Annotated in this window: 91 protein-coding genes, 1 tRNA gene and 1 riboswitch (1 of these 93 running past the window's edge); of the genes, 28 read left to right on the top strand and 64 right to left on the bottom strand. The window is 55.0% G+C overall.

The annotated features are described in order from the left end of the window. Positions 1-223 (top strand): hypothetical protein (locus tag C8R31_RS16325; protein ID WP_219907521.1); only part of this gene is annotated, 223 nt, incomplete at its 5' end. 104 nt (positions 224-327) lie between these two features. On the opposite strand, the gene C8R31_RS12305 is transcribed toward C8R31_RS16325, so the two are convergent. Beyond that, positions 328-1,077, bottom strand: coding sequence for a Nif3-like dinuclear metal center hexameric protein (locus tag C8R31_RS12305; RefSeq protein ID WP_107694355.1), 750 nt, complete (start codon positions 1,075-1,077; stop codon positions 328-330). 56 nt (positions 1,078-1,133) lie between these two features. On the opposite strand from C8R31_RS12305, the gene C8R31_RS12300 reads away from it, so the two are divergent. Then, positions 1,134-2,327, top strand: a complete 1,194-nt coding sequence (locus C8R31_RS12300) for a Do family serine endopeptidase (protein WP_107694354.1) — start codon at positions 1,134-1,136, stop codon at positions 2,325-2,327. Between the two features lie 97 nt (positions 2,328-2,424). Here C8R31_RS12300 and tatC read toward each other — a convergent pair whose 3' ends face one another. The 22 genes from tatC to sdhC form a co-directional block, all read right to left on the bottom strand. Further along, positions 2,425-3,207 carry a twin-arginine translocase subunit TatC gene (gene tatC / locus C8R31_RS12295; RefSeq protein WP_107694353.1) on the bottom strand — a complete coding sequence of 261 codons (783 nt, stop codon included), beginning with the start codon at positions 3,205-3,207 and terminating at the stop codon, positions 2,425-2,427. Positions 3,208-3,535: 328 nt separating this feature from the next. Continuing rightward, positions 3,536-3,949, bottom strand: coding sequence for a Sec-independent protein translocase protein TatB (gene tatB, locus C8R31_RS12290; protein WP_107694352.1), 414 nt, complete (start codon positions 3,947-3,949; stop codon positions 3,536-3,538). A gap of 103 nt (positions 3,950-4,052) precedes the next feature. Continuing rightward, positions 4,053-4,280, bottom strand: a complete 228-nt coding sequence (gene tatA, locus C8R31_RS12285) for a Sec-independent protein translocase subunit TatA (RefSeq protein ID WP_107694351.1) — start codon at positions 4,278-4,280, stop codon at positions 4,053-4,055. 11 nt (positions 4,281-4,291) lie between these two features. Next, positions 4,292-4,645, bottom strand: a complete 354-nt coding sequence (locus C8R31_RS12280; RefSeq protein ID WP_107694350.1) for a histidine triad nucleotide-binding protein — start codon at positions 4,643-4,645, stop codon at positions 4,292-4,294. After that, positions 4,646-4,972, bottom strand: coding sequence for a phosphoribosyl-ATP diphosphatase (locus C8R31_RS12275; RefSeq protein WP_107694349.1), 327 nt, complete (start codon positions 4,970-4,972; stop codon positions 4,646-4,648). Continuing rightward, positions 4,969-5,358, bottom strand: a complete 390-nt coding sequence (gene hisI / locus C8R31_RS12270; RefSeq protein ID WP_107694348.1) for a phosphoribosyl-AMP cyclohydrolase — start codon at positions 5,356-5,358, stop codon at positions 4,969-4,971. The genes C8R31_RS12275 and hisI overlap by 4 nt, the downstream gene beginning before the upstream one ends. Positions 5,359-5,382: 24 nt before the next feature. Beyond that, on the bottom strand, positions 5,383-6,141 hold the full coding sequence (hisF, locus tag C8R31_RS12265) for an imidazole glycerol phosphate synthase subunit HisF (protein ID WP_107694347.1): 759 nt from the start codon (positions 6,139-6,141) through the stop codon (positions 5,383-5,385). Between the two features lie 107 nt (positions 6,142-6,248). Then, positions 6,249-7,022 (bottom strand): 1-(5-phosphoribosyl)-5-[(5-phosphoribosylamino)methylideneamino]imidazole-4-carboxamide isomerase, encoded by a 774-nt coding sequence (gene hisA, locus C8R31_RS12260; RefSeq protein WP_107694346.1) that lies wholly within the window; start codon positions 7,020-7,022, stop codon positions 6,249-6,251. A gap of 50 nt (positions 7,023-7,072) precedes the next feature. Next, positions 7,073-7,738 carry an imidazole glycerol phosphate synthase subunit HisH gene (gene hisH, locus C8R31_RS12255; protein ID WP_107694345.1) on the bottom strand — a complete coding sequence of 222 codons (666 nt, stop codon included), beginning with the start codon at positions 7,736-7,738 and terminating at the stop codon, positions 7,073-7,075. 26 nt (positions 7,739-7,764) lie between these two features. Beyond that, a complete protein-coding gene (gene hisB / locus C8R31_RS12250) occupies positions 7,765-8,352 on the bottom strand; it encodes an imidazoleglycerol-phosphate dehydratase HisB (RefSeq protein WP_107694344.1) in 588 nt (195 codons plus the stop codon). Between the two features lie 71 nt (positions 8,353-8,423). After that, positions 8,424-9,494 (bottom strand): histidinol-phosphate transaminase, encoded by a 1,071-nt coding sequence (hisC, locus tag C8R31_RS12245; RefSeq protein ID WP_107694343.1) that lies wholly within the window; start codon positions 9,492-9,494, stop codon positions 8,424-8,426. A gap of 55 nt (positions 9,495-9,549) precedes the next feature. Beyond that, a complete protein-coding gene (gene hisD, locus C8R31_RS12240; protein ID WP_107694381.1) occupies positions 9,550-10,890 on the bottom strand; it encodes a histidinol dehydrogenase in 1,341 nt (446 codons plus the stop codon). A gap of 34 nt (positions 10,891-10,924) precedes the next feature. Then, on the bottom strand, positions 10,925-11,581 hold the full coding sequence (hisG, locus tag C8R31_RS12235) for an ATP phosphoribosyltransferase (RefSeq protein WP_107694342.1): 657 nt from the start codon (positions 11,579-11,581) through the stop codon (positions 10,925-10,927). Between the two features lie 196 nt (positions 11,582-11,777). Beyond that, the gene (gene lpdA, locus C8R31_RS12230; protein WP_107694341.1) at positions 11,778-13,226 is read right to left on the bottom strand and encodes a dihydrolipoyl dehydrogenase; all 1,449 of its coding nucleotides are present in this window, start codon (positions 13,224-13,226) and stop codon (positions 11,778-11,780) included. 77 nt (positions 13,227-13,303) lie between these two features. Further along, positions 13,304-14,596 carry a 2-oxoglutarate dehydrogenase complex dihydrolipoyllysine-residue succinyltransferase gene (gene odhB, locus C8R31_RS12225; protein WP_107694340.1) on the bottom strand — a complete coding sequence of 431 codons (1,293 nt, stop codon included), beginning with the start codon at positions 14,594-14,596 and terminating at the stop codon, positions 13,304-13,306. Positions 14,597-14,611: 15 nt separating this feature from the next. Further along, positions 14,612-17,455: a 2-oxoglutarate dehydrogenase E1 component gene (locus tag C8R31_RS12220; protein ID WP_107694339.1), complete on the bottom strand. Its 2,844-nt coding sequence runs from the start codon at positions 17,453-17,455 to the stop codon at positions 14,612-14,614. Between the two features lie 30 nt (positions 17,456-17,485). Next, positions 17,486-18,787, bottom strand: a complete 1,302-nt coding sequence (gltA, locus tag C8R31_RS12215; protein ID WP_107694338.1) for a citrate synthase — start codon at positions 18,785-18,787, stop codon at positions 17,486-17,488. Between the two features lie 37 nt (positions 18,788-18,824). Continuing rightward, positions 18,825-19,058 (bottom strand): succinate dehydrogenase assembly factor 2, encoded by a 234-nt coding sequence (locus C8R31_RS12210; RefSeq protein ID WP_107694337.1) that lies wholly within the window; start codon positions 19,056-19,058, stop codon positions 18,825-18,827. Beyond that, entirely contained in the window at positions 19,055-19,750 is a 696-nt protein-coding gene (locus C8R31_RS12205) for a succinate dehydrogenase iron-sulfur subunit (RefSeq protein ID WP_107694380.1), read from the bottom strand. Before C8R31_RS12205 ends, C8R31_RS12210 begins: the two co-directional genes overlap by 4 nt. Before the next feature lie 40 nt (positions 19,751-19,790). Further along, positions 19,791-21,554 (bottom strand): succinate dehydrogenase flavoprotein subunit, encoded by a 1,764-nt coding sequence (sdhA, locus tag C8R31_RS12200; RefSeq protein WP_107694336.1) that lies wholly within the window; start codon positions 21,552-21,554, stop codon positions 19,791-19,793. Positions 21,555-21,560: 6 nt separating this feature from the next. After that, entirely contained in the window at positions 21,561-21,917 is a 357-nt protein-coding gene (gene sdhD, locus C8R31_RS12195) for a succinate dehydrogenase, hydrophobic membrane anchor protein (protein ID WP_107694335.1), read from the bottom strand. Continuing rightward, positions 21,911-22,288, bottom strand: coding sequence for a succinate dehydrogenase, cytochrome b556 subunit (sdhC, locus tag C8R31_RS12190; RefSeq protein ID WP_107694334.1), 378 nt, complete (start codon positions 22,286-22,288; stop codon positions 21,911-21,913). Before sdhC ends, sdhD begins: the two co-directional genes overlap by 7 nt. Positions 22,289-22,619: 331 nt before the next feature. Here sdhC and C8R31_RS12185 point away from each other — a divergent pair, with 331 nt between their 5' ends. The 3 genes from C8R31_RS12185 to prpC are packed head-to-tail and all read left to right on the top strand — an operon-like array spanning position 22,620 to position 25,707. Further along, on the top strand, positions 22,620-23,600 hold the full coding sequence (locus C8R31_RS12185; protein ID WP_107694333.1) for a malate dehydrogenase: 981 nt from the start codon (positions 22,620-22,622) through the stop codon (positions 23,598-23,600). A 36-nt stretch (positions 23,601-23,636) separates the two neighbouring features. Continuing rightward, positions 23,637-24,545: a methylisocitrate lyase gene (gene prpB / locus C8R31_RS12180; RefSeq protein WP_107694332.1), complete on the top strand. Its 909-nt coding sequence runs from the start codon at positions 23,637-23,639 to the stop codon at positions 24,543-24,545. Next, positions 24,538-25,707, top strand: a complete 1,170-nt coding sequence (gene prpC / locus C8R31_RS12175; protein ID WP_107694331.1) for a 2-methylcitrate synthase — start codon at positions 24,538-24,540, stop codon at positions 25,705-25,707. The genes prpB and prpC overlap by 8 nt, the downstream gene beginning before the upstream one ends. Positions 25,708-25,973: 266 nt before the next feature. Here prpC and C8R31_RS12170 read toward each other — a convergent pair whose 3' ends face one another. Further along, positions 25,974-26,396 carry a hypothetical protein gene (locus C8R31_RS12170; RefSeq protein ID WP_107694330.1) on the bottom strand — a complete coding sequence of 141 codons (423 nt, stop codon included), beginning with the start codon at positions 26,394-26,396 and terminating at the stop codon, positions 25,974-25,976. Positions 26,397-26,616: 220 nt separating this feature from the next. Between C8R31_RS12170 and C8R31_RS12165 the strand changes: the two genes are divergently transcribed. Further along, entirely contained in the window at positions 26,617-28,068 is a 1,452-nt protein-coding gene (locus C8R31_RS12165; protein WP_107694329.1) for a bifunctional 2-methylcitrate dehydratase/aconitate hydratase, read from the top strand. Here C8R31_RS12165 and C8R31_RS12160 read toward each other — a convergent pair. Together C8R31_RS12160 and C8R31_RS12155 are read right to left on the bottom strand one after the other, a co-directional pair. Continuing rightward, positions 28,065-29,528 carry a hypothetical protein gene (locus C8R31_RS12160; RefSeq protein WP_181320576.1) on the bottom strand — a complete coding sequence of 488 codons (1,464 nt, stop codon included), beginning with the start codon at positions 29,526-29,528 and terminating at the stop codon, positions 28,065-28,067. The genes C8R31_RS12165 and C8R31_RS12160 overlap by 4 nt on opposite strands. A 10-nt stretch (positions 29,529-29,538) precedes the next feature. Beyond that, positions 29,539-30,267 (bottom strand): triacylglycerol lipase, encoded by a 729-nt coding sequence (locus tag C8R31_RS12155; RefSeq protein WP_107694328.1) that lies wholly within the window; start codon positions 30,265-30,267, stop codon positions 29,539-29,541. Positions 30,268-30,561: 294 nt separating this feature from the next. Between C8R31_RS12155 and C8R31_RS12150 the strand changes: the two genes are divergently transcribed. Next, positions 30,562-31,323, top strand: coding sequence for an SDR family oxidoreductase (locus C8R31_RS12150; RefSeq protein ID WP_219907520.1), 762 nt, complete (start codon positions 30,562-30,564; stop codon positions 31,321-31,323). Between the two features lie 115 nt (positions 31,324-31,438). Next, positions 31,439-34,285, top strand: a complete 2,847-nt coding sequence (locus C8R31_RS12145) for an aconitate hydratase (RefSeq protein WP_107694327.1) — start codon at positions 31,439-31,441, stop codon at positions 34,283-34,285. A gap of 88 nt (positions 34,286-34,373) precedes the next feature. On the opposite strand, the gene C8R31_RS12140 is transcribed toward C8R31_RS12145, so the two are convergent. The 9 genes from C8R31_RS12140 to C8R31_RS12100 all read right to left on the bottom strand — a co-directional run bounded on the left by C8R31_RS12140 (position 34,374) and on the right by C8R31_RS12100 (position 43,700). Next, positions 34,374-35,147, bottom strand: a complete 774-nt coding sequence (locus tag C8R31_RS12140; protein WP_107694326.1) for a Crp/Fnr family transcriptional regulator — start codon at positions 35,145-35,147, stop codon at positions 34,374-34,376. A gap of 766 nt (positions 35,148-35,913) precedes the next feature. Beyond that, the gene (panC, locus tag C8R31_RS12135; RefSeq protein ID WP_107694378.1) at positions 35,914-36,750 is read right to left on the bottom strand and encodes a pantoate--beta-alanine ligase; all 837 of its coding nucleotides are present in this window, start codon (positions 36,748-36,750) and stop codon (positions 35,914-35,916) included. A gap of 13 nt (positions 36,751-36,763) precedes the next feature. Further along, entirely contained in the window at positions 36,764-37,555 is a 792-nt protein-coding gene (panB, locus tag C8R31_RS12130) for a 3-methyl-2-oxobutanoate hydroxymethyltransferase (RefSeq protein ID WP_107694325.1), read from the bottom strand. Positions 37,556-37,690: 135 nt separating this feature from the next. Next, positions 37,691-38,332: a deoxynucleoside kinase gene (locus C8R31_RS12125; RefSeq protein ID WP_107694324.1), complete on the bottom strand. Its 642-nt coding sequence runs from the start codon at positions 38,330-38,332 to the stop codon at positions 37,691-37,693. Then, a complete protein-coding gene (folK, locus tag C8R31_RS12120) occupies positions 38,333-38,839 on the bottom strand; it encodes a 2-amino-4-hydroxy-6-hydroxymethyldihydropteridine diphosphokinase (protein ID WP_107694323.1) in 507 nt (168 codons plus the stop codon). Between the two features lie 5 nt (positions 38,840-38,844). Further along, the gene (pcnB, locus tag C8R31_RS12115; protein ID WP_107694322.1) at positions 38,845-40,302 is read right to left on the bottom strand and encodes a polynucleotide adenylyltransferase PcnB; all 1,458 of its coding nucleotides are present in this window, start codon (positions 40,300-40,302) and stop codon (positions 38,845-38,847) included. A 30-nt stretch (positions 40,303-40,332) separates the two neighbouring features. Next, entirely contained in the window at positions 40,333-41,118 is a 786-nt protein-coding gene (locus tag C8R31_RS12110; RefSeq protein WP_107694321.1) for an ABC transporter ATP-binding protein, read from the bottom strand. 84 nt (positions 41,119-41,202) lie between these two features. Further along, positions 41,203-43,314 carry an ATP-dependent DNA helicase RecG gene (recG, locus tag C8R31_RS12105; protein WP_258192693.1) on the bottom strand — a complete coding sequence of 704 codons (2,112 nt, stop codon included), beginning with the start codon at positions 43,312-43,314 and terminating at the stop codon, positions 41,203-41,205. Then, the gene (locus C8R31_RS12100; RefSeq protein WP_107694320.1) at positions 43,311-43,700 is read right to left on the bottom strand and encodes a Rid family detoxifying hydrolase; all 390 of its coding nucleotides are present in this window, start codon (positions 43,698-43,700) and stop codon (positions 43,311-43,313) included. Before C8R31_RS12100 ends, recG begins: the two co-directional genes overlap by 4 nt. Before the next feature lie 100 nt (positions 43,701-43,800). On the opposite strand from C8R31_RS12100, the gene murA reads away from it, so the two are divergent. Beyond that, positions 43,801-45,075, top strand: a complete 1,275-nt coding sequence (murA, locus tag C8R31_RS12095) for a UDP-N-acetylglucosamine 1-carboxyvinyltransferase (RefSeq protein WP_107694319.1) — start codon at positions 43,801-43,803, stop codon at positions 45,073-45,075. A 55-nt stretch (positions 45,076-45,130) separates the two neighbouring features. Here murA and C8R31_RS12090 read toward each other — a convergent pair whose 3' ends face one another. From C8R31_RS12090 to C8R31_RS12080, 3 genes are read right to left on the bottom strand one after another with little or no spacing between them, the layout of a single operon-like run. Further along, on the bottom strand, positions 45,131-46,468 hold the full coding sequence (locus C8R31_RS12090) for a TolC family outer membrane protein (protein WP_107694318.1): 1,338 nt from the start codon (positions 46,466-46,468) through the stop codon (positions 45,131-45,133). 1 nt (position 46,469) lies between these two features. After that, positions 46,470-47,834: an HlyD family type I secretion periplasmic adaptor subunit gene (locus C8R31_RS12085; RefSeq protein WP_107694317.1), complete on the bottom strand. Its 1,365-nt coding sequence runs from the start codon at positions 47,832-47,834 to the stop codon at positions 46,470-46,472. Further along, positions 47,812-49,545, bottom strand: a complete 1,734-nt coding sequence (locus C8R31_RS12080) for a type I secretion system permease/ATPase (RefSeq protein ID WP_107694316.1) — start codon at positions 49,543-49,545, stop codon at positions 47,812-47,814. The genes C8R31_RS12085 and C8R31_RS12080 overlap by 23 nt, the downstream gene beginning before the upstream one ends. 937 nt (positions 49,546-50,482) lie before the next feature. Here C8R31_RS12080 and C8R31_RS16660 point away from each other — a divergent pair. Further along, positions 50,483-52,021, top strand: a complete 1,539-nt coding sequence (locus tag C8R31_RS16660; RefSeq protein WP_107694315.1) for a calcium-binding protein — start codon at positions 50,483-50,485, stop codon at positions 52,019-52,021. Between the two features lie 406 nt (positions 52,022-52,427). On the opposite strand, the gene C8R31_RS12070 is transcribed toward C8R31_RS16660, so the two are convergent. The 3 genes from C8R31_RS12070 to ettA form a co-directional block, all read right to left on the bottom strand. Continuing rightward, a complete protein-coding gene (locus C8R31_RS12070; protein WP_219907519.1) occupies positions 52,428-53,372 on the bottom strand; it encodes a formylglycine-generating enzyme family protein in 945 nt (314 codons plus the stop codon). Between the two features lie 225 nt (positions 53,373-53,597). Further along, entirely contained in the window at positions 53,598-54,080 is a 483-nt protein-coding gene (locus C8R31_RS12065; RefSeq protein ID WP_107694314.1) for a TIGR02281 family clan AA aspartic protease, read from the bottom strand. A gap of 88 nt (positions 54,081-54,168) precedes the next feature. Then, a complete protein-coding gene (ettA, locus tag C8R31_RS12060; protein WP_107694313.1) occupies positions 54,169-55,833 on the bottom strand; it encodes an energy-dependent translational throttle protein EttA in 1,665 nt (554 codons plus the stop codon). 482 nt (positions 55,834-56,315) lie between these two features. Between ettA and C8R31_RS12055 the strand changes: the two genes are divergently transcribed. Then, positions 56,316-56,648: a hypothetical protein gene (locus C8R31_RS12055; RefSeq protein ID WP_107694312.1), complete on the top strand. Its 333-nt coding sequence runs from the start codon at positions 56,316-56,318 to the stop codon at positions 56,646-56,648. Between the two features lie 645 nt (positions 56,649-57,293). Here C8R31_RS12055 and C8R31_RS12050 read toward each other — a convergent pair. Both C8R31_RS12050 and C8R31_RS12045 read right to left on the bottom strand, forming a co-directional pair. After that, positions 57,294-63,863: a peroxidase family protein gene (locus C8R31_RS12050; RefSeq protein ID WP_107694311.1), complete on the bottom strand. Its 6,570-nt coding sequence runs from the start codon at positions 63,861-63,863 to the stop codon at positions 57,294-57,296. Positions 63,864-64,431: 568 nt separating this feature from the next. Continuing rightward, the gene (locus C8R31_RS12045; RefSeq protein WP_107694310.1) at positions 64,432-65,151 is read right to left on the bottom strand and encodes a glutathione binding-like protein; all 720 of its coding nucleotides are present in this window, start codon (positions 65,149-65,151) and stop codon (positions 64,432-64,434) included. 185 nt (positions 65,152-65,336) lie between these two features. Between C8R31_RS12045 and djlA the strand changes: the two genes are divergently transcribed. Continuing rightward, entirely contained in the window at positions 65,337-66,113 is a 777-nt protein-coding gene (djlA, locus tag C8R31_RS12040) for a co-chaperone DjlA (protein ID WP_107694309.1), read from the top strand. A gap of 5 nt (positions 66,114-66,118) precedes the next feature. Here djlA and C8R31_RS12035 read toward each other — a convergent pair whose 3' ends face one another. From C8R31_RS12035 to C8R31_RS12025, 3 genes are read right to left on the bottom strand one after another with little or no spacing between them, the layout of a single operon-like run. Beyond that, positions 66,119-67,285: a lipocalin-like domain-containing protein gene (locus C8R31_RS12035; RefSeq protein ID WP_107694308.1), complete on the bottom strand. Its 1,167-nt coding sequence runs from the start codon at positions 67,283-67,285 to the stop codon at positions 66,119-66,121. Beyond that, positions 67,285-69,843, bottom strand: coding sequence for an FtsX-like permease family protein (locus tag C8R31_RS12030; RefSeq protein WP_258192692.1), 2,559 nt, complete (start codon positions 69,841-69,843; stop codon positions 67,285-67,287). The genes C8R31_RS12035 and C8R31_RS12030 overlap by 1 nt, the downstream gene beginning before the upstream one ends. Continuing rightward, positions 69,833-70,540 carry an ABC transporter ATP-binding protein gene (locus C8R31_RS12025; RefSeq protein ID WP_107694307.1) on the bottom strand — a complete coding sequence of 236 codons (708 nt, stop codon included), beginning with the start codon at positions 70,538-70,540 and terminating at the stop codon, positions 69,833-69,835. The genes C8R31_RS12030 and C8R31_RS12025 overlap by 11 nt, the downstream gene beginning before the upstream one ends. A 304-nt stretch (positions 70,541-70,844) precedes the next feature. Between C8R31_RS12025 and nrtS the strand changes: the two genes are divergently transcribed. Next, complete coding sequence (gene nrtS, locus C8R31_RS12020) at positions 70,845-71,072, top strand: nitrate/nitrite transporter NrtS (protein WP_091137992.1); 228 nt, start codon at positions 70,845-70,847, stop codon at positions 71,070-71,072. A gap of 54 nt (positions 71,073-71,126) precedes the next feature. Here nrtS and C8R31_RS12015 read toward each other — a convergent pair whose 3' ends face one another. Next, complete coding sequence (locus tag C8R31_RS12015; RefSeq protein WP_107694306.1) at positions 71,127-71,627, bottom strand: hypothetical protein; 501 nt, start codon at positions 71,625-71,627, stop codon at positions 71,127-71,129. Here C8R31_RS12015 and C8R31_RS12010 point away from each other — a divergent pair. Continuing rightward, positions 71,626-71,835, top strand: a complete 210-nt coding sequence (locus C8R31_RS12010; RefSeq protein ID WP_107694305.1) for a hypothetical protein — start codon at positions 71,626-71,628, stop codon at positions 71,833-71,835. The two genes, C8R31_RS12015 and C8R31_RS12010, sit on opposite strands and share 2 nt — an antisense overlap. 19 nt (positions 71,836-71,854) lie before the next feature. Here C8R31_RS12010 and C8R31_RS12005 read toward each other — a convergent pair whose 3' ends face one another. Together C8R31_RS12005 and polX are read right to left on the bottom strand one after the other, a co-directional pair. Next, positions 71,855-72,493, bottom strand: a complete 639-nt coding sequence (locus C8R31_RS12005) for a phosphoribosyltransferase (RefSeq protein WP_107694304.1) — start codon at positions 72,491-72,493, stop codon at positions 71,855-71,857. A 188-nt stretch (positions 72,494-72,681) separates the two neighbouring features. Continuing rightward, the gene (gene polX, locus C8R31_RS12000; protein WP_107694303.1) at positions 72,682-74,406 is read right to left on the bottom strand and encodes a DNA polymerase/3'-5' exonuclease PolX; all 1,725 of its coding nucleotides are present in this window, start codon (positions 74,404-74,406) and stop codon (positions 72,682-72,684) included. Positions 74,407-74,618: 212 nt separating this feature from the next. On the opposite strand from polX, the gene C8R31_RS11995 reads away from it, so the two are divergent. The 6 genes from C8R31_RS11995 to C8R31_RS11970 all read left to right on the top strand — a co-directional run bounded on the left by C8R31_RS11995 (position 74,619) and on the right by C8R31_RS11970 (position 79,871). Next, positions 74,619-75,068, top strand: a complete 450-nt coding sequence (locus C8R31_RS11995; RefSeq protein ID WP_107694302.1) for an archease — start codon at positions 74,619-74,621, stop codon at positions 75,066-75,068. A 64-nt stretch (positions 75,069-75,132) separates the two neighbouring features. After that, a complete protein-coding gene (locus C8R31_RS11990; RefSeq protein WP_107694301.1) occupies positions 75,133-76,560 on the top strand; it encodes an RtcB family protein in 1,428 nt (475 codons plus the stop codon). Between the two features lie 7 nt (positions 76,561-76,567). Beyond that, complete coding sequence (locus tag C8R31_RS11985) at positions 76,568-77,020, top strand: universal stress protein (protein WP_308811276.1); 453 nt, start codon at positions 76,568-76,570, stop codon at positions 77,018-77,020. 94 nt (positions 77,021-77,114) lie between these two features. Beyond that, positions 77,115-77,678, top strand: a complete 564-nt coding sequence (gene hpf, locus C8R31_RS11980) for a ribosome hibernation-promoting factor, HPF/YfiA family (protein ID WP_107694300.1) — start codon at positions 77,115-77,117, stop codon at positions 77,676-77,678. Between the two features lie 220 nt (positions 77,679-77,898). Next, a complete protein-coding gene (locus C8R31_RS11975) occupies positions 77,899-78,498 on the top strand; it encodes an isochorismatase family protein (RefSeq protein ID WP_107694299.1) in 600 nt (199 codons plus the stop codon). Continuing rightward, entirely contained in the window at positions 78,495-79,871 is a 1,377-nt protein-coding gene (locus tag C8R31_RS11970; protein ID WP_107694298.1) for a nicotinate phosphoribosyltransferase, read from the top strand. The genes C8R31_RS11975 and C8R31_RS11970 overlap by 4 nt, the downstream gene beginning before the upstream one ends. A 367-nt stretch (positions 79,872-80,238) precedes the next feature. Here the strand turns inward: C8R31_RS11970 and C8R31_RS11960 are convergent, their stop codons facing one another. The 13 genes from C8R31_RS11960 to C8R31_RS11900 all read right to left on the bottom strand — a co-directional run bounded on the left by C8R31_RS11960 (position 80,239) and on the right by C8R31_RS11900 (position 98,107). After that, on the bottom strand, positions 80,239-80,943 hold the full coding sequence (locus C8R31_RS11960; RefSeq protein ID WP_258192691.1) for a C39 family peptidase: 705 nt from the start codon (positions 80,941-80,943) through the stop codon (positions 80,239-80,241). Between the two features lie 218 nt (positions 80,944-81,161). Then, positions 81,162-82,829: a bifunctional aminoglycoside phosphotransferase/ATP-binding protein gene (locus C8R31_RS11955; RefSeq protein WP_107694295.1), complete on the bottom strand. Its 1,668-nt coding sequence runs from the start codon at positions 82,827-82,829 to the stop codon at positions 81,162-81,164. Positions 82,830-82,867: 38 nt separating this feature from the next. After that, a complete protein-coding gene (locus C8R31_RS11950) occupies positions 82,868-83,821 on the bottom strand; it encodes an acetyltransferase (protein ID WP_107694294.1) in 954 nt (317 codons plus the stop codon). Between the two features lie 313 nt (positions 83,822-84,134). Then, positions 84,135-87,125, bottom strand: a complete 2,991-nt coding sequence (locus C8R31_RS11945) for an EAL domain-containing protein (RefSeq protein ID WP_258192690.1) — start codon at positions 87,123-87,125, stop codon at positions 84,135-84,137. Beyond that, on the bottom strand, positions 87,103-88,182 hold the full coding sequence (cheB, locus tag C8R31_RS11940) for a chemotaxis-specific protein-glutamate methyltransferase CheB (RefSeq protein WP_107694293.1): 1,080 nt from the start codon (positions 88,180-88,182) through the stop codon (positions 87,103-87,105). The genes C8R31_RS11945 and cheB overlap by 23 nt, the downstream gene beginning before the upstream one ends. After that, positions 88,179-90,506 (bottom strand): hybrid sensor histidine kinase/response regulator, encoded by a 2,328-nt coding sequence (locus tag C8R31_RS11935; protein ID WP_107694292.1) that lies wholly within the window; start codon positions 90,504-90,506, stop codon positions 88,179-88,181. Before C8R31_RS11935 ends, cheB begins: the two co-directional genes overlap by 4 nt. Beyond that, complete coding sequence (locus C8R31_RS11930; protein WP_107694291.1) at positions 90,503-91,978, bottom strand: methyl-accepting chemotaxis protein; 1,476 nt, start codon at positions 91,976-91,978, stop codon at positions 90,503-90,505. Before C8R31_RS11930 ends, C8R31_RS11935 begins: the two co-directional genes overlap by 4 nt. A gap of 85 nt (positions 91,979-92,063) precedes the next feature. Then, a complete protein-coding gene (locus tag C8R31_RS11925) occupies positions 92,064-92,708 on the bottom strand; it encodes a chemotaxis protein CheW (RefSeq protein ID WP_258192689.1) in 645 nt (214 codons plus the stop codon). Then, positions 92,705-94,204, bottom strand: a complete 1,500-nt coding sequence (locus C8R31_RS11920) for a CheR family methyltransferase (RefSeq protein ID WP_107694290.1) — start codon at positions 94,202-94,204, stop codon at positions 92,705-92,707. The genes C8R31_RS11925 and C8R31_RS11920 overlap by 4 nt, the downstream gene beginning before the upstream one ends. Before the next feature lie 7 nt (positions 94,205-94,211). Next, on the bottom strand, positions 94,212-94,664 hold the full coding sequence (locus C8R31_RS11915) for a chemotaxis protein CheW (protein WP_107694289.1): 453 nt from the start codon (positions 94,662-94,664) through the stop codon (positions 94,212-94,214). A gap of 641 nt (positions 94,665-95,305) precedes the next feature. Beyond that, complete coding sequence (locus tag C8R31_RS11910; protein WP_107694288.1) at positions 95,306-97,105, bottom strand: bifunctional diguanylate cyclase/phosphodiesterase; 1,800 nt, start codon at positions 97,103-97,105, stop codon at positions 95,306-95,308. 141 nt (positions 97,106-97,246) lie between these two features. Next, on the bottom strand, positions 97,247-97,666 hold the full coding sequence (locus C8R31_RS11905) for a response regulator (RefSeq protein ID WP_219907518.1): 420 nt from the start codon (positions 97,664-97,666) through the stop codon (positions 97,247-97,249). A 349-nt stretch (positions 97,667-98,015) separates the two neighbouring features. After that, positions 98,016-98,107 (bottom strand) — tRNA-Ser (locus tag C8R31_RS11900). A 172-nt stretch (positions 98,108-98,279) separates the two neighbouring features. Between C8R31_RS11900 and C8R31_RS11895 the strand changes: the two genes are divergently transcribed. After that, positions 98,280-98,807 carry an adenine phosphoribosyltransferase gene (locus C8R31_RS11895; RefSeq protein WP_107694287.1) on the top strand — a complete coding sequence of 176 codons (528 nt, stop codon included), beginning with the start codon at positions 98,280-98,282 and terminating at the stop codon, positions 98,805-98,807. Here C8R31_RS11895 and C8R31_RS11890 read toward each other — a convergent pair. Together C8R31_RS11890 and rnk are read right to left on the bottom strand one after the other, a co-directional pair. Further along, on the bottom strand, positions 98,804-100,411 hold the full coding sequence (locus tag C8R31_RS11890; protein ID WP_308811275.1) for an alginate export family protein: 1,608 nt from the start codon (positions 100,409-100,411) through the stop codon (positions 98,804-98,806). The genes C8R31_RS11895 and C8R31_RS11890 overlap by 4 nt on opposite strands. Positions 100,412-100,703: 292 nt before the next feature. Beyond that, a complete protein-coding gene (gene rnk, locus C8R31_RS11885) occupies positions 100,704-101,117 on the bottom strand; it encodes a nucleoside diphosphate kinase regulator (RefSeq protein WP_107694285.1) in 414 nt (137 codons plus the stop codon). A 477-nt stretch (positions 101,118-101,594) separates the two neighbouring features. On the opposite strand from rnk, the gene C8R31_RS11880 reads away from it, so the two are divergent. The 7 genes from C8R31_RS11880 to C8R31_RS11845 form a co-directional block, all read left to right on the top strand. Continuing rightward, positions 101,595-102,290 (top strand): O-methyltransferase, encoded by a 696-nt coding sequence (locus C8R31_RS11880; RefSeq protein ID WP_107694284.1) that lies wholly within the window; start codon positions 101,595-101,597, stop codon positions 102,288-102,290. Between the two features lie 109 nt (positions 102,291-102,399). Continuing rightward, a riboswitch (guanidine-I (ykkC/yxkD leader) is annotated at positions 102,400-102,515 on the top strand. 216 nt (positions 102,516-102,731) lie between these two features. After that, positions 102,732-104,204 (top strand): APC family permease, encoded by a 1,473-nt coding sequence (locus tag C8R31_RS11870; RefSeq protein WP_107694282.1) that lies wholly within the window; start codon positions 102,732-102,734, stop codon positions 104,202-104,204. Between the two features lie 122 nt (positions 104,205-104,326). Then, complete coding sequence (locus C8R31_RS11865) at positions 104,327-105,058, top strand: urea amidolyase associated protein UAAP1 (RefSeq protein WP_107694281.1); 732 nt, start codon at positions 104,327-104,329, stop codon at positions 105,056-105,058. Continuing rightward, complete coding sequence (locus C8R31_RS11860; protein WP_107694280.1) at positions 105,055-105,726, top strand: urea amidolyase associated protein UAAP2; 672 nt, start codon at positions 105,055-105,057, stop codon at positions 105,724-105,726. The genes C8R31_RS11865 and C8R31_RS11860 overlap by 4 nt, the downstream gene beginning before the upstream one ends. A gap of 48 nt (positions 105,727-105,774) precedes the next feature. Next, on the top strand, positions 105,775-109,413 hold the full coding sequence (gene uca / locus C8R31_RS11855; RefSeq protein ID WP_107694279.1) for an urea carboxylase: 3,639 nt from the start codon (positions 105,775-105,777) through the stop codon (positions 109,411-109,413). Positions 109,414-109,415: 2 nt separating this feature from the next. Next, a complete protein-coding gene (gene atzF / locus C8R31_RS11850; protein ID WP_107694371.1) occupies positions 109,416-111,323 on the top strand; it encodes an allophanate hydrolase in 1,908 nt (635 codons plus the stop codon). Between the two features lie 666 nt (positions 111,324-111,989). Further along, positions 111,990-112,056, top strand: the start of a protein-coding gene (locus C8R31_RS11845) for a calcium-binding protein (RefSeq protein ID WP_107694278.1). It continues 1,202 nt past the right edge of the window; only the first 67 of its 1,269 coding nucleotides appear in the window; it begins with the start codon at positions 111,990-111,992; the stop codon falls past the right edge of the window.

The raw sequence follows: 112,056 nt of genomic DNA, 5'->3' as shown, positions 1-112,056 counted from the left end.
AGTCGCGCTCAACAGCGCTCCACATGCCAGCGTAACCACCCTCAGCCAAGGCTTCGATGCCATCTCTTCTCTCCTATCTTCCGTAGTAATTTTTTGTCAGATATTAAAACTAACTCGCGGGTCAGAAAACCCGGCCACTTACAACAACACGACAAAGCAACACGACCTCGAACATCCCTGGCCGCTCTGCTTCTCGTTTCCTGACCAACATACTCTTTTATAATTTTTATATAACCACACTGTATCGCTGGTTTATGTAAACCGGTAGCACCAGTATCAAGACTCTTGCTGGTACCACCCGCGGGCTTCAGCCGTTCCTTGAATATCTTATACCGGACTATCGATATCGATAAACTGGTGAGTAATTCCAAATTTTTGCGATATATGCTCGCCTAACGCCTGAACCCCGTACCGCTCGGTAGCGTGATGACCGGCCGAGATAAATGCCACACCCGACTCACGGGCTGTATGGACGGTCCTCTCGGAAATTTCCCCGGTGACAAACGCGTCCACACCCAGTTGGATCGCCTCTTCAAAATAACTTTGGGCGGCGCCGGTGCACCAGGCCATCCGCTGTACTAGCTTCGCTTCATTCCCGATTACCAGAGGCTTCCTGCCCAGCGTGCGTTCAATGGTTACTTGCAGAGCTTTCAAATTCAACGCTCCTGACTGGAGGGTTCCAAGCATTGCAATATTTTGCTCGCCAAAACGGCCTGTTTCAACGAAGCCCAGCCGATGGGCCAGTTGAATGTTATTGCCGAAGTCGGGATGGGCATCAAGCGGCAAGTGATAGGAAAGCAGGCCCATGTTGTGCTTCATCAGAAAAGCGATACGGCGGTGCTTCATTCCAATCAGGCACGGGTCTTCGCCACGCCAAAAATAACCATGGTGGACAAGAATGACGTCGGCATTAACGGCCACTGCGGCTTCCAATAGCTCAAGCGAGGCTGTAACACCGCTTACAAGACAGCGCACCTCATTTCTTCCTTCCACTTGCAACCCATTTGGGCAATAATCATGAAAGCGGGTGGTATTCAGCAGTTGATTCAAATAGATTTCGAGTTCGTTCAATCGCATCAGAATTCACCGGTCATTACTGAAACCATTTTAGAATCGAAATCAATAACCATTAAATGCGCAAACTCTGGCTGATTTTCGCACAAACGACGACAGTAGTCCTGGCAGCGCTGTTCGTTGTCTCGACGCTGCGACCCGAACTGCTCCCATGGAAGTCGCCTACCGGTGCAACCATGGTCACCATAAAAGAAGCGGTCACTCCCGCGCCGATATCGGATGCGACCCCCAAATCCGGCAGTTTTAGCGCCGCCGCGCAAAAAGCCATGCCATCGGTCGTAAACGTTTTTACCAGCAAGGAAATCAAAGTATCTTCCCATCCGTTGATGGAAGATCCGGTGTTCCGGCGCTTCTTCGGTGACCGCTTCGAATCGCAGAGCCGGCGAGCATCGAGCCTTGGCTCGGGCGTGATTGTGAGTCCAGAAGGTTACATTCTTACCAACCACCATGTTATAGAAGCCGCGGATGAAATCAAGATTGCGCTTTCTGATGGAAGGGAGGCTAAAGCACGGGTTATCGGATCCGATCCCGAGACCGATCTGGCAGTGGTAAAGGTCGATATGCAATCCCTGCCAGCGATGACCTTCGGCCAGTCCGATAATGCCCAGGTAGGCGATATCGTGCTCGCCATAGGCAATCCCTTCGGCGTGGGGCAGACGGTAACCATGGGCATTATCAGTGCGCTAGGGAGGACTCATCTGGGCATCAATACGTTTGAAAATTTCATTCAGACTGATGCTGCCATCAACCCTGGCAATTCCGGCGGTGCGCTGGTTGATGTCTCGGGCAATCTGATTGGCATAAATACCGCGATTGTATCCCGCACCGGCGGATCGCTCGGTATCGGGTTTGCGATCACCACCAGTGTTGCCAAGCAGATCATGGAGCAAATTATTCAAACAGGCGGCGTTGTCCGCGGATGGATTGGAGTAGAAGTTCAAGACCTGACGCCAGAACTGGCGGAATCTTTCAAACGTCCCAGCACGAACGGTGCCCTGATCGCAGGGGTACTTAAGGGCGGGCCTGCCGATCAAGCCGGCGTGAAGCCGGGGGATATCATCGTGGCGGTAGACGGCAAGCCCGTCATAGACTCGTCCGGCATGCTTAATTTGATTGCCGCATTGGAGCCGGGAAAAGCGGCGACCATTACAGTTGTTCGCAACCAGGCGGAGAAACCAATCAAAATCAACGTTGGCAAGCGTCCCAAGCCGGCACCTCAAGACCAGTATATGGACCCGGATGCCATGGAATGATTCTCTGAGCGCATGGCTAAATTCATCCTTAAAAAACCGGGCAGACCTGTGTAGTCGCCGGTCTGAGGGAACTCAGCTTTCGCTCCTCCCTCCAGCTTCATTTCTCCAGTTCGTGTTCCGCATCCTTCTCATTGGCCGGCGGAGAAACCGGCGATCTTTCCCGATTGTCGGATTTCTGCAGAACATTGGCAACCAGTATTCCAGCTTCATAAAGCAGATAAAGCGGAACCGCCAGCATGAATTGTGAAACCACATCCGGGGGGGTGAATATCGCGCCAATTACGAATGCGCCAACCAGAACATAGGAACGGACCTCCTTCAGTTTTTCAATCGATACAATATCCACTCGCACCAGTATTACAACCAATATCGGTACCTCGAAGGTGATGCCGAAGGCGATGAACATCGTTAGCACGAAGTCGAGATATCTGCCGATATCGGTCATGACTGCAACACCCTGGGGGGCAAAATGGGTGATAAACTCAAATACTAGGGGCAGGGCGGCAAAGTATGCGAACGACATGCCACAAAAAAACAGTACACTGCTGGCGAGCACCAGCGGCAGTACAAGACGTTTTTCATGCGAATACAATCCCGGAGCGACAAAAGCCCAGATTTGATAGAGGGTGTGCGGCAGAGTAATGACGAAAGCGACCATCATCGCGACTTTCATGGGCACGAAAAATGGAGTGACCACTTCGGTTGCGATCATCTGTCCCCCTTCCGGAAGTTTTTCCAGTAGAGGCTGCGCCAATAAAGAATAGAGTTCCCGTGCATAATAGGCACAGGGAAGAAATCCCAGCAGGATTCCAGCGGACACGCGAATCAATCTGGCGCGGAGTTCGACCAGATGCGAAATGAAGGTCTCGTCGGTACTCATGTTGTCAACGGCAGCCGGGAAGTGGAGCGGCTGTTATACCGGGTTAGGTTATCGAAGTATAGGTTATGGCTGGGCAAACGGTATCCGAATAGCTCGCCTCGGGCGTAGCGGTGCTGGAACGGGGGCGGGGACGGCAAGACATAACAGCCATTTTAGTGAACGCAGCCGTTCGTAAGGACGGTGCGTATTCCCTGGCAGTTTCCAGGCTTGTATATTCAGCTAATATGCAGCGCTATGATTTTTTGTGTGTGCCTTGGTTTCCCGGAGCGGGGAGCAATCCACTGAGCGCTTACTGAGAGTTTTCCGGATCAAGCGCCGCTCATGCGCATTATGGTTGTGTCGAGTCTGGCTTAGACTGAATCGATTCGGTAATCGGCTGAACCGGTGCGGCGGGAGAATCTGGTTCGGGGGCCGGCTCCACTATGGCTCCATGCGGCGGTTCAAAAGCGGCATTCACGGACCGTTGCGGCGTCACCTGGATTGCTTCCTGAAACTGACCGATTTCTGATCGTACGGTACTTTCCACTGTGTGCGCCGCGCCTTCCACCGAATTTTGCCACTTTTTGAGTTCCTCCAGTTCCATCTCGCGCTGGATATCGTGTTTGACATCATTAGCATACCGTTGCGCTCGCCCCAATAGATGGCCTAGCGTACGGGCCACTTTAGGAAGCCGTTCCGGACCCAGCACAATCAGCGCCACTACCGCTATAACGAGAATTTCAGAGAAACTGATGTCGAACATTTCGTGTAGAGGGTCACGATAGGGAATGCATAGAAATGGGCCGGAAATCGGCGTGCATAAGCGCTTTGACGCCGGTGCGGACATTCTGCCTAGCCAAGGAAGTTCAGGGTCTGATCTGGGTCGTGTCCTTGGCATCTACATCGGTAATTCGAGACTCGGTTGGCTTGTTTGCAGACGTTATCTCTTCTTCGTCCGCGCTCTTGATTCCCTCCTTGAAACCTTTGACCGCGCCGCCCAGATCGCTCCCGAGGTTCCGAAGTTTCTTAGTCCCAAATACCAGCACAACGATCAGCAGAACCACAAGCCAATGCCAGATACTGAATGATCCCATCATTTACTCCTTTATCGGGGGTGAGGGAGCATGCCGGGCAGGCGGTCCGTGCCGCCTATGACATGAATGTGGAAATGATAAACTTCCTGCCCTCCAACGCGTCCAGTATTGATGATTGTGCGAAAACCATCCGTACAGCCTTGCTGTCGCGCCAAGCGCGGTACCAGCACCATCATGCCCCCGAGCAAACCGCGGTGCTCGTCTTCGGCTTCTGCAAGCGAACTGAGATGCAACTTGGGTATCAGCATGAAATGTACGGGCGCCGCCGGATGAATATCGTGAAATGCAAAAACGTCCTCGTCTTCGTATATTTTCTCACTAGGGATTTCACCCCGCACAATCTTGCAGAAGATGCAGTTGTCCATTTATCCCGGTTTCCGCGATGCTTTTTCGTCAATTCCTGAAATTCCTTCCCGCCGCTGCAATTCATCCAGCACCGCTTCGGGCCTCATACCATGGTGCGCCAATAGCACCAGACAGTGAAACCAGAGGTCAGCCACTTCGCGGACCACATGCGGTTTATCGCCATCTTTCGAGGCCATCAACACCTCCGCCGACTCTTCCGCGATTTTTTTCAATATCTTGTCCTCACCTTCATGCAGCAGGTTGGCTACATAAGATGCCGAGCGGTTGGCGTCCTTGCGTGCGTCAATAACATCAGCCAGATGGCAAAGAATAGACGAGTCGCTCATTTCCTGTAGATTTCATCCGGACTTTTGAGGATGGGGGCAGTCACTTCCCACAGCCCGTTCTCCAGTTTGTTGAAAAAACAACTGTGTCTTCCGGTATGACAGGCAATCTCGCCTACTTGTTCCACCCTGAGCAGCAGAACGTCATTATCACAATCAAGGCGGATTTCCTTCACTTTCTGGACATGGCCGGATTCTTCGCCTTTATGCCAGAGCTTTTTGCGGGAGCGCGACCAGTAGTGCGCCTCATTAGTATGTACCGTGAGCTTCAGCGCCTCGCGATTCATCCATGCGACCATCAACACGTCGTTGCTGGCTGCTTCCTGCGTCACCACCTGTACCAGCCCATCGTCGGACCAGTTTATCTTGTTGAGCCAAATATCGGACATAGATGTGCTTGAAGATGAATGTTACTACAACCGTACTTCGATGCCATGTTGGGCCATATACTCTTTAGCCTGGCGGACCGTGTATTCGCCGTAGTGGAAAATACTCGCTGCCAGCACTGCGTCCGCATGGCCTTCTATAACTCCGTCTACCAAGTGTTGCAAATTACCTACGCCGCCACTCGCGACCACCGGCACATCCACTGTGTCAGATACCGTACGGATCAGAGTCAGGTCAAAACCGTTGCGGGTCCCGTCTCGATCCATGCTCGTGAGTAGTATTTCGCCCGCGCCCAGTGCCTGCATCTTCTTTGCCCATTCGATCGCATCGAGGCCGGTAGCGTTACGGCCGCCATGCGTGAAGACTTCCCATCGATTCTCGACCCGCTTGACATCAATGGCCACCACGATACATTGCGAGCCGTAGCGGTCCGCGGCATCCCGCACCAACTCAGGATTAAGGACTGCCGACGTGTTGATGCTTACTTTGTCCGCCCCGGCGTTCAGCAGCCTGCGCACATCTTCTACCTTGCGAACCCCGCCGCCGACGGTCAGGGGGATGAAGACCTGGGCTGCTACTTCTTCAATAATATGCAATATCAGGTCGCGATTATCCGAACTGGCCGTAATATCGAGAAAGGTCAGTTCATCCGCTCCCTGGTCATCGTAGCGGCGCGATATTTCGATCGGATTCCCCGCGTCCCTAAGCCCGATAAAATTGACGCCCTTGACAACCCGTCCATTGGTCACGTCCAGGCAGGGGATGATTCGCTTTGCAAGACCCATACATTAAAGACCTTTACAATAAAGGTAAACAGAAATCAGAAGAAGACAATTGGCGGGGGAACGGCATTGACGATGGTTTTGTTGTTCGCCGGGCCCGGATTGGCATTTCAGGAGGGGAGTGTCACGTCGCTGGTTGCCGCTTTTGGGGTAAGTTCATCAGCCAGCGCCTGCGCCAATTTGAAATCCAAGGCGCCTTCATAGATGGCGCGTCCAGTAATCGCGCCGGCAATACCTTCCGATGCAATGTTACACAGGGCGCGGACGTCGTCGAGGTTGCCGATACCGCCGCTGGCAATGACAGGGATAGTCAGTGCGCGCGCGAGTTCCATGGTCGCCTGAACATTAACGCCGCTCAACATCCCATCGCGTCCAATATCGGTGTAGATGATCGCTTCAACGCCGTAGTCCTCGAATTTCTTTGCCAGATCCACGACATCATGACCCGTGACCTTGGACCAGCCATTGACCGCTACTTTTCCGCCCTTCGCATCCAGTCCTACCATGATATGACCCGGGAAGGCATTACAAGCATCGTGAAGGAATCCTGGCGTCTTCACCGCCGCGGTACCGATGATGACGTAGGTAATACCATCGTCGAGATAGCGTTCAATAGTTTCGAGATCACGTATGCCACCGCCAAGTTGAGTCGGAATTTTATCGCCAATCGCTTCAATAATTTCACGAATGGCTGGCTCATTCTTCGGTTTTCCTGCAAACGCGCCATTAAGGTCCACCAGGTGCAGTCGGCGCGCACCCTGATTCAGCCAGTGTCTGGCCATGGCACCGGGGTCTTCGGAAAACACCGTGGCGTTTTCCATCACGCCTTGTTTAAGACGCACGCAGTGGCCGTCCTTCAGGTCTATAGCAGGAATGATCAGCATTTTGAGTCGGGATCGGAATTATGATTGAGTATCGGTATATAGATACAAGGTTAAACCCGGCTGGGGGTGTCAATGGATACCGCGGGCTGCCAGCGCGCGAAATTGCTTAGGAGTGCCAGGCCCGCCTCTTGACTTTTTTCAGGGTGAAACTGGACGGCGAAAATATTATCTTTTGCTACCGCGCAAGTAAATGGAAACGGATAACGCGTATATGCCGCCAGGGGCTCAGGGTGGGTGGTTTCCACATAATAGCTGTGGACGAAGTAGAAGCGCGCATCCTGGGGTATGTCTTTCCACATGGGGTGCTCGACTGCCTGATGCACCTGGTTCCAGCCCATGTGGGGTACTTTAAATCTTTGCTCAGCATCCGCTGCCGCCGTGGCGGCGAAACGCCGCACCTTTCCAGTTACGATGCCAAGGCCCTTGACGTTGCCTTCCTCGCTGCTGTCAAACAGCATCTGCAGGCCGAGGCAAATACCGAGAAACGGCTTACGCATCGCGGCGTCGACCACTGCATCCGTCAATCCCAGCCTATCCAATTCGCGCATGCAGTCGGGCATTGCCCCTTGACCCGGGACGACGACGCGAGAAGCTCTGCGCACCACGTCCGGATCGCTGGTTACGCTTATGGAAGCGCCTTGAGCGACATGTTCGAGCGCTTTGGAGACGGAGCGCAGATTGCCCATGCCATAGTCAACGATTGCGATATCAGCCATACCATGCAAATGAGAAGTGAAGGAGCTTACAAAGAGCCTTTGGTGGACGGGACGGTGCCCGCCGCGCGGGGATCGATTTCCATTGCCATGCGCAAAGCACGACCAAACGCCTTGAATACTGTTTCTGCCTGGTGATGGGCATTCGTACCCGAGAGATTCTCGATGTGCAACGTAATCAAGGCATGATTGACAAAGCCCTGGAAAAATTCATTAATCAGGTCAACATCGAAATCGCCTATCCTTGCCCGTACGAAATCGACTTTGAATTTCATCCCCGGCCTGCCGGAGAGATCGACTACAACGCGGGATAATGCTTCGTCCAAAGGCACATAGGCATGACCGTAACGGCGCAAACCCTTCTTATCGCCGACTGCCCGCGCGAATGCCTGGCCCAGCGAAATACCGATATCCTCTACGGTATGGTGTGCGTCGATGTGCAGGTCACCTTTAGCCGCAATTTCCAGATCGATCATTCCATGACGCGCTATCTGGTCCAGCATATGATCGAGAAAAGGTACACCTGTATCCAGTACTGCGTTTCCCGTTCCATCCAGATTGACATTCAGATCGATCTGGGTTTCGAGCGTGTTGCGGTTGACCTGAGCCTGGCGCATGAGATTAGTGAGATGGAGCAGGGATAGGAAGATTATTCATTTTGTCGTTCATTCTTGTCACGCTGCGCAGGTTATGCAAGTGAAGCCTCCAATGCGGCCATAAAAGATGCGTTTTCATCAGGCTTGCCTACGGTCACACGCAAGCAATTTTTCAGCAGAGGATGTGTTCCGTTGAGATTCTTGATCAATACACCGCGTTTTTTGAGTTTCTGAAACACGTCACTGGCTTCACTTACGCGGAATAGTATAAAGTTTGCGTCTGTCGGAAAGGATTCGATGCCGTTCATCGCCGACAATTGTTCGCACAATACTGCCCGGTCTTTCTTGATCGCAGCAGCCTGTTGCAACAGGACATCGCGATGCTGTAACACTTTCTCCGCGATCAGTTGGGTGACGATCCCCACATTATACGGCAACCGCAGTTTTTCCAGCTGGATCAGCCACTCCGGCCTTCCTGCCAAAAGACCCAGCCTCAAACCAGCCAACCCGAGCTTTGAAAGCGTGCGCATCAACAAAAGGTTAGGATACTGCGACAGTTTATCCATGAAGCTTGCGTTGGCAAAGGCCTGATAGGCCTCATCCACCACCACCAGCCCAGGTGCAGCTTCAATGATACGTGAGATTGCACTGGCGTCAAACAGGTTACCGGTAGGGTTATTGGGATAGGCGATGAAAATCAGTGCTGGCTGGCACCGGGCGATCGCGTCAAGTACCGCATCCATATCGAGAGAAAAATCGGCCCTTAGGGGCACGCCTGCATACGTCATGCCGGCGAAGGCCGCGATCATGCGAAACATTACGAACGTGGGTTCCACGCTCAGCACCGTGGCGCCGGGTCTGGCGCAGGCGAAAGCAATAATCTGGATAATCTCGTCCGAACCGTTGCCCAGCATGATCTCCATTCCGGCAGGTATCGCCAGTGCTTCGCGCAACGCAGCTTTGAGGGTAACTGCGCTGGCATCCGGATAACGATTGATGGGTGCGTTCGCGGCCAGGTGCGCGATCTCAGCACGCAGCTCCTCTGGTAGCAGGTACGGATTTTCCATCGCATCCAGCTTTACCATCCCGTATGCCGGGGGTACATGGTAAGCCGAGAGCGAGAGAACTTCCGGGCGTATGATCTGATCGGGCGATCCGGGCATTGTCTAAGGTGGAATATATGTCGCGCTCGCAGGTGCGAGCGGCAAAAACGATGCGTTAACCTATGGAAGAGTCCGATGCATCTGGTACCGCAACTGTACGATCCTGGAATCGATATTCCGCCGACCTTGCGTGTGCCTGCAAGCCTTCGCCATGCGCCAGAATCGAAGCGATTCTGCCAAGTCTTGCCGAAGCATCTGCCGACACTTGAATAATGCTGCTGCGTTTCTGAAAATCGTAAACACCCAATGGCGACGAAAAGCGCGCAGTGCGGGAAGTGGGCAATACGTGATTGGGGCCCGCGCAATAGTCGCCGAGCGCCTCGGAAGTATGTCTGCCAAGAAAGATGGCGCCCGCGTGCCTGATTTTATTCATCCAGTTCTCCGGCTGTTCGACCGATAATTCAAGATGTTCCGGCGCGATGCGGTTCGCGATGGCGCACGCCTCATCCAGATCGCGTACCCGAATCAGCGCGCCGCGGCCTTCGAGGGAGGCGCGAATCACCTCTTTACGCGGCATTGCCTCCAGTTGGCGCGAAATACTTGCCGCTACCGCGTCAATGAAATCCGGATCGGGCGAAAGCAGAATTGCTTGTGCCAGTTCATCATGCTCGGCTTGGGAAAACAAATCCATGGCGATCCAGTCGGGGTCGGTCTTGCCATCGCAAATCACGAGTATCTCTGATGGCCCTGCCAGCATATCGATACCTACAACGCCGAATACGCGTCGCTTTGCCGCGGCGACGTACGCATTGCCGGGCCCGACGATTTTGTCCACTTGTGGTACAGTATGAGTCCCATAGGCAAGCGCACCGACCGCCTGCGCGCCGCCAATGGTGAAAACACGGTCCACGTTGCAAATCGCCGCAGCAGCCAGCACCAAGTTGCTCGTTTCGCCGCGCGGAGTCGGCGTTACCATAATAAGCTCGCTCACGCCTGCCACCTTGGCAGGAATCGCATTCATCAGCACCGAGGACGGGTAAGATGCTTTGCCGCCGGGCACGTATAACCCGACCCTGTCCAGCGGGGTTATTTTCTGGCCAAGCAGGGTGCCGTCTGGTTCGACATAGCTCCAGGATTGCGTCAACTGTTTTTCGTGGTAGGCCTGAACCCGTGCTGCGGCCTCCATCAGCGCGCTGCGCTGATCAGCGGGGAGACTGTCGAGCGCCTTTTGCAACCGGTCATGCGGTAGTTCGAGCTCTGCCGCGAAGGCCGCATTTAGATGATCAAAACGGCGAGTATATTCGAGCAACGCTTCATCCCCGCGTTTTTTCATGTCCGCCAGAATATCCGCCGCTGCCGCATCCACGGTTGCATCCTGGGCGTCTTCGAAAGCGAGCAGACGCCCTAACGCTTCATCGAAGCCAGTATCGGTGGAAGACAGGCGCCTTATCTGCATCATGGGAGGCTGTTGTTCTGGTTCATACAACCGGTTAAGCAATAGCTTGTCTTGGAATTGCTGCCGAGAACGCGTCAAGCACCGGCTGTATTGTTTTGCACTTCAATTTCAGCGCAGCCTGGTTGAGGACCAATCGGGCCGAAATGGGCATAATCTCTTCTACCGCCTTGAGGTGATTGGCCTTTAATGTATTTCCGCTTGAAACCAGATCCACGATTGCATCCGCCAATCCCACCAACGGCGCAAGTTCCATTGAGCCGTACAGCTTGATCAGATCCACATGCATTCCTTTTTCGGCAAAATGTTCGCGCGCCGTTTGCAGATACTTGGTTGCAACCCGCACTCTCGCCCCCCGGCGGACGGCTGATTCGTAATCAAAATCGTCTCGCACTGCCACCATCATGCGACAGCACGCGATATTCAAATCCAGCGGTTGGTAGAGCCCGGCGCCACCATGTTCCAGCAGTACGTCCTTCCCTGCGATGCCCATGTCCGCAGCTCCATACTGCACGTAAGTTGGCACGTCCGAGGCGCGTACGATGATGAGTCGTACATTTTCGCGGTTCGTGGCCAGAATCAGTTTGCGCGATGCATCGGGATCATCAAGCGCGACAATGCCCGCGGCTTTTAATAGCGGCGCGGTATCGTCAAAAATGCGGCCTTTGGAAAGGGCAATCGTGATGCTCGTCATGGCGGATTCTTGAAAACCAGTATTTTACTCCAAAAGCGGCTGAGCCGGACTCGCCGCCAGTATTAAGAGACGCGCCAGGAGGCTCAGGCTTTAAAATAAACTGGCTTGTGACGAGGGTTTGGTGAGTGGAACCCTATATAGACGAACGAGAGGCGCGAGTTTTCTATTGATTCTCGGCCTTCAGGCCCAGCCGATGTTATATATGAATCGCGCGTTTATCCACGCCCAGCGCCGCTTCATGCAGTACTTCAGATAACGACGGGTGCGCGTGCACAATTCGCGCGATATCTTCGCTGCTGGCAGCGAATTCCATCGCCGTCACAGCCTCGGCAATCAATTCGGAAACGTAGGGACCGATCATATGGATTCCTAGTATGCGGTCGGTGTTGGCATCCGCGAGCACTTTGATGAAACCGCCGGTTTCCCCAAGCGCGCGGGCACGTCCATTGGCCATGAAGGGGAATTGTCCTGCTTTGTATTGCACCCCGGCCAATTTTAAATCCTGCTCCGTTTTGCCAACCCACGCGATTTCCGGCGAGGTATAGATCACCCAGGGAATGCTGCCGAGATTCACGTGCCCCGGTTGTCCAGCGATGAGTTCCGCTACCGCCACGCCTTCCTCGGAGGCTTTATGCGCCAGCATCGGCCCGCGTACCACGTCGCCGACGGCATATATATTTGGGAGGTTGGTACGGCAAGTTGCGTCCACCTCGATGTATCCACGATCATCCAGTTTCAGCCCGGCATTTTCCGCCCCAAGGCCGGCCGTGTTAGGGACGCGACCGACTGCAACCACCAGTTTATCCACTTCCAGTTTTTGCGCATTGTTATCCGCGTCCGCATACTCCACGGTAATGTCTTGTTCGCCAGTGGTGATGCTGCTTATTTTGACGCCGGTATGGATTACCAAACCTGTTTCCCGGGTGAAAATTTTCCTCGCCTCTTTTGCTACTTGCTCGTCGGCAGCCGTGAGAAACCCGGGCAGGGCTTCAAGAACAGTTACCTCGGAACCGAGCCTTCGCCAAAGACTGCCCATTTCCAGGCCGATCACGCCACCACCGATCACACCCAACCTTCCAGGCACGTCTGCCAATGCCAGTGCGCCGGTATTGTCCAGTATCCGTTCATTGTCCACCGGTGCGAACGGTAGCTTCCGCGGCGTGGAACCGGTGGCGATAATCACATGCCTGGCCTCGACGGTTTGCGCGGTATCCCCATTCTTCACTTCGATTTGCCAGGGCTGGTCGGTACCATTTTCCTCGCCACGCTTGAGCAGCGTCCCCTGCCCGTGCATTGAGGTGACTTTGTTTTTTTTGAGGAGCATCGCCACGCCGCCGGTGAAGTTTGCAACGATTTTCTCTTTGCGAGACATCATCACCGGGATATCAATCGACAGGCCTTCCACCGTGATGCCGTGGCTTGAGAACTTTCGCGCGGCCCGTTCAAAATTCTCGGAAGACTCAAGGAGAGCCTTCGACGGTATACAGCCGACATTCAGACATGTTCCGCCCAGACTGGGCTTGCCTTGCGGGTTTTTCCACTCGTCGATACAGACGGTATTGAGCCCTAACTGGGCGCAGCGTATCGCTGCCACATACCCGCCTGGACCGGCGCCGATTACCGCGACATCGAAGGATTGAGCCATATTGGTACTTTAAGGATAAGGAAAAGTAAGAAAAAAAGCGTGGAGTCCTATCCATTTTGACAGCTTCCGGTCTGGTTTCAGCCTTCCAGTAACGGGCTCATCGGATATTCAAGGGCCTCTTTCATTGCCACCAGGGAAAGTACCGCTTCCCGCCCATCTATAATGCGGTGGTCGTAGGACAGCGCGAGGTAGCACATCGGACGGATGACCACCTGCCCGTTCTCCGCCACCGGGCGTTCCTTGGTGGCGTGAATGCCGAGAATCGCGCTTTGCGGGGGATTTATGATGGGGGTCGAGAGCAGCGAGCCGAACACGCCTCCATTGGTAACGGAGAATGTGCCGCCGGTCAAGTCTTCGATGGTCAGTTTCCCGTCCTGGGCACGCTTGCCGAGGTCGGCGATTTGCCTTTCGATCTGCGCCTGCGACAAGGACTCTGCATTGCGGAGAATAGGGACCACCAAACCGCGGGGGCTGCTGACGGCAATGCCTATATCGTAATAGCCGTGATAGATGATGTCATTTCCGTCGACGGACGCGTTGACAATGGGAAACCTTTTGAGCGCCGCGACGACCGCCTTTACAAAAAATGACATGAGGCCGAGCTTGACGCCATGTTCTTTTTCGAATTTTTCCTTATGCCGGGCGCGCAAGTCCATTATTGCCTGCATATTGACTTCGTTGAAGGTGGTGAGAATAGCGGCAGTGGATTGAGACTGTACCAACCGCTCGGCAATGCGCGCGCGCAGTCGCGACATGGGCACCCGCTGTTCGGGGCGCTCGCTTGCACTTGCCGCCGGCGCGGCAGCTTGCGGCCTTGCCGAAGTAGGTGCCGGCGCAGGTGTCGGAGCGGGTTCGGGAGAGATTGGGACCGAGGATTCGGCAGGCTTTCCCTCGACATGAGCTACTACATCCTCCTTAGTAATTCGGCCGCCGCGTCCACTACCCTTGATGGCGCCAATTTCAGCGGCATCCAGGTTTGCCTGCGCGGCCTCATTCCGGGCGGCAGGCATCATATGGGGAGTTTTTTCTGTGACGGGGGAAGCAGCGGCCGGGGCGGGAGCGGCGGGCGCGCTTGGTTGCTCCGCACCCTCTGTGGTTTTGGCAGCGACAGCGCCCGCTGCAGTTGTCGCCGCCTCGGTGTCTATGGTGGCAATGACTTCTCCACCCGTGACGGTGCTCCCATCGCCTTTAATGATTTTGGTGAGCACCCCGGTAGCCGGAGCCGGCAATTCCAGCACGACTTTATCAGTCTCAATATCAATCAGATTCTCGTCGCGCGTAACCGTGTCGCCCTCTTTCTTGCGCCATGAGAGCAGCGTGGCTTCCGCTACGGATTCAGATAACGCCGGAACTTTGACTTCAACGAGCATGTTCATCCTCCAGGATCAAATTTTCTCGCGGAACGCCGCTGCTATCAGTTCATTCTGTTGCACATTGTGTTTTGCCAGATATCCCGCTGCTGGCGATGCCGACGATGGGCGCAGTGCGTAGCCCAAAACCTGATCTGGCCGCATATGCCGCAGCAGATAATGCTGAATGCGGTGCCACGCCCCCTGGTTTCCAGGCTCCTCCTGGCACCAGACGATATCCTTGGCTTGGGGGTAACGATTGACCTCGGCCTGAAAATCGTCATGCGGAAAGGGATACAGCTGTTCAATCCGAATGATCGCCGCATCTTCGATCTTATTCTTCCGGCGATACGCCAACAGGTCATAATATACCTTCCCGGAGCAGGCGATAAGGCGCCGCACATTTCGGGGATCGAGTTTTTCAGCGTCTGGAATGATGTTCTGAAAACTGCCATACGCTACATCTTCAAGGCTCGATACCGATTCCTTATGACGCAAGAGGCTTTTCGGGCTCATGATGACAAGCGGTTTGCGCAGCGGGCGTACCATCTGACGCCGAAGCAGATGAAACATCTGCGCAGGAGTGGACGGAACACATACTTGGATATTGTATTCCGCGCACAGTTGCAGATAACGCTCGATACGCCCGGAGGAGTGCTCTGGCCCTTGGCCTTCGTAGCCATGCGGAAGCATCATCACCAGCCCACACAACCGGCCCCACTTCGCTTCCCCCGAGGCGATAAACTGATCTATTACTACTTGTGCGCCGTTGGCAAAATCACCAAACTGCGCTTCCCAAACGACTAATTCATTGGGTTGCGCAGTCGCATATCCGTATTCAAACGCGAGCACCGCTTCTTCCGACAATACCGAATCAATTATGACGAAATCAGGTTGATCGGGCGCAATATGGCGCAGCGGAATATACGTTCCCTCGTTCCAGCGTTCCCGATTCTGGTCATGCAGCACAGCGTGGCGGTGAAAGAAGGTTCCTCTCCCTGAATCCTGGCCCGAAATCCGTACCGGATACCCGTCCTTCAGAAGTGCTGCGTAGGCGAGATTTTCGGCCATCCCCCAGTCCAGCGGCAGTTTCCCCTCGCTCATCGAACGGCGGTCGGCGATGATTTTTTCTACCCGAGAATGCAGTTTGAATTTCGATGGAATATCCGTGAGCCGTTCCGCCAGCTGTTTCAAATCGGCCAGTGGCAGACCGGTCTGGACCTTTAGAACCCAGTTGGTATTCTGCAGGAACGGTTTCCAGTCCACCGCATCCGGTGATTGATACCCGTAGACAATGGTTTTGTTGGGATTGCGGCCCGCATCCATGTCATCGCGATAGGCTTTAACTATCTGTTCAGCCTGCTCTCTGCTTATCACGCCCTCGGCTGCCAGTTTCTCGGCATAAAGCTTGCGGATCCCTGGATGGCGGGCAATGATTTTATACATCAAAGGCTGCGTTACCATTGGCTCGTCCTGCTCGTTGTGTCCGAGAGCGCGAAAACAAACCATATCCACGACCACATCCTTATGGAACCTCATCCTGAAATCAAGCGCGATTTCCGTCACCAGGATGACTGCTTCGGGATCGGCACCGTTGACGTGGAGGATGGGCGCCTCGATCATTTTTGATACGTCGGTGCAATAAAGCGTCGAGCGCGTGTCACGGGGATCAGAGGTAGTAAACCCGATTTGATTATTAATAACGACATGCACGGTTCCGCCGGTTCCGTAACCCCGGGTCTGCGAAAGGTTCAGGGTTTCCATCACCACTCCCTGCGCCGAAAATGCCGCGTCCCCATGCAGCAGCACGGGCAATACCCGGTCGCCATCCCTGTCTTTCAGCCGATGCTGCCGGGCGCGCACGGATCCCTCCACCACCGGGTCCACAATTTCCAGGTGTGATGGGTTGAACGCCAGCGACAGTCGCATCACCCCGCCCGGCGTGGATACAGCCGAGGAAAAGCCCTGGTGGTATTTGACATCGCCCTCGGTCAGTTCCTGCCCATGTTTGCCCTCAAATTCATGGAACAAGTCGGCCGGCAATTTACCAAGGGTATTGACCAGGACGTTGAGTCGGCCGCGGTGAGCCATCCCTATGACGCTCTGCTGCACCCCCATTCCGCCGGCGCGTTGCAACAGATTGTCCAACAACGGGATCAGGCTTTCGCTGCCTTCGAGAGAGAAGCGTTTCTGCCCGACGTAGCGTGTATGAAGATATTTTTCCAGTCCTTCCGAGGCACTGAGCTGCTCCAGAATATGTCGCTTGTACTCAGGCGGATAATCAGGCTTTGCGCGCGACCCTTCGACACGGCTTTGTATCCAGCGTTTCTGCTCAGTATCGGTGATATACATGTACTCGATGCCGATACTTCCACAGTAAGTCTCACGCAGTGTTTGGAGAATCTCGCCAAGCGGGGCTCGGGGCGGGCCGATCAATGAACCGGTACCGAAAACAGTACTCATGTCTGCCTCAGTCAGTCCGTAGTAGGCCGGATCGAGTTCGGGGACATGGGGTTTTTCCTGATGCCGAAGAGGATCCAGATCCGCTTGGCGGACGCCAAGGAAGCGGTAGGCATTGATTAGTTGCAATACCGCTATCTGCTTGCGTTCGGTAGTCAGGCCAAATTCATCCTGGCCTATCGCTGAGACGGTACTTTCGGCGCTTTGATATGGTTCGTTGGCGCGACGGATGGAATCGATTACCGCAGAGTGCGGCACCTCTGGTGCCCGCCTTGCGGCTGTTCGTTGCAACTCGTCAAAGTATTCGCGCCACTCCGGCGGGACGGACTGGGGACGTTGCAGATAAGACTCGTATAGCCCTTCGATAAAGGGCGCGTTTGCGCCAAACAGCAGGGAATCTTCAAACAGTGGGTTTGTCATGGCAAATACCTGGCCGTTGGGCAGAGTTGGTTACTCGCGTAACGCAATCGGTACGACATCCCGTTTGACCGCCCCCGTGTATAGCTGACGCGGGCGACCGATTTTGCGATCCGGGTCGGCGATCATTTCACTCCACTGTGCAATCCAGCCTACCGTGCGCGCCGTGGCAAATATAGCGGTGAACATGGACGGAGGGATGCCCAGGGCCCGCTGCACGATACCAGAATAAAAATCCACGTTCGGGTAGAGTTTGCGGGAAATGAAATATTCATCTTCCAGCGCTATTTTTTCCAGCTTGAGCGCAAGTTTGAACAAGCGATCGTCGTGCAAGCCGAGTTCATCCAATACTTCGTGGCAGGTTTCACGCATCAATTTCGCCCGCGGATCAAAATTTTTGTATACCCGGTGACCGAACCCCACCAGTCTGAAGGGGTCGTTTTTGTCTTTGGCGCGGTCAATAAATTCACCAATGCGCGACTCATCGTGAATTTCCTCCAGCATATTCAGACACGCTTCGTTGGCGCCGCCGTGCGCCGGCCCCCACAGACAGGCGATCCCGGCGGAAATGCAGGCAAACGGATTTGCGCCGCTTGAACCGGCGAGCCGGACGGTGGAAGTAGAGGCGTTCTGCTCGTGGTCCGCATGGAGGATGAGAATGCGATCCAGGGCGTGCGCCAGCACGGGATTGGATTTATATTCCTCCGCGGGGGTAGCGAACATCATGTGCATGAAATTTTCAGCGTAGTTGAGGCTATTGCGGGGATAGATGAAAGGTTGACCTACGTTGTACTTATATGCCATTGCGGTAATGGTGGGAAGTTTGGCTATCAGCCGGAACGCCGACAGTTCGCGATGCGAGGCGTCGGAAATATCCATCGCGTCGTGATAAAACGCCGACAACGCACCGACGACGCCTACCATTACCGCCATGGGGTGAGCGTCGCGCCTGAAACCGGTGTAAAAGCGCGCCAACTGCTCATGCACCATGGTGTGTTCCTTGATGGTGTTATCGAATGATTTCTTTTGCTCACTATTGGGTAGTTCCCCGTTCATCAGCAAATAGCAGACTTCCATGAAATCGCATTGCTCCGCCAGTTGTTCGATGGGATAGCCGCGATAAAGGAGAATGCCGGCTTCGCCGTCGATAAAAGTTATCTTGGAATTGCTGCTGGCGGTGGAAAGGAAGCCAGGATCGTAGGTAAAGACGCCGACTTTGGCCTGTAACGTGCGGATATCCACTACATCCGGCCCCATCGTGCCGGACAGAACAGGAAATTCCAGGGGCTCGCTTCCGTTGCCGAGATCGAGCGTCGCGTTACGTGTGTGTTCCATATTGTCTTATTCCCCAGTGATGATGGATTCCCGAAAGCTAAACGCCCTGCAAGAGACTCAGTACGTGCTGTAGGTTGCTGTTCCCCTGTTTCTTTCTGAGCGTGATCATATCCCATAACTCATTATCGGAAAGGTCCAGCAGTGTTTCGAATTGCCGGCGCTCGGCTTCGCCAAGCCTGGCGTAATACTCGTCCACAAACCGTTGCAGGACCAGATCCAGTTCCAGCAATCCGCGCCGGCAGCGCCAGCGCACCCGCTCCAGTTGTTTCATACTGTTCTTTTCACCATCATATCCTTGATATTCTCGATAGCATTGGTTGGGTTCAGCCCCTTGGGACACACATCCGCGCAATTCATGATCGTATGGCAGCGGAACAGGCGATAAGGGTCCTCAAGATAATCCAGTCGCTCGGCAGTTGCCTGGTCGCGGCTATCAGCGAGAAAGCGATAGGCTTGCAGCAGCCCCGCTGGCCCCACGAATTTATCCGGGTTCCACCAGAACGAAGGACATGCAGTGGAGCAGCACGCGCAGAGAATGCACTCGTACAGTCCGTCCAGCTCAGCTCTTTCCTCAGGCGATTGCAACCGTTCTGTTTCCGGCGGCGGATCGTTATTGATGAGATAGGGCTTGATCGAATGATATTGTTTAAAGAATTGCGTCATATCCACGATCAGGTCGCGTATCACCGGCAGGCCCGGCAAGGGGCGCAGCTCCACTGGTTCCTTCAGCCCCGCCAGCGGCGTGATGCACGCCAATCCGTTGCGGCCGTTGATGTTCATTCCATCCGAGCCGCAAACTCCTTCGCGGCAGGAGCGGCGGAGACTCAGACTATCGTCCACCGTTTTGATACGCTCCAACGCATCGAGCAGCATCCGATCGGCTGGCTCCAGTTCGATATCATAGTCCCGCATGTAAGGAGTCGCATCCTTATCGGGATCAAAGCGGTAAATGGAGAATTTCACGGTCTGTTCCTTCGGCATGGAGATATCATAAATATGCGGTTTAGTACGTCCTTGGCTTCGGAGCGAACGATTCCACCGTCAGCGGTTTCAAGCGCACGGGTTTATAGTCCAGGCGCCTGCCTTCACTGAAATACAAAGTATGCTTGAGCCACTTGTTATCATCCCGTTCGGGAAAGTCATCACGCGCATGCGCACCCCGGCTTTCCGTTCGGGCCTCAGCCGAGACCATGGTGGCCATAGCGACCTCGATCAGGTTGTCGAGTTCCAGCGCTTCGACGCGGGCGGTGTTGAACACCCGGCTCTTATCCCCGATTGACGTTTGCCTGGCGCGTTCCAGGATGTCACTCAGTTTTTCCACGCCCTGCTTGAGCATGTCGGGAAAACGAAATACGCCGCAATGGCTCTGCATGGTCTTGCGCATCGCATTGCTCACCTGCGCCACGCTTTCGCCATCCCTCTGACCCTCCAGGCGGGCCAGTCTCGCCAACGACTTGTCCGCAGCGTCTGGGGGTAGCTGCTTGTGGTGCTGATTCTTTTTAAGGTCTTCTATAATCCGGGTGGCGGCGGCGCGGCCGAACACGAGAATGTCCAGGAGCGAATTTGTTCCCAGCCGATTGGCGCCATGCACGGAGACACAGGCACACTCCCCAGCCGCGTAAAAGCCCTGAACAACTTCCTCGGGTCCCGTTTTGTACGGCGCAACCACTTGCCCAAGGAAATTGGTCGGGATGCCGCCCATCATATAATGGGCGGTGGGTACCACCGGAATTGGATCACGGATAGGGTCCGTATTGGCAAACTTCATTGCGATTTCGCGAATGCCGGGCAGCCGGGTCTTGATCACGTCCGCGCCCAGATGGTCGAGCTTCAGCAACAAATGATCTGCATCCCTGCCACATCCACGGCCCGCCTGTATTTCCATTGTCAGGGCGCGGGACACCACATCCCGGCTGGCCAAGTCCTTGGCGTGAGGCGCGTAGCGTTCCATAAAACGCTCCCCATCCTTGTTGAGCAGATAGCCGCCTTCGCCGCGCACCGCCTCGCTGATGAGTACGCCAACACCGAAAACACCGGTCGGGTGGAATTGCCAGAATTCCATGTCTTCCAGCGGAACGCCGGCGCGCGCCGCCATACCGAGACCATCGCCTGTATTGATGAAAGCATTGGTGCTGGCGCTGAATATGCGCGCTGCCCCGCCGGTGGCGAACAAGGTGGCGCGGGCCTGCATCGCCATGACTTCACCCGTTTCAATGTCCAGCGCGGTCACACCGCACACATCGCCGTCGGCATCGCGAATCAGGTCCAGTCCCATCCACTCAATAAAAAACTGGGTGTTGGCCTGGACATTGCGCTGATAAAGCGTGTGTAACATGGCATGGCCGGTACGATCCGCCGCCGCGCATGAGCGCGTTGCCTGCGCGCCGCCAAAATTTTGCGACTGGCCCCCAAATGGCCGTTGGTAAATTTTCCCGTTGTCGAGACGGTCGAAGGGCATGCCGAAATGTTCGAGTTCGTATACCACCTCGCTGGCTTGACGGCACATGAACTCGATGGCGTCCTGGTCGCCCAGATAATCGGATCCCTTTACCGTATCATACATGTGCCAGTGCCAATTATCCTCGGTAACGTTCCCGAGCGCCGCCGCGATACCCCCTTGCGCTGCTACTGTATGGGAACGGGTGGGAAATACCTTGGACAGTACCGCCACTTTGAGTCCAGCTTCGGACAGTTGCAATGCGGCCCGCATGCCAGCGCCACCGGCCCCCACGATTACCGCATCAAATTTTCTTGTAACGATCGCCACGCTAATTCACGCACTCCATAGAATTTCGGCAGACCACACGGTATAAAACAGCAGAGATAGAATGACCAATATCTGTAACGTCAGGCGCACACCGGTAGCGTGAACATAATCCATGAGAATATTGCGCACCCCGATCCACGCGTGCCAGAAGAGACTGACAAGAAAAAGGAAGGAAGCAATGCGCATCCATTGGTTACTGAATATCGCCTTCCACTCCGCGTAACCCTGTGGTGGGGAAATGAGCAGCACCCCCATCAGGCACAGGATAAAGATTGCCATCACCACTGCCGTAACGCGCTGCGCCAGCCAGTCGCGCAGCCCGTAATTCGCCCCGGTTGTCAGACGCGCCGTGCGCTTCACCATATTGATATCCCGATGAGGAGGGTGATCGCGATGCCAGTCACCAGGACAATTTTACTGGTGAGGCGGGCGTGCTGGAGTTCGATTCCGTAATGAAGATCAAGCGCAAGGAAACGTATGCCGGCGCAGAAATGATGTACGAAGAACCACAATGAAAGCAGTAAGCCAACCTTGGCCAGCGGGCCAGTTAAAATTGATTGCAGTTGAGCATACTTCTCAGGAGAGCTCAGTGCCATTTGCAGGCCGCAGAGAAGGGCAGGGATACCCGGGAAGTATAGTAGCGCGCCGCTTATGCGGTGCAGGAGCGAAACCACGGCCGGCGTCGGCTGCTTGATTTGAAGCAGGTTAAGATACTTGGGCTGGTTTTTCCGCAATTTTTGGTTTCCCTGGCTTCCACTTGGGGCTGGTTAAGTTTAGACGGTAATATCGGGCGATACAACCGAGCTGAGCTAAAACGCAGTCCATTCAATCCTGCGCCGAGAGCATTCCGGAATACTGACGTGATGGTAATTTGACAGTGAAGATGAATGTTTTTATAGTCCGGTTCATTTGCCGCTAGCGAACATCGTCTCAAGCGTGAAAATGACGGATGAAGTCGAGGCCCATTCTGCCGGTTGAAAATTGATATGTGTTGCGGTTGAACGCCGGCCACCCGGATACCACCCTGAATTTTCTGTAGCGGCAATCTCCTACAGGAGCGCAAGAATGCATAACCCCGTTCGCGTCGCAATTACGGGCGCCGCTGGTCAGATCGGATATAGCCTGTTGTTCCGTATTGCGGCAGGGGAAATGCTCGGCAAAGATCAACCCGTGATCCTGCAATTGCTTGACATACCCCAATTGCTGCCCTCGCTCACGGGTGTGATGATGGAGTTGGAAGACTGCGCTTTTCCGCTGTTAACCGGCGTCACGATAACGGATGATCCCAAAATCGCGTTTCGCGATGCGGGAATCGCCTTATTGGTAGGCGCCCGGCCACGCTCCAAAGATATGGAGCGCAAGGATTTGCTGGAGGCGAATGGCGCCATATTCAGTGCTCAGGGCAGGGCTCTGGATGAATTCGCCCAAAGGGATGTCAAGGTACTGATCGTGGGTAATCCGGCGAACACAAACGCGTACATTGCCATGAAAAATGCGCCCGGCCTGAAGCCCGGCAATTTTTCTGCAATGATGCGACTGGACCACAATCGCGCGTTGTGGCAGTTGGCGGCGAAAGCGGGTCGCACGGTTTCGAGTGTAAGAAAGATGATTGTTTGGGGCAACCACTCTTCGACGCAGTACCCCGATCTGAATCATGCGGAGGTTGATGGAGCCAAAGCGGTAGATCTCATCCGCGACCCTGAATGGATCGAAAGTTACTTCATTCCTGTGGTGCAGAATCGCGGTACCGACGTTATCAGGATGCGGGGTTCATCGAGCGCAGCCAGCGCCGCGAACGCCGCAATCGAACATGTCCACGACTGGGTTTTCGGCACGCGGGAGAACGACTGGGTATCCATGGCCGTTCCTTCCGATGGGAGCTACGGCATTCCCGAGGGCGTCATGTATGGTTTTCCTGTGATATGCCGAGGCGGCCTGTGCTCAGTCGTGCCTGATCTGGAAATTAGCCCGTTCAGCCGCGAAAAAATGGAGATTACTTATCGGGAGCTAGTGGAAGAGCGCGATTCCGTAAGGCACTTATTCTGACCAAATTTCTTCCAGCGCTCCAGTCAATTCTCGTCAATGATCCCATCCGCAGGTTCCCGTTTTCGCGCCGCGCTTAACGAGGAAAGACCTCTACAGGTGGCTGGCTGTATCAATGCCTACACAGCGCTCATGGCGGCGCGCACCGGCTTTAAGGCGATATATCTTTCCGGCGGTGGTGTGTCGGCGGCATCTCTGGGTATTCCCGATCTGGGTATTTCCACCCTGGATGATGTGCTGACCGATGTACGCCGGATTACGGACGCCACGGATTTGCCATTGTTGGTGGATGCGGATACCGGCTTCGGCGGTAGCGCTTTCAATATCGCTCGGACGGTAAAATCCCTGATTAAGTCTGGCGCCGGTGCAATGCATATTGAGGATCAGGTGCAGGCCAAGCGGTGCGGTCATCGACCTGGCAAAACGCTTGTCACCGAGCCGGAAATGGTGGATCGTATCAGGGCGGCGGTGGATGCCAGAAGCGATCCCGGGTTTGTAATCATGGCACGGACGGATGCGCTTGCGGTGGAAGGGTTGGAACCGGCCCTCGACCGCGCCCGAGCCTATGTGGAGGCAGGCGCGGACATGGTCTTTCCCGAAGCGATCACCGAACTTCATATGTACCGCAAGTTTGCCGCCGCGGTGAAAGTGCCCATCCTTGCCAACATTACGGAGTTCGGCGCGACGCCTCTTTATACCGTCGAGGAGTTGGCAGAAGGAAAAGTTTCCCTCGTTCTCTACCCGCTTTCGGCGTTTCGCGCCATGAGTGCTGCCGCGCTTAATGTGTACCGGACCATACGCCACGAAGGCTCGCAGAAAAATTTGATCGCTAATATGCAAACTCGTGCCGAGCTATACGATTTTCTTGATTACCATGCCTACGAGGAGAAACTGAATACGCTTTTTTCGGCCGGTTCGGATTTGCCTGGAGAACCCGAGAATGAATAAGGCTATTGAAAATACCCCCGCCAGAGTTAAGAAGTCCGTGGTGCTCTCGGGGGTGGTAGCGGGCAATACGGCCATTTGCACCGTCGGCAGAACCGGTAACGATCTTCACTACCGCGGCTATGACATTCTGGACATCGCCGGCAACTGTGAGTTCGAAGAGATTGCCTATCTGCTGGTGCATGAGAAACTGCCCACGCTGGCTGAGCTGACTGCGTATAAGGAGAAACTCAAAGGCATGCGCGAAGTGCCCAGCGGTGTTAAAACTGTTCTGGAAACGATTCCGGTAACCGCTCATCCGATGGATGTTCTGCGCACGGGCGTTTCCACACTCGGCACCATGCTGCCGGAAGCGGAGAACCATTCCATCGAAGGCGCCCGCGAACTGGCCGACAGGTTGCTGGCGTGTCTTGGCTCAATGCTGCTGTACTGGTACCACTATTCTCACCATCATCGCCGCATCGACCTCGTGGCTGATGATGATTCCATCGGGGGGCACTTTCTGCACCTGCTGCACGGCGAGCCCCCGCCCGAGTCATGGGTGAGAGCGATGCAAACCTCTTTGGTGCTTTACGCCGAGCATGAGTTTAATGCCTCCACCTTTACCGCGCGCGTAATTGCCAGCACCGGCTCGGACTTCTATTCTGCAATTACCGGCGCCATTGGCGCATTGCGCGGGCTTAAGCATGGGGGAGCGAATGAGGCCGCGTTCGATATCCAGACGCGCTATGACAATCCGGACGATGCTGAGGCAGACATTCTCCGCCGCGTGGCGAACAAGGAAATCATTATCGGATTTGGCCACCCCGTCTACACCCTCGCCGATCCTCGCAACCGGGTCATCCGTGAGGTGGCGAGGAAGCTGTCGATGGAGGCGGGAGACGGGAAAATGTTCGATATTGCGGCAAGGCTGGAGACCGTAATGTGGAACGTCAAAAAAATGTTTCCCAATCTCGACTGGTTTTCCGCCGTGAGCTATCACACGATGGGCGTCCCGACAGGCATGTTCACGCCCCTGTTCGCCATCGCGCGGACCAGCGGCTGGGCCGCGCATATCATCGAGCAACGCGTCGACAGCAAGATTATCCGGCCGTCGGCGAACTACATTGGGCCGGAGGAGCGGGAATTCATACCGATTGCGGCGCGCAATAGCGGAGCAGCGTAGAGCGGTCGAATATACGAATTGCAGCAAAACAACGCTGGCGTTTCCTCCTGGGTTCCCCTCCAGTCATGTACGCTGGCAGGCAACATGGCCCATCAGGCATAACGTAGAGTTACATTGCCGGCGGCCTTTCAAAATATTGCCTTGGTGCGGCGCCAAGGCAGGCAAGAATACCCGCCCATTTAATCAGCATGCGCGCCAGCAGAAGATGATTCGGGACAGGAGGATGCCCCGTTGGTGCTCTTAATGATGGGGTCAACGCGAAGTGCTTATTGATCTGGTCGGGGTACGACCTGGAGCCAGCCGCCGGGGCAATTCGTGACATAAGGATAATACCCCTCCGGGTCGTGGCAATAATGCCAGTAATAGGCGGCAGGGGCTCGGGGCTGGGGTGGGCTCACCTGTTGTTGCTGAATATATACAGGAGGTGGCGACGGTTCCACGACTACCGGGGGGTAGCTGGAACCATAGCTATAGTAAGGCCCAAACCCATACCAGGGCGTAAATCCATAGCGTGGCGGATATCCATCGTAAGGAAAATAAGGCACTCTGCCGTAATACCCCGACCCATGGCCGCCTAGAAATCCCAATCCAAATGCGAGTCCGGAATGAGACTGGCTCCACGCTATTGCCGGGGTGACCAAAATCGACCCGAGCAGAACGAGCGCAATGGAAATTCGAGCGTTATTCATTCGGGACCGCGCTCCTGGGCGGCTAAACCTCAGGTGATCGATTTGCCGTTTCCTATTTGACTCGGACCTGAACGGCAGCATCATTTCTTTTATCTAATATAGCGCATTCGTTGCGACTCGTTATGTCATCCTTATTACACCACCGCGACAATTCCTGTTTCCGATTTCTGCTTTAACAGAATACGATAATCGTTCCGACGACTCTCCAATAATACGAAACATGAGCGCCCGTATGCCTGATACCCATGCCCAGCCTGATCAATTGTTGTCGGATATCGCCGACTACGTCATCAATTGGGAAATTGGGAGCGACCTGGCCTATGCCACAGCACGTTACTGTTTAATGGATTCGCTGGGTTGCGCGATGCAAGCGCTTACTTACCCCGCGTGTGTCCGGCTGCTGGGGCCGATCGTGCCCGGCACGACGGTCCCCTGCGGCGCTAGAATTCCCGGCACCCACTTCACGCTCGATCCGGTGCAGGCAGCATTCAATATCGGCACAATGATCCGCTGGCTGGATTTCAACGATACCTGGCTGGCTGCCGAGTGGGGCCATCCATCTGACAATCTGGGCGGTATCCTGGCCGTTGCCGATTGGCATTCGCGCAAGGCAGTGATGGAGGGAAAAGAGCCGGTCGCGATGCATGAGGTCCTTACGGCCATGATCAAGGCTCATGAAATACAAGGCTGCCTTGCTCTGGAAAACAGTTTCAACAAGGTGGGGCTGGACCATGTGGTACTGGTGAAGGTCGCCTCGGTTGCAGTGGTAACGCATTTGCTCGGGGGCAGCCATAGCCAGATAATGGACGGGCTTTCACAGGCATGGGTGGACGGGCAAGCGTTGCGCACTTATCGCCACGCGCCGAATACCGGTTCGCGCAAATCCTGGGCTGCGGGCGATGCCACCAGCCGGGCGGTATGGCTTGCGCTCATCACCTTGAAAGGGGAGATGGGTTACCCCACGGCGCTTACCGCGAAAACCTGGGGATTTTACGATGTATTGTTCCAGGGAAAGTCATTCCGTCTCCAGCGGCCAGTCGCAGAATGGGGCTCGTACGTGATGGAAAACATCTTGTTCAAGATTTCCTTTCCTGCGGAATTTCACGCGCAAACGGCCGCGGAGTGTGCAATGCAGCTTCATGGCCAGGTAAAGGACCGCATCGCCGCCATTAGCAGCGTCACTATCCGCACTCATGAAGCGGCCATTCGTATTATCGATAAGAAAGGCAGGCTCAACAATTTTGCTGACCGCGATCACTGCATTCAATACATTGTTGCGGTATCGCTTATTTTTGGCCGGCTCACTGCAGACGACTACGAGGACGCGGTGGCTGCTGACCCGCGCATCGACGAGCTGCGCGAAAAAATAACGTGTATCGAAGATCCCAAATTTACCCAGGATTATTACGATCCGGAAAAACGTTCCATTGCCAACGGTCTCACGGTCACATTCAAGGATGGCAGGAGCCTGGACGAAGTAGTGGTCGAATACCCGATCGGTCACCGATTGCGCCGCAGAGAGGGTATCCCCTTTCTGGAAGACAAATTTAGCGTAAACCTTGCGCGTCTCTTTCCCAAGGGACGTCAACAATCAATAATCGACCTTTGCCTGGATCAAAAAAAACTGGAGTCAACACCGGTGAACGAGTTTGTTGATATGTTCGTGGTTTAAGGGGAACGCTCTCCAACCCCAAGGCCAACCCCAAGGGAAACAATCTGGCCCGGCCTGTGCTCGCTTCCTTCCGCGTCGCTACACTTATTATCAGCGGCGTTTTTATCCAGCAATATTTTCAGCGCTGTGAGTCTCAGCTTCCAGGATGTGGCCTCCGCGGGGTCTGTCGACAAGGCGGCCACCAGCTGTTGCACCCCATCGATGTTGTGTGCATCGCAGGCGGACAGGAAGTAATGCAGTTCTTCACTGGCCGAGAGGCCGGAACGTCGTACAAAGTAGGGGTAGTCTTCCCGCAGGTGAGACGCGAGCAAAGCCGCGTCTATCCACTGCTTTAGCTGGGGGTAGCTGAAGCAGGTGCGGACGGCAAGGTCCACGGCGTCGGCATTGCTTAAATTTTCAACGTTGTCGAAGCCTTCTCGTTCCAATCTCAATTCATGCGAATAGCTCATGCCCGCCAGCATGGAAAGCGGTAACGCGCGATATCCATCACCCGGAATGATATTCTTCATGACCTTGAGTGCAACACGCTCAAGGGCGAGGGAGGCACGTTTCGGATAGAAACCAAAGAAGAACGCCACAATCGGAAGCAGGCTCAGGTTCGCCGGTAGCGCGGCTTCCATGCCCGGGGATTGGTCCTGCTTATCTCCAGGTTCGGAAACAGGACTGGACGCGGAGGGAGCTTCTGCCGGGCCGCCGTCGGCCGTAGCGACGTTGCGCGTGACGGATGGGACATCGCCAGGAAGGACAAAGTCGTAGGCAAAGGAGAGCACCAGGGCCAGTATGCTGGCCACGATCATGCGTATCGCACCATCCACAAATGTGTGGGACGTCAAATCCATGGTGAAGTAAGCGCGCACGACGGAGCCAACAAAATAGACATAAGCGCCCAGAAATCCGAACTGAAATGCGATCTGGTTGCGAATGAGATGGGAATAATATGCGTCGGGATTTTTTTCATACAGTTCGGCGAACGGTCCCATGATCAACATATTCGCGCCGAGACCGAAATCCACGCCCGTGCCGCCATCGACCGAGACGGGCTTAAACAGCAGAAGGATCGATGTGCCGAGCAGAACCACCGTTGTCGTCAGCCAGACACTTCCCCGGTAACTGCTGAACGAAGCACGCCGTCCCATCCTTCTGCGGACCTCGGCACGTCGCTCAGGCGGTACCTCATTCTGGAGCCGGCGCTCTTTGCGGTTCGCCATCGCCTGAATATAGCTGAGTGCAAGCGATGGCACCACCAGAACCGTTAGCAATGCCATGACAAGGTTATATTGGAAGAATACCGGATCAAACCAATGTGCAATGGCGCGGAAGTCACGGTGTATGACGCCATCGGCCGGGCTGGGGCCTAGTGCGGACTCAATGCCGAGGCCGATGAAAAAGAGCGCAGGTACCGCAAATACCGCCCAGTCGTACCATGGCATGTCGTATTTCTTCATCTCGTTTTGATCCATGCTCTCCCCGTTAGCTTGTTGGGCCCTCTGCTCCGGCCAAGGCTGCGGTGGCCACTTCACTCCAAAAGGCGAGGTGATTGAAGGGCCGCCTAGATCGGGCATCAGGCAAAGCGATGCTCCAGCCGATACCTTCCAGGTGATCCGCGCGCACGGCACCGCGAAATTTCCCCCATTTCGCGGAGCTCAGCGGCACCATTCCGTCATTGTCTTCGGGGATGATGCGCCCATAGGGGCGGAGCCAGAATGGGAGCTCATCAATTGCGCGGAAGCTTGCATAGGAGCAGTAGTCAACATCTTCGCGGTTTGGGATCGGCATCGCTGCACGCGCGTCGGGCGTTAACTCCCCCAACCCGGGCTTTCCGATGTGCCGAATCCAGGCTGGAATAGGTCCCGACGCTTTAAGGAACCACGTAGCCAGAGGCGTGCCCCGGTGCGGCGTTGCAACGGTGAGCAGGCTCTTGACACGTCGGTCGGGATCGAGATGGGTGATCATATATCGCGCATCCAGTCCCCCCATGCTATGTCCCACTAAAGCAAAGGCAGGCGCATCGGTGCGGAACAGCCTTCGAGCAAGCACCTCTGCGCGCATGGCTATGGAACCCGCAGACGGCACCTCGGGTATGAGCGCATGGATGTCCGCACGAAGCAGCATCTTTCGGACTCCGCGAAAATACTCGATGGGACCCCAATGTGAGAAGCCAAGGAAACCGTGCACCAGGACCAGCGTGGGAGGCACCATTACACATGCTCATCAAGAAATTGACCAGGACGGCGTGCTCTCGTGCAAAAATTGAAAAGTCACGCATCTACCACTTTAAGGCATTACATGTTGTTCATATTACATGATTTTTTAAATTATACGGAAATTATGCTGCGAACATTTCGGCGGCTATATTCTGCCGCGCCTTGTTTTACCGCAACCTCGGGAGCGAATAATTTTCCGCCAATGGGTAGAGATGTGGCTTAACCGGACTATAATTTAACCACTTGCCAATGGCTAAGCCGGTCGCTGATCGGCGATGACTCGAACGAAGTGAAGATAACTTGCAACATCGAAGGTAAGACCGCGCTTGTGACCGGCGCGAATAGGGGAATCGGCAAGGCGATTGTCGAGGCGTTCCTGCGTCGCGGCGTAGCGAAAATCTATGCGGCAGTACGCAATCCAGCTTCTGCTAACGCCCTCAGCGAACGCTATGGGGAGAGGTTGACAGTTGTTCAATTTGATCTGTCTAAACCCGAAACGATCATGGCAGCAGCCCACAGGGCGAGGGATGTTGAAGTAGTGGTTAACAATGCTGCTGTTTTCAAGGCCCATACGCCATTTGACCCTGACGCTATAGATGCGATTGAGCTTGGCATGCAAATCAATGTATACGGGCTCGTGCGGGTGGCTCAAGCTTTTGCGCCCATTCTCAAGAAAAATGGAGGAGGAGCATTCGTACAGATGAACTCGATCGCATCGTTGAAATGCGCTCCCGATTTTGCGACACACTCCGCGACCAAGGCGGCGAGCTACTCAATCACCCAGGCGCTACGTGAGTTGCTGAGTCAGCAGGGCACTGCGGTACTGAGCGTGCACCCTGGTCTCATTGCGACCGATATGAGCGGTGCCGCAGCCCTGCAGGGAATTGCCGAGCCTCCTTTGGTTGTCGCCGAAGGGATAATTGCTGCACTGGAATCGGGTATATTTCATCTTTTTCCGGACGCCATGGCCAAACGTATTGGCAGCGCGTATCAGAGTTTTGCCAGCAGTGTGATTGAAGCAGAGCTTGCTGAATATAAAAAAGCTCACTAAAACCATTACCTGGCATTGATTGAAAGAAAGCTCTTAGTTCATTCAGAACCCCCAACGTTAAACGGTTCAGATGAGCCTGTCGAATGGGGTCCTTGCCAATATCTCGGGAGCATCCATGATCCAGAATTCATTCAGCACGTTGAAAGAAATCCCTCTTTCGCCCGGCAAACACGCCAGATACTATTCCTTGCCTGCGCTCGAGGCGTCCGGGGTGGGGACAGTTTCACGGTTGCCAGTCTCCATTCGTATTGTGCTTGAATCGGTTTTGCGCAATTACGATGGGAAAAAAATTACTGAGGCTCATGTAAGACGGCTCGCAAACTGGCAGCCCAACGCGCCGCGGGTGGATGAGATTCCTTTTGTGGTGTCGCGCATCGTATTGCAAGACTTCACCGGCGTGCCGCTCCTTGTCGATCTCGCTGCGATGCGCAGCGTTGCAAAAAGAATGGAAAGGAATCCCAAGCTGATCGAGCCCCTTGTACCGGTTGACCTGGTCGTTGACCACTCGGTGCAGGTCGATTACTACGGTAATAGTGAGGCCCTTCGCCTTAATATGGAAATGGAATTTCGCCGCAACAGTGAGCGGTATCAGTTCATAAAATGGGGTATGCAGGCATTCGATACGTTCAAGGTCGTTCCGCCAGGTATCGGAATAGTGCACCAAGTCAATCTGGAGTACCTTGCGCGTGGGGTTTATCAGAAAGATGGCCTGGTGTACCCCGACACCCTGGTCGGAACAGACTCCCACACTACGATGATTAACGCGATCGGGGTGGTGGGCTGGGGAGTTGGCGGGATCGAGGCAGAAGCGGGGATGCTCGGGCAGCCGGTTTACTTTTTAACACCGGATGTTGTTGGTGTGAACCTCACCGGTAGACTGCGTAGTGGCGTCACGGCAACTGATCTTGTGCTCACCGTGACCGAAATGCTGCGAAAGTCCCATGTGGTGGGTACGTTTGTGGAGTTTTTCGGGGAAGGGACCGCCTCGCTCACCGTCCCGGATCGTGCCACCATCGCGAATATGGCGCCTGAGTATGGCGCCACCATGGGTTTCTTTCCCGTGGATGACCGTACTATCGAATATTTTCGGGGAACGGGGCGTGATGAAGACGAAATCGCCGCCTTTCAATCCTACTTCAAGGCTCAGGAATTGTACGGCATTCCTTTTAAGGGACAAATCGACTACTCGCGTGAACTGGAGCTTGATTTGGGCACGGTCTCGCCCTCACTGGCTGGTCCCAGGCGTCCACAGGACCGCATTGAACTCGCCGACGTCAAATCCAGGTTTATCGAGCTTTTCAGCAAGCCGGTTCCACAAAGTGGCTATGGAAGAAACGTGACGGACCTAAACCAGCGCTATTCGGTGCGTGACTGTAATGAGAGTTCCGCAGCAAGTGAGTCTGTAGCCAGTAGCTTGAATCAGGATAAAGCGACGGTGAGGCCGGGAGCGGAAAGAAACATCACAGAGATGGTCAACAACCGCCCGATTCTCGATCAGGTGGAAACGCCCGTTTGCTTTAAGAACGGTCCGGTCGATTTAGGGCATGGAGATGTTCTGATTGCGGCGATTACATCCTGTACCAACACCTCGAACCCCAGTGTACTCCTCGCGGCCGGGTTGCTGGCCAAGAAAGCAGTGGAAAAAGGGCTGACAGTAAAACGCCATATAAAAACTTCATTGGCACCCGGGTCGCGAGTAGTGACGGAATATCTTAGCGCGACCGGTTTGATGCCTTACCTCGAAAAACTCGGTTTTGACCTGGCAGGCTACGGTTGCACAACTTGCATAGGTAATTCCGGGCCACTGTCAGAACCAATCGAGGAGGCCGTGGTGGCGAATGATATGGTGTGCGCCGCCGTGCTGTCGGGAAACCGAAATTTCGAGGCGCGGATCCACCCCAGTATTCGCGCAAATTTCCTCGCCTCGCCCCCACTGGTCGTGGCGTATGCTATCGCCGGCTCGATGCGGAAAGACTTGACGGCGGAGCCGCTGGGTTTCGACCAAGGCGGCAGCCCCGTCTGGTTGTCCGATATATGGCCGAGCGAGGAAGAGATCCAGGGATTAATGAAATTCGCCGCGAATGCCGAAACATTCCGGCGACTCTACAGCAACCTTACCAAGGATCATCCGCTATGGAACGAAGTGTCATCGGTCGCCGGAGAGGTTTACAACTGGCCGACATCGACCTACATTGCTGAGCCCCCGTTCTTCCAGGATTTCTCCATGCGGCCGGCTCAACTTCGCGCGATCGTCAATGCGCGCGTTCTGGGGATTTTTGGCGATTCAGTGACGACCGATCATATCAGTCCCGCAGGTGCAATCAAGGAGACTTCGCCTGCTGGTCAATATCTGCTTGCGCACGGCGTATCCAAGTCGGATTTCAACAGCTACGGCGCGCGACGCGGTAACCACGAGGTGATGATGCGCGGGACGTTCGCCAATGTGCGTATCAAAAATCTGATGATACCCGGCAGCGAAGGCGGAATTACCATGCATCAGCCGGATGGTGAGCAGATGAGTATTTACGATGCAGCCATGAAATATATTGCGGAAGGAGTGACCACACTGGTATTCGGCGGGGAAGAATATGGCACCGGCTCCAGCCGGGACTGGGCTGCGAAAGGAACACAGTTGCTCGGTGTCAAGGCAGTGATTACACGGAGCTTTGAGCGCATCCACCGCAGCAACCTCGTCGGAATGGGCGTAATGCCATTGCAGTTCAAGGGCGATGACAGCGTTCAATCATTGGGGATCAAGGGCGATGAGCAATTCGATCTCCTGGGCTTGGAAGCCATCCGCCCACAGCAGAACGTCACGCTCGTCATCCGGAACCCGGACGGTTCCCGCCGCGAAATTGAGTTGTTATGCCGTATCGATACGGCTATAGAGGTGGACTATTACCTTCATGGCGGTATCCTGCCATATGTCCTTAGAGAACTCATGAGTGTGAATCAGAACTGATCGCTGGTTAAAAACCGGTCTACTCAACTTGCACCAGGGTTAGGGGAGGGGGGGAACCTGGTGCTCGCTGAGTAGACCGGGGCTCTCCTCAGCTCACAGACCACAACTCTTTGCTGGTTTTCCTGGTGACGGCAACATCTGCAGTCGCGCAGCTATTATTGCAGAACAGGCGTTCGTATTCATTGTTTACGACGGTGTAACATTCACACACGGTATTTTCCAGCTCCTCGCGATCCAGCACGGCAATATGTCCACGGCTGTATTGAATGGCTCCAATCATCTGCAGCTTAAGGGCAGCCTGCGTTACACTTTCCCTGCGTACGCCCAACATGACAGCGATCTGCTCATGTGTCATCTGCAACTCATGACCGGGTAAACGATCAAGGCTCATCAGTAGAAAGCGGCATAGCTGCTGCTCGATGTTGTGATGGCGATTGCAAACTGCGTTTTGCGCAGTTTGCGTCATCAGTGCCTGGGTGAAGCACAACACCAGGTGTTGTAACTTTCCTTTCAAATCGAATTCTTGCTTTATTACGCTCGCTTTAACCCTGTACCCATCTCCCGCGCTTTGCACCACGACACCAGCCGGGGTGCCACCCCCACCCAATAGAGAGGAAATACCCGTAAGGCCCTCGTTGCCGATAATCGCAAGCCGTACCGATGCCCCATTTTGCATACCATACAAGGGCGCAACAATGCTGTTCGTCGGAAAATACAAGTGCGAAATAGGCGATCCCGGCTCATAAATTGTTTGGCCCAACGGCATCGCCGTGAATTCGAGATAAGGTAGAAGCCGCGCATAATCTTCCGCCGGCAGTGCGGCAAGAATCCGATTTTGCTTCGGGCTGTGCAGGGAAAACATAATTAAGATACCTCCTTGTATTGGGGCTGCGCCCAAGATTTATGCGTCGCTGAATTACGCGGTCAAGGCAGGGTCCGGAAACGTTAGCCTGACTCAACGTGTGCCACGCTTTCTCTCCTCGGCTGTTTGTTGGCCCGCCAAGCTTTTTTTATCAGATTCACCCCGGTTATTCGGGAACCCGTATCGGGAACACCACCCACGGTGAATCAATGTCTATTAAGCATTTTTCGTGCCATAATATAAAAATGCTGAGAAACAGCAACTTAAGATAAGCTCAGGACGATCAGCTACGTTTTACTTGGTCCCAGGTTGTTGCCTTCCAGCAACTAAAAACGGATTTCCGACTTTAACTGCCTGAATAATAACGATTTTATCATGTCTCCAGACGGAGACGGTATAAAACGTAAAATATTCAATCAGTTACAGCTTCACCAAGATCGGCACGAGACCCCGCGGTAACGGAATCGGCAGCCTCATCTGGCTGGAGTGACTTATCCAAGTTGTGTTACGTCTCCTTCCAGGTGATGTGATGCGACTGGGGTCGTGGGAACTACTCATGCCCAGCCGTAATTCGAGGTTCGATGTTGGAGTACGACCCGTGCCAGATTGCACGCCAGTCAATCAGTACGGGACGCCTGTTTCTAAACCTGCGGCGGGATTGAATTTTTGAGAAAAGCGTTGTATTGCAAACTGGACTGGATAGACTGGATGGGCTGGATGAATGGGATAAGTGAAGGCGGGGGTTCGAGTGGTATCAATCGTGCTTTCACGATTCTAAATGCAATTCTACGTTGTCAATTAACCGCGTTCCCCTCAACTGGGCTGCACCGAGCACCACCATGTCCTCGTCGCCCTCGTGCGCCGGGGCCAGGGTATGGGTGTGCCGTATCGAGATGTAATCGGTTTTCCAGCCGTGTTCAAAAAGAATTCCTGTTGCGTTCCTCTCCAGGTCATCAAAACATGTATTGCCCTTTTCTATTTGGTTTTTGACTTGCGCCAAGACTTGATACAACCGCGCCGCCTCGGCGCGTGTTTCGGGGGTGAGGTAGCGGTTGCGGGAGCTCAGGGCCAAATTATCGGGTGCACGAACAGTCTCCCCCGCAACAATTTCAAGAGAATAGTTGAACTGTCTCACCAGTTCCCGCACCAGGTGCAACTGCTGGTAATCTTTTTTGCCAAAGACCGCGATCTGCGGTTGCACAATATTGAAAAGCTTCAGCACCACCGTCGCCACCCCGCGGAAAAACCCGGGGCGAAACTCGCCTTCCAGGCTGTTTGCAATGGGCGGGGGCTCAACCATAAATTCCTGAAGTACGGGATAGAGTGTGTGCTCGGAGGGCGCAAAGACCACGGATGTGCCCGACTGCTCCAATAGCTTACAGTCATCCGCCAGGGCTCGGGGATACCGGTCGAAGTCTTCGGTGGGCGAGAACTGCAGGCGATTTACAAAAATACTGGTGACCACACAGTCTGCCTTCATCCGCGCAAGGCGAACAAGCGAGAGATGGCCGTCGTGCAAACCTCCCATTGTGGGCACAAGAGAGACGGAAGATTCGCGCTTAAGTCTCTCCCGCAAGGATGAGATGTCGGTCAGGACGTCCAACACTCAACCCAAGCTAAAACGCATGCTCTGGCCCTGGAAATTCGCCACTCTTGACGGCGCTCACATAATTTGTTGCCGCTTCATGGATACTGGTTGCGCCCGTCATAAAGTTTCTCATGAATCTGGCTTTCTTGCCGGAATAGATACCCAGCATGTCATAAAGTACCAACACCTGAGCCGAACAATTGGCTCCTGCGCCGATACCAATCGTTGGAATAGATAGCGTCCTGGTCACCTTTTCCGCCAGCACGGCGGGAACAACCTCCATCAAGAGCATACTTGCTCCCGCTTTTTCCAGGGCAACCGCGTCCTCCAGCACCTGTCGAGCCTGATAGTCAGTCGTGCCTTGGACCTTGTAGCCGCCTAACTGATGCACCGATTGCGGCGTTAATCCGATATGGGCACAGACAGGTATCCCGCGCTGCGTGAGGAATGCGACCGTTTCGGCCATAATGGTGCCGCCCTCGAGCTTGACCATATTTGCGCCCGCAGCCAGGAGCTCTGCGGCATTTTCGAATGTCGCTTCGGGACTTACCTGAGACGTGCCGAACGGCATGTCTGCCATAATGAGCGCCTTGCTCGACCCCCGCTTTACGCAGCGGGTGTGGTAAATCATGTCATCCAGCGTAACGGGCAGAGTGCTTTCTTCCCCCTGGAGTACGTTACCCAGAGAATCTCCCACCAGCAAGATGTCCACGCCGGCATTTTCCAGCAATGCCGCAAAGCTTGCGTCGTAGCACGTCAGGACGGCGATCTTCTCCCCATCGTCCCGCATTTTTTGTATAGCGTCTTGCGTGGTTCGCATGCCTGAACTCCTACTGTAGTGCATCGTATAGTCGAATAAAAATATCTGTACGCCGTAACCTCGCCGCCCCGACGCATTCATCCAGGGGCCGGGATCACAGGCGGGTGGAACGTGTTCGCGATGTTCGGGAGTTCCCTAGATCCCGAAATTAAAATATTCCCTGGGGCCGCGCATCTGCTCCACCTGTTTCAACAATAAATCAAAATCCTCCTGCCTATCAGCGAAATTTAAATTTTCGCTGTTTATGATCATCAAGGGGGCAGCTTCATATTGGTGAAAGAACCTCGTGTAACTATCCGCCAACTGCCATAAGTATTCTTCCGAAATTTTATTTTCAAAGGCGTTGCCTCGCCTTTTTACACGTTCGACTAGCGTGGAAGGAGACGCCTGCAAATAAATCACCAGGTCGGGCAGGGGCGCTTCCGGTTGCAGGTGATGATAAATTTTGCGGTACAGATCATACTCGGCATCATTTAACGTGAGCCTCGCGAACAGCGGATCCTTGTCAAGCATGAAGTCGCTCACGGTCGTATTGCTGAACATATCGATCTGAGCCAGTTCCTGGAGCTGATTAACTCGCTGAAACAAAAAAAACAATTGTGTAGAAAGGGCGTATCGGGGAATGTCCCCATAGAACTTTTCGAGAAACGGGTTTTCCGCGGGTTGTTCAAGCAGGAGTTCACAACCCAGGCGAGTAGCCATGCAGCGTGCCAGGCTGGTCTTGCCCGCGCCTATCGGTCCCTCGATAACGATGTAACGATAATCCGCGAGATTCACTTATCCCGGCTCTCTTTCGAGTTGCTGTCCGGAGCACGCCCTGAGCAATTCCGCGATGGCGCCGTAACCGGAAATGCGGCAGTCCGGCGCGATTTCGAAAAGCGGGCGTAGCACAAACGCCCGTTGATGCATACGCGGATGAGGCAGAGTCAGGTGACAGTCGCTGCAGTGCAGATCGTCGTACAGGAGGATGTCGAGATCGAGAGTCCGCGGGCCGTTGCGATATTCACGCACTCGCCCATGACCCTGCTCGATTTCGAGCAGGGCTTTAAGCAGATCGTGCGGCGGCAAGCCAGTTTCGATCAGCGCCACCGCGTTGATGAAATCTGGCTGATCCAGTTTTCCCACCGGGGCGGTGCGGTAGAGTGAGGAAAACGCCAGGAGGTGGCTCGACGGAAGACGCGCCAGCTCGTCCAGCGCCTTCCGGATTTGCGCTACAGGCTCGGCCATATTACTGCCCAGGCCGATATATGCCGCATGGTTAGTCGCGACGCGGTGCTGTGACATGTGACCTATTCCGAGGTCTCAACAATGGTGTTGTCGGCTGCCGACGTATTGGCAGGGGCTGATTTTTTTCGGCCCCGAGTCCTTCGGCGCTTCCTTGGCGCGTCATCCTTCAGCAGCATGGCTTCGCGTTCTCCAGCGGGTGCATGCTGAAATTCTTCCCACCATTTGCCGAGCTCCATCTCTATCTCACCACTTTCGCACCGCAATAACATGAAATCGTACGCTGCGCGAAAACGGGGATGTTCCAGCAAGCGAAACGGTCTGCGACCGGAGCGGCCCGTAAAGCGGGACTGCATCGCCCATATTTCCTTCATAATGGCATCGTATCTGCGCGGAATTGCCAGATTCTCGTTTTGCACCGCAAGCACGTCGCTCATCGCCTGATGCAGCGCATGGACTGGCTTCTCGCCAGTTGACTGACGTGCGTTCCAAGCCGCGAGCACTTCGTGCCAAAGCAAGGCGGCAAAAAGGAACCCGGGGGACACCGGCTTTTCCTTACGCACCCGCTCATCGGTATTTTTGAGCGCAAGCGTAATAAAGCGTTCGCCAAGTGGCTGCTCCAGTATCACGTCCAGCATTGGCAGCAGCCCATGGTGCAGCCCTCGGGTACGCAAATCCACCACACAGGATAACGCGTGACCGGACAGGAGCAGTTTCAACATCTCTTCAAATAATCGCGAGGGGGGCACATTCCGCAACAGCGGAGCAAGATCGCCAATTGGCGCGGCGGTATTCGGGTCTATCTGCATGTCGAGTTTGGCCGCAAGCCGAACCACGCGCAGCATCCGTATTGGATCTTCCCGGTAGCGCCGCACCGGGTCGCCAATGATTTTGAGGCGCCCCGCCTTGAGATCCTCATAGCCGTTCAAATAATCCCAGAGCTCTTCCTGGACCGGATCAAAAAATAGCGCGTTGACAGTGAAGTCGCGCCGTTTGGCGTCCTCCTCCTGGCTTCCGAATACGTTATCCCGCAATAGCCTTCCGTGCTCGTCGGCGTGAGCGTGAAGTGTCTCACCGTTTTCACCGTTACCCGAGGGACCTGGAAGACTTGGAAGACTTGGAAGACTTGGAGGACTTGGGGGCCCTGAGGGACCGCCTCGAAAGGTCGATACTTCCACTGTCTCGGCCCCGCACATGACATGAACCAACCGGAAACGCCGGCCGATAATGCGCGAGCGGCGGAAAATCGCTCGCACTTCCTCAGGTGTGGCGTTTGTCGCCACATCAAAATCTTTTGGTTCCAGTCCGAGGAGCAGATCGCGAGCCGCTCCACCGACGATGAAAGCGGCGTATCCCGCTTCCTGCAAGCCGGACGTGACTTTCAACGCGCACGGGTGGATATGGTCACGTGCAATGCCGTGTTGTTCACGAGGAATGATACGCGGGCTGGAGGATGAGGCGCGCGTGGCGGAAGGGGCGGAGGTGTTACGGCCGAATACGCGGTGAAGAAGTTGACGGATCATTACGTACCAAGAAAAGCATCAAGTTGCCAATTATACACTTGGCGTCAAATCCGGCACGAAATGACGTCCGCGTCCCAGCGGGAGTTCGTTTATGCCGCATTGGTATAAAGTTTCAAGATTACCGCGGTTGAGCACCGTCTCTACGGGTCCAGCAATTGTGCTTCCATCATCGAACAGCATCAGAGCATGGTCGCAGAAGTGGCTAGCCCAGCCGACGTCGTGAAGCACCATTACCAATGCCTTGCCTTGCCGGGCCAATTCCCTGAACAACGCCATTACGCCCACCTGATGGCGCAAGTCCAGATGTTGCAGTGGTTCGTCCAGCAACAGGCATTGTGGCGACTGGGCAAGCAACAAGGCGATTCGCGCGCGTTGACGCTCTCCGCCAGATAGCGTGACGAGGGAGCGGCGGGCGATCCCCATCAGTTGCATGCGCTCCATGGCTCGAACCGTCATTTCGTGGTCGACGTCTCGAAAGCCGAACATATCGTTCAAGTGGGGGTGCCGCCCCAGCAATACATATTCAAACACATTCCCCCAGAAATCACCCGTTTCTTCCTGCAACAGGATGCCGAGATGGCGTGCAAGCTCGCGCCTGGCCCAAGCTCGGGGTGCCTTCCCTGCGACCATGATAGATGACGCGTAAGCTGCCTCAACGTCATGCAGACCACCCAGCGCGTGTATCAAAGTAGTCTTGCCGCAACCGTTCTGACCGAGTATCGCCCAGCATTCGCCTGGATGAATAGTCAAGGTCAAGTTACGGCACAGCAGTTTGCCAGGATATTCCAGAGTTAGATTGTTTGTTTGTAAAATCATTCATTGTTACCCGGCGAATCAAGTCGGGTTGATAAGCAGGTCCGGATGGGCGAACCTGAACGCAAAGGCTTGGTATCGGCCGGTTTACACCCGCAGGTATTCACTCCTTCTTCCAAGCCATCGCTGCACATGGCGTTGGGCATGGTCCGGGTAATCGCGCAACAATTGGTCTGCTGCAGCGCGGGCGGCCTCAAGCAACTCCTCATCTTTTTCAGGATCAGCAAAGCGCAGCATAGGAAGGCCGCTCTGACGGGCTCCCAAAAATTCGCCCGGGCCCCGAAGGCGGAGATCATGCCGCGCGATTTCAAAACCATCGTTTTGTTCGAATATAATCCTCAGCCTTTCCCGTGCCGTTGCTGACAGGGGTTTCTGGTACAGCAGTATGCATATTCCGCCTGTCGTGCCGCGCCCGACACGCCCTCGCAGTTGGTGCAGTTGCGCCAGCCCCATGCGTTCCGCATGTTCGATGACCATTAGCGATGCATTAGGCACATCTACGCCAACTTCGATCACCGTCGTCGCCACTAGCAGCTGAATTTCGCCCTGCACAAAGGATTCCATAATCCCCGATTTTTCCCGCGGCGCGAGCCGCCCATGTATAAGGCCGATTTTTAATTCGGGAAAAGTCAGGTTCAAAGTTTCGTACGTGTCGAGGGCGGTCTTAAGCTGCAAAGCGTCAGATTCTTCAATCAGCGGGCAGACCCAGTAAGCCTGTTTTCCGCTACCGCAGGCTTCCCGGATGCGTACCGTGACTTCGTCACGGCGGGTATCCGCGACCAGTCTGGTCACGACTGGTGTTCTGCCCGGCGGCAAGCCTTCTATGAGCGACACATCCAGATCGGCAAAGTAGCTCATCGAAAGTGTGCGGGGAATAGGCGTTGCACTCATCATTAACTGATGCGGCGTCGAGCCCGCCAAGTTGTTTCTGGACCCTTTCTCTCTTAACGCCAGCCGCTGGTGAACGCCAAAACGGTGTTGCTCGTCGATTACAGCCAGTCCGAGCCGGTTAAACTCCACCCGTTCCTGGAATAATGCATGGGTGCCGATCGCGAGCATGGCATTGCCTGAAGCGATATTGGCCAACATGATTTCCCGCTGTTTCTTTTTCTGCGTGCCGACTAACCAGGCAATTGTCACACCTAGCGGAGTAAGTAACGGGTCAAGCCACGCGCAAAGTTTTTGATAATGTTGCTCGGCAAGAATCTCGGTTGGTGCCAGCAGCGCCGCCTGGTAATCATTTTCGATAGCCTGCAGAACCGCGAGTGCGGCCACAATTGTTTTGCCACTGCCGACATCGCCCTGCAACAGCCGCTGCATTGGATGGGCTGTCGCGAGATCTCTGCTGATTTCCGAAAAGGCTTTCTTCTGCCCGTCGGTGAGCTGGAAAGGCAGTGATGCGAGCAGCGCTTTAGTCAACCTGTTCTTTGGCGGCAGAACAGGTGCGCTCGCATCGCGGCGCTGCAGATAATGCAAGCGCATGGATAGCTGTTGCGCCAGCAGTTCATCAAACTTGATGCGCTGCCATGCGGGGTGGCTGCGTTCCTGCAATAGATGGGCGGACGCGTCCGGCGACGGCTGGTGCAAGAAAATCACGCTGTCCCCAAAACCTCGAAGCCGATGTCGCGTTATAACCTGATCGGGCAGAGTTTCTGATAAGTGCGACTGCTTTTCGCCGTCCCTGTCCTGCGGTAGCGCTTGCAGAATCAGTTTGCGAATGGTGTCGGAGGAAAGACCCGCTGTCGCGGGATAAATCGGCGTGAGCGCGTCAGCGAGCGGTTCCTGTTCATATACAACGCGGCATTTGGGATGGACCATTTCGGGGCCGAAAAAACCTTGACGTGCTTCACCCAGCACCCGCACTCGCTTGCCAACCGAATACGCATTTACCTGACTGCCATAAAAATTGAGAAAGCGTATCCAAAGCACACCGCTGCCGTCATCCACTCCGCAAATCAGTTGCCGCCGCGGGCGGTACATGACTTTATTGTCGATGATCGTGCCTTCGACCTGTACTGTTTTACGTTCAGGAAGGTCCCGGATAGGATAAAGATGGGTTTCATCCTCGTAACGCAATGGCAGATGCAGCACCAGATCGAACTCATCGGCGATACCTAATTTGGCGAGCTTCTCCTGTAGCGCCTTACCGCCAGGGCGATTGGCGGTTGGAATTGTCGAGGGTTTGATATCGACTTTCACTCAGCCAATACCAGCACCGCATCCATTTCCACCAGCGCCCCACGCGGTAGTGCTGACACCCCGATCGCCGCCCGCGCCGGATAGGGCGCTGTGATGTAGCTTGCCATAATTTCGTTCACCTTCTGAAAGTTGCCAAGATCAGTCAGGTACACGTTCAATTTGACAATGTCGCTTAAATTTCCGCCGCTTGCGGCTGCCACGGCGGTCAGGTTTAGAAATACCCGGTGAATCTGATCATCGATCCCGGCGACCATCTCCATAGAAACGGGGTCGAGGCCGATCTGTCCGGAAATATACACAGTGTCTCCCCCGCTGACCCGTATCCCCTGGGAATAAGTGCCGATCGCCTGGGGTGCGTCCGAAGTTTGAATCGTTCTTTTTTTCATTTGATCTCCTTGGGTTGGCGCCCCGATATAGAGGCTTGAAATTGAAACCGTAAAGACGGCCTTTGCGATATGATGACGAGAACTCCTTCATATTTCAACTATGCAAAAACTGATCATACAGGGTGGAGTGCCTCTGTCCGGTGAAGCCTATATTTCAGGTGCGAAAAATGCCGCGCTGCCTATCTTATGCGCCTCTCTTCTTACCAGCGATACGCTCTCGATCGATAACGTCCCTCGCCTGAACGATGTGGCGACAATGCTGAGCCTGCTGCGCCAGTTGGGTGTGAGCATCGTGACAGACGGCGACGGCACGAGACTCACCGCTGCGACGCTAGCCAATGTTGTAGCGCCGTACGAAATGGTGAAGACTATGCGGGCCTCGATATTGGTACTGGGTCCGATGCTCGCGCGAGAGGGCGCGGCCCGGGTTTCGTTGCCGGGCGGCTGTGCTATCGGCTTGCGTCCCGTTGATCAGCATATCAAGGGGCTTCAGGCCATGGGGGCGGAGATTGAGATCGAGCATGGCTACATTGATGCAAAAGCAAAGCGGCTCAATGGCGCGCACATTGTTATGGATATCGTTACTGTCACAGGTACCGAAAATTTAATGATGGCCGCAACGCTAGCCGATGGGATCACGGTGCTCGAGAACGCGGCGCGCGAGCCAGAAGTAACGGACCTTGCGAATTGCCTGGTCGCCATGGGCGCTAAAATTCACGGGGTCGGGAGCGATATCATTACGGTTGAAGGCGTTCCGGCCCTGCACGGCGCCAGCCATCGGGTCATGCCCGACCGCATTGAAACAGGTACGTTCCTTGTTGCCGCTGCAGCCAGCGGCGGCGAAATTTATCTCAGGGGAACTCGCTCTGACACGCTCGATGCGGTACTCGACAAGTTAATGGAAGCGGGGGCCGCGATCGAGTCGGGGGAAGACTGGATACATCTAAAAATGAATAATCCGCTGAAATCTACCAATTTACGTACAGCTCCCTATCCCGCCTTTCCCACCGATATGCAAGCTCAATTCATGGTTTTGAACAGCATTGCCACCGGAACCGCAATCATCACGGAGACTATATTCGAGAATCGTTTCATGCATGTGCAGGAATTAAAACGCATGAATGCAGACATCAAAGTAGAAGGGAACACCGCGGTGGTATGCGGGGTTGCCGCGCTGGATGGCGCGAACGTGATGGCGACCGACCTGCGCGCCTCCGCCAGCCTGGTACTCGCGGGCCTGATCGCAAAGGGCGAGACGGTAATCGATCGCATCTATCACCTCGATCGAGGCTATGAGCGGATTGAAGATAAGCTATCGCGGTTAGGGGCGAGAATCAGGCGTGCGGACCAGAAAATTCAAAGTAGTTTCGCGTAACGCAGATGGGAAGTTCTTCAGCGCATCGAATGTGCCTTCTACGACTTTTCTACTTTTATTGCCGGGAAACAAAATAGCGGGCTACATTTTGCAGGTCACGCGTATCTACCGTACCGGCCGCTTTGCGTAACCGCAAATAGCTCAGGAGATAGTTGTAGCGTGCCTGCATCAGGTCAAGCTTTGCCTCAAAGAATTGTTGTTCGGCGTTGAGAATATCGATGTTGTTCCGCGTTCCGCCAATGGCGCTTTTCCTGGTCGCTTCGAGAAGAACATTCCGGGAGCTGACAGACGACACCAGCGCGTCGATTCGCCTTAAACTGCTAAGGTTGAGATTGAACTGTCTGCGCAATTCGATTAAAACCTGGTCCGTTCTCGAGTCCAGCTCAGCCTTTGCTCTTTCGTGATTTGACACGGCCTGGCTCGTCATTGCGTTGACCATGCCGCCGGCGTATATGGGAACATTTACCTGTACGCCGACGCTGCGGGTAAACGTGTCCAGTCCGAAAAAGATGATATTGTCCGACTTGGACTTGTTAATGCTGGCGACGAGATCGACGCGCGGCGCGTGACCGGCGCGCTGCTTGTTGATTTCCTGGCGCGCGACCTCTACTGCATGCCGTTGCGAGACAATCTCAGGGTTCTGCTCCAGGGCGATTTCTTTCCATTCCTCGAAGCTTGAGGGTAGCATTGGCTTCGCACGGAAATCATCCAGCAGCGGATTCACCAGCCTAATTTCCTCGCCAACGATGGACGCGAGTACGTTACGCGCATTCGTAAGATTATCGCGGGCCTCGATTACCTGTGCTTCGGCCAGATCGAAGCGTGCCTGTGTTTCCAGCATCTCGGTCCGGGTTCCCTCTCCCTTTTCGAACAGGCGTTCATTGGTTAAACGCTGTTCCGCATATGAATTCATCTGCGAAGACGTAAGCGCCAGCTGATCCTCTGCGAATCGGGCGTCCATATAGGCGGCCGCAAGCCGGACGATCAAGTCCTGGTTTCGCGTCACAAACTGGGCATCGGCCGCGCTGGTTTGCGCCAGCCCCTGCTTATAGCGAGCGAATGATTCAAAGTTGACCACCGGCTGACGCAACTGAAGGACAGCGGATTCGTTGCGGTAGGTCAGATGCTGAGCTGCCTGCCCCAATGAGGCGCGCTCCCCGTCTACCAAGTTGGTCGAATAGGTGCCGGACAGAACGGGTAGCAGACTGGCGCGACCAATCACCTTCAACTGCTGCCCGGCTTCGTTTTCATGCACCGCGGCCCGAAAGATGGCATCGTTGTTCAACGCGGCATCATAGGCCTGCATGAGCCCGAGAGCCGAAACGGTTTTGATTGGAAGTAGCGCGGTGAAAAAGGTCAGGATTATCCAGAGGCGGTATGGAACCACATGCATATTATTCTTCGGTCATCGACATTTTTATATGGTCAAGTATCGGCTTCAGTATGTAGTTTATCATGGTTCGTTCGCCTGTTTTCACGAACAAGTCCACAGGCATCCCCGGGCGAATCTGCAAATCGGCGATCAGTTTCATTCCTTCAGGCGCAACTTTGGCTCGCAGTTTATAGTAGGGGGCCCCCGTCTGTTCGTCGACAAATCGATCGGCGGAGACATGCGTTACCACGCCGGGAATATGCGGAGTCAGATTCCGATTGAACGCGGAGAAGATCAGCTCTACCGGGAGATCAGGGTGTACCTTATCGATTAAATGTACCGGCAGGTGCCCTTCCACGTCCAGCGAGTCACCGCTTGGTACGACATCCATCATTTTGAAACCCGGACTGATGACACCCCCGTGTGTAAATATCGCCAGGCCCACAACGGTGCCATCTACCGGGGCTTTTATTACGGCATTCGCCATGTCGTAATCCAGCCCTTTGAGCTGATTGGCAAGTGCTTCCGCTTCCCGTTGCACATCCGATAGCTGAGTACGGACTTCCTTCTGGTATTCCTGTTGCCGCTGTATCCGGCGTAGTTTCAATTCCGCAATCTGGCGCTGCGTCCGGCCAATATTGCCAATATCCTCCGAGATCGCGCCGCTGATTTGAGCATAGGTCCGCTCTAAATCAAGCAACCGGTTACGTGCGACGTAGCCTTCTTTAGCCAGCTCTCGCATCCCTTCGAGTTGTTCCTTCAAAAGCGCCATTTGCTCTTTTTTATTGTCTCGTGATTCCTCCAGGCCAGTGGCCTGTAACTTCAAACCCGCAATATTCTCATCGAGCGCCGCTAATTCGCTTTTAATCGCCATTAATCGCGAACTCAACAACTGTTCCTGCATCCTCATATTATTCGCCACGCGCGGATCGTCTTTTTCGTGAAAGAGGTCCGGGGGGAAAACGATTTCCTCCGTTCCATCACGCTCTGCAATTAAGCGTGCCTCGGCCGCCCGCGCCGTGAAATATTTAACACGCATCATTTCGGCACTCGCGGTCACTTGGACGGCATTAAAGCGCACCAGGGGTTGGCCGGCCTTAACGTGGTCTCCCTCCTTTACCAGGATTGCTTCCACCGTACCACCGGTTGGATGCTGCACCGCCTTTCTGTTTGTCGATACCGTAACCGTGCCGCTGAGTGGAACGCCCTTGTCCAGCGGAGCAAGAAAAGCCCACAATAGAAATCCGCATACCCCGACGATGACGATCCACCATCCTAATCGTGTATAGGCCCGGGGATCCGTGTTAATGGCGTATGGTTTGATTTCTTCGCCATAAACGACCGCAGCTGACGCTGCGCCCGCATTATGCTGAAGCTTGTTTTGCATTTTCTACCTGTTTTGGCAATTGCTGGCTCATTCTGACCAACTCACGCTTGACTTGTTCACTTGGGCCAAACAGTTGGGCTACTCCATCGCGAAGAACCAGCAGCCTGGTTGTGGTACCCAGGGTGCTTTCCCGGTGAGTGATCATTACGATTGTTTTGCCGCGACTGCGCAGGTCATTGATGGCTCCGATCAGGGCCAATTCCCCCGTTTCATCCAGGTTGGAATTGGGCTCATCCAGTACAATGAGCGAGGGATCGCCGTAGATGGCGCGGGCCAGACCAAGGCGTTGTTTCTGACCTCCCGCGAGCCCGGCACCGTCCTCGCCCAGAGGGGTGTCATAGCCCTGGGGAAAACGCAGAATCATCTCATGCACGCCCGCACGCTGGGCCGCGATAACTACCTTCTCTGAATCGACCTCTCCGAAACGGGCTATGTTCTCGCTGACCGTCCCCGCGAATAATTCTATATCCTGTGGCAAATATCCAATGTAGGGGCCCAGTTCGTCCTTGTTCCACTGGTAAATGTCGGCTCCGTCCAAGCGAACCTTTCCCGCCATCGTGGGCCAGATACCAACCAGCAGTCGTGCGAGAGTGGATTTTCCTGCTCCGCTGGGCCCAATGATTCCCAGTACATCGCCAGGCGCAATTGAAAAACTCAGGTTTCTAAGAACGGGTCGGGTAGCGCCGGGCGGACCAGCCGTTACGGCTTCGGCCGAGAGTTTGCCACTCGGTTTTGGCAACGACATACCCGGCTCACGCATGGGATTGGCTTCCAGCAGGTCGCTCAAGCGCTGGTAGGCGCTGCGCGCCCCGCTCCAGTTTTTCCACCCCGAAATCAACTGCTCCACAGGACTTAACGCTCTACCCATCAGGATGGACGCGACAATCATTATCCCAGGCGTGATCTTGCCATCCAGCACGAGCAGCGCTCCGAGGCCCAGTATCAGCGATTGCAATGACATGCGTACAAACTTCGTGACTGCAGCGATTGTTCCTGCCTTTTCGCTTGCTTCCGCCTGCAATTGAAGGAAACGGCTATGCAGTCCAAACCAGCGCGACATCAAGTTGGGCAGCATGCCCATGGCGGCGATCACCTCCGCATTGCGAAGATTGTTGGTTGCGAGATTACTCGAAGCAACAGCCATGGTGCTAGCCTCTGTCAGCGGTTTCTTCGAGATTCTTTCGTTAAGGAACGCCAGGGCTACGAGAATGACAGTGCCGCCTAGGGCAAAGAAGCCCAATAACGGGTTGAACAAAAAAATAACCATGAGGTACACCGGAAACCAGGGCGCATCGAAGAATGCGAATAAGCCTTGGCCGGTCAAAAACTGGCGAATATTCGTCAAATCCTGCAACGCTTGCCCGGCGTTACCGCCACCACGTTTCAGGTTTTGCTCGAACGCTGCCGCGTATACGCGTTTGTTCATCCTCATATCGAATTGCGCGCCGACCCGGATCAGCACGAAGCTGCGCACGAATTCCAGCGAGCCCATCAGTAGGTACGCGCCAACGACCATCAGTGTCAGCATCAACAGAGTGGTCTCGTTGCGGCTCGCCAATACTCTGTCGTAGACCTGCAACATGTAAAGGGCGGGGACGAGTAAAAGCAGGTTGATGATCGCGCTGAAGACGCCAACGGTCGCGAATATCCGCTTATATCCGACGAGGGTTCGAGCGATTTCCGTTTGGGGCAACTTGTATGCGGGATTCATCTAAAGAACGGCCTCATAAATATCGTTATTATTCTTGTCCAGACAGCCGGTAAAAAGCAGTTCGCTGAAGTGCTTTATCCTAATAAGTCGGCGGGGTCCGACTGTTGGGAGCATCAAGGCTGAGCGGTTCTTTGCCACTCGCCGCATTCTTCGCTCAGGCTTTTGGTGGGGCGGAAGGTTACATATATTTACTTATGGATTTTTACCCAAATAAACCAATCTTAACTAATCGTCCTCTAACTTATACGATGGAAAATTGTTTCGTCTGTTCGATGCCGCACTTAGGCGTAGAGGTTGGATATTAAGAAATGATGAAGGTGCAGAATAAATGCGCAGCGCCACGCGGGTTGATACCGGTGCTGTAGTAAATCGACCTTTCGCTGTGTCTGGGTACTGTCCTAGCCTTTGGCTCCGCCGGGCATGGATGAGTTTGGTGCAAATGTCGTCGTTTGGATACAGGTGTTGAAAGCGACGGCGGATAACGGCATTACGCGTCAGTTATCCTTAAGAAAATAAATGAAGTGTCTCCGTCAGACGACAAACGCATTTAGAGCTGTTATAACGCCAGTATTCGGGGAAAAAAGAAGGGTTTTCGATTTTGGGTCCATTTCACATGTCGGTTTGCAGCGACGCAATGAGGCTTCTCTGGATGGGTATTTGCTTGGGTACGCGGCTTATGCCTTATGAACTGCTGAGCATGATCTCGAACAAACCTTTGTTTATATAAGGCGACACATTTTTCTGGCACGGGAAATGCTGTTGATTCAAATGCGGCCCGAAAGGGCGGCATAACGGGGTAGTTATAAAGTTGTGAGGGAGCAGCCTTTATTCCGTTGAACTCCAGTAACTGTCATTTATAAAAAATAAAAGCTTAAAAGCTTTAAGGCAGAGCCCATTCGGGCAATTACTTTTTAAAAATATATAACAGGAGATTCAAATGGCTAATATCACAGGCACTCGCCGCAACGACGTTCTTAACGGTACTCCCTTTGGCGACACGATCCACGGGCTGGACGGAAATGATCGCATCGACGGAAAAAGCGGCAATGATCGCCTCTACGGCGACGATGGCAACGATACGATATCGGGCGGCCGGGGTAACGACCAACTGTTTGGGGGTGACGGCAACGACACGCTGAATGGTGGCGATGGCAACGACCGGCTCTTTGGCGATGATGAAAAGAAGGACTACGACAAGGACGACAAGGACGACAAGGACGACAAGGGTCATCGAAGCCGGAATGATGACGTGCTCTATGGCGGCGACGGGAATGACTACCTTGATGGCGGCAAGGGCAACGACAAACTGTACGGCGGCGACGGCAACGACACCCTGTATGGCGGCACCGGGGACGACCGGTTGTTTGGTGACGATGAAAGTGGCAAGAACGACAAGTACGATGACAAGAACGACAAGGGCGACCGCACCCAGAATAATGACGTGCTGTATGGCGGCGACGGGAATGATTACCTGGACGGCGGCAAGGGCAACGACAAACTGTACGGCGGCGACGGCAACGATACGCTTTATGGCGGCAAGGGCGACGACCGGCTCTTTGGCGATGATGAGAGTGGCAAGAACGACAGGTACGATGACAAGAACGACAAGGGCGACCGCACCCAGAATAATGACGTGCTCTACGGCGGCGACGGGAATGACTACCTGGACGGCGGCAAGGGCAATGACCGGCTCTTTGGCGATGATGAAAAGAAGGACTACGACAAGGACGACAAGGACTACGACAAGGACGACAAGGGGTACTATGCCCGGAATAACGACGTGCTCTATGGCGGCGACGGGAACGACTACCTGGACGGCGGCAAGGGCAACGACAAGCTCTTTGGCGGCGACGGCAATGACACGCTGTACGGCGGCAAGGGCGACGACCGGCTCTTTGGCGATGATGAAGAAAAGAAGGACGACGACAAGGACGACCACAAGGACGACGACAAGGGGTCCTATGGCCGGAATAATGACGTGCTCTATGGCGGCGACGGGAATGACTACCTGGACGGCGGCAGGGGCAACGACAAACTGTACGGTGGCGACGGCAATGACAAGCTCTATGGTGGCAAAGGCGATGACCTTCTGGTGGGTGGCAAGGGCAATGACACCATCGATGGAGGCAGTGGCCACGATACCATCGTATTTAGCGGAGTAACGTCCTGGAGCAACGGCTTCGATCGCATCGAAGGGTTTGAATCAAAGGATGATACGTTGCAATTCAGCCTGAAAGACGTCAATGACGCGATATGGGGCAGCCGGAACGATTTGGACGCGGGCAGACTCGATGAGGACAATTTCGCCAGCAACAGATCGGGTAAAGCTGAAGATCGGGACGACTACTTTGTCTACAATGAAAAAACAGGCGTTCTGTCATTCGACGCTGACGGCAGTGGACGGGGTGACGCCGTTCAGTTGGCAACGATAGTCGGACATCCCGATGTTAGTGAACATGATATCGTGTTGGTCTGAGGCGTTTGAGAAGCAACCAGGCTATCAAAGGTATGAGGTTCTATTCTTGAGAAAGAACGGTACCTGAACCGGTGATGAGATTGCCCCGTGGCGAAGGCCGCGGGGCAATTTTTCATCGTGGCGCGAATCTTGCAAAAGGACCTCGAACGTGTGCTTTATGGCTGGTTATCACATGGTGACGTTCGGCCTGGTTTTCGTTTTTAAGTGGAAGTGATCTGAGGCGTCCGCCCGGGGTGAGCGATGATCGCGCCTTTATGGCGTAGAGATTAACCGGAGCTGATTAGTCGGGCAGCGCGATTATCTTAACCGCATCATCCACCCCTTTTCCCATGCATCCCCCGCAAAGTTCACATGCGTCCCCGCAAAGAGACCCCGGTGAAGCGGGCTTGGTGAAGCGGTTTTTCTATCAGGGAAGCGTCAACGCGACTCGGAATCCGAGGTAACGCATGCGCTTGCTCGTGTCGAACCAGTTGCGGGTAGTTACGCGCATATCCTCCGGCCTGTGATTCCACGACCCCCCAAAAAACAGGCGTCTCGCGCAATTATCCTTCCAGCAACTGTCCGTCCATTGCCAGACATTACCTATCGTGTCATAAAGTCCGAAAGCATTCGGCTTAAAACTGCCAACAGGCGCCGTTTTTTTGTTATCCCACTCGCTCCCGCAGCCATCGCAATTGGCATTATTACGTCCAACGTCGTTCCCCCAGTAGTAGTTGGTGGTAGAACCCGCGCGTGCGGCAATTTCCCATTCCTCCCCGGTGGGCAATCGGTACGCTTTGCCGGTCTTGCGTGACAGCCACTGAACGTAGGCTTGAGCATCGTTCCAGCTTACGTTGATCACGGGCCTGCTGCCGCGCCCCCAGCCATTGTCCGGCGGCTGGTAACCCCCGCAGCCACCGTCAGCAGCGCACTTGTCCCACTCCGCAAAGGTAACAGTGTATTTCCCGATTGCAAATTTAGCACCTGGAACAGGTATCATTTCCGGACAATCGGCGCACGAGAGGCCATCCGGACCGCCGGGGGCGGCTGAAGACTGAGGGGCAGTAACGCGCGGCTCACCTGATTCATGCTGAGCAGCCAGATGCGTTGCAGATTCGGAAACCACTGTGTCTTGTATGGCTGCCATTACAAATCCACCGTTCGCCGTCCAGCTTTCGTATGCAGAATGGTCACGAGTGCCCAAGTCGATTTGCTGCCCCGGTGGCGGGGGAGCCTCGCCTTTGCCAGTAGTCAGCGTTGCGATCAGGCTAACACCTTGAGCTTCTGCGGAAAGACTGGACGGAAACGCCCCACCCTTAGCCGACACCGATGGGATCAGGAAAAGCAGAAACAGTAGTGATGCTGATTTCATCAAATATCTCTTGAAGCCAATCCGAATATCAGCGCACATACATGAATACGCTGGCTAAATCGCTTACCAGATCTATCCAGCCCCTGTTGTGCGCGTTTCTAAAAGCGAATGGTAGCCGATGCTGATCAGGATGGCGAGGAGCAGGGTAATCCGAGCGTTGCCTACACGCGGCAATGCGCCGCCAGGTGTGAATGGCAGGTTGTCGAGGAGGGGACGCAGGTCATTTTACCTGACTCTTAAGATCATTTTATCCTCTAACTGGAGAACGTCCACATTGCGCAAAAAATTCTGCCCGAGCAGTCCAATGTCGCCGTGTATACCCACCCCGACATTGAGGCCCTCCACTACAATACCGCCGGCTTCTACAGTCTGTCCCGACACAATCTCACCTGCGACTGTCCCGCCTGCGGTTGAGAAACTGGCAGGGCTCCCGGCAGGCAGGTTAGCCTTGCGGGCAACCGTCCGGCTGATGGATACTGTGGTGGCGCCGGTATCAACCATAAAATCCATAGTATGACCGTGAATCACGCCGCGCACGTAATAATGCCCATCCCTCGATCGGGGGATGACTACCTGACCGCCCAGATCCGCCCTGGCGGTGACAATCGTTGGTTTCTGCCGGGCATCGAAATATAGATAAGCCGCACCAGAGAGCGCGATCCAGATTGCGAGAGCAGCCAGGTGGCCCCAGGCGAGATGGGTACTCATGGCAATAACGTTGCGTTAAATAGGCTCAGGCTTAGTTTCGCTTTAGCAGTACGACAAAGAAGCCAGTTATGCAGAATCCACGACTGAGTTACCGGCTGATCGGCTTGAATCTGATCCGCTTTGGTTTCGCGCCTTCCTCCCCCAGACGTTTGCGCTTGTCGGCTTCATATTCCTGGTAGTTGCCGTCGAAAAATGTTACCTGCGAGTTACCTTCAAACGCCAGAATATGGGTAGCGATGCGGTCGAGGAACCACCGGTCATGCGATATTACGAGGACGCAACCGGCGAATGCCAGTAACGCATCTTCCAGGGCGCGCAAGGTCTCAACGTCGAGGTCATTGGAGGGTTCATCCAGCAACAGCACGTTTCCGCCGGAAATAAGCATTTTTGCCAGATGAAGGCGTCCACGCTCGCCGCCTGAAAGATTTTCCACCATCTTCTGCTGATCTCCGCCCTTGAAGTTGAAACGTCCCAGGTATGCGCGGGCGGGTGTTTCGTATTTGCCGACCGTGAGTATGTCGCGCCCCTCGGAGATGGTATCGAAAACGGTTTTGCCTCCTTCCAAAGCATCGCGGGACTGATCCACATGCGCTATTTTGACGGTCGAACCGATCTCAACTTCGCCTGAGTCCGGGCGTTCCTTGCCGGTGATCATGCGAAACAGGGTAGATTTACCCGCACCGTTGGGGCCAATGATGCCGACGATTCCTCCAGCCGGAATTTTGAAGCTCAAGTCATCAATAAGAAGACGATCGCCATAGGCTTTCGAAACTCCCTTGAACTCGATTACTTCATTGCCGAGCCTGTCCGCAACGGGAATGAATATTTCCTGAGTCTCATTACGCTTCTGATACTCCTGCGAGTTGAGCTCCTCAAACCGGGCAATACGCGCTTTAGATTTCGCCTGGCGTCCCTTGGCATTTTGGCGTACCCACTCGAGTTCCTGTTTCAGCGATTTTTGTCGGGCGGACTCGGCGGATTCTTCCTGTTTCAAACGATCTCCCTTCTGTTCGAGCCATGAGCTGTAATTTCCCTTCCAGGGAATACCATGGCCTCGATCAAGTTCCAATATCCACTCTGCCGCGTTGTCGAGAAAATAACGGTCGTGCGTGACTGCCACGACGGTCCCCGCAAAGCGCGTGAGAAATTGCTCGAGCCATTCCACCGATTCAGCGTCGAGGTGATTGGTGGGCTCGTCCAGCAACAACATGTCCGGTTTCGAGAGCAGTAGCTTGCATAACGCAACGCGGCGTTTCTCGCCGCCGGAAAGATTCTTGATCGCGGCGTCCCATTCGGGCAGACGCAGCGCATCAGCTGCAATTTCCATCTGCTGGCCGGAGTCTCCGCCACCCGTGGCGAGAATCGCCTCCAATCGGGACTGCTCCGAAGCGAGCGCATCGAAGTCTGCGTCCGGTTCGGCATATGCCGCATAGACTTCGTCAAGCCGGCGCTGGGCGCTAAACACGTCTCCCAGCCCTTCCTGCACCGCGTCGCGCACGGTCTGGCCGGGATCGAGCTCGGGTTCCTGCGGGAGATAGCCGATTTTGAGGTTGGGCATCGCCGTCACCTCGCCTTCGATATCCTTGTCTACCCCCGCCATGATTTTGAGCACAGTCGATTTGCCGGAACCGTTCAGGCCAAGCAATCCTATCTTGGCGCCGGGAAAGAAAGAAATGGAAATATCCTTGATAATCGTTCGTCGGGGTGGAACAACCTTGCCGACACGATTCATGGTGAGCACATACTGAGCCATAAATTAACTGAAGAATGAAATTGGTCAAGTTTAACCCATGGGGATGCTCGGCATGAAACTTTGCATAAACGCTATCGGGAAAAACGAAACAACTTAGCGGGAATTGCCGTTCTCTGGTGGCGAAGGGTCGCCAGCATATGGCTAAATATTGGCATTCGTCGAAACTAGATGTAGAAAATTCGATAGAGGGGTTTACTCCTACGTTCCCTCGTCGTTATTGAGAAGGTAATCGAATCCAATACAATGCATGAGAACAGATGAGTAGTCAGAGTCCAATGTCCACAGGGCCAGTGGGCTACAGGGGTAATTCAGCAAATGAATCCTCTGTGTCAATCTCATCCTTAACAGTAGATTCCAGTTATGTCCAAGCAGGTCCACTTGTCGGGCAGGGGGCATGATAGGGCTAAATATGTTAATTCGCGAAGCCGGATCGTCGCCCCGGTTTCGACTAAGCGTTATGGGCGGCTCAACAAGGAGTGAATATGTCATTGAGGTTAAGGAGCGTCGCCATGGTTGCGGCGGCTGTAAGCGGATTATTGGTTGGCTGTGCAACGTCGCAAAAAATACAGGTGGTCCAACCTGGCGATCAAAACCTCTCGTGTAATGGCATCACCGAGGAGGTGGCAAAACTGGATAAAACCCAAGCCGAGATTGATTCAAAAAAAGGGGTAACAGGAACCAATGTTGCGGCGGCGATTCTCTGGCTTCCAGGTTTGGCCTACACCTATTATGACGCGGGTGAGGCCACCCGTTTAGTCAGTGATAGAAAGAGCGCACTCACGAGCGTCTACAACAACAAGAATTGCACCCCCTGATAATTCCGTTGAGCCGCCTGCCCGGTGTTAAGCAGGCGGTTGCCTGAGAACCCGCATCCCCGTTCGTTCCCCTTTACGCTCCCATCGTATCGTCCATATACTCCGATGGCCGCCGTGCCGCCCCGTTAACGCGACCAAAGCATCTCTTAATGGCCCCGCCTGGTATTGAGCCGGCCCCCGGGGCGGTACAAAGCGGGACGGGATATCGTTGATCTCGCCCCTCGCCATTCCTAATCGACCCATAATGCCTCTAAGTTGATCTGCGGGGTGCGGAACGGCGGCGGCTCGTCTGGCTGTTCTCGCGGTTTGCTATGGAGAGGACTTCGTCAGTCCTCGCGCGAACAAATACAACGGGCGCTTCGATGCGGCATTTGAAGCGACCGGGGTGAGACCTCGTCGCTAACACCGTAAAACGCTGACGGTGGTGTCGCCGACCTTCTCGAATACGCAGAGGGCAACAGGTTCGGGGCCGGGACCCACGCCGTTCAGCAACGCGTCCGGGCCGAGCGCAACGATATGACCCGCATCTCGAGCGTGGGGCGCTCTTCTCCAACCGTATCTCGAGATACACGCGGCTTGCTCAAGAATTGGCCCTGTCGCCAGCGCTCATCAATTCATGGCGACGGGGCGAACTTTTGAAGCCGGTTAGGCAGCGAACTCAGCGGCCTGTAGTGCGTGGGCACCGGTCAGCGCGATCTGGAAGTCAGCTGCCAAATCACCGGCCACGTTGCCTTCGACAATCGTAGTTCCACCGCTGTTGAAGAAGCGCAATTGCCCGGCGGCGGTGAAAGCGGCTCCTCCGATCAGCGAAAAATTGTCATCCACGCCTCCAGTGACCGCGTCAATCCCCGATAGATCGATTTTGTCCTGCCCGATGACAAAGTCCAGGATGTTGTCGCGCGTGGCTACCGTTGTACCGGAGTCGCTGACGTCGCTGAACTTGAAAATGTCATTGCCAGCATTACCTGTCAACGAATCTCTTCCGGCACCTCCGTTGAGCGTGTCAGCACTCGCACCCCCGAGAAGCGAGTCATTGCCGGCAAGTCCGTTAAGCGTATCGCTGCCGCCTTCGCCCCGCATCCAGTTGTCCAAGGCATTGCCCGTCCAGCTGTGGTTAGCAGTGCTGCCGGCCAGGCCCATCAGGCTCTCGACATTCTCGGCCAAGCTGTACGTCCCGAGATCGGTCTGAACCGCGTCATTGCCCCCGCCCAGCGCCTCCGTGACCGTATCCTGCAAAGAGTCAACGTCATAAATGTCGTTGCCTGAACCTCCCGTCATAATGTCGTTTCCGATCCCCCCGATCAGGAAGTCATTGCCCGCGAGGCCGTTAAGCGTATCGGTCCCATTCGCACCTCGTATCCAGTTGTCGAGGGCATTACCCGTCCAGTTGTGGTTAATGGTCCCGCCCGCCACGCCCATCAATTTCTCGACATTCTCCCCCAAAGTGTAATCACCGATATCGGTCTGCACCGTGTCGCTACCCTCACCCAGCGCCTCGGTGACCGTATCCTGCAGGGAGTCAACCACATAAATATCATTGCCCGCGCCTCCGCTCATGGTGTCGTTTCCTGCGCCACCGGTGAGGAAGTCATTACCGGCAAGCCCGTTGAGCGTATCGTTCCCGTTTTCGCCTCGCATCCAGTTGTCGAGGGCATTGCCGGTCCAGCTGTGGTTAACCGTACTGCCTATCACACCCATCAATTTCTCGACATTTTCGCCTAAAGTGTAATCGGCGAGCTCGGCCTGAACAGCGTCGCTGCCCTCGCCCGGCTGCTCCGTGACCGTATCCTGCACAGAGTCAACCAGGTAGATGTCATTACCGGCGCCTCCATTCATGGTGTCGTTACCGATGCCCCCGTTGAGCCAGTCGTTTCCCTGGCCGCCGTTTATTGTGTCGCCTCCGGCACCCCCAACAAGTGCGTCATTACCTGCAAGCCCATTGAGCGTGTCATTTCCATTTTCGCCTCGCATCCAGTTGTCGAGGGCGTTGCCGGTCCAGCTGTGGTTAATGGTGCTGCCTGCCACACCCATCAATTTCTCGACATTCTCGCCTAAGGTATAAGCTCCGAGAACGGTCTGAACCGTGTCACTACCTTCGCCCAGTTCTTCGGTGACCGTATCCTGCAGAGAGTCAACCACATAAATGTCGTTGCCTAAACCTCCCCGCATGATATCGCTTCCGCCCCCGCCGGTAAGGAAGTCATCCCCGCCAAGGCCATTGAGCGTATCGTTCCCGTTTTCGCCTCGGATCCAGTTGTCGAGGGCATTGCCGCTCCAGATGTGGTTAGTGGTGCTGCCCGCCACGCCCATCAATTTCTCAACATTCCCGCCTAAACTGTATTCGGCTAGATCGGTCTGAACCGTGTCACTGCCCTCGCCAGCCTCCTCCGTGACCGTATCCTGCAGAGAGTCGACCACGTAAATGTCATCGCCCGCGCCTCCGCTCATGATGTCGTTACCGGTGCCGCCGTTGAACCAGTCGTTGCCAGTACCGCCACTCATGACGTCGTTGTCGGCCCCGCCGTCCAGAGTGTCGTTGCCGGTGTCCCCGGTGAGGGTGTCATCGCCCGCGGCGCCGAGCAGCCTGTCATCGCCAGCAAGTCCATTGAGTTCATCGGTGCCGGCGCTGCCTTGAATCCAGTTATTGAGTTCGTTGCCGGTCCAGTTCCGGTTCCCGATCGAGCCGCTAGCGGTTACCAGCCTCTCGATGTTCGCACCCAATACATAGAAATCCAGTGCGGCCTCAACCGTATCGACCCCGGCCCCAGACGCTTCGTTGACAACATCTGCTGCACTATCCACGACGTAAGCGTCGTCGCCTGCTCCGCCGGTCATGGTGTCGTCGCCAACGCCGCCGACGAGCCTGTCGTTTCCCTCGCCGCCATTCAGCGTATCATCGCCATCAAGACCGTTGAGGATGTCACTGCCATATAGTCCGTACATCACGTCATCGGTCGCGTTGCCATTGAGCGTATCGTTGACAGGGGTCGCGAGCGTGCCATTACCCGTCCTGACAGTGAAGGTTTCCTGCACGAACGCACCAGTCTGATCCGTCGATCTCACCGTCAACGTGTAGGTGGTGTTGGCTGGCAAAACGGATGATCGTGTGACAGAGCCTGCTCCATTCACGGCAAATCCGGCGCCGGCGGATTGCGAAAGTAACGTATAGGTGAATGACGTGCTGTTGAGATCCTCCGTACTAAGGGTAGCGATGGTTCCTGCTCCGGGAAGGCCTGAACCTGGTGCAGTGCCATTCCATTTGATGTTGGTTGGTGCAATGACATCCGGGCCGGCGATTGCAATGGTTTGGTCGGCGAACCGGAGAAGCTCTATATTCTTCAGCTTGTCGACGTCATCAACGAGTATCGACGGCCGGACAACCGGGCCGTCATTCAGATCGGTGACAGAAATGAAACCATCTCCGTCGAGGTCGGCAGCCCGTGTGGTAACGGTACGGCCTTCAATGACGTAATCGGCAAGGTTTCCCTGAAAGACAGCCGTATCACTGTTATCGGTGGGCGTCGTGTCGTGCAGGATCTCGCGTACGATACTGAGCTGGCTGGGATTGATTTCGCGCGACAGCATGAGGGGCAAAAGTTCCGCCATGCTTTCCACACTGGTTACGGTTGGATGCCCGGTCACAGCAATGCGGACATTCAGCCAGGCGTCGCCGTCCAGGATGTCGAAACCCCCACGTCCCTGTAATACGTCATTGCCATCGCCGCCGATGATGATATTACCGTCCCGAAAACTCGTCACTCCTGCACCGAGCAATGCCTGCAGCCCGTCTATGCGATTGATCCCCGCCTGGTCGAGGACATGGTCATCAAACGATAGTCCAGGTTCTGCGAAACCGGGCGACCCCCGGTTATCCCCGCGCAGAATGTCGTCGTGGGTCCACCCCGACATAGATTCGACCAGGTCGTAGCGATCGCGAAGTATATCGGCCTCTACCGTGGAAAATACCTTGACCGTGAGATCGTGATCAACCCCATACGGGTCTGTCTTGGCGATGCTCCAGTCGAAGCCGAACATGCCTTCGTTGCGCTGGATGCCTACTCCCGATACCATGATATCGTCACCGGATTCACCATCATAATCCGTGTCGTTACCCTGGCCAAACATTACGTCGTGCCCAATGATGGGGCTATTGAAAAAGAGCTCCGAATTTTCCCCCGCGAGCGTGTCGAAACCCTCGCCGCCTTCCAGCCAGTCATCCCCTTCGTTGCCAAGCAGGGTGTCCCCACCCGCACCAGCCATTACAAAATCGTCCTCTCTGCCAGCGAAGACTTCGTTAGTGTCGGCCCCTGCGTGGATGAAGTCCTTTCCGCCTCCGCCCAGCACTATATCCAAACCGGGGCCGGCGCTGATGACGTCGTTTCCATCCTGGCCGCGCAGAAAATCGTCACCGAAGGGATCGATGATGATGTCATCCCCGTCACCACCGAAGACCGTGTCGGCCTCGCTTTGCGCATTGAGCAGATCATTGCCGCCATCCCCCCAGAGGGTGTCGATGCCACGATCGCCTACAAGGGTATCCGCGCCTTCCGAACCTCCCAACACCACATGCTCCCCACCTCTGAACTTCAGGTAATTGGTATCGGGTCCCGGCGTATTCGGGTTGTTACGCAACACCTTCGGGCCGAGAATCGGATTATTGTCAGTCGGGTCGGGGCCGATCTGCTTGGACAGGTCGAGCTCTAGAATATGATCCGCCCTGTCGAAAATCGCGCCGGGAAGATGTGCCGCGTCGTCATTGCCCAGATCGGTATTGCGCATGGTCAGCGCGGAGAACGTGTTCGCCTCAAGCTCGTTCAGCAGATTGGTGCCTTGCAGGCGGCTCAGATAGTAAAAGCGGTCACCATTCTGCAGGTTCTCCAACTGTGTCTCGAACACGAAATTGAAAGTCGAGCCCAGCATTCCACCAAATTCCATCTTCGATTCTGCCAGGCCGCCGATCCAGAAGTCGACCTTGTTCAGGCCTGTTTCGATGGCGCTCCATGTGCCGGTATGGTTCAGGAAATCTATCCGGTCAGCGGGCGCTATTTCATTTGCTTCGATGGTGCCATTGCCGTTGAGATCGAAATCGCCCATGACGATAAGCGTCGCAGCATCCCGCTTTCCCTGCAGGGTCGCCGCATCCACGACAGTTTGGTGCGTTCCATAGGCGGCGATGAAATTAATGATCGAGACAGGGTTCTTGATATTTTGCGCGTAGTCCGTCCAGCTCTCATAGGGTTTCAGCTGGGGATCGGCGGTCATGTCGTAGAACTGCTTCCGCGCATCGTTGAAAGTGGGAATTCCGGTATCACGCGCGCGCGCAATATTTATCGCGGCCAGATCGAGCGGGATGCCAAGTAGGGTGTTACGCACCGCGCTGGCTACGAACTCATCGATTTCGTTGCCAAGCTGCCGCGTCATCCCGCGCACGATCGCGCCGGTGGCCTCCTCGGCGGTCGCACCGCTTGCGGTAAATGCCAACGGGTTAAGAAACGCGTCAAACAAGGCAACGTCATTGGGGCTCATGTCCGCGTTTGTGCGCGCTACCGTGTCGGTAAGCATGGAGTGGCCGAAGCGATATACGACGTGCGCAAACTCGGCAAGTATCTGGGGGTCCAGGTCGGGCGAGTTAGAAAAAACAAAGGGATCAACGTTGGGCTGAACCTTGCGCGCAAATTCCTCGAATACCAGGTGTTGATACTCCATCTCGGTCACAAACTTCGCGGCCTGGAACAGGCGCTCGCCATCCCACACCAAAGAGTCGATCGCGGCTCCAGTTGGAATCGCTGTCACATCGTTAATAAGCCACTGGTTGATAAATGCCAGATCTCCAGACTGAAGGATGGTGGCTTTATTGGCTTCGACCATACGGTTGTGCTCGCCATGGAAGACGTTGTGCACTGCGGTCAGGCCGATATTCTCGTTGCCACGGCCGTCGCCGGTTATGAAATGCGCATCGAGAAGCTCGTTGTCGTAATTGCCGCCGGTGGGCGAGCCGTCTGAATTTGCCAGCCCGACCGCCGTGTCGCTATCCGCGACTTTACCGTTGGGGACGGCGAAGTGGGCAATATCGTCGAGAAAGGCATGGCCCGTGCGATAGGCGTTAGCTGGGACGGCCAGGCCTCCTGCCGCGCCCTCGACAAACCCGTCGGGCGTCGCAAACTGCGCAAAGCCGTGAGTGCCGGGAATGAATTTGCCGTACGCATCAGTTCTCAGCAGTGGCACGTTATTGATGTCAGAATCGGTGAGCGTGATGCCGAGCAGGTTTTTCGCCTGCGCTTTGACTTCGGCCCAGTTCGCAATTCCGCCCGCACCGTCGAGTAAGCGGCCGGTGGCAACCGCAAAGGCATCGGGAATACCGTCACTATTGGTATCGACGGAGAACTTGTATTCCCGCAGAAATACCTGGTGCGAGGCGTGTGAGGTATAGGTCTGATTCTGGTCCACGAAAGCGGTGGTCGTGTTCGTGTGTTCGGTCTTCAGGCCAGTAGCCGGATTGACGGCGGGAGTCGCTCGGGTGAGGGCCATGAAATTGGCTGCCCCGGGCGCGGTACTGTACAAAGGGTCGTCCGGTTGCAACGGAATGTAAACCGTGCCGTTACCCCCTTTGGTTATGAGGTCGAGGCCGTGATCGAAGAACTGGCCGAAAAACGTGAACCAGCCGTTGAATCCGGGAGATAGTCCGATATCGGGGGATTGGTTGGGTATAAATCCGAGCTCTTCGTTGGTAGGTATGTAATCCGGAGGGGGCGAAGCGCCGTTATGGGCCTCCTGATAAGCCGCGATGGAGAGCGGATTGCTGTGCCATGCCGCAACTGCAGCAGGGTTGTCGCGCGACATATCAACGAGCAGGTTGCTGATAGTGCGGGGGTCCGCATCGGCAACACTGCCCGGTACTCCGTAATTATTGTTGCTGACGACGACTGGAGCTGGACCGGGCCCGTCGGGATCAAAAACATCCCCATCCGCGTCGTTCAGGAAGGCTGGCGGCAGGAGCCGCGGAAAGATGTTGTCAGCTGCGCCAAATTCACTTTGGCCCGGCAGGAGATTATTGAAACGACCATCGGTGGTGCGCAGGCCAAACGGCGTAAGTGCGGCTTGCGGTCCAATGATGTCGGCAAGCGATTCGCCCTGCGTATGCCGCTCAGAAATAGTTATTTGCTTAAGGATAAACTCGAGGTCAGCCTTGTTGACAGTGAAATTTGGGTTAGCCATTCAGATCTCCTAAGGGATTCAGATATTTTTCAAATCGTCTTGATTCTGGTTCTCCTAACAACGAAAAGTATTGTAACTATTCCCCCACAAGCATAAATTAAGCCATAACCGATTTGTGGTTTCTATTCAGAGATATATGCATATCGATAGGGCGTACTGAAACCGAACCGTAAGATTCCTCGACAAAGCTGGGGCTGAGCAAAGCACGTTTTTGTAACAAATGGTTGAGAATCAGGTCGTTCCCCCAATTATTTCCTGTCAAGTTTGTCGACAGGTTTGCGCTCACTTGGCTCCGCTCACGAGAAGCCACAACTGACCTGGCTGATCTTCAGGTCCGCTTGGGGTTACGACGTATGGACGTTTTTTGATGGATAAGCTGGGAAATAGGGAAGAAGTGGGCGAAACGTCGGGTTGGTCTTCAAACAAAAAACTCGGCGGGCTAACGTTATGGCTCGGCTGCTACCCACGACGCCGGCCTTCCGTTTCGGCTCGCTGTATGTGTGGAGGCCGCTCTGGCGCTCTTTCTGCCGCAGCCTGCGGCGCCTACGATGAAAAAAAATTTGCCCGCTTAACGAGACGTCGCGCGAGCGAGACGTTCGGCGTTATCCCTGGTATCGTAGATGTCGATCTGCGCCCGGCCTTCTGCCGCCTTAGCCATGCGAGCGCGAATTTCTGCCGCCATCCGATAAGTGCGTTGCACCGCGGGGCGCGCTTCCATCCGGTCGAGCCAGTGCATTAGATTTGGAAAAGCAGTCGGGTCGACGCCTCGTTCCGAATAGCCTTTGCACCAGGGGTAGGCCGCAATGTCGGCAATCGTGTATTCGTCGCAAGCGATCCAGGGCAAATCGCCCAGCCGGTTCTCCAGGACACGGTACAAACGCAGCACCTCGTTGTTGTACCGATCCCTGGCATACTGATTGTCCTGCGCCTGCCGGTTGAAGTGGTTGGCCTGGCCGAACATGGGCCCGATATGGGCGACCTGGAAAAAAAGCCACTGGAGCGTGTCGTAACGCTTGAGCACATCCGTTGGCAGAAGCCTTCCGGTTTTCTCCGCCAAATAAACAAGAATGGCGCCGGACTCCATCATCGCATACGGTCGCCCGTTCGGGCCTTCCATGTCAACAATGGCAGGAATTTTGTTGTTGGGGTTAAGCTTTAAGTGCTGGGGTCGAAACTGCTCGCCAAGCCCGATATCAACGTCGATATGCTTCCACTCAAGTCCGATTTCTTCGAGCACAATCATAACCTTCTGCCCATTAGGCGTTGGGCTCGAATGCAACTCAATCATGATTCCTCCTATGTAGTAACCTATACTTACCCGTCCAGGCAAGGGTGGTGCATAAAAACACTCCGCTACGCGGGAGCATGAGGCGGGTCGTGCAAAGATTTACTGATATTATGTTGCTCTGCGGTTTATGGCGCGCTCATTGCTAATCTTACGTTCTCCATTTCATTAGGGCGCAGGAACCTGCCTTGTTCAAAATAATTCTAGCTTTATTAGGCTACTACCTCTTTGGAATTTTTGGCGCGTTTCTCGGCTACCTTGCAGGGAGCGCTATTGATCGCTATCGAGCCTACGGCGCCGGCGCGATCAATCCACTCACCAGCGCGCGCCGCCAGGCGGTTTTTCTGGAAACCGTTTTCATTCTCATGGGTAAGCTTGCCAAGGCCGATGGGCATATTTCCGAGGATGAGGTCGCCCATGTTGAAGCGTTCATGGAAAAGCTCGGCATGTCACCTGAGCATCGGCAACTTGCGATTGCGCTGTTCAAACAGGGTGCTGCGCCCGGTTATGATGTGTCGCCAAAGCTGAACGAATTCATTGCTGCTTGCGGACATACAAACAGTCTGAAGCAGATGCTGCTGGTTTACCTTGTCGTCATGGCGATCTCCGATGGCCGCCTCGATGCTGCAGAGGAGAACTTGCTAAGAGGCGTTGCGCTTCATCTGGGCTACGACGAGCCCGCATTCAAGCATTTGCTTGAGATGATTTTGAATCAGTCGCATTTTGCCGGAGGTCAGGCACCATCCATCGACGCGCTGGATGATGCTTATAAGGCGTTGGGTGTGAGCAAGGAAAGCAGCGATCAGGAAGTAAAGCGTGCTTACCGGAAGTTGATGAACCAGTATCATCCCGATAAATTGATGGGCCAGGGCGTCCCCGAAGACATGATCAAGATGGCGACGGCGCAAGCTCAGGAAATCCAGGCTGCTTATGATTTGATCAAAAAAAGCCGCAATATGAGCTGACTCATCTAGAGCCGCAGTGGTTTTACATACCCCGTCATTTCGAAATAGCCACGGCCGGCCGGCTTGCCGTCGCGCGTGACGATGACCGCACCCTCCCAGTAGACCGCACCTGTCGTTTCCCGCGAATCAAGTTCCTGATCATCCTGCAGGGGGGTGAGGGACCAAACAGTCGAGCCGACCTGAATTCGCATTGCCACAGGGTACGTCGCGTCCGTGCGTGGTGAGCGCCACATGCGCTGGGGTTCGAAATTAACCTGCTCCGGTTCGAACCGCGTGAATTGCCCGTCACGATCCCGTAATCCCGCATAAGCCCACACCCTTGTTCCGTCTTTGCCGCGTATTTGAAACGCCATTAAAGCGGAACCATCGTCGAGATTGACGCCAACCCAATCCCATCCGTCGGCATCGGGAGCGAGATATTCGCTCGACCACTCATGGTCGAGCCACGCAGTGCCCGTAACGGTTTTTTCCTCGCCATTGTGAACAACAGTTCCCCTCACTCGGAGTTGCGGCTCGCTGTAGTAGTAACTGGCCTGCTCGGGGCGCGGCCCCTTGCGTGAAAAGCCGTTATCTCCTTGCAGCATCGGCGCCTGAGTGGGCGTGAACGAAAAGCGCAAGATAAAGTTCTTTGTGGTTAGGCTGGTTTGATAGCGCCCATTTTCTTCGCGCAGCATGTGCCAGTCATCCAGTTTTACATCCGTATTGCCCTCCTTCGCGTAGACCAGGCCAAAACCCTCGCGCGCGCTTTTTTGACCGTGCAGCAGCTTCCCTGTCGCTGGATCGGACAATGCGGCGTGAGCAATGATTAGCTGCCGCGGTGCAAAACGGCTCGGATTGGCGGGATCATGCTCGGTTGCAGAGCGAAAAAAAGTGATCTGGAAGCCGAGTGGTTTTTTATCGGAAGTTTCCAGCCAGCCGGTTACATACCACCATTCAGTACGGAAGGCTGGATGCGAGCCATAATCGCGCGGGAAGACAAGCGGTGTTCCTTGCAGCACCGGTGGAAACTTAGGAGGAGAAGCGGCAACATGGGGGGTGGCGGCGAAATAAGCGACGAGCAAACCCAGCAATAGCGCGATCAACCTCGACCGCCGGGGCATACTCATCACTGCTGTTCCACCAGCATGGCGAAGAAAGCCGATGTGCATGGAACGGCGTGTATAGAACGGCATTACCAGTCCTCGCGTACTGCACGAATCGCATTGCCGGAGACCGAATGGCGACCCGACGCCACCGAGGTGAGCGCGGCGGAAAGTAGTAGCGCAATGGCAACAGCTATAAGGGCCTTCCATGGCAGGGCGAGCTGCATGGTCCAGTGGAACGATTGCGGATTTACGATAAAGACAAGAATCAGGCTGATGCACCAGCCGAGCCCGAAGCCAAGCATGATGCCCAACGAAGTCAGGAGTGCGCCTTCCAGCGCCAGCATACCTAGGATTTGGCGCCGTGTCACCCCGATATGACGTAGCGCGCCAAACTCCTTCCTGCGCGCCAGGGCTTGCGCCGAAAAGCTCGATGCCACCCCTAGTAGCCCAATGATGATCGCGACGGCCTCCAGCAGATACGTGACGGCAAAACTGCGGTCAAAGATATTCAGGCTCAGCGCGCGTATTTGACCGGGTTCCGCGAATTCCAGTGCCTGCCCGAACGGAAAATGCCGCAAAGACGCGATCACTTCCTCTGGTATAACCCCGGCTTCCAGCCAAAGTGCAGCATCATTTACCTTCAGATCACCCGAGAGCGCTTGATAATCCTTCAACCGCATCTGTATTGCGCCGAACTGGCGCCCGTAGTCACGCCACACGCCGGCAACGACGAAATCAGGCGCGGGAACTGCAATAGGCAACGTAACCCGTTTGCCTGGTGTAAAGCCATATAGATCCACCATTGCCTCGGATACCCATATGGGTATCGCCCCCATCGGGAGCTGTGCTGCAGGAACCACGTCGCCGGTCAAGGGCAGCGTGTTGCCAGGGTCGGTTATATCGATGGGGCGCGCGATGAGCGCAACCGCGGGTCTGCCGGCGTCGAGCATCAGCTGGGATGAGCGGAAGAAATCAGCCCGCAAAATGCCGGGCGTGGTTGCGATCCCGTTTTTTTCGTCCGGCGTAAGGCCTCGCGTATCTCCGCTCACTGCGGTTCGCACGTACAAATCTGCCGGCAAGACATGTTTCAGCCAGTCGTCCACGGAAACCCGGAAGCTGGTCACCATGATGGCCATGGCCACGATCAGCGTAAAGCTGGCAAGGACTCCCCCAAGTGCGACCGAGGCCTGGTTGGGAGCGTTGGCGAGACGGGCCAATGCCAATACGCTCATGGCCGCGGAACCACGCTGGGATGCCGCACCGGATATTGCAGAGAAAATCAGCGCAGAAACACGGGGCATGAGCGCGATGCCACCAATCAAGAGGAGCGCCACGGCAAGGTACCCAAAGATGGGCAAGTCGAAAATGGGCGGCAATTGGGTGAGAACTCCGCCCAGGGCCAGGCAGAGCAGCGCGGGCCAAGGCGTGGCAAGTTTCGCTAACGCGACGTCTTCGCTGCCCGCTTTTAATGCGGGAGCGGGCCGGGTGTTGGCCGCTTCCCACGCCGGAACTGCGCTTCCCAGCAAGGTCACGCCCAATCCCAGAATAAAAAAAACTATCGCCGCCGACATATCGAAATTGACGCTGGGCTTTATACCCGGGAAAAACCCACCTCCCAGATCGCCTCCAAAATAATGCAAAGCCACCGCAGCCGTCAAGTACCCGAGCGCGAGCCCGGCTATTGAACCGGTCGCGCCGAGCACGCTTCCCTCCACCAGGATCTGCCGCAGCAGTTGGCTGCGGGTAAAGCCGAGCACACGCAATAGGGCGAACTGGTGTCGCCGTCGAACAACCGATAGCGCTTGCGTCGAGAATACCAGGAACGCGCCGGTAAACAATGCGACCATGGCCAACATGTTCAGGTTGACACGGTAGGCGCGGGACATGTTGGCAACGCGGATCTCCTGGTCGGCCGTTTCGCTAATGAGGAAATGGCCCCGTGCCGCTAGTTCCTTCGACAGTTCCGTTTTGAACGCGGTGCGGTCGACTCCCCGTACCAGCTTGAGTTCAATGCGTGATAATTGGCCTAAACGCTGGAAGCGCCATTGTGCGGCGGCAACATCCATGACCGCGAGACGCTGTCCCGCCCGGACTCGTGCCAGCCCGCCAGCCACCCGCAGGGCTACCGGTTGAGTTCCAACGCGAAGCTGCAAAAGGTCGCCTTGGCTTACCTCCAGCCATTCCATGGCCGCAGGGGAAAGGAAAATCGCGTCGTCCGCCAGGATATCGAACAGCTTATCCTCAGCCGGAAGGCCGATGAGGTCCGGTGCCATGAGCGAAGCGCGGAAAATGTCCAGGCCGAGAATTTTCAGAGGGGCCCTCTTTCGTTCCTCATCTCCGCCCGGGAGGGCGGCGTCGATTTCGAGCACAGGGTTGGCGAGCTCGACACCGTTGCGCTGGGCCAGAAGCGGATAGATCGACTCATCAAAGGTGGATTGCGCACTCCGAACCTGAAGATCGGACTCGCCGGACAGGCTTCGGGCCGCGGCGGAAAACTCGTTGAAGGCAGCCGCATTGATCAGATGAATTGCATACCCGAGCGCGACCCCGAGCGCAATGGAGATGATGGCCGTGGCAGCCTGCACCTTGTGAGCCTGCCACTCGCCCGATAGCAGCCAGCGCGACAGCGTCCGCTCATGACCCACCTACGTCACCCGAGCGTGGCCAATCTACCGAATTTGCCGGGAGCGGGTGCAATCCATCTTTTGTCAGCAATAGCACGCGGTCCGCCGTCGCGGCGGCCGCGCGTGAATGGGTAACTAGGATTGCGGATGCGCCGTTGCTCTTTATTTCGTCACGCATCAGCATGAGAATGTCCCGCGCGGTATCCGGGTCAAGGTTGCCTGTCGGCTCGTCTGCCAGGATCAGTTTGGGGTGGTGTATCAACGCACGGCCGATGGCCACACGCTGCAGTTCGCCGCCAGAAAGTTGCCGGGGAAAATGCGCTCCCCGGCCGCGAAGCCCAACGGCTGTCAACATTTGTTCGGCCCGCTCTGACGCGAATCCAGGCTGAACTGCATTTAGCAGCAGAGGCAGGGCAACATTCTGATTGAGTGTCAGATGCGGCAGGACGTGAAAAGCCTGAAAAACGAATCCAAGTTTTTCTCGGCGCATACGGGTGGCCGCGTCATCATCCAGCGACGATACGTTGACCCCATCGATGACTATCTCACCCGTATCCGGCACGTCGAGTCCGGCAATGAGATTCAACAATGTTGATTTTCCCACGCCGGATTCCCCCATGATGGCTACATACGCGCCATCTTCCAGAGCGTAGGATAAATCGGCGAAGACCTTGCGGCCGCTTGCATAGGCTTTGCCAATATTGCGTAGTTCGAGCATGTGGTTTTGTTAGCCAATTCTGTGGCACCGTATAGGGCTATTCCTCGAGGGCAGCTTCGTCTCGGCAACGGAGCAGGCAGAACGTGCGATAACGAGAGTATGCATGGAAATAAACACGAGAAAAAACTATTATTGCAAATGCGATAGTTCCCGCCAAGCCTGCGGAAGGGTTGCTTTGCTTGATATGTTTGGGCTAGACAGTGCGTACGCGCTGAAGGCGCTCGCAAAAAAATTGGCCCCGAGCTGGCGGGCTGACGACTGAGTTCTACATTTGAATTTGTTACTAGAAGGGAGAAGGTCAACGATGCGCCATTTACATGCGATCAAGTCCTCTATTCAAGACCGAAACGCACGACTGGTTGCACTTTCCGTTGCGCTGGTGGTGGGTTTATGCCTCAACGCGATCAATCAGGGCATTCCTCTGCTTTTGGGTGAGCCGATGACATTTGGGCGCTGGGTTTCAGCTATTATTACCCCCATCGTTCCCTTCTTCGTCAGTTGTCACGGGCAGGGAATGAGGAGAAACGGATAAGCTTGGGGCGGATTTAGCTGAGTGCAGGGAAGCTAAGCCGATCCGGGCTTGCAGCTATTCATAACGCAAGAACTCTTCCGCGAGCGAGTCCCCGCCGTGGCGCATGATCAGCCCTTCAAGCTCCGCCAGCAAGGCGTCATCTTCATCATCCTCCAGCACACCATCGCCGATCAGCCTTGCAGGCAGACCCGAAATAATTGCCTCTTTTACCGTTTCAAGGGTTGGCGGATATTCCCGATTCTCGTCATTCACCACAGCCTCGATTACCCGCGAGAGCGGCTCACTGGCGTTACTGCGGGCAAAGTCAATCGCGAGTGCTGTTTCTCCAAATTCTTCAATCAGCGCATCCAGTTCATCCAGAAGCGATGCGTCGATATCAAAATGGTGTAAGTGCTCGGTCTCGCTCAAGGATGGCGGTACCAGACCCGCGACAAAGGAGCGGACTGAGCCCAGCGTGGGGGGTTCATCCGCGTCCGGATCATTGACGCGGCTTTCGATAAGCGCGGAAAGGTTGGGGCTGATGCGGGTGGAAATATCGATTGGATTTCGAATCATGGCAATGTCCCTTTGGAAGCTTTGGAGCGCCGTCCTTGTTTCAAGCCGCGACTGGAATGCACGGCGACTTATGGGGATTATTCAATTTTTAGTCGAGGTCGCGTCCAAAGAAAGTGAATATCTCGATTTGCGGAGTTCCGGTGAATCAGATGTGCAGGTCGACCAGCTTGAGTTCGTCCTGTATTACGAAAGACTCAAAAATAGGTGATTTCAAATACGGGTTTCGATCAATGGCCGTCGCCGGAAGCAGACAGGGCGGCGATAACTTCCTCGTCCGAAACTTGCGGAAAATCCATGTAGAACTGCGCCACCGCGCCGAAGTTGATCGGCGCTGAAAGGCATACTACCCGGTCCGCTTTCGCGCTTACTTTTTCGATCGTATCGGGAGGCGCCACGGGTACCGCGCAAATCAGTTCCTTGGGCTGTTTCGCCTCAAGCGCATGCAATGCAGCAATCATGGTAGCACCGGTGGCAAGTCCATCGTCTATTACGATTACTACCCGTCCGGCAGGATCGATTGGTGCTCGCACAGGGGTATATTGGGCTCTGCGCTGTCGTATCGCCTCAAGTTGCGTGGCAACTTCCTGCCTGATGTATTCATCGCTCGCGCCAACTTGGGAAGCATAGTCTGCGAGGTACACCCAGCCGCTTTCATCGACGGAACCGATGGCGAATTCGGGATTACCGGGGGCGCGCAACTTGCGCACCAGCACTACATCCATTTCTCCGCTCAGCTCGGCCGCAATGATCTTTGCCATCGGCACGGCGCCTCGCGGAATAGCCAGCACCAGCGGGTGCTTCCCGCGGTACTCGGAAAGAGCCGCGGCAAGTTGTTTTGCCGCCGTGACCCGGTTGGAAAAAATCATGACTCACTCCGTTGTGACCGTGGTTATGCGGAATCCATCGTATTTGCCAGTTGACATGAAACCGGTACTCGCTTGAAGTATAGGCGGTCAGGCTGTTTTTTCAATTTTATTGCCTATCGGAATGCTGCTGCGCTGGGGTAGGACAGCGCAGGGCGCCCAGACCCACGGTACTGCTGCCTTTAGCGAACCTACACCGTGCGATTAATAAGCGCACGGAGTTCGCTTAACGGGCGGGCGTTGAGCACGTTTTGTTTTTCCAGCCAGCCGCGACGCGCTTGTCCGAGACCAAAGCGGAGATTTTCGAATTCAAATGTGCTGTGCGCGTCGGAGTCGATGCTGACCAGGACTCCCTCTTCCTTTGCCATCTGGCAATAAATGTCGAGCAGGTCGAGGCGGTCGGGGTGCGCGTTAAGTTCAAGGAAACAACCGCGTCGTCCGGCTTCGCGAATAATCCTCGGCATGTCAATATCATAGGGCGGACGCTGATGGATGATTCGACCGGAAGGATGGGCAAGCATGGTAAAGTGCGGGTGCGACATTGCGCGCAGGACCCGTTCGGTTTGCCTTGCTCGCGACAGTTCGAATTTGCTATGTATTGCGCCGAGCACCAGATCCAGTTTGGCCAGGACGCGGTCCGGCAAGTCCAGACTCCCGTCTTCCAGGATATCCACCTCGATCCCCTTGAGCAAAGTTATGCCTTCCAGGTTTTCGTTAAGCGCATCGATTTCGTCGCATTGTCGCGCCAGGCGCAGAGGATCAAGACCCCTTGCGACAGTAAGGTGGCGTGAATGATCGGTGATCGCAAGATATTGCAGACCATGCGACCGGCCCGCGATTGCCATCTCAAGCAAGGTATTGTGGCCGTCGGTAGCACTGGTGTGAACGTGCAAATCACCTTGCAGATCGCTGAGTTCCAGCAAATGCGGGAGCCGGCCAGAACGGGCTGCCGGGATTTCGCCGCGGTTTTCGCGAAGTTCCGGCGGAATGTAGGACAAGTCCACGGCACGATAAACGGATTCCTCGGTTTCTCCGGCGATGCGTGTTTTCCCCCGATACACGCCGTATTCATTGATCTTCAATCCGCGCTTCTGGGCAATTTGCCGGACCGCGATATTATGTGACTTGGAGCCCGTGAAGTAGTGTAGCGCGGCGCCATAGCTTTCTTCCGGTACGACCCGCAGATCGACCTGCAAACCGCATTTGAGGAGGACGCTGGCACGCGTCGGACCTACCATGAGTATTTCTGCAACCTCATCATAGGCCGTAAAATGCTGCATCACATTGCTACCGGGCGCAGCGGTGACGATGATATCGAGGTCGCCTACGGTTTCGCGCATGCGCCTGAAACTCCCCGCGACCGTCACCTGTTTTATGCCAGGCACGGCCGCAAGATAAGGCCGTAATGCTTCCGCATATTGTGCCGCCACCGCCAGCTTGAAGCGACGGATCGGGTCAGTATGAAGTTCAACGGCCTGGAGAATATTGAGTTCGGTCTTTTCGCCGAACCCGGCCAAGGTGCGGATGCGGCCCTGGCGCGCAGCGGAGTAGAGCTGTTCGACGGTTTGCACATCCAGATCGTGATAGAGGTGCCTCACCCGTTTGGGACCAAGCCCTGGAACCCTTAACAGTTCAGTTACGGCCGGCGGAAGCTCAGTGCGCAGACTGTCCAGTAAAGCGCAATGGTCGGTGGAAATAATTTCCTTTATTTTTTCGGAAAGATCGTGACCTATACCGGGGAACCTTGTCAGATCCTCGTCCTTTTCAACCATTGCGTATGCTTCGGCGGAAAGCTCGCCAATAGTCCGCGCCGCGTTACGGTAAGCGCGGATGCGAAACGGATTTGCTCCCTCTATTTCGAGTAGATCGGCAATCTCTTCAAAGATCGCGGCAATATCGGCATTATGGCTGGGCATGCAGCTCGTCCACGTTCGATTTTTTTAACGCGGCGGGAATAAGTACGCAGCGGCGGTTTTGACTTTACCGCTCCCAGTTTAGTCTATCCTGTTAATCATGGAGGCTATCGTAAATCCGAAACGCGTGATCGCTGGCGGAACAATCCATCGCGGCAACTTTTCTCTGTGCACCTATAATAAATAACTGTACGGAAACACGCATGGGAGTGAGGATGAATTCACCAGTACCGCATGCTGAGGGCCTCGGGCCGGGTCAAACTCGGGGGTATTTCGAGCACGACGCCGATATGGGCATTATGGGTTGGGGCACTACTGTTGAGCAGGCGTTCGAGGCAGCGGCACAGGCGGTGTTTAGCATCGTAACCGACCTGGACTCGGTGCGCGCGTCGACTGCGGTCGCGATTGAATTTGAAGAAGCCGATCCCGAGTTTGCCCTGGTCACATGGTTAAATCTGTTGTTGGGGAAGGCCCGAGAGCTTGGCATGGTGTTTTGCCGTTTCCGAGTGCAGCATCAGGGCAATCATTGGCATACGGAAGCGTCGGGCGAGAAGTGGCGTCCGGGCCTGGAGCGCGGTGTCGAAGTAAAAGGCGCTACGCTGACCATGCTGTCAGTCAAAAAAACCGGCGCAACGTGGGAAGCGCGGTGCGTGGTCGATGTATGAGACGTGCAGCGCAATTATGTCGCTGGTACATAACGTCAACTGAACAATAGCGCGGGCGAACGTCATGAATCTACAGCAGCTACAGCAACTGCAGCCCTATCTCTGGAGTCTGCCCCGGGTACCAGGCGAGAAGCGGGCAGACGTTTTGCTCTACGGAAGCGCTCCGTTGCTGGTGAGCATGGACGACAAGGTGCTGGAGCAGATTGCCGATGTCGCCGCCCTGCCTGGGCTGGTTGGCGCTGCCATGACCATGCCCGATGCCCATTGGGGCTATGGGTTTCCCATCGGCGGCGTTGCCGCGTTCGATGCGGAACGCGGTGGAGTGATTTCCGCCGGGGGAGTTGGGTTCGATATTTCCTGCGGGATACGCTGCCTGCGCAGTAATCTTGACATAAACGATGCTGCGCCCGAGTTCGCTCGCCTCGCAGATGCGCTATTTCACGCGATTCCGGCTGGGGTTGGCGAAGAGGGCGAGATCAAGCTGACCCCAGCGCAGCTCGATGAAGTGATGCAAGACGGCGCGCAATGGGCAGTCAACCAGGGTTACGGCAATACCACAGATCTGGATTACATAGAAGAACGTGGTCGCGTCAATGGCGCGGTTACCGATCATGTTTCAGAACTCGCTAAAAAGCGGCAGCGTGGCGAGATGGGCACACTTGGCTCAGGTAACCATTATCTCGAAGTGCAAGCGGTGGAACATATTTACGATGCTACTGCCGCGCAGGCTTTCGGTCTTTCCGAAGGACAAATTGTCATTTCAATACACTGCGGTTCACGTGGCCTCGGGCACCAAATCGGAACTGAGTATATGGTCCTGCTGGCCAAAGCGGCCAACCGGTTCGGCATCCGTTTACCCAACCGCGAACTGGCCTGCGCACCGATCAAATCACCGGAAGGCCAGCAATATACCGGTGCGATGAACGCTGCGATCAACTGTGCGCTTGCCAACCGGCAAATTCTTACTCACCTGGCGCGCACCACCTTTATACAAGTGTATCCCCATGCCGAACTTGAAACCCTGTTCGATGTTTCGCACAATACCTGCAAGATCGAAACGCATGAGATTGACGGCGAATCCAGGGCTCTTCACGTGCACCGCAAAGGCGCCACGCGTGCGTTCGGTCCGGGGCACGAGATGTTGCCGGAGCGTTATCGCGCCGTGGGTCAACCGGTCGTCATCGGGGGCAGCATGGGCACGGGCTCGTACATCCTGGCCGGCGCCAGCGGAAACCCGGCGTTTGCCTCGGCCAGTCATGGCGCCGGCCGGGCCATGAGCAGGCATCAAGCGTTGGCACGGTGGAAAGGCCGTGCGTTGATCGATGAACTGGCGCGACAGGGCATACTGATACGGACCCGATCCATGCGGGGCGTAGCGGAAGAGGCCCCCGGCGCATATAAGGATGTTGACCTTGTCGCCGAGGCGACGGAACAGGCGGGGCTGGCGCGGCGAGTTGCTTTCCTTCGTCCAAAAGTTTGCGTCAAGGGATGATTTCGAAATGGCCATGTATCAGCGTATCCTGGTGCCCATTGACGGGAGTCCAACTTCCCAACGGGCGTTTGAGGAAGCGCTTGGCCTCGCCCGGCAAGCGGGGCAGGGCACGCAACTGGAATTGTTGCATGTTGTCGAGATAATCCTTTTTCCCGACAGTGAAATTTATTTCAACTATGCTGAGCTTCAGAAAATCATGAGAAGCAGCGGCGAAAAAATACTGGCGGAGGCCGAAAAAATGGTCCGGCAGGCGGGTGTCGCAGTGCAGAAAAGATTGCTCCAGGCTGATGGAGAACGCATTGCCAACGTAATCGTCGAAGAAGCCCGGCGTTGGCCCGCCGACTTGATTGTCATAGGCACCCACGGCCGTTCCGGTTTCAGCCGTATTCTCTTTGGGAGTGTGGCCGAAGGCGTTGTGCATACCGCTGATGTCCCCGTGTTATTGATCCGCGGGGCATAATCCGCGTCAAATCGAAATTTGTGCTCACATCGTGAAAGTCCTGTCCTATTTTTTCAAGATAGGCCTTGCAACGTAAACATTGGAGGATATCGTCATGAAATTGCCACTGCAGATTACCACGAGGGACGTTCCCCATTCTGAAGCGCTGGAGGCTCACATTCGTCAGAAAGTGGAAAAGCTCGACACGTTCTACCCGAAAGTCATGGGCTGCCGAGTGGTGGTCGACGTTCCGCACAAGCATAAACATCAAGGGCGCACCTTTAACGTGCGTCTCGATATTACAGTGCCTGGCAGGGAACTGGTGGTGAATCAAGCGCATGAGGATGTATATGTCGCGGTCCGCGACGCCTTTGATGCGGCCAAGCGCCAGTTGGAGGATTATGGCCGGCGGCAGCGCGGCGATATCAAGGCGCACACACCGGTACTACATGGGAGGATAGTGCGTCTCATAACCGAGGAAGGCTACGGATTTATTGAGACTCCAGAAGGAGAGGAACTCTATTTTCACCGCGATAACCTGGCTGAAAATAACTTCGAGAAATTGGAGGAGGGCAGCGAAGTCAAGTTTCTTGAAGATATTGGTGGCGAGGGTCCTCAGGCGAAGCGTGTAAGCGCTGGCAAGCGCCACATCGCGGAGGGCGAAGCAGAACAGGAGTGATGAGTCCTGGCCGTTGCGCTCTTCGCCACGGGGCCTCCTGCTTTTTCTCTGTTCCATGAGTGCCCAGCCTGATTCTCTGTTCCATGAGTGCCCAGCCTGATTCTCTGTTCCATGAGTGCCCAGCCTGAGGCACTTATGCTGACGCTGGTCACGCGATTCTCATGGTGCCGGCGTCGATACCGAAGTTTCGGTCGACAGCACAAGCAGAGAGTAAATTCCAATGAGTAATGGTCGGCACGCGAAAATCGGTCTTCAGGCTGGCGATGCTTTGATTCTGGTGGACGTGCAAAATGACTTTCTTCCCGGCGGCAGTCTCGCTGTACCTGCCGGGAACGAGGTCGTCCCGGTGCTAAATCGCTATCTCGCGCTATTCCATTCACAGCGTTTGCCTGTTTTCGCCACCCGCGACTGGCATCCCCCCGATCACTGCTCCTTCCAGCGTCAGGGCGGTCCATGGCCGTCCCACTGCATTGCGGCGACCCAGGGCGCGGCCTTTCCCTCCAGCCTTCACCTTCCCGCTGATACTTTTGTCATATCCAAGGCGACCGCGCGGGAGAGGGATGCCTATTCGGGCTTTGATAACACCCAACTCGATTCCTTACTAAAGTCCGCCGGCACTGTGCGCGTATTCATAGGGGGCTTGGCGACGGAGTATTGCGTGCTCAATACCGTGAAGGATGCGCTGCGTTGCCACTACGCGACGTTTGTTCTCGAGGACGCGATCCGCGCCATTGACACCAGCCTGAACCACGGCGGCGCCAGTGAGCAGATGAAAACCCTGGGCGCGATTCCCATCCACCTTGAAATGCTTAACGCATGAATCCCGGTTCCAGTCCGCTTCTGACCGACCATTATCAACTTATGATGATGCAGAGCTATCTGGAGCGGGGAATGGAAGAAACCGCAGTATTTGAGCTTTTTGTACGTAAGCTCCCGTCGTGCCGTAATTTCATGGTCGCAGCGGGTCTGGAGCAGGTCCTGGATTTTCTGGAGAATCTTACGTTCTCTCCGGACGAGTTGGCATGGCTGGCCACGCGTTTTCAACCTCATTTCATCGATTATCTTGAACGGTTCCATTTTAACGGGGACGTTCATGCCATGCCGGAAGGGACTCTTTTTTTTCCGGACGAGCCCATCCTGAGGATAACCGCACCGCTGCCACAAGCCCAGCTGGTCGAATCGCGGGTCATGAATCTGCTGCACTTCGAGACCATGATCGCAACAAAGGCCGCGCGCTCGGTGCTGGCGGCGCCTGGCAAGCTACTTGTGGATTTCGGCATGCGCCGCGCTCATGGCGCTGAGGCGGCTCTCCTCGCCGCACGGGCGAGCTACCTTGCCGGGTTTTCCGGCACTGCCACCGTGCTGGCGGGGATGCTGTATGGGATTCCGTTATTTGGCACCAGCGCCCATTCCTACATACAGGCCCACCCCGATGAAGCTATGGCGCTGGAGAACTTTGCCCGTTCCTACCCGGACAACGCTGTTCTGCTGATCGATACGTACGACACCGAAGCGGCTGCAGCCAAGGTGGTGAGCTTGGCTCGCAAACTGAGCGCAGATGGGATAAGCATAAAGGGTGTGCGGCTGGATAGCGGCGATCTTGCCATGCATGCCCGGCGCGTCAGGCGGATACTCGACGAAGGCGGACTGGAAGATGTCGCTATCTTTGCCAGCGGAAACCTGGATGAATACCGTTTGGGTACGCTCGTGTCACCCGCTGAATCGCCGGCCGCGCCAATCGATGGTTTTGGCGTGGGAACGGCGCTGGATGTCTCTAGCGATGCGCCGTCGCTCGACTGCGCCTACAAGCTACAGGAATACGCCGGCAAGGCGCGCCGCAAGCGCTCGGAAGGAAAAGCAACCTGGCCAGGAAGAAAACAGGTTTATCGCAATTACGATGTCTCCAGCGGCTATATCTCACACGATATCGTCACGCTGGAGGGAGAAGATCGTCACGGCGGAGAGCCGCTCATTGTCCCCGTAATGCGGAGCGGAAAGCGTATTAACGGCAGTAGCACGCTTGACGAAATGCGTAAACGGGCGTTGGCTGGCTACGCCCGTTTGCCGCAGTCTTTGGCGGCGATCGATGCATCGTCGGCTTACCCGGTGGAGATTTCCGCACCGTTGCGCGCTCTGGCGAATCAGCTGGATGTGGATACGGGGGCGCAACCGTTTCAGGCACCAGCATCATAATGTCATTATCAAATCTCACTCGCGTCGCACTAACGGTCCGGCATCGGACAATTCGCTCGGATTCATCCACGGAGGCATGGCGGTAGGCATGAGCTTCGCCTCCATGGATTCGAGCAGAGCGTTGATCCGGTGAGTTTGGCCCTGAAATGCCGCGAGAAGCGTATGTAAATTTCGATTTGGTTCCACGTTTTTGAGCTCTAGCAGATGCAGCACAAGCTGGGTCCCAGGCTAACTCCCCGCACCTGTATTCGGAAGCATACGTGCCGGAGACCCGATGGAGCGACCCTGTCCGCAATGGGCAGGAATGCGATCCCCAATCATTTATTCCAGTTCGACGCGTAGCCCAAAAAGACGGACAACGCAGAGCTCATCTTCCTTTATCAGGGGTATCCTGATTCCCACGGGAATGGATGACAAGCAGATTGGCATCATGCGTGACAATTCCCAGCAGCGCGGCGCCCAACACCCGGTCTATAGTGCACCAATACTCCTGGAACGGACCGTATGGATCAGCTACAAGTACAGTACGCTTCAGCCGGTCATAGCCGGTCAATACAACGAAATGCCCAGCCTGAAAGCCTCGCACGTCATCGGGTGTATCATCCGGTCCATATTCTCTCGGAGCGCGGTAAAGGTAGGTGGAGCTCAATTCGGTCAGAATAGGCAGGCCACGGCGCAAAAGGCCATGGATGAGTGATTGCGAGAGGTCGATAAGCAGCAACCGCCCACCCAGGCGGAGGAACTCCAGATAGCCTTCCGTGGCATGCCGCAATCTTGGTTCCGTTTTTAGCTCGCGCTGGAGCCTTAGCCGTTCGGCGATGTCCACGCCCGGAGCGAACCAGGTCGGATCGAAAACCATCAGGTTGTAGGTATATATCGTGGCCTGGAAACCGTTGCGCATGGCATCGCAACCCAGAAAAACTGCAGAGGTGCCACTGTCGCTATCCAGTTTCCGGGTTCGCGTTATGACACTCCTCAGCGTCTCCGTCTTTCCCCAATAGTTATACATTGCATGCAGGCAGGTCGGCCCGCATGTCGTTTCATCCGGCTGAGGCAGTGTTCTGACTGGCAAGCGTACTGTTGTCCTGAGCATGGCATTGATATGGGCTGACTGGGCTGGTGAGGTAATTCTGGAACTCGGGACAGCCTCCTGCACGGTTTCTTAAAGAAAGGTTAGCACGGAGATGGGGCAAAGTGGAATGCCGTTCCCGTGAAATATAAACAAGAGTTGATCGCTGATGCGAGAAGAGTTCGATAGTTAGGAAGGGGGTCTAGGGCCTCGTTGACGTTTTAGGATGTGGTTGGGTTCATGTTATTTTTCGGACGGATCAATCGATCGAGCTTTTCCCACTCGGGGGCATCAATGTCAAACCCCTCTCCTTCATTCAGGAACGTTACCGCATGGGCTTGCTCTGCCGGTGATAGCACTTCCTGTTTTGACTGCAACGACTTAAGTACCGCGAGATCTGCTTCGGAAGCATCCTTCAACTTGCATAGCCGCCGGCGAATGCGCGTCGTCAAATCGATCGCGCTGGCTTGCAGCGAAGCAATGGCAAACGGGGCCTCGAGTTCATGCGCGAGTCCGTGGAAATATTCGCGTTCGCTCTGCCTCAGAAAGGCGGCATCCACAATCACGGTATTGCCCGCCATCAGCAGTTCGCGCGCGAGTTTGTGGAGGCGCTCATAAGTATGTTGTGTCGCGCTTGCAGTGTATATGGCATCGCCCGATTCGCGGCTGTCCGCCAGCGGCGTGAGCCCAAATAGACGTTTACGCTCCACATCGGAACGGATGCGTATTGCCTGGAACCGTTCCAGCGCTGTCTGCGCAAAAGTTGTTTTGCCTGACCCGGGTAATCCATGTGTAATAATCAGCGCGGGGCGGTGCCACGCGAGGCGCTCCCCAGCAAGAGCAACAAGACTGAAGCAATTGGCCAATGCGGCCGTTCTTGCTCGCTTACGCAAGCCCGTCTGCTCCGCGCGAATCGCGCTGACCATGGCGCGCACCACGGCGCGGTAGGCAATATAGTAACGCAGCAAGCATACCCCGCCGTAATCTCCAGTAGACTCCAGGTAAGCGTTCAAGAAACGGAAGGCGAGGTCAGGTCGCTGGTAGTGCAACAGATCCATGACGGTAAATGCAACTTCATTCATTAGGTCAATCCAGCGCAGCGACGGGTTGAACTCGATACAGTCGAAGGGGATGGGCTGATTGCCGATGAGTGCGATATTGCCGAGATGCAGGTCACCATGGCACTCGCGTACAAAACCCTGCGCGTGGCGCTGTTCAAGGCGATACTCGCATTTGCCATATTCCATTTCCATGGCATGACGCAGCGGGGTCACCCTGGTTTCATCATCGTGACTCGCCAGTGCACCTTGCAAGCGCTCAAAGCTTTTTGATACTAATGAATAGGTGGCCGCGGCTGTACCAAACTCAACTGACGCTTTCGCCATTGGCAGGCCGGCATGAAATTGGGCGATGGTGGCCGCGAGGCTATCCATATGCGAGGGTAGAATCTTATTGCGCGCGGCGAGGCGATCCAATTGTTTCAGGGTGGAAAAGCGCCGCATTCGGACAGCATATTCAATCGCTGGCAGCGTGCCCAACTGGGGTATTTCCGGCGTGCCCCCGATGGGAATAACATCGAGATACAGCCGTGGCGCCAATCGGCGGTTAAGTCGGATTTCCTCGTCGCAATAATCGAGGCGCCTTGCCAGGCTGGTAAAATTGAGGAAGCCGAGATCAACCGATTTCTTGATTTTGTACGCGTAACGTCCCGCCAGGAGCACCCAGGATATGTGCGTTTCAACCAGTCGCACCCGTTTCGCGGGATGGGGATAGCGCTCCCCATCCAACAAGGCAGTGATCAGCCTGCTCTGCAGACCGTCATTTACTTGCGGAGTAGGAGAATGGGATTTTGAGCACTTGACCATTGCTTTCAGCAAGACACCGACCATGCCGTCGCATGATAGCTGGAAGAGCGACCAGTCGGATTCTAAGGAAACTGTTCAGCGAACATCGCAAGGAACCCCTCCAGCGCATCTGCGGGAAGCCGGTTAATACCCGCCGCGGCCCGGCGCCCTCCACCTGTCTCAAACTTGAGGCAGAGCGTATCGGCACCCTGCGGATTGGTGATCGGGGCGCGCACGCTGACCGTATAACCGCCATACCGATTCGATGTGATCACCGCATGAGCGCTCATCGGATTATCGTTCGCCAGTTTGTTCGCGAAAACACCGTTTACCCGCCTTGCCCACGCTTCATCGGGTAGCATATAGGCCGCGTGATGTCCGCCGGCCTGCAGGGGTCGAATCGGAGCAACCATGCTGATATCGTGATGAAACCCAGCCGCAAGCCGGTCAAATGCTGGTGACCTGGCAATAAAATCAAATGGATCGGGATATGGCCGCATTTCTTCGTACAGCTTGCCCGGTTCGAAATGCAGATCTTGCAGACGGTCGCCATAACCATTGTAATTCAAGTACTCACCCAGCGATGCCAGCTTTTCTGTTTCGGGTTCCGAAAGCCCCGCATCTTTCGCAAGGGCGCGGCCGCTCTGCCCAAGATTATCCCCAAAGGCGGCCACGATTGCCCATAAGCGGTAGTGCCCTCGCAAGTACCGATCAACCAGGATGCTAGTGCATACTTGCGCGGATAAGTCGATATGGGCGGCAAGATTTTGGTGCAGCGGTATTTCACCTGCATAATGGTGGTCGAAATACTCGACGCTTGCTCCCGCCTCCAGCAAGCGCATGAGCCCCTTTCGGTTACTGTCGAGCGAGATATCGAGTACGGTTACCTGATCACCCATGCCGGCTTCCACCCGGTCAAGCAGCTTGATGTCGCGCTTGACTCCGGTAACCAGTGTGGCCGGCGCCGGGTTTTCGAGCCGGAGCTGATGCAATGCACATAAGCCGTCGGCATCGCCGTTAAACACATCATAATTCATGCTGGTTTCTCGGAATTCGACTCAATAATTTTCAAATAGTACGCTTGGTAAATAGCAGGTATTAACAGGAGAAGCGTATAGCGCCGCAGGAGTCGGAATAGCGGCTCCGGTTCGCATTGACCGCGGCGCAAACGCGCCTAGCGCAACCTCGATTAATAGTTCAGGGGTTCTTCCCATGAGAAAGCTGATATTTGCCGCCCTGATGTTTTTTATAAACCGCGGAGCACGGGCGGAACGTGTAAGCGAACTTACAGGCGGCACTAAGAGGCAAGGAAGCAGCTTACACCGCTAATGGGCAGGGTACCAGAAGGTTCTATTGTGGAGGCTGTGCCACTTTTTCAGGGAGCGGCTGCATTGAAAGTGTTTTATTTTGCCTCAGAATTTCCTCTATCTTATCGGCTGTGACGCCGGGACTAAACAGATATCCCTGCATTTCATCGCATTCAAGCGCGCGTAGAAGCGCTGCCTGCTCATGGGTTTCAACCCCCTCCGCGATTACCTGCAGATGCAGGGAGTGCGCCAGAGATATGATGGCGGAAACGATCGTAAAGTCATCGGGATTTGTCGTCATATTGATAATGAAAGCGCGATCGATTTTAAGCACGTTCACCGGTAATTTGGCTATATAGTTGAGCGACGAATAGCCAGTCCCAAAGTCATCTATCGCAACTTCGATATTCATATCGCGTATGCGCCTGAGCTTTTGAATATTCGCTTCAATGTCCTGCATGATCACACTTTCGGTAATTTCAAACTCCAGGCCGATCTCGATGTTTTGGGCGGCGTCCAGGACGCTTGCAACCATATCGACGAAATCGCTCTGCTGTAGTTGAATCGGCGAGACATTCACTGCAATTTTGGGGGGATTCAACCCCATGTTTTGCCATTTCCTGTAATCCGATATTGCCTTGCTTAACGCCCAGCGGCCTGCCTCCAGGATCATCCGCGTTTCTTCGAGCAAGGGAATGAAACTGAGCGGCGGTATAAGGCCGATTTCGGGATCACGCCAGCGCATCAATGCCTCCAGGCCGCTGATTTTTCCAGTTCTCAGATTAATTTTAGGTTGGTAGTGCAGCACCAGCTGTTCTTGCTCCAAGGCCTGTCGCAACTTGGTTTCAAGCTTGAGCTTCTCCGTGATGCGAGCGTTAAACTCGGGTGCATAAAACCGGTGCCTGTCGCAAGAAAGCTTGGCCCTTTTCAGTGCCGTTTCAGCGTGCCGCAAAAGCGTATCGGCATCCAGACCATCGTCAGGATAAGACGATGTTCCTGCTCTGGCTGAAACGTGCAGCCCCTGTTCGCCTATCGGGAACGGTTGGTTCTGGATTCCGAGCAAAACTTTGTCCAGAATATGCGCAATCGATGTACTTTCTCCTTGATGCATAGTGGCGATCGCAAAGTGATCTGCCGAAAGATGGGCCAGGATATCTGTTTCCGGGAGCAACTGCTTCAGTCGTTGTGCGAGCTGACGCAACAGGCTATCTCCCGCTTGGTGGCCAAGCGACTGGTTTATACTGCTGAATCGCTCGAGGTCGAGAATAATTACCGAAAGGACCTTACGACTGTGATCACTCGTCGCGATTCGCTGGCCGACACGATCGAGAAAAAGCGCTCGATTAGGAAGGTTCGTTACCGCATCAAAGAAAGCCAGATAATTGATGCGTTCCACCTTTTTCAAATGGTCCATGGCGAAAGAAATGTCGCCGGCCATTTCGTTTAACAGAGCCATTTCCTCCTCATCGAAAAACCCGATTTCCGGTGCGTAGAGCGCGAAGATGCCCACCACTTCCGCTTCCAGCGTTAACGGCAGCACCACCATCGAGTGATAGCCGCGCTCCAGCGCAGTGCTGTGGTCCGACTGCATCCGCGGGTCCGTAAGATCGTTGCAAATCGCTGGCTTGACCTGCTTTATCGCCTGCGCTATCAAGAATGAGTTTCCTGAAGATTCGAGCACGTTATCCAAACTGAGCTGTGACAGATAGCCATCATCTCGTCCGGCCTTTGCTATTGGCGTGACGTTCCGTGCCTCTGCATTGAACGTGCCAATCCAGCTAAACACAAATCGGCCGTGATCCACCGCGATACGGCATGCGTCATCAAAAAGCTCTTGTCTTCCTCTAACGCGCACGATAGTGGTGTTGATACCGCTTAACACGCTGTAAATCCGGTTGAGCCGGACAATTCGGGCCTCATACTCCTTACGCAGGGAGATTTCCACAGTCAACGCCTCGGTTCGCTGTGCGACCAATTGCTCCATGTTTTCATGCAGCCGGGCACGCTCCAGCGCAATGCTTACCTGCTGCCCGATGCCATATAACATTTCCAGTTCATTATCATTGAACGGATCTTGTTCGTTCCCCACCACATTGAGGATGCCTCGGTTCTGGTTACCACTCCGCAAAGGGACGCTCGCGTGGCAGCGGGGGCTCTCGGTATCCCCTTCGGGTTTCACAAGATACCGGCAACTGACAATGTTGGTGACCTGGCCCAGGTCCCCTGCGAGGAACAGGCGCTGACAGTCGCATCGTGCATCGGTCGTATTCGCTGCCACTAATGTTGCCGGGGCATTGCGCGCGGCAGCCAATCTGAAAGTATTGTCGTTTTCCAGGTAGATCCATCCGGACCGTAGCCCGGGTAGCCCCATGGCATACTCAAGCGCTTTTTCACAAACCTCGCGTTCAGTTACGGCCTGGTTCAAGCCCTCGGCGATGCGGTAAAGGCCGCTGAGTAAGTGATTAGAGTGAGCCAGTTCCAGCTGCCGCGCATGGAGTTCATTGTTGAGACGGATTGCATCCTCATAGATTGAAATCAGCAGATCCAATATCTGCTGGCGTTCGGCATTTATGAAATGCTTTTGTCCTCCCAGATAAATTTCCATTCCCATCTGCATTTTCTGATTCTTGCGTAATGCTAGATTCATAAGCAGATAGCTGATGCGGGAAAGGAGATACTCGTTTTCATAAGGCTTGCGGATGAAGTTATCAGCACCGCATTCCAGCCCTTTCATGATATCCCTGATGTCTGACAGCGAGGTGAGCAGGATGACGGGTATATCCTTGAGCTCTTCCGCCCGTTTGATTTCGCGGCATAGCGTGTATCCATCCATCTCGGGCATCATCACATCGCTTACGATAAGCGTGGGTTTGTGCCGCCGAGCCGCTGCGAGGGCCTCCTTGCCATTTGCCACGGCTATCACGGAATAGCCGTCCTCCTCAAGCAGGTAACGCAGTTTTTCAGCCTGGGTCGGGCTGTCCTCCGCAATCAAAATCTCGGCATTGATGGGCTTACTTTGAATATCGCACGCCACGCTCTGATTCTCCCCTATGATTCACAAGATTTGTTAACGCCGTGGCAATCTTTTCCAGCGGGAGGATCAGCATCGCTGCATCCAGCCTGATTGCCTCACCTGGCATGCCATGCACTACGGAACTGTCCCTGTCCTGGGCAAAAGTAATGGCGCCACGCTCCTTGAGTAGCTTCAGTTCGCTTGCTCCATCGCGCCCCATTCCCGTCAATAAACCGGCCACAGCCTCGGCTCCGTAGATCTCGGCAATAGCACGGAAGAGGTATGAGATCGAAGGCCTTAACCCATGCTCGGGATCATTTTTTGTCAGAACAATCTTTCCCTCGCGCTCTACCTTCATCTGGTGCTCATCAGGCGCCACATAGACATGTCCGGGCAGCAGTGATTCGCCGTGTGTTGCGACATGGACGGGTAGGCCCGATGAAGTCGCCAGCCAGCGGGCGAATCCGGTGATAAACCCGGGAGACATGTGCTGGACGATTAAAATTGGCACAGCGAAATTTCTGGGAAGTGCCGCCAGGATCGTTTCGAGCGCCGGCGGTCCCCCGGTGGAGGCACCGATGGCTACAACTCTTATTTTGGCCGATCCTCGCGTCAACGCCACGTTTGCCGGTCGCGGAGCCGGCGCGGCAGCCCGGTCGCGCGGCCAGCGACGTATTACCTTAACTTCTGACATCAGCTTTACAGTCTGTAGCATGTCTCGCGCCATGACCTCATGATCGGGATGGCCGATGCCGGCCGGACGGCGCAGCACTGCCAGCGCGCCTGCGTCCATTGCCTTAAATGTTGTGGCGACTTCAAAAGGATCTTCGGTACCGCTTACGATGACGATGGGCGTGGGATCGGTTTCCATGATCAAGCGCGTGGCGTCAAGCCCGTTCAGTTTGGGCATGTGGATGTCCATGGTGATAACGTCCGGCCGCTGGCGCCGCACGACATCGAGCGCTTCCTCGCCGTCACATGCTGTGCCGACAACGCTGATGCCAGGGTCGGAGCTGAGAATGTGTACAAGGAATTCACGCACTACGGACGAGTCATCCACTACCAGAACTCTGATCATGAAAGCGCAGACGACGTGCCGATAAGCCGCCGAATAACCTCCAGCAGGTTGCTCTGATCGAAATTGCTTTTCACAATGTAGGCGTTGGCGCCAGCATCAATCCCCCGCTCGCGGTGTTCACGTGATTCCAGTGCCGTGACCAGCACGACGGGTAGTCCCGCAAATTTCTTCTCGGCCCGGATTTGAGCCGTGAGGCCAAAGCCATCCATGCGTGGCATTTCCACATCGGAGACGACCAGGTCAAATGAGCCCGTCTTAAGGGTTGTGAAACCATCCACTCCATCCACGGCTGTGGTGACACGATAGCCCCCCGACTCCAGGATGTTTTTGAGCAACACGCGCGAAGTAATAGAATCCTCCACCACCAGAACCGATTGTTTTTTTGCTTTCTCGTCCTTTCGGGAAGGTATCGGGCGCGCACTCTCCTGGGCTGCAGGGGGTCGCTTCACAGCCGATTTGAGTAAATCGGCTGGGTTGAGCACAGGCGCCATGCGGCCGGACCCGAGGACGCTCGCTCCCGCGATATTTCGTACCCGGACCAAAGGCCGAACCAGTGCTTTGGCCAGCACCTCTTGTTCACCTACAATCGCTTCGACTAAAAACGCCACGCGAAGGAGACCGGACCCAAGCACTACGGCGGTTACACTGTCCGTTGGCTCGCCGGGTGCGGAATGACGGGGTAATTCAAGTATGTCGCTCAACCAGACGAGTGAGATCGGCTGTTCATCCACCAGGATGGTGGTTCGGTTCTCCACCGTTCGAATTTCTGTATCAGGAACCCGAACCACTCGCTCAACGCTCGTTGAGGGAATAACAAAAAGTTGCTCGCCAGCATGAACGAGTAGTCCGCGGAAGTTTGCCAGCGTTCGCGGCAACGAAATATGGAAAGCAGTCCCAGCACCGGGTATCGACTTTATAACGATGTTCCCACCCAGATGCTCGACCTTTTCATGGACAATCGCAAGGCCAAGTCCCCGCCCGGATATATCGGTGACCATGGGGCTGGTTGTGACGCCCGATTTAAAGGCCAGTGCCGCCACTTCCAGTTCACCCAACTGCTCTGCCTCCTCGGCCGAGATAACGCCGAGCTTGCAGGCTACAGCTTTAACCATGGCGAGATCAAAGCCGGCCCCATCATCCGTGACGAGCAGCTCAACCGTACTGCTGTCTTTTTGCGAACATGCTAACGTGATTGTTCCGTGTGGTGGTTTGCCCTTGCTTACTCGCACCGCGGTTGGCTCGATACCGTGATCAATGCAATTACGCACGAGGTGGATAAGCGGATCCTTCATCTCTTCCAGGATGTGTCTATCTATCTCAAGCTCGCTTCCCCGGATCGTCATTTCCAAGTTTTTACCCTGATCGCGTGCCAGTTCTCGCGAGAATCGCGGGAGAATCTGAAGCAACGACGCGAACGGCAGTAATTGCATCTCCTTGACGTCTTGCCGCAGGCCGTCGGTAAGGCTGGTCAGCATTCGCTGATCCTGCTCGGCCGCGCGTTGCAAGCGTGCAAGCTGATCCTCGAGCATTTTCATCTGGACTTGCTCGGCATCGAGATATTTGAGGAGCTTTGGAAGCTCATGCGTCCTGATTGAGCTGTTGCCATTCACGGCAGTATGCGTAAGTTCACGATCAACCACTCTCAATACCGGTTGGATTTGAAGCCGCTGTTTCTTCCATGCTGCGAGTGTGGTGAATGCGTGCCCAAGTTCCTCGGCGCGGTGACCTACCGCCAGGCACGGCAGCAACAGTTCCTCAACCTGGCGCATGACTGTGTCCAATTTTTTTGCTGAGACCCTTACAGTAGCGGGTGCCCGGCTAGGTGCCGCGCCTAATACCTCTCGTGTATCGACGTCGGTTGGTGCATCCTCCGAGGACGGGAGCACAGGCTCAGGTGCCGTCGAAAATTCAGGCAGCGGCCTTAGCAATGCCTCATTAATTTGACAAACGAGTGCGCCGATCAGAGGTTTAAGGGCGCCCTTCTGGCCGTCATCGATGGCAAGAAGCCGCTCTACGGTGTCGGTCCCTTGGAGTAGCAGGTCGATCAATTCTGGCGAGATGACCAGGCGCTTCGCTTTCATTGCTGAAAACGCATTCTCCAACGAACGGCAGACTGCCTCGATGTCCGTGTGATTAACGGTTCGGGCAGCCCCCTTTAAACTGTGGGCGGCCCGGAAAATCGTCTCAACAAGTGCAAATTGTTCCGCCAGTGGTGTTTTTTCCAGGACCAGCAGTCCCGAAGACATTGTCTGCAGATGCGCATCTGCTTCAACGCGAAATGTGATGAGGAGCTTCTTCAGAAGCACATCATCCTTGCTTGTCATGAGCGTCTTCCATTCTTGATCTCACCTACTAACGCCCTCAGCCGGGTCCCCATGTCATGGAGTGCCTGTGCAGCTTTCTCCGCCTGCCTGGTGCCCGCTACGTTCTGTTCGCTCGCCTCCCTGATATTGTTCATCGCCACTGCTACCTGATCCATGCCGACCATCTGCTGATGGCTGGACGCGGCGATCTGGGTCGCTGCCTGAGACGCTTCGTTAATACTGGCTGACAGCAGCCTGATTGCCTCATCGGTTTCGGCTGATTGTTTCACGCCAGCTTCAACTGCCTTGTTGCCCTGTTCGGTGGCGAGAACGGCGACGTTGGTTGCCTTCTGAATATCGCCGAGAATAGTACGCACCTGGCCGGTTGCCTGCTTTGATTGCTCGGCAAGGCTTCTGATTTCATGTGCCACCACGCCGAAACTCTTGCCTTGTTCGCCCGCCCGGGCGGCCTCGATGGCGGCATTAACCGCGAGGAGATTCGATTGCTCAGCCAGGTCGTTGACGGTGGCAATGATCTGGCCGATGGCATGGCTCTGCTCGGATAACTGGACAATGCTTTCCGCGATGGAGCCCATCTGCTCCCTGATGCGGTGCATCACATGAAGAGCTTCCTCCACCGATTTGCGTCCTGCCTGGGAGACATTCGACGCTTTCTGCGCGCTTTCTGAAACATACTTCGCCTTTTGGCTTGCATGCTGGGCGGTTTGCTTGACCTCTTCCACCGTGGCGGTTGTCTCGCTCACTGCGGCTGCGGTCTCGGCTGCGCTTGACGCTACTTGGGTGGTCGTGGCGAGAATCTCGGCTGAGGAAGATGACAGCTGAGAGATATTTTCACGAAGTTCGCGTGTAATAACACGGCTGAGATGGGTCCCGATCGCCAACCCGACAATAACGGCAAACAGGGCCGCCACTATCAATGTCAGCATATATGAACTTACCTGCTCGGCAAGTTCAATTCTTCCTTTATCCAGTAGCTTCGCTTGTTGATCGTAGAAACGCGTGGCCTTGTCGATGAGTGCGATGCTGCGAGGACGGAATTCCCTGATCGTAAAGGCGAGTGCTTCTTCGTTCTTTGCTTCCAGTGCCAGTCGTACCGCCTGTTGTTGAGCCTTCTCCGTTTGCTGCTGGAGCAACTGAAGGTCGTCCAGCAGGTCGCTGCCTTCCCGCCCAGCCATCAGGCTGCGCATTCTTTCAAAAATTTGCTCGTACTTGCGGTCAATAGCATCTAGAAGATCTTGATTTGTCTTTAGTAGTTCCGTTGGATACAGCAAAATACCCCGGACATACGTCTGCTGGGCAAAAGTCGCGGTGCGCAGTTCATTGGCGGCCTCCAGGAGTCGCTCGTCGACATTCAGAAAATGGTTGTATCTTGCTTGGGTCTGTTTGAGCGAATAAAAAGAGACGCCGGTTACCAGCACGAGCAGTGCCAGAATGATTGTGTAGCTGCCGATTATTTTCTTGCTGATGGTCATATTTTTCCAGGCCTGTACTGCAGCTGCAGCGTCTTAATGGCATTTTGGTCGACGCCTTCGCGGATCGGGGATTTCGTCCAGACTGCTACTCTGCGACTTGCTCCTGCACGAGAATATTTTCTGACGCCAAAAGCTTTTCCGCATCAAGAAGGGTGACTCTCTCAGGTGTGACACCCTTCAGATAATCCTTTCGCACGCCTGTAAGTGTGGGGAGTGAGGACTGGACGTCCCTCAGCAAGAAGTTGCGTACGCCGACGATCTCATCCGCCAAAATGCTAAAGAGTATTTTTTCCGATTGCAGCACGATAATCTTGTTGAGATCGGTTAACCCTTTTACGGGTAATTCGAAGAAATTCTTGAGGTCAAGGACGGGCAATATCGCGCCTCGCAAATTAACAATGCCAACCACGAAAGCTGGTGCGCACGGCAGCGGTACAAGTTGCTCCAGTTTGGCGACCTGCCGCACATAGCGCGTCTCAACCGCATAGCGTTCGTAGGCAAGCGCGAATTCGAGGACCTCGATCGCGTCTTCGGCGTTTTCCGGCTCTGACCGTTCTTGCGCGAGTGTCAACGCTCTTGCTTGAAGAGTCCGCTGCGTTTCTTCCACGGACGGAGTCCAGACTCTTTCGAGCGCGGTACGCGCAGTCTCGAGACGCTGCTCGACTTCATTGAAATCGGTGTACCCCGATCTCTCGTCTTTTTTTGAACGGATGCTTGGTTTTTCGGTCACTGTGCTTCTCTGTCCAGCGATACCGGCAAGATACTCGAGCGCGCGGATGTGATAATGTCCGTAAGCCGTCGGGCAGTCAGTCCGTTCGATTCCGGTAGAAGTTCATCGTATGGGCGCAGCGAAAGTAGCGCGAGGGCATTGTCGAAATGGCGTTCCGCCTCCCCGGTCCGGTCATGAGACATACAAAGGTTGCCTAGCGCAAAGTGCGCGAGTACGAAATCGGGATCGAGATAAAGAGTTTTTCTCAGCAATTGCATTGCCGTGGTGCTTTGCCCCAGCTCCTGATTTATTGTCGCAAGAAGATAACGGGCTGCCGGGTTCAGTTTATTGACTGCGATTGCCTTTTCACACCAGCTGGCGGCTTCGGCGAGTTTCCCCAGATTGGCATAAGAGCGCGCGGTATCGCAGAGCATCTCGAATGTCTCGTCATCCTCCTTACTGGCAGCGCCGCGCGGTTCTGCTGCTTGATCGGGCATCGCTACCCTTTCTATCAAGTGTTCTGTCGCTACGCTTTCCGAGAACCGTAGCATTTTCTCATCCTCACCCAGCAAAAATAGCGGCAGGGCTTGAGCCTGCGAGTTTGCGGCGTCTTGTTGCAAAACGGGCGTCCAGGTTGAGTGATCGTCGATGGTCACCGATGGCTCGGCGATTGTTGCCTTTTGGTAGAAAATTGCAGTAGGAAAGGTAGTCTGTTTGAACTGCGGAAACAGGTCGCGTCCCAGCTCTACGGGGCTCAGAATGAGCCATCCGCCATTGACGAGCGACCGATAGAAGTTCTTTCCGATCTTCATTACGCTATCAGGGCTGAAATACATCAGCACATTGCGACAGAAAATCACGTCCATCGCATCGGCACCATTGATGATGTCGGGATAGATTTCTTCGGCCAGATTGAGGTAAGAAAACGTCACCCGTTTTCGTATATGGGGCAATATCTCGAATTGCCCATTTTTTCTGCGTTTAAAATATCGCTCTTTGATCCAGGGCGGGGTGGCGCGAAAGGACCATTCGCCGTATAAACCCTTGGCCGCTTTTTCCAGGAATGCCGGGTTAATATCGGTCGCCAATATTGTCGCGTTGGCATCCGCGGTATGTTGGCTCAGGCGATCGAGGAGTATAGCGATCGAATAGGGCTCTTCGCCGGTGCAGCAGCCTGCGCTCCAGATGCGTAGCTGCCGGCCGGAACGTGCACGCGCGCGCATCAATTCCGGCAAAATACACTCCTCAAGCACATCAAAAGATCCGGTCTCGCGAAAGAAGTACGTTTCGCCCACGGTTAGATGACCGGCGAGTATTTCGAGCTGTTGCCGCGTAAGAGAAGCGGATAGGAGTTGGCGGATGCATGATTCCGCATCAACCGTCCCAAGCGCAGGCGCAGCGGCGGCGATACGTCGCTCAAGATCACCCCAGCTTTTCGCCGGGTAGTACAAGCCCATCTCTTTTTCAAGTAATCTGCTGAGCTGGGAAAACAGTGGATGGGCGAGAGCGCTCTGCATACTTGTCTTAGGAAGCAGCAAGGGCCAAATCCACGGACGCCTCTTCTTCAAGTGAAAGAAATTTGTCGAGGTTATGGATGAGGATCAACCCATCCTCAAACTTTATAATGCCTTCAACGTGGGTGAGTCCCGGGACGATGCGCTGAGCGGGAATCAGGTTATGCTCGGAACACTCGATAACGCCCGTTACTGTGTCTGCCACCAGCGCTACAGAACGCCGTTCGGTGCGTGCGAAAATAAGACGATCTGACAGGGAAATTTCCCGTTTCGGCAGATTAAAACGCCGGCGCATGTCAATGGCCGGTGTGACCAGACCCTCCAGATTGACTACGCCGAGCAGAATGTCCGCCGCGCTCGAAATCGGTGTGATATGGACCATTCGCACGACTCTGTCTATCGCGGACAGACGCAGGGCATAACGTTGATCGTCCAAAAGAAAAACAAGATATTGGTGAGTCATATTTGTGCGGGCATGAGTTTTTACACAATACGGTTCCTTGCACTAACGACTTGGCAGGCAGGAAAGTGAGTGTCTGTGTAAGGCCGATGCGCAAATATCCTGTACGAGCATGTACGGATGTATGGCTATGAGACAACAAAAGGAAAATCCTGGATAGCTGTAGAATCTTACAGGTCAGTATGAGATATCCGGCAGGATTCTAATGACGTTCGCATGGACTTACACGAACTCAGGAACTGATCCTTTGGCTTGTCGCACTTTTCGTCGAAAACAGCTCAGATGGGCGTCCAGACAACATCTGGAGCCGCTATGTTACGATTTGATCGAAGATGTGTGCCGTGGAGGTCGAGTGAAGAACTTGGCATAGGCAAGTCCGTGACGTAACGCTGATCGTCATAAAGATGGATCGATAGCATTAGGAGTTAACAGGCATCCTCAAAACTTCCGGTCCGAAATCGAACCCATCCTGCGGCGTTGGAGTTCTGTTAACTATCGTGCATTCTCGTAAATCATGTAATTCTCTGGAACGCCACCAGGTCCCATGCTGAGAGCGGGGACTTAAACACCCCTTGAAATCGCTTTATATGCTTGTGTTTCGTTATGGCGAATATAATTTTTTGGATTTATCGAAATGGACTTTTTTAAGAATCAAAAAAGTGGATCAAATTGCCTCCGGCCCTTTTAGCTTTATACATCGCCATATCAGCCCGCTTGATGATTTCATCCACCCCGGCCTGGCCATTGAGAAACAATACCACACCGATACTCGCGGTGCACTGATGAGTGACGGTTATTTCCTCGTTATCCTCTCGTTTAAATTTCAGTACGTAGGATTTGTCCAGGTGGGCGCGAATTTTTTCTGCGACGATGGAGGCTCGTCTGGTAGATTCGCTTCTGTCCATATCCAGTCGGCTAAGTATCACTCCAAACTCATCGCCACCAAAACGCCCAACGCTATCAACTTCACGCACACAACTGCTAAGACGCCGCGCCACCTCAATCAGCAGCAAATCGCCCATGTTATGCCCGTGCGTATCATTAAGTGATTTAAAGTTATCTAAATCGAGATACATCAGGGCGCTATAGTAACTACTACGCGTGCTGGCGAGCATTGTTTGCCCTAATCGTTCGCTTAAGAGCCGACGATTGGGTAGCCGCGTTAACAAGTCATGTAAGGCCAGATTGAGAATTTCTTCTTCTGCTTGCTTGCGCTCCGTGATGTCGCGCGCAGCGACGAATACCCCTTGTAGTCTTCTATCCCGGTCATAGAAAGTGGTCGCATTGTAAGACACTGCTGTTTCCTTACCATCTCTCGCACGTGCAGTGAGTTCATAGTTAGTGACCTTTTTTTTGCTCAGCACCAGCTTGATACTCGCCTCGGCCCGCTCCGGATCAGTGAAGTAATTCTTGAACGGCGCCCCGATCAGCTCGTCACGGGTGCAACCTGTGAGCGCCTCCATCTGTTTGTTGACGTCGGTGATGATACCGGACGGATCGGTGGTCATCAGCGCGTCGATGTTGGATTCGAATAAGGAGCGAGTGTAGAATTGATGATCGCGAAGACGCTGACCCAGCTGCTTTTGCTCTGCCTCGATCTGCTTGCGTGCGGTGTTGTCGGTGCCGATCAACAGGTAGCCGATGATTCCATCTTGAGCGTCCCGCAGGGCGGTCACCGATACGACCGCCGGGAAGCGGCTGCCGTCCTTGCGGATGTAGGTGAGCTCGTAGATGTCCTCGATGCCGCGTGAGGCTTTGAACACCAGAGCCTCGAAGCCAGGCGCAATCGGGGTATCGAGTTCGAGGCTGAGTGCTGTCGCGCGCGCGATCACTTCCTGCGGATCGGAAATGTCGGCCGGGGTGATCTTGTTCACCACGTCGGCGGTTGCGTAGCCCAGCATGCGTTCCGCGCCGACATTGAAGATCTGAATGACACCGTCCGTGTCTGTGGCGATACTCGAGAAATTGGCGCTGTTGAACATCGCGCTCTGCAGGGCTCCTGCCTTGAGAAGCGCCTCTTCCGCCTGCTTGCGTGCGGTGTTGTCGGTGCCGATCAACAGGTAGCCGATGATTCCATCTTGAGCGTCCCGCAGTGCGGTGACCGACACGACCGCCGGGAAGCGGCTGCCGTCCTTGCGGATGTAGGTGAGCTCGTAGATGTCCTCGATGCCGCGTGAGGCTTTGAACACCAGAGCCTCGAAGCCAGGCGCAATCGGGGTATCGAGTTCGAGGCTGAGTGTCCTCGCGCGCGCGATCACTTCCTGCGGATCGGAAATGTCGGCGGGCGTTACTTTGTTCATTACGTCGGCGGCCGTGTAGCCCAGCATGCGTTCCGCGCCGACATTGAAGATCTGAATGACACCGTCCGCGTCTGTGGCGATACTCGAGAAATTGGCGCTGTTGAAAATCGCGCTCTGCAGGGCTCCCGCTTTAAGTTTTGGCATGACTAACCTCTGATAACAGCCGAATTAGTCTAATGGATAAGGGCGGTGCGTTTGGTACCTGCCAGAGCGATGTTTAAAGCGAAATACGACTTTGTCGACAGTTGGGGTTCCATTGGCAGTATTGTATTAGTAGCAATACAATTACAACATACCAGGATATTTCTGAATAGCTGTAAGATTTAACAGGTTAGATAGATGGGGTATGGTCAGATAACCTAACCTGGCCCTTGGTGGTTTGGATAACCCTATCTTGATGATGGCGGAAAGCTTCGCATATGTTGCCGCGCAAGACTTGGTTGCCCATGGCTTTGTGTAAAAACGATGGATCGTCCCGCTGTTTACAGCCTCCATCATTGCTTCCAGGTCGGTACAGCCGGACAAAACAATCCGAAGCGTATCGGGATACAGTTCCTTGACCCGGTCAAGGAAAATAGTGCCTTTCATGGTGGGCATGCGCTGGTCGCACAGAATGACTTGCACCTGATGCAGTGCCAGCAATTCAAAACCCTCGGCGGCCGGCGAAGCGCCACTCAACGCCGAGGCGATCTCGGGATGCAGCAAAGGAGCCTTGCGTGTGCCGGTATAACTAACGGCTACTTTTGCTTCGAGATAAATATTTAGTGATTTCGAGAAATGAACGGACGCTAGCCAGGATACCTTAACCTAGCTGGAAATATGCGTAAACCAGAATTCGTCCAAGTTGAATATAGCGGGGCGGGTATTATTAATGAGGGAAGGTATGTTCAGACCAGCGAGGGTATCCCGTTCTGTGAATTGACGAGGTTAGGCCATTCGTAAGCTGGGTTTCGTTATCTTTGAGCGATTTTTTTGATCTTGATGTGGGTCAGAATGTAGATAAGATAAGGTGTACTATAAAAACACTTGAACTTCAAAAGGATAACAATATCGGTGGCGGAGAGAGAGGGATTCGAACCCTCGGTACGGTTTGAGCCGTACGCACGCTTTCCAGGCGTGTACCTTAAACCACTCGGCCATCTCTCCTGTTGGGAATCCCAGCCGGGGGTACCGGCAGGGGCGCAAAGAATAAACCAGAACGGCGTTTCCGGCAACTTTTCCGGTAGTATAACGGAAAATTCCAGCTCATCCGCACGGCCATGGCGATGTTAAGTCGATCCGCTTTTCGAACAATATTGAACAAATACGGGGGACCGTCATGCAAATAAAATCACGCATTCGCACCATCGCTCACTACCCCCATGAAGGCATCATGTTTCGCGACATTACGACCTTGTTGAAGGACCCGGTGGGGTTGCGGGCAACGATCCAGGAGATTGCCAAGCGTCATAAGGAAATAAAAATCGATAAGATCGCGGGGATCGAGTCGCGCGGTTTCATCATCGGAGCGCCGGTTGCTTACGAGCTCGGCGTCGGTTTCGTGCCTATACGCAAAAAGGGAAAGCTGCCGGCGGAGACCCGCGGGCGTGACTATCAATTGGAATATGGCAGCGATCGCATCGAGATTCACGTGGACGCGATTCAGAAGGGCGACCGCGTGCTTCTGGTGGATGACCTCATAGCGACAGGGGGAACGGCGGAGGCCGCCGCCGCGCTGATACAGGACATGGGCGGAGAAGTGGTGGAATGCTGCTTCGTCATCGACCTGCCCGAAGTCGGCGGCAGGTCGAGGTTGGTGAACCAGGGGCTTAAGGTGTTCTCGCTATGCGAATTCGAAGGTGATTAGAACCGGAAGTTATACTGGACATAAAACAGATCCGGCGAAACGCGGGGCGCTGTCGCTTTCATAAAATCACCGGCAAACAACTTCGAGTAGCCAACGAGTACATTGTGATGCCGGTCGACGTTAATATTGAAACGGAAGTCGATTTCATCACCAACATAGCTTCCAGCCTGTCCCGTGGGGTCACGCAAGGTAGCAAGTCCCGCGGCGTTGTACAGAAAATCTTGCTTGTTCGCCAGATAGAAGCGGTGGTATTGCGCGGTGAAATTCGCCCAGGGGAACGGGTGCAGATTGAGTTGGGCGTTGAAGTCGTGGATATTTTGACGGCCCACGCGGTCTATCCAGCCCATGTAATAGTTGCCGAAAGGAAATAGCTGGTTGAATGTGGTGCGGTCCCCGTCGGTCAGGTTGTTGTCCCCGGAAGCGAAGTCATAGCGCAGCCAGAACTGAGGATTTAGCGGAACGCCCTTGAAATGGTATCCGGCACCCGAGGCGACGGCAAAAGCCGAGAGATCCTGGTTGGAGTATTGCCCGAATTGGTACATGCCTTCCAGTTCATACAGAAACTGGTTGTAATCGCCTGCGATACGGCTGCCGAGGGTATGCGTGATTGAATCGCCCCTGAGGTTGTTGCTGCCGATTGCTCTATTACGATTGTCGTCCAGACTCAGGAAATAGAAATCTGCCAGCTGGCCCTTCATGGGGCGGTACGTTCCCCACAAGCCGAAGAATTCCTGTTTTTCATCCCAGTTGTCGAAGCTGTCTCTTTGAGTAACCATTGGCCGGACCCAGAAGGCGTCCAGATCGAATGTGGGCGTGCGCCAGAAGCCCTTCACCCCCTGGAAGGTGCGGCGCGTATTTACCCAGTCCAGGGTCGAGATCAGCCGTTGCGATCCATACAAGAGTTCCTGACGGCCGAAGCGGATATACGCCGGCGCATCCTTAATCGTTGCCACCTTGACGTCAGCAAAAAGGTTAAGCATGTCAGTGTAATTGACATCGGTTGGCTGGGGTGTCAGCGCCTGCCCAAAAGTACGGGCATCGATGAATTCCGCGAACAACCGGACCTTGTCCTGATACCAGAAGTCAGCATGGAACCGGCTCCGTATCATGTGGTAGTTGTCGCTCGTGTTAGTCAGGCGAGCATCCGACTCCCGCATGTAGCGGTACCAGAAGCTGCCGCCAAACGACAGGAGAAAATCATCCCCTAAATGAATGCGCTTAAAGGGATCGAAAAGATCGGGCTCATACCCCGGTTTTTCCATATAGCGGAAATCAAGATCAAAGGCCGGCGTCGTCATCAGCGCATACGGGGCAAATGGCGAAACCGGCGGAGCGTCGCGTTTTTTTCCGGTAACCTGATCCTTTAAGGTGTAATAGTTTGGTCCCGATGGCGGCATCGTGAACATGCCTGGCCGGGGCGGCGCTGTTACTGGCGGAACCTTGGACCAGTCAACCTTTGTTCCCGGGGGAGGCGTTGCGGCTCCGACGGGCGGTGCGGTGGTCGGGGCGACCGTCGTGTTGCCTGCAGGAGGGGGAGGCGGGTCCGCTGCAAAAACCTGGATCGCAAGGCCCAGAGCACCTATGCCGATACAGAATTTAGACAATGAACCGGTTGGGCTAATCTCAGACCTGGTGCGAGATGTTTTTGTGTGGGGGCTGGCGACGGCTGGTGAAGCCGGACAACTGGGCAGGTTCATAGCAGGGTCCCTGAAATTTTATATAATTCTTGGCAAAAAAATTTGCCGGGAACTATAGCAGAATCAGGATGTCTTTTGAACCCGCCAATTGTTGATAGCTGTCAGCTTTTCGGCCCCTTTATGGCATTTTCAGCAGGGCCGTCGATCCATAGGGGCACAGTGGCTGCCGTCGCCTGCGCCCGTGCATATCGGATCCGGGCTAACGGTGGAATTTCCCCTCGCGTTCCGGTTGATAAATTACTTCAACTATCCGTACTTTAATCGTGCCACCACCCGGACGTGGCCACTCGATTTCATCCCCGGTGGAGAGACCGAGGAGTGCACTGCCGACCGGTGCGAGGATGGAAATGGTATTGCCACTGCCATCCACATCCTTTGGGTAGACGAGGGTCAGGCAGAAATCTTCGCCGGAGGTATCGATGCTGAAGCGCACTGTCGAATTCATGGTCACGACGGTTGGCGGAATTTGCTCGGGCTCGACAACGTCCGCGCGGTCGAGCTCGGCACGGAGTTCATTCTTGCCTGGAAAGGCATTGGCTGGATGGGACTCAAGCAAAGTTTCAAGCCGTTCCAGATCCTGGGATGTCAATACAACGCGGGGTTTGCGATTCATTTCAACCTCGTTCAAGTCCGTGCGATTGTGCTATGCGAATAACGGCATTGCCGGAAAGCTCAGATTGGGTCTGGCTGGGGGTTTGTCGGAGGCCGCAGATTTTTGCCGTTCGCTACAGGGGTACTACCCGAGCGCGATGGCCAAAGGGGAATGCTGCATGGCGAAAAGAATCGTATTCTACATCAAACGGCATGGAACGGCCATCCCGGGAGGGGTCGCGCCGCTCGGAAGTGAAAACTGGCTATAAGAGAGACACCCCGCTTTACCACCGACAGACCGGATTGCAATGCTATCCGGACAGGGCGGGACAATGGCTTTGCATTCGTCACGCTTGACCCGGCAATTTCATATATTTCGCGATACCAACTATACTGAAAACCAGATATAAACCTCGACCGGTCTGTCCACCACGCCCTTAATCCAGAGGCTATTACCAGCGGACGCTTACGTTTTTGTAATCTTTCGGAGGAGCCGTTAATGACAAATATGCAATCCCCAACCATTTTCAACCCCGCCGTGTTGGTCCCGGTTAACCCGGCAATCGAAAAATACATGCGTAGTCTGGTAAGCCAGACTACGGATCATCCTGTACTGATCGAGATGGAGGCTGTCGCCGAGAAAAATAATTTTCCAATAGTCGGACGATTGGTGGGCGTTTTTCTTCAAACGCTGGCGAAGACGCTGAATGCCGAAAACGTATTTGAATTCGGCAGTGGCTATGGTTATTCCGCCTACTGGTTCGCGAGAGCAATTCCTCCTGGCGGTAAGGTGATTTGCACGGATGGCGATTCGCTCAATAAAACCAAGGCTGAACAATACCTGGGTGCTGCGGGTCTAATGGAGAAAATTGATTTCCGGGTCGGTATCGCCCAGGAGATATTTGCGCAGAGCGACGCACTGTTTGATATCTGTTATAACGACGCGGACAAGGGTGATTATCCCGAGATCTGGCGCATGGCCAAAAACCGGATTCGTCCTGGCGGCCTTTATGTTGCCGATAATGTCCTATGGCATGGACGAGTCGCAGTCGAACGGTATGTCGACATTGTGCCCGGTTGGACAGAGGCAATACTCGAGCATAATCGTCTCATTTTCGATGACCCGGAATTTGATGCCTTCATCAACCCTACTCGCGATGGCGTGGTCGTGGCGCGCAAAAAACTCCCCGAATGATCTGACTGGCAATATCTTGCCTTTCTGGGTGAGGCGTGCAAAAATTGCGTATCAGTAATACCTGACTGTACTTCGAGTTGGACGTTTTCGACCAACAGGTACGGTTGCTGTAAAGTGAAACTAGGGTTCCGGCCTGCTCTCCTTAGCGGAGAAGAAGGCGTCTGGTCCGAGAGTTTCCGGCTTCGTCGTGACGAGGCTCCACGGAGGGATAAAAGCCCGGGAGATAATGTAGGACATACATTGACTCTTGGGTTTGACCCAGCCGATTTCAAAGGAGACCTTGTTCATGCATTTCTCTTCCGTACCTTCTACGTTTTTCTCCACGCCCCGTTCCGGCTTCTGGCTAATCGCCTTCAGGGGCACATCTTTACCGCGCCGGGGGTCAGGCTTCTCGCGCAGTGAACGAAACCCGTCCCCGGAATTTAGCCGGAAGGGATCGCCATGTCGATAAAGCCTTGCCCGGAGAATTTTCCCGAGGTCATTCCCTCGTTGGCGTCAGAAACGGGCGATAAGCTTCACCGCAGCATGAGCGTCTGGAACAGCTTCACTCTCGGTTTTGCGGTTGTTTCTCCGGTGGTCGGCCTTTACGCGATTATCAGCGTACAGACCGTGGTCACGGGGGGCGGCTGGTTTGCCGCGCTGGTTACGTGTCTGGCTATGCAATTACTGGTCGCCACCGTTTACGCCGAACTGTCGTCACAGTTCCCGATCGCGGGGGGGGCATATAAATGGACGCATCAGTTGGCTGGTGCGACTGCAGGGCAATTCGCCGGCGTCATTTATGTGAGTTCGACTATCGCCATGCTAACCACAACTGCTTATACCGGCGGCGTGTGGCTATCCCTGTTTTCTGGCTTGCCCGCTGAGACAGGCCATGCTTTAGTCATGTGGGGAGCCGTATTCCTGCTGCTTTGCACCCTGGTCAACGTGGTTAACGTCAATATTTTTAAGCTGGTCATCACGCTTGGGGTTTATGCCGAAGTGGTGGGATCGCTAGGTGTGGCGCTCCTGCTGTTTCTCTTCTTCAGGCAGCATTCGTTCTCGGAATTGTTCCAGCATCTCGGCACCGGAACCGCCCCCGGCGAAACCGCGGCGTTTCTTGCGGCGCTTGCTATCGCAGGCTGGGCATTCATCGGTTTTGATGCATGTTCGACAATCGCGGAGGAAACCAATGAGCCCAAGCGGATGGTGCCGCGCGCGGTATTTTTATCGTTGTGCGTGGTGGGATCAGTCGTGCTCTTCAATTCCGCCGCGCTGACGTTGGCATTCGACCGGGATACGCTTCAAACCGCGAGCAACACATCTGATCCAATCACTCCCGTGATAGTCAGCAGTTTCGGCCACTGGGCTGAGAAGCCGTTTCTAGGGATTGTGATGGTTGCGTTCCTGGCTTGTGGCGCGTCAGTGGTGAAATATACCTCGCGCATTGTTTATTCAATGGCGCGGGAAGGGAACATGCCTGCTGTGTTAAGCAAGCTCGCGCCGGACAAGACGCCCCGTAAGGCGGTGCTGTTTACCGTCTCGCTGGCCGGACTCGGATTGCTGTTTGGGCTGAACGACGGCGCGGTGGCGACGGTAATAGCGTTCGGGACCGGAGGACTCTATGCCATGTTCTCGATGACCACAGGGGTGGGGTTGTATACCAGGCTGACGGGTCGCTGGAACCCGGCGCTGGGCGAGCTCAAGCTCGGTGGGTGGGGTTTGGCGATCAATACGGTGGCTTTTCTCTGGTCTGTGTTCGAACTCATTAATATTGCATGGCCGCGCCCCTATGCGGTGTCGCCCGCCGCCCCATGGTGGCAGCTTTGGGCGGTACCCCTCGTGCTGGGCGGCATCGTCGGCGTGACGGCGTTGTACATTCTGGTAAACAAAATCCGAAAAAAAACGGCGCCACGCAAGATCGCGCCGCAGTAAGCACGGGTGATGGCTGTCACGGCTTATCCAGATCTCCGGAACGGCGTAAAAATTGACCTGTCGATCGAATTCCGGACCCTCTTGAGAAAATTTGTGAATCATAAGAAAGAAAGGAGAGAAATATGAACCAGCCGCACGCACTTCTTTGGGACCAGTACATTCCTGGCGGATGCCATTGGTCGGGCATTTTGCGCCGAGGCTTGACGCTGCGTTTGACGGATATTAATGGCGGGGCGAATGCCGCGGTACTGTTTTTTAATCCTGAAGAAAAACTGGAACGGTACAACATGGCGGATACGCTGAAGTCGCAGCACACGTTCCGCTTGACGAAAGGACATGCCTGTCACTCGGACATGGGTCGTATTTTCTGCTGCATTACCGAGGATACCGCGGGGTGGAACGATACGGCGTGTGGCGTGAGCGACACCTCATTGGTACGTGAAAAATACGGCATGACGCGCTTTCAGGAACAGCGGAATGAGATGTTTCGGAGTGGGCTGGATGGCATGCTGATTGAGCTCGGCAAGTGGGGGCTCGGCATGCGCGATCTGGTCGCCAATATCAATTTCTTCAGTAAGGTTACCGCCGATGCAGCGGGCGCCGTGACCTTTCACTCGGGCAACAGCAAGGCGGGGGATTATGTGGACTTGAGCTTCGAGATGGATACGCTGGTGATCCTTTCCTCCGCACCGCACCCACTCGATCCCGCAAAGCTTTACCGCCCGGGCGCAGTCGGACTGGCAGCCTTTGCCACGCCACCGTCAACGGCGTCGGCGTGTGCACGCATCCCGGAGAATATGCGCGCATTGCAAAATACTCGACATCTATATGGCTGTGATGGAGGTGCGGCATGAGCGCAACACAAGTTGTCGAAAGCAGGCTTGATCCCGAGGCGGCGGTGGTGGATGAGATATGTCCCGCGGGCGAGCCCTGGGTCAAGCTGGTGATGCAGGGACAAATATTCCGAATCGTGGATTTGGGTGGGAATCAGGCGGTGGATACGCTGTTCTACAATGCATCGCGGGTGACCGAGCGATATAGCGCTACAAATACGATTCGCCGCCAGCAGATGCTGTATCTCACCACCGGCAGCATGCTGTACTCCAACTGCGGGAATGTCATGCTCACCATCGTGGCCGACACATGCGGGCGGCATGATACGCTGGGTGGGGCCTGCGCGGCGGAAAGCAATACGGTGCGGTATGGGCTGGACAAATTTCCGATGCACAGTTGCCGCGACAACTTCCTGCATGCGCTCGCTCACGATCCCGTATGCGAGCATCTGGGTATGGGCAAGCGCGATCTGCCCAGCAACATCAATTTCTTCATGAACGTGCCCGTTGGCGAGGAAGGCGGCCTGGAGTTCGTCGATGGCTTATCCGCGCCAGGCAAGTATGTGGAGATGAAAGCGGAAATGGATGTGGTGGTGCTCATCTCAAATTGTCCGCAACTGAACAACCCCTGCAACGCCTACAACCCCACGCCGATCCGGTTGCTGGTCTGGGACGATCCAAACGTGTGATGTGATGGATGGCAAGCCTGCCATGACTGCATAACTCAGGAATAAGGTATGTTCGAGAAAGTTTTGATCGCCAATCGTGGCGCCATCGCCTGCCGTATTATTCGCACGCTTCAACGCATGAATGTGAAAAGCGTAGCAGTCTATACTGCGGCTGATGCACTGTCGCGGCATGCGTTGGAAGCAGACGAAGCCTATTGCATTGGTAGCGGGGTAGCGGCGGATAGCTATCTGCGTGCCGACAAGATTCTGGAACTCGCCCAGCGCACGGGGGCGCAAGCGATACACCCCGGCTATGGATTCTTGAGCGAGAAGGCGGATTTTGCCGAACAATGCAGTGCGCACGGTATATGTTTTATCGGCCCGAGTCCGAAACAAATGCGTGATTTCGGCCTGAAGCATACGGCAAGGGAACTCGCTTCGCAGAACGGTTTGCCGCTGCTGCCCGGGACTGGCTTGCTCGCCGATGTGGAGGAGGCATTTCGCTACGCTGGGCATATCGGCTATCCGGTCATGCTGAAAAGCACCGCCGGAGGCGGTGGCATTGGCATGCGCCTGTGCTGGAACAGGGATGAGTTGAGCGGAGCCTACGAATCCGTGAAATATCTGGCACGGAATAATTTCAGCGACGCAGGACTGTTCCTCGAAAAATATATCGCGAATGCCCGTCACATCGAAGTGCAAATTTTTGGTGATGGCAAGGGTGAGGTGATCGCGCTGGGGGAGCGCGACTGCTCCATGCAACGGCGCAATCAGAAGGTCATCGAAGAAACGCCGGCGCCAAATCTGCCTTCATCCGTGCGCAAGGCCCTGCTGGATGCCGCGGTTCGTTTGGCCAAGTCGGTCAATTATCAGTCCGCCGGGACGGTGGAGTTTATTCTGGACGCATCCACGGATGAATTCTATTTTCTGGAAGTGAATACGCGTCTGCAGGTTGAACACGGCGTGACCGAAGAAGTGACCGGCATCGACCTGGTGGAGTGGATGGTCCTGCAGGCGGCGGGAGACTTGCTCCCGTTGGAGTCGTTCAAGGTCAAGCCGGGTGGCGCGTCGATTCAAGCGCGTGTGTACGCGGAAAATCCCGCGAGGGAGTTTCAGCCTTCCTGTGGCGTGCTTACGGGCGCCTTTTTTCCAAAACCATCCGAGGCGCGTGTTGAAACCTGGGTGGAGCGCGGGGTCGAGGTTTCTCCTTTTTATGATCCGATGCTGGCTAAAATCATCGTGCATGCCGCAGATCGTGAGGAGGCCATAACCCGATTGCATGCTGCGCTGGATGCGACCTCTCTGCACGGCGTCGAAACGAATCTCGACTACCTTAAACAGATTCTCCGCAGTACCGCATTCCAGGCTGGGCGCCATACGACCGCCTTTCTGAATGGCTTTCATTACATTGCCCATACCATCGATGTTCTCAGTCCGGGCGTGCAGACCACCGTGCAGGATTACCCGGGGCGAACCGGTTATTGGAGCGTGGGAGTGCCGCCATCCGGACCCATGGATGGCTTGGCGTTCCGTCTGGCGAATCGCCTGGTCGATAATGACAGCGGCAAGGCTGGGCTCGAGATTACGCTTGCGGGCCCGACGCTGCGCTTCAATTGCGATAGCGTGATCGCAATATGCGGCGCGCCCATAGACGTGCGGCTGGATGGTGAGCCTCTTGTGCAATGGCGAGCGCACGAAGTAAGGGCTGGCGCAGTGGTTCAGCTCGGGAAACTCGTGAATCACGGTTGCCGGTCTTATCTGGCGGTACACGGCGGTTTTGAGGTTCCGGATTATCTGGGAAGTAAATCCACCTTTACGCTCGGTCAGTTCGGGGGTCATGCGGGACGCGCGCTTCTGACCGGTGATGTGCTGCATATCGTCGAAGCGAGGTTGCTTCCCGACTCCCCCTCTCGGGCGGCGTTGCCGGATGAACTGGTTCCCGATTACCGCGACAGATGGGACATTGGCGTGCTGTACGGCCCGCATGGAGCGCCGGATTTTTTTACCGAGGAGGATATAGAAACCTTTTTCGCCGTTGACTGGGAGGTGCATTACAACTCAAGTCGCAGCGGCGTGCGCCTCATCGGTCCCAAACCCCAGTGGTCGCGCAGCGACGGCGGCGAAGCGGGGTTGCATCCGTCAAATATACACGACAACGCATATGCGATTGGCACGGTCGATTTCACCGGCGACATGCCGGTGATTCTCGGGCCGGACGGCCCCAGTCTTGGCGGCTTCGTTTGCCCGGCCACAATCGTCCACGCCGAACTATGGAAAATTGGGCAACTCAAGCCGGGCGATAGCGTACGCTTCCGGCCTATGTCGATGGATCAGGCACTTGCCCAGGAGAAACTGCAGGAGATGGCCATCAGGGACCTGAGGCAGACGCAAGCCGCAACGGCTGCGCCTGAGGCAGGGTCGGCGGCCACTGCAACTCCGGTCCTGCACTTTACGCCGCAGAGCAGCGGACAGGTACAGGTGATTTACCGCCAGGCAGGTGACAAGAATTTTCTGGTGGAGTATGGGCCGCTGGAACTTGACCTGAATTTGCGCTTTCGCGCCCATGCGCTTATGCAATCGTTGCAGCACTCGGTAGATACCCGGGAACTCGAGGGCATCCTGGATCTGACGCCAGGCATCCGCTCGCTGCAAGTCCACTTTGATTCAACACTGCTGTCGCGCGACAAGCTGCTGGACATCCTGTTGGCAACAGAAAAGAAATTACCGGATATAGAGCACGTTGAGGTCCCGTCGCGCATCGTGCACCTCCCGTTATCCTGGGATGACGGGGCAACGCGGCTGGCAATCGAGAAATATATGCAGTCGGTGCGAAACGACGCGCCGTGGTGCCCGAGCAACCTCGAGTTCATCCGAAGGATCAATGGGCTGGACAACATTGAAGAGGTGCAGCATACCGTTTTTGAGGCGAGCTACCTGGTGCTTGGATTGGGCGACGTATACCTCGGCGCGCCTGTCGCCACGCCGGTGGACCCGCGCCACCGGCTCGTTACCACGAAGTACAATCCCGCACGAACCTGGACGCCAGAGAATGCGGTGGGCATAGGGGGCGCGTATCTCTGCATCTATGGCATGGAGGGCCCGGGCGGATACCAATTCGTTGGGCGCACCGTGCAGATGTGGAACCGGTATCGTCAGACAGCCGATTTCGCAGGCGGGAAACCCTGGCTCCTGCGTTTTTTCGACCAGATCCGTTTTTATCCGGTAAGCGAGAGCGAATTGCTCAAGCTCCGCAGCGACTTCATTACCGGTCACTTCAAGCTGCGCATCGAAGATACCACTTTCAGTTTAAAACAGTACAACGCTTTTCTCAAACAGAACGCGGCGTCGATCAGCGCCTTTAAGAAGAGCCAGCAGGCTGCGTTTGAAGCGGAGCGCGAACGGTGGAAATCCGAGGGTAAGGCTGAATACATCAGCGAGATCGTACTGGAGGAAGCGGATACGCAGAGTGAGCTGGATCTGCCTGACGGAGCACGCGCCATTAGCGCACACGTTACGGGCACGGTGTGGAAACTCCTGGTGCAGAAAGGCGACTGCGTGAAAGAAGGCGATACCGTTCTGGTAGTCGAGTCCATGAAGATGGAATTCCCGGTGGCCGCTCCGGTGGCGGGCAGGGTAGGGCAATTATTTTGCAAAGAAGGAGCGCACGTCTCCGCCGGGCAGATGCTCCTTATTGTTCAAGAAGAATGAATATGGATAAACGGCCGTCACCCGGATATCTGGGTGATATCGAAACCCTCCTGAAACGCTATGCGAGCGGCGAACTCACCCCGAGCCGGATGGTGGAGACGGTGCACCGGCACATCCGGAATAATGACAACAGCGCCTGGATATCCATAATGCCCCTCGAGGCGTTGCGCCAGTATGCGTCCGCAATGGAGGCGAGGGCCGCGGAAATGGACGCCCTGCCGCTGTACGGCATTCCCTTTGCAATCAAGGATAATATTGATCTGGCCGGTCTCCCAACCACGGCGGCCTGCCCGGCGTATGCCTACACGCCGCAAAAGAATGCAACCGTGGTGCAGAGATTGATCGATGCCGGCGCGATTCCCATCGGGAAGACCAACCTTGATCAGTTCGCCACTGGACTGAACGGGACGCGGTCGCCATACGGCGCGTGCCAGAACGCATTCAACCCGGATTATATTTCAGGCGGATCAAGCTCCGGCTCGGCAGTGGCGCTGGCAAAAGGAATGGTGTGTTTCAGTCTCGGAACGGATACGGCGGGTTCCGGCAGAGTTCCCGCGGCTTTCAATAATTTGATCGGGTATAAGCCGACCCGGGGCTGGCTGTCCACAAGGGGCGTGGTGCCGGCCTGTCGTTCGCTCGATTGTGTTTCCATCTTCGCCTTTACCGCCACCGATGCCCGTCGCATTCTGGAAGTATCCGCCGGGTATGACGAGGAGGACGTTTATTCTCGCCAGAGAAAGGAGCATGTTTTCGATTTCAGCATTAGCGGCCGCCGCTTCCGCTTTGGCGTCCCTCGCCAGCATCAGCTTCAATTCTTTGGTAATCAGGACGCTGCGCGGCTGTTCGGTCGGGCAGTGGCAAGCATGGAGGCGCTGGGTGGCACCGCTGCCGAGATAGACTTCGCTCCGTTTCTGGAGACCGCGCGCCTGCTCTACGAAGGTCCGTGGGTAGCTGAACGTTATGCCGCAATCAGGGATTTTTTCGACTCGCACAGCGATCAGGTGGTTGCACCTGTGCGGGAGATCATAGGAGGCGCCAACCGTTATTCGGCAGCGGATGCCTGTGAAGGCGAATATGAGTTGCGCAGGCTCAAGCGCGAGACTGAGCGGATATGGACGGAGGCTAAAGTCGATTGCCTGCTGACACCCACCGCAGGAACGATTTATACGATTCGTGCGATGCAGCAGGATCCCGTGCGGCTCAATGCGAATCTTGGTTACTACACCAATTTTGTCAATCTTCTCGATTACTCCGCCGTCGCCGTGCCGGCTGGGTTTCAAAATGATGGGCTGCCCTTTGGCATAACACTGGTGGCCCAAGCTCACCGCGACATCCCGCTGCTACATTTAGCGGAGCGCTTGCAACAAACCCATGCGCTTCCACTTGGCGCAACGGGCATGACCTTGCAAAAACCTTCGTCACCGCAAAGACCTTCAACACCTTTGCCAAACGACTCATCAAAGCTGACGGGTTGTGCGAGCCGGCAGCCGGGCTGGGTAAGGGTGGCTGTGTGCGGAGCGCATTTGTCCGGCCTGCCGTTGAATGGGGAACTGACGGGCCGCAATGGAAGGCTCGTGACCAAAACCACGACCTCTTCAGACTACAAACTCTACGCCTTGCCCGGGGGGCCGCCGCATCGTCCAGGATTGGTGCATGTTGAGGCGAATGAGCCAGGAACGTCCATCGATGTCGAGGTTTGGGAGATGCCCGAACGCGAATTCGGCGGCTTTGTTGCTGGCATCCCGGTCCCGCTCGGTATTGGGACCATCACGCTGGCGAGCGGTGACGCGGTACAAGGCTTCCTGTGTGAGCGTTATGCAATTGCTGGTGCGATCGATATCAGCCGCTACGGAGGCTGGCCGAGCTACCTGAGCAGTCGCGTACTGCCCGAAACGCTAACTGACCGCTAGATTGCCAGGGATGGCACGTCCGAATTGGCGTGACGTAACATAACGTAACGTAATGCACTGTCCGCCCAAGCCATACCTATTCAAGTCCTGCACGGATGCGACAAGTGGTTGCGTTTGAGGCGCGCCCCGGTCTCGCCGCGGGTCTGCCAAAGCGTGCTCGAATCGCAATTTAGACGGTCAAGGGTTCTGTTTTTCACATTCTTCAATCAATACCGTTGTCGTTTTTTGACGACAACGCTTGATCGTGTTCAGGGCGTTACATTAATGCCTAAAACAGGCGATAAGCAGTCGGCAGTGTCGTTGTGAGGCGACACTGTGTATTAGTATTAAGGCTCAATAGCTTAGTCGCCCTAAGTCTCTTGCTCAACAGATTTGTTGTCGCGCTTGTTGACGACGGACATCTCAGGTCAGGGGTAGTGGCGTGACGATGATTTATAAACAACCTTAAGTAAATTTAACGACATAGGAAGATTGGCATGGTAACTGCTACACCACAAACACGCAGCGTGCAAAGCAAAGCGGAATGTCTCAAGGTTGAGTGAGAGGGAGCAACCTGATTCCGAACAATAAATACTCTGTGCCTGCGATCAGGTTCTAAGCGAACCTGATTCGCCAACAGTTGCGAACTGCAATCTTTAGTTAAACTCACTCTCAGGAGAACTTCACATGGCTATAGCAACTTTAGATATCACAGCAACTCTGGGTCGCGGCAAGAACGACGATCATAAGGACG

Source organism: Nitrosospira sp. Nsp2 (assembly GCF_003050965.1).
Taxonomy (GTDB): domain Bacteria; phylum Pseudomonadota; class Gammaproteobacteria; order Burkholderiales; family Nitrosomonadaceae; genus Nitrosospira.
This window is presented reverse-complemented; position numbering and strand designations above follow the sequence as displayed.

What these genes read in the sequence shown, in the direction of transcription:
- C8R31_RS12305 (WP_107694355.1), bottom strand. Translation starts at nt 1,077, where the DNA reads ATGCGATTGAACGAACTCGAAATCTATTTGAATCAACTGCTGAATACC.
- C8R31_RS12300 (WP_107694354.1), top strand. Translation starts at nt 1,134, where the DNA reads ATGCGCAAACTCTGGCTGATTTTCGCACAAACGACGACAGTAGTCCTG.
- tatC (WP_107694353.1), bottom strand. Translation starts at nt 3,207, where the DNA reads ATGAGTACCGACGAGACCTTCATTTCGCATCTGGTCGAACTCCGCGCC.
- tatB (WP_107694352.1), bottom strand. Translation starts at nt 3,949, where the DNA reads ATGTTCGACATCAGTTTCTCTGAAATTCTCGTTATAGCGGTAGTGGCG.
- tatA (WP_107694351.1), bottom strand. Translation starts at nt 4,280, where the DNA reads ATGGGATCATTCAGTATCTGGCATTGGCTTGTGGTTCTGCTGATCGTT.
- C8R31_RS12280 (WP_107694350.1), bottom strand. Translation starts at nt 4,645, where the DNA reads ATGGACAACTGCATCTTCTGCAAGATTGTGCGGGGTGAAATCCCTAGT.
- C8R31_RS12275 (WP_107694349.1), bottom strand. Translation starts at nt 4,972, where the DNA reads ATGAGCGACTCGTCTATTCTTTGCCATCTGGCTGATGTTATTGACGCA.
- hisI (WP_107694348.1), bottom strand. Translation starts at nt 5,358, where the DNA reads ATGTCCGATATTTGGCTCAACAAGATAAACTGGTCCGACGATGGGCTG.
- hisF (WP_107694347.1), bottom strand. Translation starts at nt 6,141, where the DNA reads ATGGGTCTTGCAAAGCGAATCATCCCCTGCCTGGACGTGACCAATGGA.
- hisA (WP_107694346.1), bottom strand. Translation starts at nt 7,022, where the DNA reads ATGCTGATCATTCCTGCTATAGACCTGAAGGACGGCCACTGCGTGCGT.
- hisH (WP_107694345.1), bottom strand. Translation starts at nt 7,738, where the DNA reads ATGGCTGATATCGCAATCGTTGACTATGGCATGGGCAATCTGCGCTCC.
- hisB (WP_107694344.1), bottom strand. Translation starts at nt 8,352, where the DNA reads ATGCGCCAGGCTCAGGTCAACCGCAACACGCTCGAAACCCAGATCGAT.
- hisC (WP_107694343.1), bottom strand. Translation starts at nt 9,494, where the DNA reads ATGCCCGGATCGCCCGATCAGATCATACGCCCGGAAGTTCTCTCGCTC.
- hisD (WP_107694381.1), bottom strand. Translation starts at nt 10,890, where the DNA reads ATGCAGATAAGGCGCCTGTCTTCCACCGATACTGGCTTCGATGAAGCG.
- hisG (WP_107694342.1), bottom strand. Translation starts at nt 11,581, where the DNA reads ATGACGAGCATCACGATTGCCCTTTCCAAAGGCCGCATTTTTGACGAT.
- lpdA (WP_107694341.1), bottom strand. Translation starts at nt 13,226, where the DNA reads ATGGCTCAATCCTTCGATGTCGCGGTAATCGGCGCCGGTCCAGGCGGG.
- odhB (WP_107694340.1), bottom strand. Translation starts at nt 14,596, where the DNA reads ATGCTCGTTGAAGTCAAAGTTCCGGCGTTATCTGAATCCGTAGCGGAA.
- C8R31_RS12220 (WP_107694339.1), bottom strand. Translation starts at nt 17,455, where the DNA reads ATGACAAACCCACTGTTTGAAGATTCCCTGCTGTTTGGCGCAAACGCG.
- gltA (WP_107694338.1), bottom strand. Translation starts at nt 18,787, where the DNA reads ATGGAACACACACGTAACGCGACGCTCGATCTCGGCAACGGAAGCGAG.
- C8R31_RS12210 (WP_107694337.1), bottom strand. Translation starts at nt 19,058, where the DNA reads ATGAAACAACTGGAGCGGGTGCGCTGGCGCTGCCGGCGCGGATTGCTG.
- sdhD (WP_107694335.1), bottom strand. Translation starts at nt 21,917, where the DNA reads ATGGTGAAGCGCACGGCGCGTCTGACAACCGGGGCGAATTACGGGCTG.
- C8R31_RS12185 (WP_107694333.1), top strand. Translation starts at nt 22,620, where the DNA reads ATGCATAACCCCGTTCGCGTCGCAATTACGGGCGCCGCTGGTCAGATC.
- prpB (WP_107694332.1), top strand. Translation starts at nt 23,637, where the DNA reads ATGATCCCATCCGCAGGTTCCCGTTTTCGCGCCGCGCTTAACGAGGAA.
- prpC (WP_107694331.1), top strand. Translation starts at nt 24,538, where the DNA reads ATGAATAAGGCTATTGAAAATACCCCCGCCAGAGTTAAGAAGTCCGTG.
- C8R31_RS12170 (WP_107694330.1), bottom strand. Translation starts at nt 26,396, where the DNA reads ATGAATAACGCTCGAATTTCCATTGCGCTCGTTCTGCTCGGGTCGATT.
- C8R31_RS12165 (WP_107694329.1), top strand. Translation starts at nt 26,617, where the DNA reads ATGAGCGCCCGTATGCCTGATACCCATGCCCAGCCTGATCAATTGTTG.
- C8R31_RS12160 (WP_181320576.1), bottom strand. Translation starts at nt 29,528, where the DNA reads ATGGATCAAAACGAGATGAAGAAATACGACATGCCATGGTACGACTGG.
- C8R31_RS12155 (WP_107694328.1), bottom strand. Translation starts at nt 30,267, where the DNA reads ATGGTGCCTCCCACGCTGGTCCTGGTGCACGGTTTCCTTGGCTTCTCA.
- C8R31_RS12145 (WP_107694327.1), top strand. Translation starts at nt 31,439, where the DNA reads ATGATCCAGAATTCATTCAGCACGTTGAAAGAAATCCCTCTTTCGCCC.
- C8R31_RS12140 (WP_107694326.1), bottom strand. Translation starts at nt 35,147, where the DNA reads ATGTTTTCCCTGCACAGCCCGAAGCAAAATCGGATTCTTGCCGCACTG.
- panB (WP_107694325.1), bottom strand. Translation starts at nt 37,555, where the DNA reads ATGCGAACCACGCAAGACGCTATACAAAAAATGCGGGACGATGGGGAG.
- folK (WP_107694323.1), bottom strand. Translation starts at nt 38,839, where the DNA reads ATGTCACAGCACCGCGTCGCGACTAACCATGCGGCATATATCGGCCTG.
- pcnB (WP_107694322.1), bottom strand. Translation starts at nt 40,302, where the DNA reads ATGATCCGTCAACTTCTTCACCGCGTATTCGGCCGTAACACCTCCGCC.
- C8R31_RS12110 (WP_107694321.1), bottom strand. Translation starts at nt 41,118, where the DNA reads ATGATTTTACAAACAAACAATCTAACTCTGGAATATCCTGGCAAACTG.
- C8R31_RS12100 (WP_107694320.1), bottom strand. Translation starts at nt 43,700, where the DNA reads ATGAAAAAAAGAACGATTCAAACTTCGGACGCACCCCAGGCGATCGGC.
- murA (WP_107694319.1), top strand. Translation starts at nt 43,801, where the DNA reads ATGCAAAAACTGATCATACAGGGTGGAGTGCCTCTGTCCGGTGAAGCC.
- C8R31_RS12090 (WP_107694318.1), bottom strand. Translation starts at nt 46,468, where the DNA reads ATGCATGTGGTTCCATACCGCCTCTGGATAATCCTGACCTTTTTCACC.
- C8R31_RS12085 (WP_107694317.1), bottom strand. Translation starts at nt 47,834, where the DNA reads ATGCAAAACAAGCTTCAGCATAATGCGGGCGCAGCGTCAGCTGCGGTC.
- C8R31_RS12080 (WP_107694316.1), bottom strand. Translation starts at nt 49,545, where the DNA reads ATGAATCCCGCATACAAGTTGCCCCAAACGGAAATCGCTCGAACCCTC.
- C8R31_RS16660 (WP_107694315.1), top strand. Translation starts at nt 50,483, where the DNA reads ATGGCTAATATCACAGGCACTCGCCGCAACGACGTTCTTAACGGTACT.
- C8R31_RS12070 (WP_219907519.1), bottom strand. Translation starts at nt 53,372, where the DNA reads ATGAAATCAGCATCACTACTGTTTCTGCTTTTCCTGATCCCATCGGTG.
- C8R31_RS12065 (WP_107694314.1), bottom strand. Translation starts at nt 54,080, where the DNA reads ATGAGTACCCATCTCGCCTGGGGCCACCTGGCTGCTCTCGCAATCTGG.
- ettA (WP_107694313.1), bottom strand. Translation starts at nt 55,833, where the DNA reads ATGGCTCAGTATGTGCTCACCATGAATCGTGTCGGCAAGGTTGTTCCA.
- C8R31_RS12055 (WP_107694312.1), top strand. Translation starts at nt 56,316, where the DNA reads ATGTCATTGAGGTTAAGGAGCGTCGCCATGGTTGCGGCGGCTGTAAGC.
- C8R31_RS12050 (WP_107694311.1), bottom strand. Translation starts at nt 63,863, where the DNA reads ATGGCTAACCCAAATTTCACTGTCAACAAGGCTGACCTCGAGTTTATC.
- C8R31_RS12045 (WP_107694310.1), bottom strand. Translation starts at nt 65,151, where the DNA reads ATGATTGAGTTGCATTCGAGCCCAACGCCTAATGGGCAGAAGGTTATG.
- C8R31_RS12035 (WP_107694308.1), bottom strand. Translation starts at nt 67,285, where the DNA reads ATGCCGTTCTATACACGCCGTTCCATGCACATCGGCTTTCTTCGCCAT.
- C8R31_RS12025 (WP_107694307.1), bottom strand. Translation starts at nt 70,540, where the DNA reads ATGCTCGAACTACGCAATATTGGCAAAGCCTATGCAAGCGGCCGCAAG.
- nrtS (WP_091137992.1), top strand. Translation starts at nt 70,845, where the DNA reads ATGCGCCATTTACATGCGATCAAGTCCTCTATTCAAGACCGAAACGCA.
- C8R31_RS12010 (WP_107694305.1), top strand. Translation starts at nt 71,626, where the DNA reads ATGGCAATGTCCCTTTGGAAGCTTTGGAGCGCCGTCCTTGTTTCAAGC.
- C8R31_RS12015 (WP_107694306.1), bottom strand. Translation starts at nt 71,627, where the DNA reads ATGATTCGAAATCCAATCGATATTTCCACCCGCATCAGCCCCAACCTT.
- C8R31_RS12005 (WP_107694304.1), bottom strand. Translation starts at nt 72,493, where the DNA reads ATGATTTTTTCCAACCGGGTCACGGCGGCAAAACAACTTGCCGCGGCT.
- polX (WP_107694303.1), bottom strand. Translation starts at nt 74,406, where the DNA reads ATGCCCAGCCATAATGCCGATATTGCCGCGATCTTTGAAGAGATTGCC.
- C8R31_RS11995 (WP_107694302.1), top strand. Translation starts at nt 74,619, where the DNA reads ATGAATTCACCAGTACCGCATGCTGAGGGCCTCGGGCCGGGTCAAACT.
- C8R31_RS11990 (WP_107694301.1), top strand. Translation starts at nt 75,133, where the DNA reads ATGAATCTACAGCAGCTACAGCAACTGCAGCCCTATCTCTGGAGTCTG.
- C8R31_RS11985 (WP_308811276.1), top strand. Translation starts at nt 76,568, where the DNA reads ATGGCCATGTATCAGCGTATCCTGGTGCCCATTGACGGGAGTCCAACT.
- hpf (WP_107694300.1), top strand. Translation starts at nt 77,115, where the DNA reads ATGAAATTGCCACTGCAGATTACCACGAGGGACGTTCCCCATTCTGAA.
- C8R31_RS11975 (WP_107694299.1), top strand. Translation starts at nt 77,899, where the DNA reads ATGAGTAATGGTCGGCACGCGAAAATCGGTCTTCAGGCTGGCGATGCT.
- C8R31_RS11970 (WP_107694298.1), top strand. Translation starts at nt 78,495, where the DNA reads ATGAATCCCGGTTCCAGTCCGCTTCTGACCGACCATTATCAACTTATG.
- C8R31_RS11955 (WP_107694295.1), bottom strand. Translation starts at nt 82,829, where the DNA reads ATGGTCGGTGTCTTGCTGAAAGCAATGGTCAAGTGCTCAAAATCCCAT.
- C8R31_RS11950 (WP_107694294.1), bottom strand. Translation starts at nt 83,821, where the DNA reads ATGAATTATGATGTGTTTAACGGCGATGCCGACGGCTTATGTGCATTG.
- cheB (WP_107694293.1), bottom strand. Translation starts at nt 88,182, where the DNA reads ATGATCAGAGTTCTGGTAGTGGATGACTCGTCCGTAGTGCGTGAATTC.
- C8R31_RS11935 (WP_107694292.1), bottom strand. Translation starts at nt 90,506, where the DNA reads ATGACAAGCAAGGATGATGTGCTTCTGAAGAAGCTCCTCATCACATTT.
- C8R31_RS11930 (WP_107694291.1), bottom strand. Translation starts at nt 91,978, where the DNA reads ATGACCATCAGCAAGAAAATAATCGGCAGCTACACAATCATTCTGGCA.
- C8R31_RS11920 (WP_107694290.1), bottom strand. Translation starts at nt 94,204, where the DNA reads ATGCAGAGCGCTCTCGCCCATCCACTGTTTTCCCAGCTCAGCAGATTA.
- C8R31_RS11915 (WP_107694289.1), bottom strand. Translation starts at nt 94,664, where the DNA reads ATGACTCACCAATATCTTGTTTTTCTTTTGGACGATCAACGTTATGCC.
- C8R31_RS11910 (WP_107694288.1), bottom strand. Translation starts at nt 97,105, where the DNA reads ATGCCAAAACTTAAAGCGGGAGCCCTGCAGAGCGCGATTTTCAACAGC.
- C8R31_RS11895 (WP_107694287.1), top strand. Translation starts at nt 98,280, where the DNA reads ATGCAAATAAAATCACGCATTCGCACCATCGCTCACTACCCCCATGAA.
- rnk (WP_107694285.1), bottom strand. Translation starts at nt 101,117, where the DNA reads ATGAATCGCAAACCCCGCGTTGTATTGACATCCCAGGATCTGGAACGG.
- C8R31_RS11880 (WP_107694284.1), top strand. Translation starts at nt 101,595, where the DNA reads ATGACAAATATGCAATCCCCAACCATTTTCAACCCCGCCGTGTTGGTC.
- C8R31_RS11870 (WP_107694282.1), top strand. Translation starts at nt 102,732, where the DNA reads ATGTCGATAAAGCCTTGCCCGGAGAATTTTCCCGAGGTCATTCCCTCG.
- C8R31_RS11865 (WP_107694281.1), top strand. Translation starts at nt 104,327, where the DNA reads ATGAACCAGCCGCACGCACTTCTTTGGGACCAGTACATTCCTGGCGGA.
- C8R31_RS11860 (WP_107694280.1), top strand. Translation starts at nt 105,055, where the DNA reads ATGAGCGCAACACAAGTTGTCGAAAGCAGGCTTGATCCCGAGGCGGCG.
- uca (WP_107694279.1), top strand. Translation starts at nt 105,775, where the DNA reads ATGTTCGAGAAAGTTTTGATCGCCAATCGTGGCGCCATCGCCTGCCGT.
- atzF (WP_107694371.1), top strand. Translation starts at nt 109,416, where the DNA reads ATGGATAAACGGCCGTCACCCGGATATCTGGGTGATATCGAAACCCTC.